Origin of the sequence: Pseudoalteromonas sp. McH1-42 (assembly GCF_022347845.1) — a bacterium.
GTDB classification, from domain to species: Bacteria; Pseudomonadota; Gammaproteobacteria; order Enterobacterales; family Alteromonadaceae; genus Pseudoalteromonas; species Pseudoalteromonas rubra_D.
Genome location: NZ_JAKRFU010000011.1, coordinates 1 through 115,343, shown reverse-complemented (window position 1 = coordinate 115,343; position 115,343 = coordinate 1). Strand labels below are relative to the sequence as shown.

103 protein-coding genes and 1 riboswitch are annotated in these 115,343 nt (G+C 49.0%); of the genes, 35 read left to right on the top strand and 68 right to left on the bottom strand.

Annotated features, from left to right (window positions below; genetic code table 11):
• Positions 1-77: 77 nt before the first annotated feature.
• The 6 genes from MHN31_RS11395 to MHN31_RS11370 all read right to left on the bottom strand — a co-directional run bounded on the left by MHN31_RS11395 (position 78) and on the right by MHN31_RS11370 (position 5,282).
• Positions 78-869, bottom strand: coding sequence for a thiazole synthase (locus MHN31_RS11395; RefSeq protein ID WP_125563186.1), 792 nt, complete (start codon positions 867-869; stop codon positions 78-80).
• 2 nt (positions 870-871) lie between these two features.
• A complete protein-coding gene (gene thiS, locus MHN31_RS11390) occupies positions 872-1,069 on the bottom strand; it encodes a sulfur carrier protein ThiS (RefSeq protein WP_125563125.1) in 198 nt (65 codons plus the stop codon).
• The gene (locus MHN31_RS11385; protein ID WP_239444310.1) at positions 1,066-2,085 is read right to left on the bottom strand and encodes an FAD-dependent oxidoreductase; all 1,020 of its coding nucleotides are present in this window, start codon (positions 2,083-2,085) and stop codon (positions 1,066-1,068) included. Before MHN31_RS11385 ends, thiS begins: the two co-directional genes overlap by 4 nt.
• A 40-nt stretch (positions 2,086-2,125) precedes the next feature.
• Positions 2,126-4,078 carry a phosphomethylpyrimidine synthase ThiC gene (gene thiC, locus MHN31_RS11380; protein WP_049864897.1) on the bottom strand — a complete coding sequence of 651 codons (1,953 nt, stop codon included), beginning with the start codon at positions 4,076-4,078 and terminating at the stop codon, positions 2,126-2,128.
• A gap of 166 nt (positions 4,079-4,244) precedes the next feature.
• A riboswitch (TPP riboswitch) is annotated at positions 4,245-4,346 on the bottom strand.
• Between the two features lie 28 nt (positions 4,347-4,374).
• The gene (locus MHN31_RS11375) at positions 4,375-4,752 is read right to left on the bottom strand and encodes an META domain-containing protein (RefSeq protein WP_239444309.1); all 378 of its coding nucleotides are present in this window, start codon (positions 4,750-4,752) and stop codon (positions 4,375-4,377) included.
• Positions 4,753-4,892: 140 nt separating this feature from the next.
• Positions 4,893-5,282 (bottom strand): acyl-CoA thioesterase, encoded by a 390-nt coding sequence (locus tag MHN31_RS11370; protein WP_125563120.1) that lies wholly within the window; start codon positions 5,280-5,282, stop codon positions 4,893-4,895.
• A 105-nt stretch (positions 5,283-5,387) separates the two neighbouring features.
• On the opposite strand from MHN31_RS11370, the gene MHN31_RS11365 reads away from it, so the two are divergent.
• Complete coding sequence (locus MHN31_RS11365) at positions 5,388-7,469, top strand: TonB-dependent receptor plug domain-containing protein (protein WP_239444308.1); 2,082 nt, start codon at positions 5,388-5,390, stop codon at positions 7,467-7,469.
• A 51-nt stretch (positions 7,470-7,520) separates the two neighbouring features.
• Here the strand turns inward: MHN31_RS11365 and speD are convergent, their stop codons facing one another.
• The 9 genes from speD to fabR form a co-directional block, all read right to left on the bottom strand.
• A complete protein-coding gene (gene speD / locus MHN31_RS11360) occupies positions 7,521-8,324 on the bottom strand; it encodes an adenosylmethionine decarboxylase (RefSeq protein WP_010386245.1) in 804 nt (267 codons plus the stop codon).
• Between the two features lie 86 nt (positions 8,325-8,410).
• Positions 8,411-8,824 carry an OsmC family protein gene (locus MHN31_RS11355; protein WP_125563116.1) on the bottom strand — a complete coding sequence of 138 codons (414 nt, stop codon included), beginning with the start codon at positions 8,822-8,824 and terminating at the stop codon, positions 8,411-8,413.
• An 82-nt stretch (positions 8,825-8,906) separates the two neighbouring features.
• Positions 8,907-9,245 carry a DUF3802 family protein gene (locus tag MHN31_RS11350; protein WP_010386242.1) on the bottom strand — a complete coding sequence of 113 codons (339 nt, stop codon included), beginning with the start codon at positions 9,243-9,245 and terminating at the stop codon, positions 8,907-8,909.
• 197 nt (positions 9,246-9,442) lie between these two features.
• A complete protein-coding gene (gene astD / locus MHN31_RS11345) occupies positions 9,443-10,915 on the bottom strand; it encodes a succinylglutamate-semialdehyde dehydrogenase (RefSeq protein ID WP_125563114.1) in 1,473 nt (490 codons plus the stop codon).
• 13 nt (positions 10,916-10,928) lie between these two features.
• Positions 10,929-11,957 carry an arginine N-succinyltransferase gene (astA, locus tag MHN31_RS11340; RefSeq protein ID WP_239444307.1) on the bottom strand — a complete coding sequence of 343 codons (1,029 nt, stop codon included), beginning with the start codon at positions 11,955-11,957 and terminating at the stop codon, positions 10,929-10,931.
• 76 nt (positions 11,958-12,033) lie between these two features.
• Complete coding sequence (locus tag MHN31_RS11335; RefSeq protein ID WP_138537816.1) at positions 12,034-13,245, bottom strand: aspartate aminotransferase family protein; 1,212 nt, start codon at positions 13,243-13,245, stop codon at positions 12,034-12,036.
• 322 nt (positions 13,246-13,567) lie between these two features.
• Positions 13,568-14,743: an HDOD domain-containing protein gene (locus MHN31_RS11330; RefSeq protein WP_010386238.1), complete on the bottom strand. Its 1,176-nt coding sequence runs from the start codon at positions 14,741-14,743 to the stop codon at positions 13,568-13,570.
• Positions 14,744-14,788: 45 nt separating this feature from the next.
• Positions 14,789-15,370 (bottom strand): aminodeoxychorismate/anthranilate synthase component II, encoded by a 582-nt coding sequence (locus MHN31_RS11325; protein ID WP_125563108.1) that lies wholly within the window; start codon positions 15,368-15,370, stop codon positions 14,789-14,791.
• A 73-nt stretch (positions 15,371-15,443) separates the two neighbouring features.
• A complete protein-coding gene (fabR, locus tag MHN31_RS11320; protein WP_239444306.1) occupies positions 15,444-16,088 on the bottom strand; it encodes an HTH-type transcriptional repressor FabR in 645 nt (214 codons plus the stop codon).
• 114 nt (positions 16,089-16,202) lie between these two features.
• Between fabR and MHN31_RS11315 the strand changes: the two genes are divergently transcribed.
• Positions 16,203-17,336, top strand: a complete 1,134-nt coding sequence (locus tag MHN31_RS11315) for a fatty acid desaturase (RefSeq protein WP_125563104.1) — start codon at positions 16,203-16,205, stop codon at positions 17,334-17,336.
• Positions 17,337-17,376: 40 nt separating this feature from the next.
• Positions 17,377-18,813: a Si-specific NAD(P)(+) transhydrogenase gene (gene sthA, locus MHN31_RS11310; protein WP_125563102.1), complete on the top strand. Its 1,437-nt coding sequence runs from the start codon at positions 17,377-17,379 to the stop codon at positions 18,811-18,813.
• A gap of 25 nt (positions 18,814-18,838) precedes the next feature.
• Here sthA and MHN31_RS11305 read toward each other — a convergent pair whose 3' ends face one another.
• A complete protein-coding gene (locus MHN31_RS11305; protein WP_239444305.1) occupies positions 18,839-20,089 on the bottom strand; it encodes a hypothetical protein in 1,251 nt (416 codons plus the stop codon).
• Positions 20,082-20,747, bottom strand: coding sequence for a methylamine utilization protein (locus MHN31_RS11300; RefSeq protein WP_239444304.1), 666 nt, complete (start codon positions 20,745-20,747; stop codon positions 20,082-20,084). Before MHN31_RS11300 ends, MHN31_RS11305 begins: the two co-directional genes overlap by 8 nt.
• Positions 20,748-20,919: 172 nt before the next feature.
• Between MHN31_RS11300 and MHN31_RS11295 the strand changes: the two genes are divergently transcribed.
• Positions 20,920-22,977: a glycoside hydrolase family 97 protein gene (locus MHN31_RS11295; protein WP_239444303.1), complete on the top strand. Its 2,058-nt coding sequence runs from the start codon at positions 20,920-20,922 to the stop codon at positions 22,975-22,977.
• Positions 22,978-23,017: 40 nt separating this feature from the next.
• Here the strand turns inward: MHN31_RS11295 and MHN31_RS11290 are convergent, their stop codons facing one another.
• Positions 23,018-24,181, bottom strand: coding sequence for an MFS transporter (locus MHN31_RS11290; protein WP_125563096.1), 1,164 nt, complete (start codon positions 24,179-24,181; stop codon positions 23,018-23,020).
• Positions 24,182-24,261: 80 nt separating this feature from the next.
• Here MHN31_RS11290 and MHN31_RS11285 point away from each other — a divergent pair, with 80 nt between their 5' ends.
• On the top strand, positions 24,262-25,068 hold the full coding sequence (locus tag MHN31_RS11285) for a helix-turn-helix transcriptional regulator (protein ID WP_125563094.1): 807 nt from the start codon (positions 24,262-24,264) through the stop codon (positions 25,066-25,068).
• Here the strand turns inward: MHN31_RS11285 and MHN31_RS11280 are convergent.
• Positions 25,065-26,381, bottom strand: coding sequence for a hypothetical protein (locus MHN31_RS11280; protein WP_239444302.1), 1,317 nt, complete (start codon positions 26,379-26,381; stop codon positions 25,065-25,067). The two genes, MHN31_RS11285 and MHN31_RS11280, sit on opposite strands and share 4 nt — an antisense overlap.
• Before the next feature lie 237 nt (positions 26,382-26,618).
• On the opposite strand from MHN31_RS11280, the gene MHN31_RS11275 reads away from it, so the two are divergent.
• Complete coding sequence (locus MHN31_RS11275; RefSeq protein ID WP_125563089.1) at positions 26,619-27,272, top strand: XRE family transcriptional regulator; 654 nt, start codon at positions 26,619-26,621, stop codon at positions 27,270-27,272.
• A 60-nt stretch (positions 27,273-27,332) separates the two neighbouring features.
• Here MHN31_RS11275 and trpS read toward each other — a convergent pair whose 3' ends face one another.
• The 3 genes from trpS to rpe are packed head-to-tail and all read right to left on the bottom strand — an operon-like array spanning position 27,333 to position 29,717.
• Entirely contained in the window at positions 27,333-28,337 is a 1,005-nt protein-coding gene (gene trpS / locus MHN31_RS11270) for a tryptophan--tRNA ligase (RefSeq protein ID WP_239444301.1), read from the bottom strand.
• A 25-nt stretch (positions 28,338-28,362) separates the two neighbouring features.
• Positions 28,363-29,028 carry an HAD family hydrolase gene (locus tag MHN31_RS11265; protein ID WP_010386217.1) on the bottom strand — a complete coding sequence of 222 codons (666 nt, stop codon included), beginning with the start codon at positions 29,026-29,028 and terminating at the stop codon, positions 28,363-28,365.
• Positions 29,028-29,717 carry a ribulose-phosphate 3-epimerase gene (rpe, locus tag MHN31_RS11260; RefSeq protein ID WP_058796921.1) on the bottom strand — a complete coding sequence of 230 codons (690 nt, stop codon included), beginning with the start codon at positions 29,715-29,717 and terminating at the stop codon, positions 29,028-29,030. Before rpe ends, MHN31_RS11265 begins: the two co-directional genes overlap by 1 nt.
• A 176-nt stretch (positions 29,718-29,893) precedes the next feature.
• Between rpe and MHN31_RS11255 the strand changes: the two genes are divergently transcribed.
• A complete protein-coding gene (locus MHN31_RS11255) occupies positions 29,894-30,193 on the top strand; it encodes a hypothetical protein (protein WP_125563085.1) in 300 nt (99 codons plus the stop codon).
• A gap of 111 nt (positions 30,194-30,304) precedes the next feature.
• Positions 30,305-30,490 (top strand): DUF2970 domain-containing protein, encoded by a 186-nt coding sequence (locus tag MHN31_RS11250; RefSeq protein WP_125563083.1) that lies wholly within the window; start codon positions 30,305-30,307, stop codon positions 30,488-30,490.
• Between the two features lie 20 nt (positions 30,491-30,510).
• Here MHN31_RS11250 and MHN31_RS11245 read toward each other — a convergent pair whose 3' ends face one another.
• The 9 genes from MHN31_RS11245 to MHN31_RS11205 form a co-directional block, all read right to left on the bottom strand.
• Positions 30,511-31,341 (bottom strand): Dam family site-specific DNA-(adenine-N6)-methyltransferase, encoded by an 831-nt coding sequence (locus tag MHN31_RS11245; protein WP_125563081.1) that lies wholly within the window; start codon positions 31,339-31,341, stop codon positions 30,511-30,513.
• Positions 31,342-31,378: 37 nt separating this feature from the next.
• Positions 31,379-32,851 carry an SPOR domain-containing protein gene (locus MHN31_RS11240; RefSeq protein ID WP_239444300.1) on the bottom strand — a complete coding sequence of 491 codons (1,473 nt, stop codon included), beginning with the start codon at positions 32,849-32,851 and terminating at the stop codon, positions 31,379-31,381.
• Complete coding sequence (gene aroB / locus MHN31_RS11235; RefSeq protein WP_239444299.1) at positions 32,851-33,921, bottom strand: 3-dehydroquinate synthase; 1,071 nt, start codon at positions 33,919-33,921, stop codon at positions 32,851-32,853. Before aroB ends, MHN31_RS11240 begins: the two co-directional genes overlap by 1 nt.
• A gap of 30 nt (positions 33,922-33,951) precedes the next feature.
• On the bottom strand, positions 33,952-34,470 hold the full coding sequence (gene aroK, locus MHN31_RS11230) for a shikimate kinase AroK (RefSeq protein WP_010386209.1): 519 nt from the start codon (positions 34,468-34,470) through the stop codon (positions 33,952-33,954).
• A 151-nt stretch (positions 34,471-34,621) separates the two neighbouring features.
• Complete coding sequence (locus tag MHN31_RS11225) at positions 34,622-36,667, bottom strand: type IV pilus secretin PilQ family protein (protein ID WP_138537824.1); 2,046 nt, start codon at positions 36,665-36,667, stop codon at positions 34,622-34,624.
• Positions 36,668-36,680: 13 nt separating this feature from the next.
• Positions 36,681-37,220 carry a pilus assembly protein PilP gene (locus MHN31_RS11220; protein WP_239444298.1) on the bottom strand — a complete coding sequence of 180 codons (540 nt, stop codon included), beginning with the start codon at positions 37,218-37,220 and terminating at the stop codon, positions 36,681-36,683.
• Positions 37,217-37,822, bottom strand: coding sequence for a type 4a pilus biogenesis protein PilO (locus MHN31_RS11215; protein WP_049865187.1), 606 nt, complete (start codon positions 37,820-37,822; stop codon positions 37,217-37,219). The genes MHN31_RS11220 and MHN31_RS11215 overlap by 4 nt, the downstream gene beginning before the upstream one ends.
• Positions 37,823-37,825: 3 nt before the next feature.
• On the bottom strand, positions 37,826-38,422 hold the full coding sequence (locus MHN31_RS11210) for a PilN domain-containing protein (protein WP_125563071.1): 597 nt from the start codon (positions 38,420-38,422) through the stop codon (positions 37,826-37,828).
• Positions 38,410-39,489, bottom strand: coding sequence for a pilus assembly protein PilM (locus MHN31_RS11205; protein WP_058796913.1), 1,080 nt, complete (start codon positions 39,487-39,489; stop codon positions 38,410-38,412). Before MHN31_RS11205 ends, MHN31_RS11210 begins: the two co-directional genes overlap by 13 nt.
• A gap of 224 nt (positions 39,490-39,713) precedes the next feature.
• Between MHN31_RS11205 and MHN31_RS11200 the strand changes: the two genes are divergently transcribed.
• On the top strand, positions 39,714-42,161 hold the full coding sequence (locus MHN31_RS11200; protein ID WP_239444297.1) for a penicillin-binding protein 1A: 2,448 nt from the start codon (positions 39,714-39,716) through the stop codon (positions 42,159-42,161).
• Between the two features lie 58 nt (positions 42,162-42,219).
• On the opposite strand, the gene metL is transcribed toward MHN31_RS11200, so the two are convergent.
• Together metL and metB are read right to left on the bottom strand one after the other, a co-directional pair.
• Positions 42,220-44,568 (bottom strand): bifunctional aspartate kinase/homoserine dehydrogenase II, encoded by a 2,349-nt coding sequence (gene metL / locus MHN31_RS11195; protein ID WP_138537826.1) that lies wholly within the window; start codon positions 44,566-44,568, stop codon positions 42,220-42,222.
• A gap of 5 nt (positions 44,569-44,573) precedes the next feature.
• Entirely contained in the window at positions 44,574-45,797 is a 1,224-nt protein-coding gene (gene metB / locus MHN31_RS11190; protein ID WP_239444296.1) for a cystathionine gamma-synthase, read from the bottom strand.
• Between the two features lie 300 nt (positions 45,798-46,097).
• Here metB and metJ point away from each other — a divergent pair, with 300 nt between their 5' ends.
• Positions 46,098-46,418 carry a met regulon transcriptional regulator MetJ gene (gene metJ, locus MHN31_RS11185; RefSeq protein ID WP_010386199.1) on the top strand — a complete coding sequence of 107 codons (321 nt, stop codon included), beginning with the start codon at positions 46,098-46,100 and terminating at the stop codon, positions 46,416-46,418.
• Between the two features lie 73 nt (positions 46,419-46,491).
• Here the strand turns inward: metJ and MHN31_RS11180 are convergent, their stop codons facing one another.
• Both MHN31_RS11180 and rpmE read right to left on the bottom strand, forming a co-directional pair.
• Entirely contained in the window at positions 46,492-47,733 is a 1,242-nt protein-coding gene (locus MHN31_RS11180; protein ID WP_010386198.1) for a malic enzyme-like NAD(P)-binding protein, read from the bottom strand.
• A gap of 628 nt (positions 47,734-48,361) precedes the next feature.
• Complete coding sequence (rpmE, locus tag MHN31_RS11175; RefSeq protein WP_010386197.1) at positions 48,362-48,577, bottom strand: 50S ribosomal protein L31; 216 nt, start codon at positions 48,575-48,577, stop codon at positions 48,362-48,364.
• Positions 48,578-48,886: 309 nt separating this feature from the next.
• On the opposite strand from rpmE, the gene priA reads away from it, so the two are divergent.
• The 5 genes from priA to MHN31_RS11150 all read left to right on the top strand — a co-directional run bounded on the left by priA (position 48,887) and on the right by MHN31_RS11150 (position 53,939).
• Positions 48,887-51,058 (top strand): primosomal protein N', encoded by a 2,172-nt coding sequence (priA, locus tag MHN31_RS11170; protein ID WP_239444295.1) that lies wholly within the window; start codon positions 48,887-48,889, stop codon positions 51,056-51,058.
• A 9-nt stretch (positions 51,059-51,067) separates the two neighbouring features.
• Positions 51,068-51,601: an SPOR domain-containing protein gene (locus MHN31_RS11165; RefSeq protein WP_125563059.1), complete on the top strand. Its 534-nt coding sequence runs from the start codon at positions 51,068-51,070 to the stop codon at positions 51,599-51,601.
• 76 nt (positions 51,602-51,677) lie between these two features.
• Entirely contained in the window at positions 51,678-52,196 is a 519-nt protein-coding gene (gene hslV / locus MHN31_RS11160) for an ATP-dependent protease subunit HslV (protein ID WP_010386191.1), read from the top strand.
• Positions 52,197-52,207: 11 nt separating this feature from the next.
• A complete protein-coding gene (hslU, locus tag MHN31_RS11155; RefSeq protein WP_125563057.1) occupies positions 52,208-53,536 on the top strand; it encodes an HslU--HslV peptidase ATPase subunit in 1,329 nt (442 codons plus the stop codon).
• 40 nt (positions 53,537-53,576) lie between these two features.
• The gene (locus MHN31_RS11150) at positions 53,577-53,939 is read left to right on the top strand and encodes a DUF971 domain-containing protein (RefSeq protein WP_125563182.1); all 363 of its coding nucleotides are present in this window, start codon (positions 53,577-53,579) and stop codon (positions 53,937-53,939) included.
• Positions 53,940-54,013: 74 nt separating this feature from the next.
• Here the strand turns inward: MHN31_RS11150 and MHN31_RS11145 are convergent, their stop codons facing one another.
• The 3 genes from MHN31_RS11145 to MHN31_RS11135 all read right to left on the bottom strand — a co-directional run bounded on the left by MHN31_RS11145 (position 54,014) and on the right by MHN31_RS11135 (position 57,574).
• A complete protein-coding gene (locus tag MHN31_RS11145; protein WP_125563055.1) occupies positions 54,014-55,894 on the bottom strand; it encodes a methyl-accepting chemotaxis protein in 1,881 nt (626 codons plus the stop codon).
• 109 nt (positions 55,895-56,003) lie between these two features.
• Entirely contained in the window at positions 56,004-57,056 is a 1,053-nt protein-coding gene (locus MHN31_RS11140; RefSeq protein ID WP_125563053.1) for an MJ1255/VC2487 family glycosyltransferase, read from the bottom strand.
• Positions 57,053-57,574 (bottom strand): phosphatase PAP2 family protein, encoded by a 522-nt coding sequence (locus MHN31_RS11135; protein WP_239444294.1) that lies wholly within the window; start codon positions 57,572-57,574, stop codon positions 57,053-57,055. Before MHN31_RS11135 ends, MHN31_RS11140 begins: the two co-directional genes overlap by 4 nt.
• Positions 57,575-57,735: 161 nt before the next feature.
• Here MHN31_RS11135 and rraA point away from each other — a divergent pair, with 161 nt between their 5' ends.
• Both rraA and MHN31_RS11125 read left to right on the top strand, forming a co-directional pair.
• A complete protein-coding gene (gene rraA / locus MHN31_RS11130; protein ID WP_125563049.1) occupies positions 57,736-58,242 on the top strand; it encodes a ribonuclease E activity regulator RraA in 507 nt (168 codons plus the stop codon).
• Between the two features lie 75 nt (positions 58,243-58,317).
• A complete protein-coding gene (locus MHN31_RS11125) occupies positions 58,318-59,370 on the top strand; it encodes a formimidoylglutamase (protein WP_239444293.1) in 1,053 nt (350 codons plus the stop codon).
• An 8-nt stretch (positions 59,371-59,378) separates the two neighbouring features.
• Here MHN31_RS11125 and MHN31_RS11120 read toward each other — a convergent pair whose 3' ends face one another.
• Together MHN31_RS11120 and hutI are read right to left on the bottom strand one after the other, a co-directional pair.
• Positions 59,379-61,244, bottom strand: coding sequence for a GGDEF domain-containing phosphodiesterase (locus tag MHN31_RS11120; protein WP_125563046.1), 1,866 nt, complete (start codon positions 61,242-61,244; stop codon positions 59,379-59,381).
• A 24-nt stretch (positions 61,245-61,268) separates the two neighbouring features.
• Positions 61,269-62,489: an imidazolonepropionase gene (gene hutI, locus MHN31_RS11115; protein ID WP_194868026.1), complete on the bottom strand. Its 1,221-nt coding sequence runs from the start codon at positions 62,487-62,489 to the stop codon at positions 61,269-61,271.
• A 151-nt stretch (positions 62,490-62,640) separates the two neighbouring features.
• On the opposite strand from hutI, the gene hutC reads away from it, so the two are divergent.
• Positions 62,641-63,351 (top strand): histidine utilization repressor, encoded by a 711-nt coding sequence (gene hutC, locus MHN31_RS11110; protein ID WP_125563042.1) that lies wholly within the window; start codon positions 62,641-62,643, stop codon positions 63,349-63,351.
• Positions 63,352-63,357: 6 nt separating this feature from the next.
• Here hutC and MHN31_RS11105 read toward each other — a convergent pair whose 3' ends face one another.
• Complete coding sequence (locus tag MHN31_RS11105) at positions 63,358-64,119, bottom strand: NADP-binding protein (protein ID WP_239444292.1); 762 nt, start codon at positions 64,117-64,119, stop codon at positions 63,358-63,360.
• Between the two features lie 261 nt (positions 64,120-64,380).
• Between MHN31_RS11105 and MHN31_RS11100 the strand changes: the two genes are divergently transcribed.
• The 3 genes from MHN31_RS11100 (at position 64,381) to hemN (ending at position 69,981) form a co-directional block, all read left to right on the top strand.
• A complete protein-coding gene (locus MHN31_RS11100; RefSeq protein WP_138537836.1) occupies positions 64,381-66,411 on the top strand; it encodes a methyl-accepting chemotaxis protein in 2,031 nt (676 codons plus the stop codon).
• A gap of 132 nt (positions 66,412-66,543) precedes the next feature.
• Positions 66,544-68,493, top strand: a complete 1,950-nt coding sequence (locus tag MHN31_RS11095) for a methyl-accepting chemotaxis protein (RefSeq protein ID WP_239444291.1) — start codon at positions 66,544-66,546, stop codon at positions 68,491-68,493.
• A 117-nt stretch (positions 68,494-68,610) separates the two neighbouring features.
• On the top strand, positions 68,611-69,981 hold the full coding sequence (gene hemN, locus MHN31_RS11090) for an oxygen-independent coproporphyrinogen III oxidase (RefSeq protein WP_239444290.1): 1,371 nt from the start codon (positions 68,611-68,613) through the stop codon (positions 69,979-69,981).
• Between the two features lie 55 nt (positions 69,982-70,036).
• On the opposite strand, the gene MHN31_RS11085 is transcribed toward hemN, so the two are convergent.
• The 12 genes from MHN31_RS11085 to rpsJ form a co-directional block, all read right to left on the bottom strand.
• Complete coding sequence (locus MHN31_RS11085; protein WP_125563031.1) at positions 70,037-70,231, bottom strand: hypothetical protein; 195 nt, start codon at positions 70,229-70,231, stop codon at positions 70,037-70,039.
• 254 nt (positions 70,232-70,485) lie between these two features.
• Positions 70,486-70,743 (bottom strand): 30S ribosomal protein S17, encoded by a 258-nt coding sequence (rpsQ, locus tag MHN31_RS11080; RefSeq protein ID WP_049863782.1) that lies wholly within the window; start codon positions 70,741-70,743, stop codon positions 70,486-70,488.
• Complete coding sequence (rpmC, locus tag MHN31_RS11075; RefSeq protein ID WP_010376372.1) at positions 70,743-70,934, bottom strand: 50S ribosomal protein L29; 192 nt, start codon at positions 70,932-70,934, stop codon at positions 70,743-70,745. Before rpmC ends, rpsQ begins: the two co-directional genes overlap by 1 nt.
• On the bottom strand, positions 70,935-71,348 hold the full coding sequence (gene rplP, locus MHN31_RS11070; RefSeq protein WP_049863781.1) for a 50S ribosomal protein L16: 414 nt from the start codon (positions 71,346-71,348) through the stop codon (positions 70,935-70,937).
• A gap of 13 nt (positions 71,349-71,361) precedes the next feature.
• Entirely contained in the window at positions 71,362-72,063 is a 702-nt protein-coding gene (rpsC, locus tag MHN31_RS11065) for a 30S ribosomal protein S3 (protein WP_010386168.1), read from the bottom strand.
• Positions 72,064-72,075: 12 nt separating this feature from the next.
• A complete protein-coding gene (gene rplV, locus MHN31_RS11060; protein WP_010386167.1) occupies positions 72,076-72,408 on the bottom strand; it encodes a 50S ribosomal protein L22 in 333 nt (110 codons plus the stop codon).
• Between the two features lie 12 nt (positions 72,409-72,420).
• Positions 72,421-72,699, bottom strand: a complete 279-nt coding sequence (gene rpsS, locus MHN31_RS11055; RefSeq protein ID WP_010367084.1) for a 30S ribosomal protein S19 — start codon at positions 72,697-72,699, stop codon at positions 72,421-72,423.
• 16 nt (positions 72,700-72,715) lie between these two features.
• The gene (gene rplB, locus MHN31_RS11050; RefSeq protein ID WP_046004900.1) at positions 72,716-73,540 is read right to left on the bottom strand and encodes a 50S ribosomal protein L2; all 825 of its coding nucleotides are present in this window, start codon (positions 73,538-73,540) and stop codon (positions 72,716-72,718) included.
• A 17-nt stretch (positions 73,541-73,557) separates the two neighbouring features.
• On the bottom strand, positions 73,558-73,860 hold the full coding sequence (rplW, locus tag MHN31_RS11045) for a 50S ribosomal protein L23 (protein WP_049863779.1): 303 nt from the start codon (positions 73,858-73,860) through the stop codon (positions 73,558-73,560).
• Entirely contained in the window at positions 73,857-74,459 is a 603-nt protein-coding gene (gene rplD, locus MHN31_RS11040; RefSeq protein WP_010386164.1) for a 50S ribosomal protein L4, read from the bottom strand. The genes rplW and rplD overlap by 4 nt, the downstream gene beginning before the upstream one ends.
• Before the next feature lie 17 nt (positions 74,460-74,476).
• Entirely contained in the window at positions 74,477-75,112 is a 636-nt protein-coding gene (rplC, locus tag MHN31_RS11035) for a 50S ribosomal protein L3 (protein WP_049863778.1), read from the bottom strand.
• Between the two features lie 27 nt (positions 75,113-75,139).
• Positions 75,140-75,451 (bottom strand): 30S ribosomal protein S10, encoded by a 312-nt coding sequence (rpsJ, locus tag MHN31_RS11030; protein ID WP_005495349.1) that lies wholly within the window; start codon positions 75,449-75,451, stop codon positions 75,140-75,142.
• A 387-nt stretch (positions 75,452-75,838) separates the two neighbouring features.
• Between rpsJ and plsB the strand changes: the two genes are divergently transcribed.
• Positions 75,839-78,265 (top strand): glycerol-3-phosphate 1-O-acyltransferase PlsB, encoded by a 2,427-nt coding sequence (plsB, locus tag MHN31_RS11025; protein WP_239444289.1) that lies wholly within the window; start codon positions 75,839-75,841, stop codon positions 78,263-78,265.
• Positions 78,266-78,298: 33 nt separating this feature from the next.
• Here plsB and tesB read toward each other — a convergent pair whose 3' ends face one another.
• Positions 78,299-79,165 carry an acyl-CoA thioesterase II gene (tesB, locus tag MHN31_RS11020; RefSeq protein WP_125563027.1) on the bottom strand — a complete coding sequence of 289 codons (867 nt, stop codon included), beginning with the start codon at positions 79,163-79,165 and terminating at the stop codon, positions 78,299-78,301.
• A gap of 161 nt (positions 79,166-79,326) precedes the next feature.
• On the opposite strand from tesB, the gene MHN31_RS11015 reads away from it, so the two are divergent.
• Complete coding sequence (locus MHN31_RS11015) at positions 79,327-79,791, top strand: EVE domain-containing protein (RefSeq protein WP_125563025.1); 465 nt, start codon at positions 79,327-79,329, stop codon at positions 79,789-79,791.
• Positions 79,792-79,817: 26 nt separating this feature from the next.
• Here the strand turns inward: MHN31_RS11015 and MHN31_RS11010 are convergent, their stop codons facing one another.
• Together MHN31_RS11010 and MHN31_RS11005 are read right to left on the bottom strand one after the other, a co-directional pair.
• Positions 79,818-80,012 carry a hypothetical protein gene (locus tag MHN31_RS11010; protein WP_239444288.1) on the bottom strand — a complete coding sequence of 65 codons (195 nt, stop codon included), beginning with the start codon at positions 80,010-80,012 and terminating at the stop codon, positions 79,818-79,820.
• Complete coding sequence (locus tag MHN31_RS11005; RefSeq protein WP_125563023.1) at positions 80,009-81,070, bottom strand: potassium channel family protein; 1,062 nt, start codon at positions 81,068-81,070, stop codon at positions 80,009-80,011. The genes MHN31_RS11010 and MHN31_RS11005 overlap by 4 nt, the downstream gene beginning before the upstream one ends.
• A gap of 200 nt (positions 81,071-81,270) precedes the next feature.
• Here MHN31_RS11005 and MHN31_RS11000 point away from each other — a divergent pair, with 200 nt between their 5' ends.
• The 5 genes from MHN31_RS11000 (at position 81,271) to MHN31_RS10980 (ending at position 88,537) form a co-directional block, all read left to right on the top strand.
• Positions 81,271-82,215 carry a chemotaxis protein CheV gene (locus MHN31_RS11000; protein ID WP_010386153.1) on the top strand — a complete coding sequence of 315 codons (945 nt, stop codon included), beginning with the start codon at positions 81,271-81,273 and terminating at the stop codon, positions 82,213-82,215.
• Between the two features lie 147 nt (positions 82,216-82,362).
• Positions 82,363-84,528 carry a DNA helicase II gene (gene uvrD / locus MHN31_RS10995; protein ID WP_239444287.1) on the top strand — a complete coding sequence of 722 codons (2,166 nt, stop codon included), beginning with the start codon at positions 82,363-82,365 and terminating at the stop codon, positions 84,526-84,528.
• Positions 84,431-86,611, top strand: coding sequence for a GNAT family N-acetyltransferase (locus tag MHN31_RS10990; protein ID WP_239444286.1), 2,181 nt, complete (start codon positions 84,431-84,433; stop codon positions 86,609-86,611). The genes uvrD and MHN31_RS10990 overlap by 98 nt, the downstream gene beginning before the upstream one ends.
• The gene (locus MHN31_RS10985; RefSeq protein ID WP_239444285.1) at positions 86,556-87,647 is read left to right on the top strand and encodes an ABC transporter substrate-binding protein; all 1,092 of its coding nucleotides are present in this window, start codon (positions 86,556-86,558) and stop codon (positions 87,645-87,647) included. Before MHN31_RS10990 ends, MHN31_RS10985 begins: the two co-directional genes overlap by 56 nt.
• Positions 87,648-87,688: 41 nt before the next feature.
• Positions 87,689-88,537, top strand: a complete 849-nt coding sequence (locus tag MHN31_RS10980; protein WP_239444284.1) for a chemotaxis protein CheW — start codon at positions 87,689-87,691, stop codon at positions 88,535-88,537.
• A gap of 218 nt (positions 88,538-88,755) precedes the next feature.
• On the opposite strand, the gene typA is transcribed toward MHN31_RS10980, so the two are convergent.
• The gene (typA, locus tag MHN31_RS10975) at positions 88,756-90,576 is read right to left on the bottom strand and encodes a translational GTPase TypA (protein WP_049863695.1); all 1,821 of its coding nucleotides are present in this window, start codon (positions 90,574-90,576) and stop codon (positions 88,756-88,758) included.
• 775 nt (positions 90,577-91,351) lie between these two features.
• On the opposite strand from typA, the gene glnA reads away from it, so the two are divergent.
• From glnA to MHN31_RS10945, 6 genes are all read left to right on the top strand, one after another.
• Positions 91,352-92,758 carry a glutamate--ammonia ligase gene (gene glnA, locus MHN31_RS10970; protein ID WP_239444283.1) on the top strand — a complete coding sequence of 469 codons (1,407 nt, stop codon included), beginning with the start codon at positions 91,352-91,354 and terminating at the stop codon, positions 92,756-92,758.
• Positions 92,759-92,989: 231 nt separating this feature from the next.
• Positions 92,990-93,526 carry a DUF4124 domain-containing protein gene (locus tag MHN31_RS10965; protein WP_239444282.1) on the top strand — a complete coding sequence of 179 codons (537 nt, stop codon included), beginning with the start codon at positions 92,990-92,992 and terminating at the stop codon, positions 93,524-93,526.
• Positions 93,527-93,583: 57 nt separating this feature from the next.
• Entirely contained in the window at positions 93,584-94,645 is a 1,062-nt protein-coding gene (gene glnL, locus MHN31_RS10960; RefSeq protein ID WP_125563015.1) for a nitrogen regulation protein NR(II), read from the top strand.
• A gap of 52 nt (positions 94,646-94,697) precedes the next feature.
• Positions 94,698-96,098: a nitrogen regulation protein NR(I) gene (gene ntrC / locus MHN31_RS10955; protein ID WP_125563014.1), complete on the top strand. Its 1,401-nt coding sequence runs from the start codon at positions 94,698-94,700 to the stop codon at positions 96,096-96,098.
• A 108-nt stretch (positions 96,099-96,206) separates the two neighbouring features.
• Positions 96,207-96,383 (top strand): hypothetical protein, encoded by a 177-nt coding sequence (locus MHN31_RS10950; RefSeq protein ID WP_164517604.1) that lies wholly within the window; start codon positions 96,207-96,209, stop codon positions 96,381-96,383.
• 115 nt (positions 96,384-96,498) lie between these two features.
• Entirely contained in the window at positions 96,499-96,957 is a 459-nt protein-coding gene (locus tag MHN31_RS10945) for a cyclic nucleotide-binding domain-containing protein (RefSeq protein WP_010386139.1), read from the top strand.
• A gap of 37 nt (positions 96,958-96,994) precedes the next feature.
• Here MHN31_RS10945 and MHN31_RS10940 read toward each other — a convergent pair whose 3' ends face one another.
• The 10 genes from MHN31_RS10940 to MHN31_RS10895 all read right to left on the bottom strand — a co-directional run bounded on the left by MHN31_RS10940 (position 96,995) and on the right by MHN31_RS10895 (position 114,314).
• Positions 96,995-98,233 carry a cysteine desulfurase-like protein gene (locus tag MHN31_RS10940; protein WP_239444281.1) on the bottom strand — a complete coding sequence of 413 codons (1,239 nt, stop codon included), beginning with the start codon at positions 98,231-98,233 and terminating at the stop codon, positions 96,995-96,997.
• Between the two features lie 9 nt (positions 98,234-98,242).
• Positions 98,243-98,875: a 2OG-Fe dioxygenase family protein gene (locus MHN31_RS10935; protein WP_010386136.1), complete on the bottom strand. Its 633-nt coding sequence runs from the start codon at positions 98,873-98,875 to the stop codon at positions 98,243-98,245.
• Between the two features lie 257 nt (positions 98,876-99,132).
• Complete coding sequence (locus tag MHN31_RS10930) at positions 99,133-103,503, bottom strand: hypothetical protein (protein ID WP_239444280.1); 4,371 nt, start codon at positions 103,501-103,503, stop codon at positions 99,133-99,135.
• A gap of 644 nt (positions 103,504-104,147) precedes the next feature.
• Positions 104,148-105,128, bottom strand: coding sequence for a hypothetical protein (locus tag MHN31_RS10925; RefSeq protein WP_194868034.1), 981 nt, complete (start codon positions 105,126-105,128; stop codon positions 104,148-104,150).
• Positions 105,128-106,108 (bottom strand): autotransporter outer membrane beta-barrel domain-containing protein, encoded by a 981-nt coding sequence (locus tag MHN31_RS10920; protein ID WP_125563009.1) that lies wholly within the window; start codon positions 106,106-106,108, stop codon positions 105,128-105,130. The genes MHN31_RS10925 and MHN31_RS10920 overlap by 1 nt, the downstream gene beginning before the upstream one ends.
• 263 nt (positions 106,109-106,371) lie before the next feature.
• Positions 106,372-108,969, bottom strand: coding sequence for a bifunctional aconitate hydratase 2/2-methylisocitrate dehydratase (acnB, locus tag MHN31_RS10915; protein ID WP_138537849.1), 2,598 nt, complete (start codon positions 108,967-108,969; stop codon positions 106,372-106,374).
• A 264-nt stretch (positions 108,970-109,233) separates the two neighbouring features.
• On the bottom strand, positions 109,234-110,286 hold the full coding sequence (locus tag MHN31_RS10910; protein ID WP_138537850.1) for an OmpA family protein: 1,053 nt from the start codon (positions 110,284-110,286) through the stop codon (positions 109,234-109,236).
• A 111-nt stretch (positions 110,287-110,397) separates the two neighbouring features.
• The gene (locus MHN31_RS10905; protein ID WP_239444279.1) at positions 110,398-112,185 is read right to left on the bottom strand and encodes an ABC transporter ATP-binding protein; all 1,788 of its coding nucleotides are present in this window, start codon (positions 112,183-112,185) and stop codon (positions 110,398-110,400) included.
• 3 nt (positions 112,186-112,188) lie between these two features.
• The gene (locus tag MHN31_RS10900; RefSeq protein WP_239444278.1) at positions 112,189-113,625 is read right to left on the bottom strand and encodes a YdiU family protein; all 1,437 of its coding nucleotides are present in this window, start codon (positions 113,623-113,625) and stop codon (positions 112,189-112,191) included.
• Positions 113,622-114,314 carry a DNA-3-methyladenine glycosylase I gene (locus MHN31_RS10895; RefSeq protein ID WP_125563001.1) on the bottom strand — a complete coding sequence of 231 codons (693 nt, stop codon included), beginning with the start codon at positions 114,312-114,314 and terminating at the stop codon, positions 113,622-113,624. The genes MHN31_RS10900 and MHN31_RS10895 overlap by 4 nt, the downstream gene beginning before the upstream one ends.
• Before the next feature lie 111 nt (positions 114,315-114,425).
• Between MHN31_RS10895 and MHN31_RS10890 the strand changes: the two genes are divergently transcribed.
• Entirely contained in the window at positions 114,426-115,163 is a 738-nt protein-coding gene (locus tag MHN31_RS10890) for a transporter substrate-binding domain-containing protein (RefSeq protein WP_239444277.1), read from the top strand.
• Here MHN31_RS10890 and MHN31_RS10885 read toward each other — a convergent pair.
• Positions 115,150-115,343: hypothetical protein (locus MHN31_RS10885; protein ID WP_239444276.1), on the bottom strand; the 194-nt coding region annotated here is incomplete at its 5' end. The genes MHN31_RS10890 and MHN31_RS10885 overlap by 14 nt on opposite strands.

Genomic DNA, 115,343 nt, shown 5'->3' with positions numbered 1-115,343 from the left:
CCTACTTATTCTGTTGAACAGGGGCGCATGATTAAGTGCAATACGCCACACAGTCTTCATGACACGTAAACGTGTGTTTAATTCTGATGCCAAAAAGGCATACCCATTGTCGGGGTAGAAGGCGCCGCCACCTCTTTCTCAGGCATCGCCTGCGCCACATAGGCAGCACGCCCGGCAACCACAGCATGATGAAAGGCGCTGGCCATAGTCACAGGACACCCGGCACCTGCAATGGCCGAATTTAGCAACACGGCGTCATAGCCCAGCTCCAACGCCTGAACGGCATGAGATGGCAAGCCCAGTCCCGCATCGACAATCAGGGTATGGTCAGGCAGACGCTCACGAATGGTTTGCAAATTATAAGGATTAAGTAAGCCTTTACCGGTACCTATGGGAGCACCCCAGGGCATCAGAACTTCACACCCCAGATCCGCCAGACGCTGACACACCACTAAATCATCGGTGCAGTAGGGCAGCACTTTAAACCCTTGCTTTATTAAAATCTCGGTTGCTTCGAGCAACGCAATCGGATCTGGTTGTAAATTGTATTCATCCCCGATGAGTTCCAATTTTATCCAGTCAGTGGCAAACACTTCGCGGCACATTTGCGCCAGTGTCACCACTTCTTTAACACTGTGACACCCGGCAGTGTTCGGCAATACCCGCAAACCAGTATCCTTGATCAATTGCCAGAAATCATCCCCCGCTGACACAGAATTTTGTCGCCGTAAAGAAACCGTCACGATTTGCGCCCGGGAAGCCAGCAAACTTTGCTGCATCACCTCCGGCGAGGGATAAAGTGCAGAGCCTATCAACAATCGACTGTCAAACTGCTCTCCATAAACCGTGAAAGGCTTATCAGTCTGCATCATCAGCCTCCCTGAATAGGCGATAACAACTCAATGCTGTCACCTTCTTGCAATCGCTGCTCTGCCAACCCGCTGCGCGGTACAAACTGGCCATTGAGCGCAACCGCGTAGGGTGCTTGCGCCCCCTGTGCTTCAATTACCTCTAACAGAGAGTGTGGCTGCGACAACGTGAGTGCCTGACCATTGTAACTAATATTCATAATACCCCTTGTTGTAACGCTTGTTGCACCACAGCAGGTGCCAGCAAAAAGCCATGTCGATACAGACCATTAATTCGGATCACATTGTCTGTAACACTGATTTGTGGGCGATTGTCTTTATATGCTGGGCGTAACCCTGCACGTAATGACATCACACGCCCCTCGGCAAAACCACTGTGCACCGTATAAGCCGCCGATAACAACTCCAGCGTCGAACGTACTGTGATATCGCCCCGATCCTGAGACTCAATTTCGGTGGCACCTATCACAAATTCATGGTTTGGCTTAGGCGCAATATAGAGTGGATAACGCGGATGCATAAGACGTACTGGGCGTTGTAAGTTCACCTCAGGCGCATAAATGCGTGCAACTTCCCCCCGCACGCCACGCAACCCTGGGCTCTGCGCTTTTGCGTCTAACCCGCGGCAATCGATGATCCAGTCAAACGCCTCACCATTCACACGGCCCTGTTCAATCTGTGCATCAGCCCCCTCATGAAAGCACATGCCCATGTTCTGTAATGTGCCGAGGCTCGCCGCAAAGAATGCCAGATTATCGAGTTGACCTTCACAGGGTAAATACAAACCCTGATGAAATCGACCAGCTAACTCAGGCTCTAACGCGCCAATGCCACGGCCATCCAGGCTTTGTGCCTGATGACCAGCCAGAGGCTTAAGACGACGCTGAAAACTCAGTAAATCACCCCGGTCTTGCTGATGTGCAACAATCACTGTCCCCTGCTGCTGAAAAAATACCGGCGTATCAAGTTTGGCCAGCAACTCAGGCCATAAGGCCATCGCTTCTAAACCCAGCTCCGCCAGATCTTGCTCACAAATCACAGATTCAGCCATGGGGGCGAGCATGGCCGCAGCTAAAGTTCCGACGCTGGAAGGCGCCGAGACCGGATCACGTTCAAAGATACTCAGGTGAAAGTGCTCTGCCAACATCAAGGCAGCAACCCGACCGATCAGGCCAAAACCGACGATGGCAACACGCGGTTTATTTGTCTGGGACATCTTGCCTCCATGCGGGCCCAAATGGGCCCGCCGTCTTCAATCACAGTGCTTTATGGTAAAGCTCTGAGCCCGTCTCTTTGAACTCACGTGATTTATTTTTCATTTCGGCTTCCACATCGATCATTTTTATCGCGATGGCTTCGCCCGCATTGTTTGGATCTATGCCCTCAGCTTCCAGCTGCTTAGCATAGTCACGTACATCCTGAGTGATCTTCATTGAGCAGAATTTAGGACCACACATAGAGCAGAAATGCGCGACTTTACCCGATTCCTGCGGTAGTGTTTCATCGTGATAAGACAGCGCGCGTTCCGGGTCCAGACTCAAATTGAACTGATCGTGCCAGCGGAACTCAAAACGCGCTTTAGACAAGGCGTTGTCACGAATTTGAGCGCCAGGGTGACCTTTTGCCAGATCCGCTGCATGCGCCGCAATCTTGTAAGTGATCAGACCCTCTTTCACGTCTTCTTTATTTGGCAGACCCAAATGTTCCTTCGGCGTCACATAACACAGCATCGCCGTACCGTACCAGGCAATTTGCGCCGCACCGATACCCGAAGTGAAATGATCATAACCTGGTGCAATATCTGTGGTCAGTGGGCCAAGGGTGTAAAAAGGCGCTTCATGACAATGCTTTAATTGCTCATCCATGTTTTCTTTGATCAAGTGCATAGGGACATGGCCCGGGCCTTCAATGAACACTTGTACGTCGTGTTTCCAGGCGATCGTTGTCAGCTCACCTAAGGTGCGTAACTCAGACAGTTGCGCTTCGTCATTGGCGTCGGCGATTGATCCCGGGCGTAAACCATCTCCCAGAGAGAAACAGACATCGTACTGTTTCATGATTTCACAAATGTCTTCAAAGTGCGTGTACAGGAAGTTTTCTTTATGGTGCGCCAAACACCATTTCGCCATGATAGAACCGCCACGTGACACAATACCTGTGACACGCTTAGCCGTCATGGGCACATACCGTAGCAATACACCCGCGTGGATTGTGAAGTAATCCACGCCCTGCTCTGCCTGCTCAATCAGAGTATCGCGGAAAATCTCCCAGGTCAGATCTTCAGCCACCCCATTCACTTTTTCAAGCGCCTGGTAAATCGGTACTGTGCCGATAGGCACAGGTGAGTTACGCACTACCCACTCACGGGTTTCATGAATATAACGTCCAGTAGACAGGTCCATCACAGTATCTGCACCCCAGCGTGTTGACCACACCAGCTTTTCTACTTCTTCTTCAATAGAAGAAGTCACCGACGAGTTACCTATGTTGGCATTCACCTTCACCAGGAAGTTACGACCCACAATCATCGGCTCTGTTTCAGGGTGATTGATATTGTTTGGCAAGATGGCGCGACCACGAGCGATCTCAGAGCGGACAAACTCCGGGGTAATGAAATCCGGGATCTCCGCACCAAAAGACTGACCTTTGTGCTGCTGCGCCAATAACTCTTCACGGATCTTGGCACGCCCCATATTTTCACGGATCGCAACATATTCCATTTCCGGAGTCACAATGCCACGACGCGCATAGTGCATTTGCGTAACGTTTTGCCCGGGTTTAGCGCGGCGTATTTTAGGCAAATTTTCAAAACGAATATGGTCTAACCCTTCATCTGCCATACGCTGCTGAGAAAATTGCGAAGTGACCGACTCCAGCACCTCTGTATCATCCCGGTCCAAAATCCACTGTTCGCGGAATTTCGGCAACCCCGTGCGCACATCCAGCTTAAATTCAGGATCGGTATAAGGGCCCGATGTATCGTAAACACGAACCGGCTCATTCTGCTCATAGATCGGATCTTCTTCGGTGCCACCAATAAAAGAATCGCTCAGGGTAATTTCGCGCATTCCGACGCGTACACCCGCCTGCTCGCCATCAACATAAACTTTCTCGGAATTGGGAAAGGGTTGTCCGGTAAGGTTGTAAATAAAATCCGACGCGGCCTCGCGTGACTCACGACGTGATAACTTGCTACTGTTGTTTGACATGACATGCCTCATTATTAAGTTAAGGTGTCTTGTCAGAACTCCACAAAGGGAGCGAGAAGGGTCCAAACCAAATTCACAGCAGTGAATACTGTGTGCTGGTTTCATTCAGTGGAGCATGTTGGCACAGGCACAACATGGCTGGCAACCTAGATATCTTGCGATATACCAACTTAGGTAGCTTGTTCCCTACGCAGGCATTAACCTGATCAGGTCCACGGATCCCGCAATACTGCGATCTCAGCCCAGATGGGCACTCCGACAAGTAACGAACTGTGAAAAAGTGTACTGAATCGCGCCTAGTTAGTCAAAGGCTCTGCGTCCAGCACTTTAAATTGCCAGATCTTCTGGCCTTGCAGGTGTAGCTTGCTATTCTGGATGGTGACGGTCACGCCCTGCTGTAACATCTCCAGAAACTGCGTTTCCTGCGCATCCAGCACATCGCCACATGACTTACGGGTCATACCTAACTGAGCCAATTTGAGTACATCCGACTCAATGTTGCCCTCAGCAAAAAACCGATTGCAACCCGCAAAACCAACTACCTGTAAAGCATCGAGAAATTCGATTTCAATGGCAGCAGCATCTGCAACACTGTTTCCATCAACCTGAGTTAACTGCCAGTGAGAGTGCTTAAGCTGTTCCCTGGTTACCTTCCCTGTACTGGAACATGCCATCAATATTACGCACATTAGGCATAAAAAAATGGAAATTTTCATGGTAAACCAACCGCTTAAAATATGATTAATATTATAACGTCAGGCGGTATGGAAAAGGCAGTAAAAATCTGTAATTTTCTGCCTTTTTAGTAAAAAAATCAGCCAAAAAGCTGATCAATTTCCTGAGGTAGGAACGGACGCCCTCGTTCATTCACCGATGTACCAGTAACAATGGCATCCAGCATGAGTTTATCGTCCTCGGCACGGACAATACGCTGAACAAATGCAAACTTCAGTTTGCTCACGCGCAGTGTTTCAACTTCAACGTAAAAAGCATCGCCCGGTTTCAACGAGTCCTTATAATTCATTTCAGATCGGATCACCACCAGATTGATTTTTTGCTCTGCCAGCGCCGCGAAATCAATACCATTGGCAATCAAAAATTCATGTCTGGCGTGCTCCAGATAATTAAAATACACACTGTTATTCACAATGCCCTGCAAATCACATTCGTAATCCCTGACTTTGAAATCAAGCTTAAATGTCATGGCTTTTCCTCTTCACTAAGTTGCCGAATTTATAACACATATTAACTGTTAACTGGTCGGGCTTTTGCTACACTGTGCGCAATTAAAAATGGAACAAGATAAGACATGAAGCTTAAACTTTCTCTGCTTAGCACTAGCCTGTTGGCTGCCCTGTCATACCAAGCCGTGGCTGACGAATCACGCACAACCGCGCCCCTTGAAACCATTGAAGTCACCGGCGACTTTCAAACAGAATCTCTACAAACACTGAGTGCCAGTGCCAGTGTGATGGGTGAAGTTGAAGTGACCCATCGCGGCGCCAGTTATCTCGATGAGCTACTGAACAGCACAGCAAACGTTAACTTTACCGCCGGTGCATCGCGCGGCCGCTTTGTGCAGATCCGGGGGGTTGGCCTGCGCTCTCAGTTTGTCGATCCAATCACCCCCAGTGTTGGCATGCTGGTCGATGGCATTAATTACTCTGGCCTGGGTGGCAGTGCTCTGCTATTCGATATTGATCAGGTCACTCTGTACCGCGGCCCTCAGGGCACACGCTTTGGTGCCGATGCAATGGGCGGGATCATTGATCTTCAATCTCATGCCCCAACAGAAGATACTGCACTTAAACTACGTGTCGGCGCAGGGAATTATAATAGCTACGAAGCGGGTCTGGCCGCAGGTACTGGATTAACAGACAACACGGCCGCCCGTGTCAGCCTGTACCAACGAGGCTCAGACGGGTATGTCGATAACCTCTATTTGAACAAACCGACTCAGGATCAACAGGAACAACTGGCACGTCTTAAACTAAATAGCCAGCTAACAGAGGCTCTGGCTGTGAACCTGGCTGTGCATCACATTGATATTAATAATGGCTACGACGGATTCACGTTAGACAATACACGTAATAGCGTGGCCAACCAACCAGGTAAAGACACACAAAACAGTGACGCCTTTGCACTCAGTGCACTTTATACGGGCCTGAGCGCCTTTGATATAGAAGTTCAGGGGACTGGATTACAAGCAGATACCGAGTATAGCTACGACGAAGATTGGACGTGCCATGACGCAACCCAGGCTCAACTCTGCGCTGCAGGGTTACACCCTGATCACTATGTCAGCTTCGACAGTTATCTGCGCGATCATGAACGCGGCAGCCTGGAAGTTAAACTCAAAGACAAACAAGGCGACTGGGTTCTTGGTGCCTACGCACAGCGTCGTGACGTTGACTTAGATCGCAATAACGCATCGTTTAAGTCTAGCTATGATGTCTCCAGCCAGGCATTATTTGGCCAGAAAGTCACACATCTGAATGAGCAAACCCGCTTAATTACAGGATTACGGGTTGAGCGCTACGACAGTGAATACCTCGATTCCAACGGCTTTAATATCGAACAAGATGAAACCATGGTCGGCGGCAAGCTGGCACTGGAGTATCAGGTTGTCCCACGTACTATGATCTACACAAGCCTGAGTCGCGGTTATAAAGTCGGTGGTGCCAATGGCGAAGCACTGGCAAAAGCCAAAGATGATGGTTTTAGCATTCCTGCCTCAGCATTTTCTTTTGAACCAGAATATCTGTGGAATGCAGAGTTTGGTGTGAAAGGCCAGTCTGAAGATAAAAAACACACGCTGGCAGTCACCGCCTTCTACATGGAACGCGAAGACATGCAGCTTAAGCAATGGCAAATCGATGGTGTACAGTTTGCCGGTTTCATCAGTAATGCAGGTAAAGGTGAGAACTATGGTCTGGAAATCGAAGGCCAACGCCTGATCACTGATCAGCTGACGCTGAACTACAGTTTGGGTTATCTGGATACTAAAATTGAAGACTTTATCACCACAGCAGGTGATAACTTTGACGGCCGTGAGCAAGCACAGGCACCCAAGTATCAATACGCGTTCGCAGCAGACTACAGCATCCTGGAAAACCTAGTGGTCACGCTGGGCCTGGAAGGGAAAGATGATTATTTCTTCTCGGACAGCCACAATGAGCAAGCACCGAGCCAAAACCTGATCAATGCCAGTGTGAGTTATTATGGTGAACAATGGTCATTGACTGCCTGGGGACGTAATCTGGCCGATCGCGACGTGCCCGTCAGAGGATTTTACTTTGGTAATGATCCACGTGATGGCTACACAGCACGAAACTATGTTCAGTATGGTGAGCCTCGGGTATTTGGCCTGACATTCACATACGATCTGTAAGCCTAATAAAAAAGGCGCTCGATGAGCGCCTTTTTTATTAGTATCTATTCATTACTCTGGCAGGTTGCGGCCGTAGAATACTTCCTGTATTTCGCGATTCAGACGCTCACGGATCTGCTCTTCTTCTTCAGTATTCAGGTCATCCGTCGTGATGCCGAATAAATAAGTATTCAGATCGGTTTCCTTTAGCATCATCTTAGTGTGGAACAGGTTTTCCTGATACACATTCACATCCACCATGTGATACGCCTCTTTGGTGTCTTCCGTCATGTAATTCTGGATAGAGTGGATCGCATGGTCTATGTAATGTTTTACGCCATTCACATCGCGGGTAAAACCACGTACACGATAGTCGATAGTCACCACATCTGACTCCAACTTGTGGATCAGGAAGTTTAGCGCCTTAAGCGGAGAAATAATGCCACAGGTCGATACTTCGATATCAGCACGGAACGTACAAATGCCATCGTGCGGGTGTGCTTCAGGATAGGTGTGCACACAGATATGGCTTTTATCCAAGTGCGCAACAACCGAATCCGGTAACGGACCAGGCGCTTCATTGCTGTCGAATGTCTGCTGTTCCACTGGCTCTTCCGATACCAAAATGGTGACACTCGCCCCCTGAGGATCATAATCCTGACGTGCAATATTCAGTACATTGGCACCAATGATATCGACAACATCGCGCAGAATGTCGGTCAGACGATCGGCACTATACTGTTCATCGATGTATTCCAGATATTCTTTTCGCTGCTGCTCGGTCTTTGCATAGCAAATATCATAGATACTAAAGCTTAAACTCTTAGTTAAGTTGTTAAAGCCATGGAGTTTAATTTTATCAAAGGGCTTGTTCACGATAGACCCACCTTAAAACGTGAAAATCTGCGCTGCAGAAATAAAAGTTCGCGGATTTTATACGAAAATAGCGTCTCGAAAAAGCACTATTTTGCGCTGTTTTCAACCACCTCATGGCTATGGGTAATTTCTACTGCTTTTTCAAGCATTAAGGCCACAGAACAGTACTTCTCAGCAGACAATTGCACGGCGCGTGCTAGGTGCTTTTCAGACACATTATTGCCAGTCACTACAAAGTGTAGATTGATCTTTGTAAATACTCTAGGTGCGCTCTCAGCGCGCTCAGCCGTCAGCTCCACAGTGACATCACTGACATCCTGCTTGGCTTTTTTCAGGATACTCACCACGTCCACCGATGAGCAACAACCTGCCGACATCAACACCATTTCCATCGGGCTGGGTGCAGCACTCTCAGCACCGGCATCAAAAACCACGTTATGACCAGAATGAGAACGCCCAATAAAGGTATCGCCATCAACCCACTTCACACTTGCTTGCATGTTTATTATTCCTCTAGTTCCTAAAACTAATAACACCGCCATAAGGCGGTGTTATCTTTACTACCTGACAGCCAAAACGGTGTCAGTTAATTGCATTATCGAACAGATTTTTCACCAACCCGGCGAATTCTTCAATAAATTCTCTTTGTTCTTCGGTTACGCGCTGCTCAGTGACGCTGGAGAGTACTTCCTGCAAATCATATACGATGCCGTCAACTTCTCTGACAATCAGGCTACGTTGTTCGGTCGTCAATCCGGTCTGTTGCTCACAGAGGCGGATCACGTGTTCAGCAATCACATCTTCTATTAACTCCAACACCTTAGGTGCATTGGCTTTCACCACACCCGGCTTCTCAAACAAGGCTAAGTGTTGCGTTAGGTACATGACTAACTCATCGTATCCTTGTTTATCTAAAACCATATATTGCCCACCTGAATGTATCAATGACATCTCCTATTGATTTAAGCAGAAACTAGTTTTGATTGCTACTTTTGATATTTGCTGACCAACAAAAAAGCAGCCAAGTTTTACGCTAGGCTGCTTTTTCCAATACTAAAGAGTGAGAATCTAACGATAATCCACCTTAGCAATTAAGGGGGCTCTCACCATTTAGGATTTTACTCGATTGTCAGGCCCGGACTCAAGGTACCTGGCAAAGTTACTTTGTCTAGTTCTACCGAAGCCACAGGGTATGCACAGTAATCTGCTGCATAATAAGCACTTGCTCTGTGGTTACCAGATGCGCCGATACCACCAAACGGTGCTGCGCTTGAAGCCCCCGTGATAGGACGGTTCCAGTTAACAATACCAGCACGACTGCGACGTAGGAAGTGCTCGTAATCCGCCTGATTATCACCCAGTAGACCAGCAGACAGACCAAAACTGGTGTCGTTGGCCTTTTCAATCGCCGCATCAAAGTCGCTGTAACGGAAAACCTTCAGCAACGGACCAAAGTGCTCATCATCCGGGAAGTCTGTTACTTTGCTACATTCAATGATACCAGGTGTTACAAAACCTGTACCTTCAGTATGTGTCAGCTCAAGCAGAACCTCACCACCAAGCTCAACCAACTGTTGTTGTGCTGCAACCATACCAGCAGCGGCGTTGTTAGAGATCATAGAGCCCATGAACGGCTGATCTTCAGCATCATAGTTACCAATCTTAATCGCTTTGGTCGCTTTAAGCAGTTGCGCCAGGATCACATCACCCTGTTCACCTTCAGGCAGGAACAGTTTGCGCGCACAAGTACAACGCTGACCACTTGAGATAAATGCCGACTGGATGATGTCATGTACAGCTGCTTTGGTATCAGCCACATCTTTAACGATCAGTGGGTTGTTACCACCCATTTCCAGTGCCAGGATTTTGCCTGGCTGACCTGCGTACTGCTCGTGCAGCAGGTGACCGGTGCGAGAAGAGCCGGTGAAGAACAAGCCATCGATGCCTTTGTGCGACGCCAATGCTTTACCCGTTTCAACTTCACCCTGTACCAGGTTAACGACACCCTTTGGCAGACCCGCCTGTTCCCATAGCTTCAATGTCAGCTCTGCAACATAAGGCGTCAGTTCTGATGGCTTGAAGATCACGGTGTTACCTGCAAGCAATGCTGGAACGATATGGCCATTAGGCAGATGGCCCGGGAAGTTATAAGGACCAAAAACAGCAACCACACCATGGGCTTTGTGACGAATCACAGCGCGGCCCACTGGCATTGGGTTTTCAACCACACCAGTACGCTCATGGTAGGCTTTTTCAGAAATGGCAATTTTACCAACCATGGCACCCGCTTCAGTACGCGTTTCCCACAATGGCTTACCTGTTTCCTGAGCAATGGCGACAGCCAGGGCTTCACTGTTTTCTTTCAGTAGTTCAGCAAAACGCTTAACCACGACCAGACGCTCTTCAAACGCCAGTTCGCTCCAGGTATAGAAAGCTTCACGTGCGGCTTTAACGGCGCTATCAACTTGCGCTGCGGTTGCCGCGTTTGCACGCCAGATCTCTTCGTTGTTTGCCGGGTTTACCGAAGCAAACGCTGCGCCTTCACCTAAGCGCCACTCACCATTGATAAACTGTGCTGCGTGTGTTGTCATAATTCTTTCCCAATTAAAGAGTTGCAATACTAACGGTATCACCGTCAGCGATCTGAAGGGCCTTAGCTACCGCACCAGGGATGGCAACTTCCGTTGCTTTTTCTGGTAGCGCTAACGTCAGCGCCGTCGCACGATATCCCGCTAGTTTATCATTAGCTATCATCACGGGGGAACCTTCTGCGTCGATCTTAACCTGATCATCAATGCGTACAATGTACTTACGGACTTCACGCACGGTACGGATATTGTCGACTTTGGCCTCTACGGTTGGACCGGCATCGAAAATATCGACATAACCATTAAAGGTAAAACCTTCGCTCTTGAGCAGTTCAATTGCCGGACGAGTATTGTCGTGTACTTCACCTACAACTGACTGGGCTTCTTTGCTCAGCAGATTGACATAGATTGGGTACTTAGGCATCAACTCGGCAATGAATACTTTCTGTCCAATGCCAGTCAGGTAGTCCGCCGTTGGGAAGTCCATTGAGAAGAAGTGCTCTTCCAGCCACTGCCAGAATGGGCTGTCGCCATTTTCATCAGAGACACCACGCATCTCAGCAATCACCGTTTCTGCAAAGCGATCACGATGCTGATTGATAAACATAAAGCGTGACTTTGACAATAATTTGCCATTTAATCCGCGACGATATTTATCGCGCAGGAATAATGTACACAACTCAGTGGCACCGGTGTAATCATTACACAGGGTTAGAATATCCACTGCTTTGTAAACATTCAAAGTCCGCGATGAGTGGATCACTTTACTTAAGTGGTAGTGATAGAAGGCATCATCAAGACCCACAGCGGCTTCGATGGCACTGGTGCCAACGACTTCGCCTGTTTCACTGTCTTCAAGTACAAATAAGTAGCCTTCATCAAAAGGCACATCTGTTTCTTTAGCAAATGAAGCAACTGAACGTTCGATCTTGTTTTGCAGCAATTCTTCATTGACCGGCAATGAAGTAAAGCCATGCCCCGACTCCTGGGCAATGTTCAAAAGCGCTGAATAATCGCTTTTCTGGATTGGGCGAAGGATCATCATGAGCCCGCTTACTCCTCAAAAAATGTAGATAGCTGAGTCGCACATATAAGTGCGACCCACATGTCACCGACTGAAATTAGGCGTTGTTTGCAACCACACGCGCTACAGCCGCTTCAAAGCGTGCCATACCTTCACGGATATCCGCATCAGGGATCACCAAAGACGGCGTGAAACGCACAACATTGGCACCAGCAACCAAAGACATGACGCCTTGATTAATACCTTCAACCAGGAACTCTTTTGCTTTACCCTGATACTTGTCGTTCAGTACGCCACCCAGTAGCAAACCTTTACCACGGATCTCGCTGAATACCTGATGCTTCTCGTTGATGTCGTTTAATAGCTCACGGAACAAGGCTTCTTTTTCTTTCACGCCATTCAGTACTTCCGGTGTATTTACCGTGTCCAGCGCAGCTTCTGCAACCGCACATGCCAGCGGGTTACCGCCATAGGTAGAACCGTGTGTACCAATTTTAAGATGCTCTGCAATCTCTGCGGTTGTGATCATTGCGCCAATAGGGAAACCACCACCCAGCGCTTTTGCCGTTGTCAGGATGTCAGGCGTTACACCTAGTCCCTGATAAGCATATAAGTCACCAGTACGGCCAACACCCGTTTGTACTTCATCAAAGATCAACAATGCGTTGTGCTTGTCACACAGTGCACGTACACCCTTCACAAAGTCTGCTTCCGGAGAAATGATACCGCCTTCACCCTGTAGAGGCTCCATCATAACGGCACAAGTGTTGTCCGAAATCAGCGCTTCCAGAGCTGCCAGATCATTGTAGTCACTGTGTACAACATCGCCCGGCTTAGGACCGAAACCATCAGAATACGCAGCCTGACCACCGACAGTCACAGTGAAGAAAGTACGGCCATGGAAGCCTTTGTTGAAGGCGATAATTTGTGATTTTTGCTCACCGAATTTGTCCAAAGCCCAACGACGCGCCAGTTTTAAAGCGGCTTCGTTTGCTTCTGCACCAGAGTTTGCAAAATAAACTTTGTCTGCGAAGGTCGCATCAGTCAGTTTTTTCGCCAGACGAAGTGCCGGCTCATTGGTCATTACGTTAGACAGGTGCCAGATTTTCTCGCCCTGCTCTTTCAGCGCTGCAACCAGTGCCGGGTGACAATGACCCAGACAATTTACTGCGATACCGCCCGCGAAATCGATGTATTCTTTGTCATTTTGGTCCCATACGCGCGCACCTTCACCCTTAACCGGGATTACTGCAGAAGGTGAATAGTTAGGCACCATTACCTGATCGAAAAGTTCACGATTGATAGTCATTTTGATTCCTCATTTTGGTGAGTACAGCACTCAACCGGGGCAGGCAGTGATACATGAAATCTCAGCGACAGCGATGTAAAAGACCTGAATTTTTCCCAATTGGTGCAAAATTCATACGCTCATTATTTCAAAAAAAAGCGCATTTGTCTCATATTAAACACCGTGCTAGCCCTTTATATTCAAGGGATTAGTATATAATTTCATTCTCAGTGAATAACTATTAAGGCGCTTAAAATTAACGCCCCTATAACTTCAAGGTGTTTGCTGAGATCCCCCGCTTACCTGAGATGAATGAATAAGCGGGAAAAAAGTGTGGCTTTTTTTACAGGATAGTCAATTGTAGGCTTTGCAGTGCTGTTTTTGACAGCAGATCTTGCTCTTCGCGGGTGAGTTGGTTGAAGGCAAGCCAATCTTTGGCTTCATCCGCTTCTAATAAATGGGTATCTTTTAGGACCTGATACTGCGCATAGCAATAGGCTTTACGCACTACCTGAGTAAGAGGTAATTGATCGGCAGCATGATTATTCGCCTTTGGCAGATAGCTTTGCGCAAACTCTTCAATAGCGGCATTGAACGGCAGGTAACGAAACTCCATGCGCTCAATCAGATACTGAGACACGGTAGCGGAGTGCTCCAGCAGTAAGTTACGCAGGAACAGCGGATCCGGCTCCAAACCAACCAGAGCGGTATGCAAGTCTTTTTGTTTTTTATCACGGGCAATCTTTACTTTACCCTGCCAGACCCGCTCAAAGGTACGCAAATATAGCCGCGTCAGGGCAATTTTGCCGACATCCAACAACATACCCAGCGTAAACGCATGTTGCTCTTTTACGCCATACAACGGGGCCAGGGTTTTAGCCGCAATGGAGGTTGCCATACTCATATCACGCAACTTGCGCTTTAGTAATGGAAAAGGTTCGGTTGAATGAGGCATCCAATGGCGTACTGCAAATGTGGGGATCACCATTTGCAAGTTTTCCAGTCCCAGATATCTTAACGCCAATGCCGGTGTATCAACCTTCACGGCTGTGCCTTTCGCACTCTTTTTACGGTATTGAGGGAGATTCACCAAAGACACCAGATCTCGGCCCATCCAGGATAAGTCATTAACCAATGGCTCCAAGCGTCCGACAGATGCCGACTTCACAGCCAGAATGTCTAATACCGTTGGCACCGCCTCTTGAATACCCACCACTTCATGATAAATCGTATCTAAATCTTCCAGCTGGGTATTAATGGCGGTTTCGATGACCTGATGCAGATGGGTGCTGGCTTTGGCAATATACTTATGATGACTGGTACTGCGCTCCTGGCGTTTGGCGGCCGCAGCAAGCTCGACCTCAAGCATTGTGCGTTGTGGTATCCGCTCGCCAAAATTCATATCAAAGGTATGAATGTAGCCGATCTGCTGCTGCGCAAAATTGTGGCTAATTAGTACATCATGGGCACGCTCTGCCAGCGCTTGTGCGATCCTAAGTTGCCTAATGTCATCTGTCATCAATTATGTTCTTTTCCGGTATTGTCGGGGGTTACTTTTCTAAGGTTAGAAGCGACTTATAAAGTTATCAAGTAGCCGCAGACCATGCTCGGTCAGAATGGCCTCAGGGTGAAATTGGACACCTTCCAACGCCCGCTCAGTATGGCATAAGCCCATGATTTCATCTAGTTCACCCGAACTATTTTGCGTCCAGGCTGTCACCTCAAGAGCGTCTGGCAGACTTGCTTGTTGCACAACCAAAGAGTGGTACCGACAAACCTCAAAGCGTGCAGGTAACCCGTTGAATGAACCCCGCTGATTATGCACCAGCGTTGAGGTTTTACCATGCATAACTTGCCTGGCACGCACGACGCGTGCCCCCAGAGCCTGAGCAATCGTTTGATGCCCCAGGCAGATACCCAGAATGGGGATCTGCCCTTGAAACGCATCAACGACCGACAGAGACACACCCGCTTCGTTAGGCGAACAAGGGCCAGGAGAAATTACAATATGATCCGGGTTTAGTGCGCGAATGTCAGAGATCGACAGCGCATCATTGCGATGCACCACAACCTCCTGGTCAAGGCGTTGAAAATATTGCACCAAATTGAACGTAAAAGAATCATAATTGTCTATCATAAGTAGCATACTGCGCTATCCTTGTGATGTCGTATTAAAGCGGTTTAAATCTGATTATATCATGCCAGTAAGCCGGATCAGGTTACTGACCCGGTGCTTTGGTCGTTGCCTGTACCTGACTCTCTTTTTGATAACCTGACGCCCCTTTAACGATATATCTGAGTTGCCAGATCAACCGCTCGGTCAACTCGGCTCGTTGCTGCGCATCCTGATCTAACGCCTCCGCGCCTGAACTGAAGACCAAGGTCACCATGGCTTCTGCCTGCATATAAGCATGACTGGCATCACACGGTGTTTCGGTCTCCAGATAATGTGACAACTCCATGATGAAATGTTTGATCTCTCTGGCGACAGCAGCCCTGAACGCCGGGGACGTGCCAGAGCGTTCGCGCAACAGCAATCGAAACTGGTTACTGGAAGTTTCTATGAATTCCATAAAGGTAAGTACCGAAGTGTGGATCACGCTCCCGCCACCCTTAGCGATTCTGCGCCGAGCCTGACGCATCAGCTGGCGCAGGGTCAGGCCAGCTTCATCCACCATTGTCAGCCCCAGCTCATTCATGTCTTTAAAGTGACGATAAAAGGAGGTCGGCGCAATCCCCGCCTCTCGGGCAACTTCACGCAAACTAAGATTGGTAAAGCTATGCTCAGCACTGAGCTGATTAAACGCTGCCTCAATCAACGCCTGGCGCGTTTTTTGTTTTTGCTGGGCACGAACACCTGACATGGACGCTATTCCTATAATTTATTAGCTCAGATCGACAATAGTGGGAGTCTAATACTTGACGACGCAAGTTTGAAATACTATTTTAGCGTACAAGTGTACGCTGAGATTTAAAAAATGAAAAAACCCCCGTTATTGTGGACTAATGTCTTATTCTTTAGTCTGTCCTTTCTTGCTGCCATTACTTTAGTTCCCTGGTATGGGTTCGAATATGGATACAGTGCAACACACTGGATTGCGTTTGTCGGGTGTATGTTTTACGCCGGCATGTCGATCACCGCAGGTTATCATCGCCTGTGGGCCCACAAGGCCTATGACGTTCACCCTGTTATGCAGGTATTCTTTGCACTGGGCGGTGCCTTTGCGTTGCAAAATAGCGCACTGCACTGGAGCAGTGACCACCGCATTCACCACGGTCAGGTCGACGATCCAATCAAAGACCCCTATGCCGCAACACGAGGCTTCTGGTACAGCCATATCGGCTGGATGCTCAGAGACTATCAGGGAGACAGCTACGGTGACTACAGCAATGCCCGCGACTTACAACGCAACAAAATCGTGATGTGGCAACACAAGCACTACCTGAAGCTGGTGTTACTTACCAATATCGGCATTCCACTGCTGCTGGGCTTGATGCTGGGCGACATCATCGGGATGCTATTATTAGCCGGTGTGCTACGGCTCGTGCTCAGCCAGCACTTTACTTTCTTTATCAATTCGCTGGCACACATCTGGGGAAAACGCCCTTACACCGAGAAAAATACCGCTCGAGACAATGGTTTTCTGGCCCTGCTTACTTATGGTGAAGGCTATCACAATTTCCACCATATCTTTGCCAGCGATTATCGCAATGGCATTCGCTGGTATCATTATGATCCAACCAAGTGGATGATCCGGGGTCTTTCTTATCTTGGTCTGGCCAGCAAGCTGAAGCGAACGCCTATTGAACGGATAGAAAAAGCCAAGGCAGAAACCTTATTAAATAAGACTAAAGTTACCCTAGCGAAATTGCCTTTGGCGCAGGATAAGCTTACATTGTTACAACAAGAGTATGATTTATTGCTGAAAAAACTTCAGCACTTCTGTGCCGTGCAAAAGCAGGTACTGGAAACGAAAAAGCATGCCATGCGTGAGCAATGCGAGCAATCGGCCCTGTTAAAACAGTATCAAGAACTAGAACAGGCCTGGGAAGCGCAAAAACAGGCATGGCTGGCATTAAACTCGAGGTTGTTAAAGGGCGCCACCAGCTAACCCAATAACGGCCTCACAAGTCATTATGTAAGGTGAGGCCGTGAGTAAAAAAACCGCCACAAAAACCCCCAATCAAAGCGCATCATACCAGTATGATGCGATCATCATTGGCACAGGCCCCGGCGGCGAAGGGGCTGCCATGAATCTCTCCAAAAGCAATCGTAAAGTCGCCGTGATTGAGCGACAAAAAGATGTCGGGGGTGGCTGCGTACATTGGGGAACTATCCCTTCCAAAGCACTGCGTCACTCTGTCAGCCGTTTGATTGAGTACAAATCGAACCCACTGTTTCGGTTCAGCGAACGCCCGCAACGTCTGACGTTTCAGGACATTCTGCATCATGCCAGTAATGTGATCAGCAAACAGTCAAGCCTGCGCTCAAGCTTCTACGACCGCAACCGCATCCACCTCTATCAGGGCGATGCAACTTTTGTCGATGCACACACAATCCGGGTCCAACATCATGACGGTTCGCAGGAACTACTGACTGCGCAGACCATTGTCATTGCCACGGGCTCTCGTCCGTATCGTCCACCTGGCGTCGATTTCGCTCATCCGCGCGTCTATGACAGTGATACGATTTTAGATTTAACACATAACCCACAGCGCGTACTGGTTTACGGTGCCGGGGTCATTGGTTGTGAGTACGCATCTATATTTAAGGGCTTAGGTGCCAAAGTTGACCTTATCAATACCCGTGATCGACTGCTGTCGTTTATGGACGATGAAATCTCCGATGCACTGAGCTACCACTTCTGGAACAGTGGTATCGTGATCCGACACAATGAAGAGTTTGCCAAGGTTGAAACCCAGGACACGGGCGTTGTGCTGCATCTTCAATCGGGTAAAAAGGTTAAAGCCGACTGCATTTTGTGGGCCAACGGAAGAACTGGTAATACCGATTCACTCAATCTGGATGCCATTGGCCTCAAAGCAGACAGCCGCGGCCAGCTCAAAGTCAATGAGCATTACCAGACAGAAATAGACAATGTATACGCCGTGGGTGACGTGATTGGGTATCCCAGCCTGGCCAGTGCCGCCTTTGATCAGGGTCGCATTGCGGCGCATGCGATTGTGCACGGTAAGTGCGATGATCGCCTGATCACTGATATCCCAACTGGTATTTACACCATTCCGGAAATGAGCTCAGTGGGCAAAACCGAACAACAGCTGACGGCAGCCAAAATCCCATACGAAGTGGGCCGAGCACAATTCAAACACCTGGCACGCTCGCAGATCACAGGTACTGAAGTTGGTTCACTGAAGCTGCTTTTTCATGCTGAAAGCAAAGAGATACTCGGAATACACTGTTTTGGCGAGCGGGCCTCCGAGATCATTCACATTGGTCAGGCCATTATGGAACAAAAAGGCAAAGGCAATAATGTTGAGTACTTCGTCAACACCACCTTTAACTACCCCACCATGGCCGAAGCATACCGGGTTGCCGCACTCAACGGATTGAACCGTTTATGTGACTAACCCGACCCAGCATGAGTGCTGCGCCTTAAAAGCGCAGCGCTCCACTCACACGCCACAACTGTTCTATCTGACGCGTCGGTAAATTAAAATCGGCACGGTTTGCGACCTTAGACTCCAAATACTGAAACTCCATACCAACATGCCAGCGCTCAGAGATCTGCCAGCGACCAGTTACGGTTATCGCGCCTCCCTCACTGGTATTTGGATCGAAATCCCAAAAGTCGCGATCTTTCACATCAAATTGTTCCACCCGACCACTCACCCGATAATCCTGCCATTTATGAGTTAACAGAATAAACTGGCTACTAAAGTCGTTATCAACACCGCGCCTGATGCCCATCGCCGTGTTGCCAGCCATCGCCTGCATAACCAGATGCGTGGCCCGGGTGATCTTAAATCGATAAGCCGCACTGTAAAACTTGGTATCCCAGGCATATTGCCCGGTCTGGTAGTTCAATACACTTGGATCACCGTTATTATCGTACCAATACAGCCTCAGCGTATGGCGCTTCTGGTAATCCCAGTGTGCGCCAAGGTAATATCCAAACCGACCATCGACTTCAGTAAAAGGCTCAGTTCGCCAGGATTGCTTAGCCAGGGGCGGTGCCTGTAGTGCGTTGATCGGCGCAAAAGGGATGGCTTCATTAAACACACTTTGCCTGTCATGTATTGCCCAGCCACGCCAGGCCAGTAAAGTACCTGCCGGATCATTCCCTTTATACAAAGCTCCCAGCAACTCCCAATTGTGACCTGTTCGTTGTCGACGTGGCAGCCGGCTGTCACTGTGCTTATAGCTCACTTCCGTACCAAAAGTACGGATCTCTTCACCAAGCCAGGTATTGATCGCGCTATAGCTGTAATTATAAGGAGACGACCAGCCAATATCAGGGTTTTCCAGAGACATGCGTGGGTAAAACCCCCCAAGCCGCGCTTGCCACTGGCGGGGCCCTTTGTTCAGGGTATGATACTGTGCAAATAATTCAGTAAACCCGAATTTACTATCCGGATCGGGAACATATTGGGCACTGGCTAGCAAAGACCATTTGCTGCCCAGCTCAGTGCGCACATCAAGCACAGCACGACTCAAGTTGAGTCGCTCAGAGTCGGCACCAAAGCGATTTACTGCCACGCCCCGGTTATACCAGGCTGCATATTCACTGCTATTTTGCCAACTTGCCTGAATTGCACCTTTATACTGAAAGTCCTGTGCCTGTGCCGTGCTGATGCCCACAACACTCAGCCCAATCAGCCCCAGCTTTTGAAGTTGTTTATTCATAATCATCAAACTCATCACTGAAATCTTCCTGGAGCATACCAAGGGACTGCTGCAACTGAATATTCAGTTGTTCACCCGACTTGACGGCGGATAATACATGACTTTCCGGACTGTCTAAGTCCATAAATCCCTCGTGCCAGACTTTTAACGTCACGTCATTGTGCTGCGCCGCAGGTATTGAAATGCGTGCGATGCCCTGAGTATCTGTTACGGCAAAATGCGTAGAGTCAACAACCAGAATGTAACCCAGCATCCAGTCATGGATGTTACAGCCCAGCTCCACAGCCCCGGTCGCAGAAAACGTCAGGGCCTGTGGTTGATCCCGATACAATTTAAACTCAAAGCGCTTGGCGGGAGAGAAGGAGTACACATGGTGCAAAATAGAGTCATAGTTAGGAAATGACACTTCGGCCTGTTTTGGCACAATCAGTAAATGCGGCGTAAATGCGCGGTTTTTCTGGCCCATTTTATAACTGCGTGTGAGGACAGCCTGATCGGCAGCAAGTCCTTTACCACTGAGCCATACGGCCGCGCCGGGCAATACCTTTCCCTCTTTGTCCCGCACCTGAACAGTGAGCTGCTCAGCGGCAGTGGCACAGGCAGAGATCAGAGTAACGGCAGCTAAAGTGATACTAAAAATATGTTTTAATTGAGTCATTGCCTAAAAGCTCCTTGCGGTCTCGATTTAGTATAGGCCACAGATGTAGACCGGACGACCGTTAGTTTCCATTCATCGCATTTTCAAAGTGAATACGTATGCAGACAGTTCATGCCCGGACGAAGATAACAGTAAGCTAAACATTCACTCACATTTGCAACCGAGATAGTTTATGCGATTAGTCTTCAGTGCAACAAGCGTTGCTGTCACACTCTTAGCCGGTTTATTTACCACTGCAACACAGGCTGCGACATACAGTGTCAGCTCGCCAGACGGTAAACTCACCTTTCAAGTCAGCGATGACAATACCCAGCCCAGCTACCAGATCATGTTTAATAACCAAGCCGTGATTGCCCCCTCAAAGTTAGGGTTCGATTTTGCCCGCGCCCCCTCGCTGCGCGACGGACTGATCATCAGCAAAACCCAGCGCAACAGCGTAGATGAGCGCTGGCAGCAACCCTGGGGTGAGGCACGAGAAGTACACAACCATCACAATGAACTGGTTGTTACCCTGGCTGACAGTCAGTCAAAGCAGGCGCAATATACCCTGAGAATACGGGCATTTGATGACGGTGTCGGCTTCCGCTACGAAGTAGCTCAGGACTCTGCCCGCTATATCACCAGAGAACTGACTGAATTTGCTGTCGCTGACAGTGACAAGGCACAAGCCTGGTGGATCCCAGCTCGCGGCTGGAACCGCTATGAATATACCTATAACACCACAGCACTCCATGATGCAGCCCATGTCCACACCCCATTTACATTGAAAAACAAAGATGGTGTGCATGTCAGCATTCACGAAGCCGCACTGGTTGACTATGCCGCTATGACCCTGAACCAGCGTCGCCCCGGTACCTTTATCAGCGATCTGACCCCCTGGTCTGATGGCATTGCCGTAAAGACCAATGGCCACTTCAAAACCCCCTGGCGCACCATTCAGATTGGCGCCCAGGCAACTGATTTGCTGAACTCGCGCCTTATTCTCAACCTGAATGAGCCCAATAAATTAGGCGATGTATCCTGGGTAGAGCCAGGTAAATACCTCGGCATTTGGTGGGGCATGCACATCGGAAAGAACACCTGGGGCAGTGGTGAAAAACATGGCGCGACTACAGAACGCACTAAAGAATACCTGAGTTTCGCAGCCGAGCATGGCTTCGATGGTGTGCTGGTAGAAGGCTGGAATACCGGCTGGGATGGCGACTGGTTCTACAATGGTGATGTATTCAGCTTTACAGAAACCTACCCGGATTTCGACTTGGATGCCATTGCTAAACATGGCGAACAAGTGGGTGCCCGCCTGATCGGTCACCACGAAACCTCAGGTAATGTCAGCAATTATCGCGACCAGATGGCAGATGCCTTTGCCCTGTACGAAAAAGCCGGTGTCCGTCAGGTTAAAACCGGCTATGTTGCCGATGGTGGCAATATCAAGCGCATTGATGAGCGTGGTCACGCCCGGTTCGAATGGCACGACGGTCAGTTTATGGTTAATGAATACCTGGACAATGTGAAACTGGCGGCCAAACATAAGATCAGCATCAATACCCATGAACCAATTAAGGACACAGGTTTGCGCCGCACTTATCCTAACTGGCTGACCCGAGAAGGCGCACGCGGCCAGGAGTTTAATGCCTGGGGTACACCACCCAACCCACCTGAGCATACCACCATGCTGGCCTATACCCGTATGTTGTCTGGCCCGATGGATTTTACACCAGGTATTTTCGACATGAGTTTTAACGGCCTGGGCGACAAAACCAACCGCCCACAAACGACCCTTGCCAAACAACTGGCGCTATATGTTGTACTGTATAGCCCAGTGCAAATGGCTGCGGACCTGCCAGAAAACTATTTGGCAAAACCACAGGCCTTCCAGTTTATTAAAGACGTCCCGGCGGACTGGGAGCACAGTATCGCATTGGCAGGTGAAGTGGGCGACTATGTGGTCTTTGCCCGTAAAGAGCGCAAACGCGGTAAGTATTCGGGAAATGACTGGTATTTAGGTGCCATCACCGATGAACAGGCAAGAAGCATTAACATAAAGCTCGACTTCCTTGAGCCAGGCCAGCGTTTCGAAGCCCAGCTCTATCAGGATGGCCCTAAGGCAGAATGGAAATACAACCCCTATGATCTGAGCATTCAAAAACAGATTGTCACGACACAAGATACCTTAACGCTGAAGCTCGCCACCAGTGGCGGCACCGCGATCCGCTTTAAGGCCCTTTAAAACACACATTAAAAGCCGCCCACACCGGGCGGCTTTTTTATCAGGCAGCCACTTTTTTCAGATGCGGCGTAATGAACTGGCTGAGAATCAAAGAGCACCCCGCCAGGGCCGCACCAAAATAAAATACCAACGATTGGTCATACAACCACACCATGCCAAAGCTCGCCGGGATCACCACTGCCGCGATGTGATTAATGGTAAAACTCACTCCGGCCGTGGCGGCAATATCTTCTGGCTGGGCAATTTTTTGGAAATAGGTTTTAAGCGCAATGGCCATCGCAAAGAAGATATGATCCACTAAATATAATACCGCCGCTAATTGCGCAGACTCGACCAGCGCATAGCCAATAAAGACCAAAACCAAACCTGAATACTCCAGCGTCAGGGCCTTTTGCTCACCAATCTTGCTAATCATCTGACCAATTTTTGGGGCCACGAAAATATTCACAAGGTGGTTGAGCATATACAAGGCAGTGATCTCGGCCACATCAAAGCCGAACTTTTCCACCATCAAAAAACCGGCAAACACCATAAAGATTTGACGACGGGCGCCGGAGAAAAAGGTCAGGACGTAATACAGACTGTACTGTTTTCTTAGAATGAGTTTTTTATGTTGCGTGGCTTGTTGAACGAAGTGCGGGTGCGTCAGCGCCATAAACAAGGTCAGTACCAGTCCGGCCCCGCCAAATAACAAGTACACCCATACATAATCGGTCGCCATCCAGGTAAATGCCACCCAGATGAGCCCGAAGGTCACTAAAGAGGCCATCGATTTTATCGACAGTAAACGGCCCAATTGCTCGGGTGCCTCTTCCTTAGTGAACCACTGCAAGCTCAGCGATTGATTCAGTGTTTCAAAATAGTGGAATCCAATAGACATCAGCACCGTCGTGGCATACAGGCCATACACACTCGGGAAAAACCCTGTCAGTGCCACACCTATCGACAACAAACATAAACTGATCAAGGCAAAGGTTTGTTCCTTCAGCACCAGCAACACAAACACAGCTGTAAAAGCCAGGAAACCTGGGATTTCTCGCAGTGATTGCAACATGCCAATATGCGCACCTGTAAACGCAGCCTGTTCAATCGCAAAGTTATTAAGCAAGGCATTCCAGGCAGAAAATGTCATAGCCATGACGATGGTTGCCAGCACCATAAAGCTCATCGGGGAAGGCACAAAAAGTCGGGTCGGGTTTTTCATTCACAGTCCTTAAGCACATTGATTGCCGTTATCGGCCCGGTTAGTATATGAGCTGTTCACACTGGCTAATATGGGAAATCATGACACAAAGTTTATCAAATCGGACAGATGCATCCTGGCGCAGTGTGTCCAGCCGATTCAAACGCAAAGTACTGGGCAGACCCATCTTCCCCCGACCCACCACGATGCCTGCCAACGAGCATGTGCGGCCCCATAGCCATCACTGGGGGCAAATCACCTATATCAGCGACTCAGTGATGACCATTTTCACACCTCAGGGCACCTTTGTTATTCCGCCGCAACAGGCCTTGTGGATCCCGCCCAACGTGGAGCATGAGACTTTCTGTCGTTATGGCGGGCATTTTCGTAGTGTCTATATTGATGAAAAGTATGCAGCCATCCTAGGCGATCAGGCGAAAACCCTGGTGGTCGATGCGCTGCTGAAAGAAATGATCCTCACTATCTGCACCTGGCCTGAAGATTATCTGCTCGACGATAAGACCGAACGCTTTATCCAGGTGTTCATTGACAGATTAGAGCTGGCACCTACCAGTGCGTTTTTCATTCCCAAAGCCGATGATCATCGCCTGCTGCCAATTGTCAGTGAACTGTATTCTAACCCGGGCTGCGCACTTACTCTTGAACAGTGGGGTGAGCAGGTGGGCGCATCAGCCAGAACCCTTAATCGCCTGTTTCACAAGAGCTTTGCAATGAGCTTTAGTCAATGGAAGCAGAAGCTCAGAGCGCTGCGTGCCGTTGAAATGCTCACCGCAGGTGAAACCCAGCAAGCCACCGCTTTGCAACTGGGGTTTGAGTCCAGCTCAGCATTCAACAGTGCATTTAAAAAGTTTTTCGGCACCACACCCGGGCAATATCTAAAGCGTTAAGGCGGGTTATTCAGATACAAAGCCTGTAATGGTCCGGTTTCTAACCACGCACGCATCAACTGGCGCTGACTCAACGAAAACATCTTCTGCCTGTTATCATAGACATTGGTATTCATAAAGTTCATCGTCAGATCTGCATTCACGCAATCAGTCTGCGCCAACCCATCACAGGTCAGGTGACGATGAGTGTTTTGGTCATTCCACGGCGGATTAGTATGACCAATTAACCCCAGAAAGTGCCCTAACTCATGCGTCAGCGTTTTGCCCTGATCATAATTTGGCTCTCGAGGTGCGATGGAGCCAAATAGTCCCTGCTCTACCGACACACCAATATATAGCTCAGGCGCCATGCCCGGGACATGTGCCCTGCCACCCAACACCGGTTCATTGAACCGGGTACGTGACATGCCCACCCAGATATTAATGTAACGGTCTGTCGGCCAGGCATCCGATCCACCCGCATCGCTGCGGGCAAAGGGGTATCCCTCCAGCGCAAAGACACTCGTTGTGGCATCGACCCGCACGATCCCCGAATGAGACTGGCCATCCGGATCTTTGTCAGCCAGATAAAACTGGATCCCAGTGTCTGCAACAAAAGGGGAATAGGTATCGGGGATAGTCTCAAGTTCGGCGTTATTTTTGCCGCGAAAATGCAAATTCGTGGCCCGTAACTGAGATAAGATCTGCGCATCACTGAGTTCAAAATGGCCATTATTCAGTACATGTACGACGACCGGTAACCGGATCCGCGTGAGCGCCTCAGGTTCAGGAAGGTAAGGTAAAAATAACGCACTCACAGTACAAGGCCCAGTCACTTCGGGTAGGTGATAAGTGTACTGGGTTAGTGTGCCATTACATCCCCCAACGCGCTCCAGAATATGATCGCTGTTCGGTGTAAAGACAAACTCAGCAGCGCTGCCATGCGCAATTTGCTGGGTGCTGATGTCCACATTTCCACCCTGACTAACGGTCGCATCCAGACGATAATGGATAGGTGAAAAACGTGCCTGTATTTGACAACTTTGCTCGACCCGCTCTACCCGATAAGCAACCCCCGTGCGTTTACCCCCGCAACCGCTCAGCGCCACCAGCTCATAACCCGCCCGAGGTTTCGCGATAAACTCAGCGGCTTTACCCTTGCCAACCTGAAGGCTTGCCGGCTCCAACACTCCACCCCCTTCGCTATGTGCTGAAATGGTCAACAAGTCTGGTGTATCCTTAGGTGCTGAACTATCACCGCTGCCACCCGAGCAAGCGGTTAATTGACTCAGTACCATCCCCAGCACTAAGGCCCTTTTAATCACATAATTCATCGCTCCTTCTCCTCTTTTCCTGAGTTATATGCCGTCGCAATCAAGTCGACTTCAGTAAGTTATTATAGGAACAAGCAGCTCGCAAACTGTTATGTAGCTGGTTAAAAATGTCGCAATTTGTAATTCCCTCCCCCCAAGCTGGGCAGACATTGAGCAATCAGGTGTCAGTAGCTGTACAGCATCGCCATAGGCAAGTACTCTGAGGCCCTTCCTTTGTTGTAACCTGTATGGGGTGTCATGAGCACAGCATTTTCACGCCGATTTATTACTTTGATCGACCAGTTTAGCGCCGGCAACAAACGTCAGTTTGCGCTCCTCACTGGCAAGTCGCCGTCACACATTTATCGTATTTGTCGTGGCCTGAGCCGACCATCCGTTGCCTATTTGGAACATTTATACAGCTTGTTCAGTATTGATCTAAATTGGCTGCTTACCGGTGAGCAGCCCACAGAGCACGCGCCGATGACGGGCAGTCAGGAAATGCTGATGGTGCCTAAACTGGATGTTGAGGCCAGTGCCGGTTTTGGTAGCATCAATGGCAGTGAAGATGTTACAGAGCAATTTGCCCTGAATAAGCGCTGGCTCAGTACGCAACTGGGCGTGCATAGCGATCAGCTGGCGTTTGTCACTATCCGGGGTGACAGTATGCTGCCAACCTTGCAGCATGGCGACATGGTGTTGGTTGATTTAAGCCAGCGTGACGCGAATAAGCGTGGCGTTTATGTACTGCAAACCGAAGATGGTCTGATGGCTAAGCGCCTGCAGCAACAACGAGATCATATTAGCGTCGTGAGTGATAACCCTGACTACCCTGCCTGGCAAATCCATGCCGAAAATGCCCAACAGCATGGTATTGCAGGTAGAATTGTCTGGTGCGGCCGCAGTATGTGATCTTCAAACAGCAAAAAGCCAGCGTATAAGCTGGCTTTTTTGTGGTTGTGACCTGGCTGATTACGGGCGCGAAATAAAGCCCAGCGCGTCGTATGCCGCTTTTAGTGTTTTCTCTGCACGAGCACCTGCTTTTTCTGCACCAGAGCGCATGATCTGATCCAGCAGCGCCTGATCTTCACGGATCTCTTTGAAACGCGCCTGTATAGGCTCCAGCATAGCCACCACGGCATCGGCCGTGTCTTTTTTCAGATGACCATACATTTTATCTTCATACTCTGGCACCAGATCGGCCACATCACGCTTGGTCGCCACTGACAATAGTGTCAGCAGGTTAGATACGCCTGGCTTCTCTTCACGGTCAAAGTAAATACGCGCTTGTTCGTCTGAGTCCGTCACCGCTTTTTTCAGTTTCTTCTCAATCTTTTTCGGCTCATCCAGCAGCATAATATAGGCATTTGGATTATCGTCCGATTTCGACATTTTCTTCAATGGATCTTGCAAGCTCATCACCCGGGCACCCAGCTCCGGGATATACGGCTCAGGTACTTTGAATACATCACCATACAGGTTGTTGAAACGTGTCGCGATATCACGAGTCAGCTCAAGGTGCTGTTTCTGATCTTCACCCACCGGAACCTGATCAGCCTGATAAAGCAGAATATCAGCCGCTTGCAATACCGGATAAGCAAACAAGCCCACGTTAACATTGTTAGTATTTTTCGCTGACTTGTCTTTAAACTGAGTCATCCGATTGAGTTCGCCCATTTGTGCATAGCAGTTCAGTACCCAGCTTAACTGCGCATGCTCTGGTACCTGTGATTGCACAAATAACGCTGACTTTTCTGGGTCAATGCCACACGCGGCATATAAAGCAACACCATCCAAAACGCGATCACGCAGGACATTTGGCTCCTGACGAATGGTGATGGCGTGCAAATCAACCAGCATAAAGAAACAATCATGATCTTCCTGTAGCTTAAGCCACTGGTTAATGGCACCCACATAATTGCCTATTGTCATACCACCGGTTGGCTGAATGCCACTTAACACTACTGGTTTAGTCATTGTGTTCCCTTACTCCTAGTTTGATTTAAGGTTGATTTAAAATGGGGATTATATCCAAGAAGCCCTCACAGAGGTACTGTGGATTAAACTGGGCCAGATCCAGTCCTTGATTGTACCCATATTTGAGTGCAATCACAGGTATTTCAGCAGCCTGAGCGGCCAAAATATCGCTTTTTGAATCGCCGACCATGATGGCCGTGTGTGGTTCGATGTTAAGTTGCTGACAGGCTGACAAGAGTGGCTCCGCAGCCGGCTTTTTCTGACCGTCATCACCACACACCACAACATCGAAATGTTGGCTGAGGTTAAGGTTATCGAGTAGCTGTACTGTAAACTCACGACTCTTGTTGGTTACGACGGCCTTGGGCACATGACTGAATGCAGCCAGTACCGTTTCAACATTGGCATAGAGCAAAGAGTATTGCCCAACCAGGGCCCGATAATGGCCTGCAAAACGAGTTTGTGCCTCAGCGACCACACGCGGCGGTAGCTCAGCGTTAACATCATGACTGCCGCTTAAACCACGCTGCACCAATACATCGATGCCGTTGCCGACCCAGGTCAGCACCTGAGCGCGGCTCACCACAGGAAAAGCCACTTCAGTTAACGTCAAATTAAGCGCCATATACAAGTCATGCGCACTGTCGACCAGCGTGCCGTCGAGATCAAATAAAATACCCTGGTAGCGCATTAGCCCACCTTAGCGAGCTCAGAACGCATCGCATCAATGACCGTCCGGTAGTCTGGTTGATTGAAAATCGCTGAGCCAGCAACAAACATATCAGCCCCCGCGGCCGCTACCTCAGCTATATTGTCAACTTTAATGCCACCGTCCACCTCCAGGCGGATTTTACGACCACTGGCATCTATGCGCTCGCGTACCTGGCGCAACTTATCCAGCGTCTGTGGGATAAAGCTCTGACCGCCAAAGCCGGGATTGACAGACATAAGTAAGATTTGATCCACTTTATCCATTACATAATCCAGATAATGTAATGGCGTTGCCGGATTAAGTACCAATCCAGCCTCACAGCCGTGTTCCTTAATCAAACCCAGACTGCGATCTATATGTTCACTGGCTTCAGGATGGAAAGTAATGATATCTGCACCCGCTTTTGCAAACTCCGGGATCAGGCTATCCACGGGTTTGATCATCAGGTGCACATCAATTGGGGCGGTTATGCCATAATTGCGCAGCGCCTCACAGATCATCGGGCCAAACGTCAGATTCGGGACATAATGATTATCCATCACATCAAAGTGCACGACATCCGCGCCAGCATCTAACACCCTGGCAACGTCTTCACCCAACCTTGCAAAGTCGGCAGACAAAATAGATGGTGCAATTAAGAACTCAGAATTATTATTGTTCTGCGACATACTACCCCCTGAAACAAAATGTCAGCGGCTACTGTAACTCATCTTAACGCTAAAAACACCTGATTGTTAGGCACTGTTAATTTGCGAGCAGCTGCCATTTTTGCAGGACAAAGCGATTGTTTAATAAACATACATAGTGTACTATTTATAGATAACTATTCACTGGGGATATGGTTATGTTAAGTCGGCTTAAAACACGGACGCTTTTACTTACAGCTGCTTTAGTCTTGTCTGCTGGCGTGGTTTCGTTCAGCGGTGACGATGACTTAGTCGCAAAAAATGAGATGTGCCAGTGCTCTACCACTCAGGTCAGTCAGCACGCATCATCAAATTTATGTAAGCTGGAGTCACACACTAGTTGGTATGCCTGGTTAACTGGCGGCAGTAGTAATGCGCAGTTCCACTACCTTGATCTGCTTGAGCTACTACTGGGATCTGGTGACGAGCAAACGTCGAGTCAATTTTCACAATTCTAATTGATACCAACACGCTTAAGTACGCCTTCAATCGGGCAAGTCATTAAGGCGAGTTGGTATGCATACACTATACTGTTAGGTATCTCGTTGCATATTAGGAGCCAGGATGCCGTGACAGAACGATTCTTTATACTTATTCAGAGTGTACTTGCTGCGATGTTTGGTGTGCAAAGCCAGGCTAAATATCGTGTCGATTTCAGCCAAAAACACTTTTGGCCTTTTGCCTTGCTAGCCGTGTGTTTTGTTATCGCACTGGTTATCGCCTTGGCCTGGTTTGTTAATGCAGTTGTATTATGACATGCCAGCCATCAATGCGCTCATTCGTGATATAAGGCCATCAGCTCATCAACCCGGTTACGACCTGAGCCTTTAGGGCTAATGGTTCTTTTTACCTGGATCACATCCAGGTGAGCCTGGCTGTAGATCTTGCGCGTGAGCACCGTGTCATGGTTGGATATCAGTACGGGTGTTTGCTGTTCAAAAGCGGCCTTTTCTGCCAGGTTAGCGAGTTGTGCCTGATCGTCAAAGTTAAACCCCCCTTTGGCATAGGCTGTGAATGAGGCGGTTTTACTCAGTGGCACATAGGGCGGATCACAATACACTACGGCCTTATTCGGAATACGCTTGAAGACTTGCTCATAACTCAAACAGGTGAAGGTTGCCTGTTGTGCTTTTTCTGAGAAAAAGTACAGCTCATTTTCCGGAAAATAGGGGCGCTTGTATTTACCAAAGGGCACGTTAAAAATGCCCTTCAGGTTATAGCGACAAAGCCCATTGTAGCCATGCCGGTTCATGTACAGAAACAGAATAGCCCGCTCATAAACATCAATGCTTTCATTGAACTGCTGACGGTACGCATAATAGGCATCGGGATGATTGTTCAAATCAACAAACAGCTTTCTGGCATCACTAATGAACTCGTCTGGAGTGCGTTGCAACTCTTTGTACAGGTTAATCAGGTCCGCATTAATGTCATTGAGTATATAGTGCTTGAAGTGACTATTTAGAAAGACAGAACCAGCCCCTACAAAGGGCTCCACCAGAGTTTCGGCCTCTTCATTTGCGGCTTGCAAGCGCTTGGTAATTTCTTCCACCAAGGCATATTTTCCACCTGCCCATTTTAAGAAAGCTCTGGTCTTTTTTTGCATGATCTGACTAGTTACCCCAAAGTAGCGCGATTCTACACTATTTTTGCGTTTGTGACTGTTGGATTTGTTGCTTAATTTGCACGATACGTTTAAAAAACGGCTGCCCTGCTAACACAGCTTCAGGTAATTCAGTCCGAGCCTGTTTCGCGTCATCTAAGGTTGCAAATGGCGCCAGGGTAACAAACCACCACGCCTTGCCTGCGCGCATAACCTGAGCGGTTCGGATCTGCGACAACTTATGTTGCTCGATATATCGCCGTGCCACGGACTCGTCAGTCACAGCCAGCAGTTGAATTGTCCAGGCATTGCTGTCTTGCGCCATAAACCAGGCATTGTCCGATAAGCTTGAAACCGGATCCGGCTGCACCTGAGGTTCTGCGATAATGTCGGGTTGTGGCGTTTCAATCTGCTCATTGATGTCTGTGTGCTCAGCATCGCCGCTCAGAATATCTGGTTGCGTCAGCACTTGTGCGACTGCTGCCGACGCATTGGGTGTACTGTGTGCATCTCTGTCAGACTCGGTAGTGTGTTCAGCGCCTTCTTCACTGGCTTCGATTTGACGCGCGTCCACAGCAGTGTGATCCAAGGTTAACGCGCCGAGTATAGATTGCACATCATGCTGCAAAGGAGCCTGAGTGTCACTACTCTCTGATTGTTCTGCCAATGTCTCGGAAACGGGCTGCGCGGTTTCATCCGAGAGCGCCTCTTGCGCCGTCAACACAGTCGGCTCAGGCAATGCCTCAACCGAGGTTGCGCCAACATCCTGTTGCAGACGCAATAAATCGGCCAAATCTTTTTGGTAAATCAGCGCGACCAGAAACAAGGCCGTAATCACAACAAAAGCACCCAAAAACCCTTTCCATTGCCGACTACTCATTGTTTGTTTAGATTTCAATGTCAATTGATGCTGATTTTGCTGCCATTCGAGCAAAATACTGGGGTTGCCACCTGCTTCGCTCAAAAAGGTGCTAAATATTGGGTCTTCTGAAGGCGGAAGCTCTGGAAAAAACATCGCCATCAGGCGGCGACTTTCTATTAATGATAAGGGCTCCAGATGAATATCCAGCGCCTCAGGCAGTAACTTAGGGGCTTGTCCAGTTACCAGAATATACAGAGTATCCGGGGCCTTTTTAGCCAGCAGTTGAAGCTCCTGGATGAGCTCATCACTCAGATGACGTGCACCATCAATGACCCAGAGACAAGGGCCACAAGGCTGCTCATTATACAAAACAAAGAAATTTTCACTTAATGACAGCTTGTGATCAACCAGCGGTGCGCGAAAGCTATTTTCTAGCAGTTGCTGAACCAGCTCTGTGTCTTTGGTATGCGCACCCAATTTAACAAAGGCTTTGCTAAAATCAGGGTACTTATCTGTGATGAAAGACTCAGCCAGATAACTTTTACCTAGCCCTGAGTTACCAACCAGGCAGATCAGGTTTTGTCCATATTCAAACTGCATTGCAATCCGGTCGACCAGAGCGGCACGACTCGGTAAGATTTGCGACTGCATCAGTGCCCTATTAGCTGGCCTAAGGTGTCATCAGATACGTCATCAACCAGCTGGCACTTGCCCAGACTGGTGGGTACGATAAAGCGGATCTTACCTTGTTTGTTTTTCTTATCTTTACGCATATGGGAAATAAACTGCGATGTTGTCATCGATGCGGGTGGGGCAACTGGCAGTTGATACATTTCTAGCAATGCTGCGATACGCGCAACTTCATGCTCTGTCAATGCACTTCTAAGTTGTGCCAGACGAGCCGCTAGCATCATTCCTGCAGCGACCGCTTCACCGTGAAGCCATACACCGTAGCCCATCTGCGCTTCAATGGCATGGCCAAACGTGTGCCCCAAATTCAGCAACGCACGCAACCCAGCTTCTTTCTCATCTTGTGCGACAATTTCAGCCTTGATAGCACAGCAGCGATGGATCACTTGCATTAGCAGGTCAGTGTCCAACTCGCGCAGTGCATTACCATTGTGCTCAAGTAGCGTCAGAAAGTCTTTATCGTAGATCAGACCGTACTTGATCACTTCAGCCATGCCTGCCGCAAACTCACGTTGTGGCAAACTCTTCAGTGTATTGGTATCAATAAACACCGCTTTAGGCTGATAGAAAGCACCTATCATATTTTTACCTAAAGGATGATTGACGGCTGTTTTGCCACCCACTGACGAATCAACCTGAGACAATAAGGTTGTCGGGATCTGGATAAATGGCACTCCACGCTGATAGCAAGCTGCGACAAACCCGGTCAGATCCCCAACAACGCCGCCACCTAAGGCGATCAGGCAGGTATCTCGCCCGCAATTGTGCTCAAGCAAAAAAGCGTTAATGCGCTCAAACCACTCCAGAGATTTATATTGCTCCCCGTCAGGGATGCAAAAATGAAGCGGTGCTTTGCCTTCTAACTGCGTGAGTAATGTATCCAGATACAGAGGCGCAACGGTCTCGTTGCTGATGATAACGGGGCGAGCATTGCCAATATGCTGCAATAACCGCCCCTGATCGATAAGAAGATCTTGGCCAATATAGATAGGATAGCTACGCTCGTTTAAATCTACTGTTAATTCAAGCATGTGCCGTCACCTCCTATCTAGCCTACATGTTTAGAAATCTAACTTCTCAATGATTTGATTAGCAACCACTTTGGCGCTTTGTTCATCTGTGCGTACAACATGATCCGCCACTTCTTTATAAAGTGGTTCACGTTCATCTGCCAGACGCACTAATACGTCGCGTGAATCTTCTTCTGTTTGTAGCAAAGGACGACGCTTATCGCGCTGGGTACGAGCTACTTGCTTCTCAATTGGGGTCTCAAGATAAACCACAATACCACGAGCAGATAGTTTGTTACGTACCTCTTTACTGATGACCGAGCCGCCGCCAGTAGCCAATACGATGCCTTGCTTTTCGGTAAGATCGGAAATCACGGTCTCTTCGCGACGACGAAACCCTTCTTCCCCTTCAATGTCGAACACCCAGGAGATATCAGCACCAGTGCGGCGCTCGATTTCTTGATCTGAATCGAAGAACTCCAGATGTAATTGGTCCGCAATGTGACGACCAATCGTGCTCTTACCAGCCCCCATTGGGCCTACCAGAAATATATTACGTTTCTCAGCCATATCTTTTTAGTACAAACGAACTCTAAAATTTGAAATAAAACCCCGCCTAACGACCTGGCCCCAAAATTAAGGAGGGGATTATCTCAGCAATCAATGCGTGATTTCAAGTCAAAAGGTAACTTTCACGCCCATTATTGTTATTTTAGTCTGACTAGAGTGAATCATGCATGATCTTAGGTGTCACAAAAATCAATAACTCTCTCTTTTCGTTGATTTCTCGTGTGTTCCTAAATAGGACACCTAAGTAGGGTACATCTCCCAGCACAGGCACCTTGCTCACCGCATTGGTCATTTCCTGCTGATATATGCCCCCTAACACAACCGTCTGACCATTCTCTACCAAGACCTGAGTCTGGATCCTTTGTGTATTTATCGCCACAGCCGGGCCATTGGCTGTCTGTACTGTATCACCCCTTGTGTCCTGGGTTATGACCAGATCTAAAATAATTTTATTATCCGGCGTAATTTGCGGTGTCACCTCTAAACTCAGTACCGCTTTTTTAAACTGAACGGTCGATGCGCCACTGGAAGCCGACTCCACATACGGGATCTCCGTACCCTGCTCGATGCGCGCCGTTTTCTGGTTTGCAGTCGTAATACTGGGTGTGGCGATGATCTCACCTTTGTTCTCTTGCTCTAACGCAGACAATTCCAGATCTATCAAAGTACCGTCTGACAACTTGGCAATGTGCATGCCCAAACTACCCGCCGGGTTTTGTACTGGCAAATTCACATTTAACCGTTCAGTCAAATCAGGGATCGTGCCACCAGACAACTTATTGGTTGCTTCCAGCGAACCAGAAATGGCGTCTGTCCCTTGCTGGTCACTGAATCCCCAACGGATCCCCAAGTCTTCCTGAATGTTATCTGACACCGTAACCATACGCGATTCGATGCGTACCTGCTTAACCGGTACATCCAGTGTCTCGACCATGCGTCTGACGTTTTCAATGCTGCGCGAAGTATCCTTGATCAACAAGGTATTGGTTCGTTTGTCCACTGAAACACTGCCACGCAGGCTAATGATGGAATTTTCATCTGTTTTTAGTAAATCAGCGAACTCTTCTGCTTTGGCGTAGTTAAGCTGAATGTACTCACTATATAAAGGTTCCAGCTCTTCAACCTGACGCTTCGCCTGCAACTCTTTCGCTTCTCTGGCTGCAAGCTCTTCAGACGGCGCCACCATCAAAATCGCCCCTTCCATGCGTTTATCAAGCCCTTTCACCCGCAACACTACGTCCAAGGCCTGATCCCAAGGTACACCATCCAGGCGCAAGGTAATGTTGCCTGTAACCGAATCACTGGTGACCAAATTAAAGTTATTAGTATCAGCGATTATCTGCAACACAGAACGGATCGGGATATCCTGAAAGTTCAGTGTGATCGGCTGTCCCTGATAATTTTTCGTATCCGCATACGAAAATTCCTGCTCGTCTTTTTCTACTGTCAGAGTAAAGATGTTGTCTAATTGCTGATAATTGAACTTAAAAGCCCCATTAGGTTTGATCACCAAACGGCTTTTTCCCTCTTCACGGAAAGTTTCAACCGTACTCACAATGGTGCCAAAGTCAACAACGTCCAGCTCGTATAATAGCTCATCCGGGATGGCAATATGATGAAAGTCTGCGTAAATCTGCCCGCCTCGCTCCTGCACATCTATCGCCGCCTGACTGGAGTCCAGAAAGGCCAGGATCTGAGCGGCACCCTTATCTGTGCGCCGGAAGTCAATATTCTGGATCCGATTCATTGCACTGTGCAACGTATCTGGTTGTGCATCCTCGCTAGAAACCGGAATAGGCTGGTCTGAAACTTTAATATACACCAGATTATTCTTAACCTCAGTGCGGTAGAGTTTGAGCGCAGCCATTTCAACACTCAGGACAAACCCACCTTGCTCCATCCTGCTCTTGATCTGCTCGATACCGGCTTGGTTTACTTTGAGCAGTTCCAGGCTTTCCTCATATTCAGCATCCGGGAAAAACAACTCAATACGTGCAGGTTCATTCAACACCTGGACTTTGGGTTCAATCGCCAGCTTTTCGTCAAACACAAGCTGTAACTCAGTCTCTCCGGTCGGCACCGGGTTATAACGCACATCGTACAGCATTGGCATTGCCTGGGCGAATAACGCTGTGCCCATTAAAACGCCACCCATCAGAGTTTTCACAACGTGTTTGATCCCGTCGCGCGCAATCATATTTTCACCTTTTTTATTCTTCACTGGCACCGACGTCCTCGGCTTCCACCATTTCGACTTTGCTCAGGCGCTCTTTCCAACATCCCGTTCCGTCCGGGATCAGTTCCATCAGCTCCAGATGGTCGGCTTGTACGCTCACCACTTTACCGTGGTACAAACCCATGTATTCATTTTTCTTTATTCTGAACAAACCTTGCTCGCCAGCTCTAATCAACGCCCATACCGTCTCACCACGTGTGATCGTCCCTTTCATCATCAAGTTGTCCAGCGCGTATTTTTCTAGCGGGTCTCTGGGACGATTCGGATCTGGGTGAAGACAATTTTTAACCTGTACCAGGCGGCTTTCAATAACTTCCGGTTGCGGGGCAACAAAAGGGCTGCGTAGTTGAGCCGCACTGTAAGGGAAGTGCTCAAACCGGGCCATCTCGGGCATAGGATCTATGCTCGGGGTTGCATTCGCCTGCACCCGATCAATAAACTCTTTCTGTTCTGCGGTGTTATCGTTACACCCTGTCAGTACAATCACCGCAAACAAAACCAACAGACGCCTCATTCTTCAGTCTCCTGCTCGTAGCGGTAGGTTTTTGCTACCACGCTAAACACCAACTGATTATTGCCTGCCCCCTCAATCCGAAAATCGTGCAAACTCACAATACGCGGCAACTGCGCCACTTTACTGACAAACTCACCAAACTCGTGATACGTCCCCACCACTTCGAGATTAATTGGCAGTTCCGTATAAAATTCTTTTTTGATCTCAGGTAGCCAGCCAATTTTTAGAAACGTCAGGCCACTGGACGTACCAACATACGTTAAGTCATCGAGCAAACCCGGGGTTTCATTCGAGGTTGGTAGTTTTCTTAATAGTTGAGAAAACTGCGCTTCCATGTCCTGCATCTGCTGTCGATATAATTCCAGATTATTTGCCCGACCATATTTGACGCGATAGCTGGTACGCAACTCTTCTTCTTTTTTAACCGCACGCTCAAAGCTTGCCACCGACGCAGACACTAACATGCTGTATCCTACGACCAGCATGATCACCACCACCACAGCGCAACAAATAGCCTTCACTGGCATTGGCCATTCGCCAATGTTATCCAGTTCAATTTCGTTCCAGTCGATCTCCTGCAGCGACTTCAAGTCTAGTTTCATGGCCTAGTTCTCCGCCTGCGTTGTCTGAGCTAACTCGGCGCGTTCTTTCTCCATTTGAGCGAACGTTTTAACGTAAAAATTCATTGTGAAATTACTCAGTAATCGCTCTTCGCGTTCACCGGCGACAATCCCCTGGAGTAACGGATCACGTAATAAATAGGACGACTCGACAGCCCGCAACATTTGCGACAAGCGGTTGTTCGATTCGCTTCGACCTATCACTTTGATCATATTCTTTTGCCGTTCCAGGCTCGTCAAATAAACGCCCGCAGGCACAACGCGTGTCACTTCATCAATGATCTGGGTGCCCAAATTACGATTGCTCTGCAACTCTTCAATCAATCGGATCCGACGCTGCAGGTTTTCTTTTTGTTGGTTCAACCCACGAATTTCCCCGATCCGCTTATCCAGCTTTTTAATCTCACTGGACAGATAAAGATTTTTGATTTCCTGCCCTTCTTTAAGGGTGTCATAAAATGCACCAATACCGTACATCAGCGCTAAACTGGCTGCGACGATGATCCCCAGAATGGTCAGGAATTTTTGCTGAGAAGCCTGCCGTTGCTGCTCACGCCAGGGCAGTAAATTTATATGTGGCATGATGAAAAGCTCCTCAATGCCAACCCGGTTGCGATGGCAAACTGCGCTCTGTGATTATTCAGTACACCTCGATCCACTTTAGGCGCTATTTCCATATTCGCAAACGGATCCGCCACAATCGCATGCACACCCAGTTCATCCACAAGCAAACGGTCGAGCCCTTCCACTTGTGCAGTACCACCGGTTAAAACAATGTAGTCGACCTGCTCCTGACCACTGGTCGTCATAAACATTTGTAACGCGCGACGCACCTGCTGTAACAGCGAGGTCTGGAATGGCGCGAGCACTTCAAAGGTATAATTCGGCGGCAAATCACCGGTGGTTTTTGCCAACTCGGCCTGATCAAAGCTCTTGTTGTAATACGCAACAATGCTATTGGTGTACTGCTCTCCACCAAAAACCTGGTCCCGGGTATATAACGTTTTACCGGACTGTACGACACTCACTAAAGTCACCACGGCGCCAATATCGATGATCCCTACGACCTTATCGTAAGCATCAGAGGGAAGCTGACCATATAAAACTTCAGCGGAGCGCGCGAGGGCATAGCTTTCAACATCTACGACTTTCGCTTTCAAGCCTGCTTCTTCCAGTGCACTAACGCGGGCCTGCACGCTTTCTGTTCTGGCCGCGGACAACAACACATTGACTTTGGAGGGATCCGCTTCATTCACTGTTAGTTTTTCGAAATCCAGACTGACTTCATCAAGTGGGTAAGGGATCAGGCTGTCGGCCTCAATCGCGATTTGTGATTCTAATTCGGCATCGCTTAACGACACATCCATAAAAATCATTTTAGTGATAACCGTTTGCCCGGAGACAGCAACAGCGGCAAAGTGACTGGTTTTTGGCAAACGCTTACGTATTTTACTGATGACTTTACCAACCGCTTCAATATCCTGGATGGCGCGCTCTTTCATTGCCCCCTTGGGTAAAGGTTCAATGGCGACGGCCTCAACCCGGTACCCTGCGCTTGATTCAGCCAATAAAACAGCCTTTACACAGTGTGAGCCTATGTCTACCCCGACCATCATTGGAGCTTGTTTTTTTAAGAATTGACGCAACATGCCGTTAGCCCAAGTATCCAGAATTCTGTACAGTGTTAATTAAGAGTTTAGTCATTTAGGTACAGTTTGGCGAAAAGCGTTATACTACTTGCCAACTTTCGGCCACACTCCCATGCGCCTTCTTTAGGCACAAAGTAATTTACGCAAAAATTATTAATCGTTTTTTAATCAGGATATACTAACAGCGTCCGATTGTAATTGGGAGTCTCGCTAGGGATAAATTCGTGAATTTATTAAAAAGATTACTACAACTTATACTGCTTTGCACGACACTGGGCCTGCTTACCTTGTTCGGCCTTTATTACTATGTCAAATCTGACATTCCCAGTGTAAAGGTTTTAAAAGATGTACAGCTGCAAACCCCAATGCAGGTCTTTACCCGCGACGGCAAACTGATCAACCAGTTTGGCGAGAAACGCCGTATTCCGGTTAAAATTAACGAAATTCCAGAGCCTTTACTCCAGGCTTTTCTGGCCACCGAAGACAACCGTTTTTATGATCATTTTGGTATTGATCCGATCGGTATTGTGCGTTCATTTATTGTCCTGGTCAGTACCGGAGAGAAAAAGCAAGGCGCCAGTACCATCACCATGCAGCTGGCACGAAACTTCTTCCTGACCCGGGAAAAGGCCTATATTCGTAAAGTGAAAGAGATCTTTATCGCGTTACATATCGAACGCTTACTCAATAAAGACGAAATTCTTGAACTTTACCTCAATAAAATAGAACTGGGTCATCGTGCCTTTGGGATTGGGGCCGCCGCCCAAGTGTACTATGGCAAGGAGCTAAACGAGCTGAGCCTGGCGCAAATGGCAATGCTGGCCGGCCTGCCCAAAGCCCCTTCAGCGCTCAACCCAATCCGTAACCCACAACGAGCTAAATTGCGCCGAAATGTCGTGTTGGGCAGGATGCTGACTGAAAGCTATATTTCTCAAGCTCAGTACAACGAAGCCACTCAGGCACCTATCACAGCTAAACGCCACGGCGCTGAAATAGAACTCTATGCCCCCTACATATCGGAAATGGTCCGTGCTTACATGGTGAAAACCTATGGTGAGGACCAGGCCTACAACTCAGGGTTTAAAGTCTATACCACAGTCGAATCCAATGTTCAGGCCGCCGCACAGCAAGCCCTGATCGACAACCTGCACGCTTATGATATGAGACACGGCTTCCGTGGCCCGCAGGCGCAATACTGGCAGCCGGAGGAGGCCCCCTGGACGACTACTCAGATCCTAGAAAGGCTGCGCAATGTCAAAGAGATAGACCCGCTTCAAGCTGGTGTTGTAACAGCACTGGAGGAGCAAAGTGCAACTGTGTTGCTCAAAGACGGCTCCTCAGTCACTGTGCCCTGGTCCGGATTAAAATGGGCGCGTGCTTACATCACAGAACGCCGCCAGGGATTACCGCCGAAACAAGCGAGTGATATTCTCGCGCCAGGTATGCAAATCTGGGTACGTTACAAAGACCAGAATTGGCAACTCAGCCAGCAGCCCCAGCCTGCAAGTGCCCTGGTGTCATTGGATCCTCAAAGTGGCCGCATTAAAGCCCTGGTTGGCGGCTATAGCTTCCGTCAAAGCCAGTACAATCGGGCTGTTCAGGCCAAACGCCAGGTTGGTTCAAACATCAAGCCATTTATCTACTCGGGTGCACTGGAGGCTGGCTATACGTTGTCGACCATCATCAATGATGCTCCGATCAATCATTGGGATAAAAGCATGGGCGTCGCCTGGCGTCCGAAAAACAGCCCGGATGTGTACAGTGGCCCTATCCGTATTCGCCGTGCCCTGGCTCAATCGAAAAACGTTGTATCAGTACGCTTGCTGCGGGGTATGGGGCTCAACGAAGCCGCCGATCATATTCTCAAGTTTGGTTTCAATAACGAGGACATTGTGCGCAGTGAATCGCTGGCTCTGGGAAGTGCGTCATTGACGCCGCTGGAAATGGCCCGCGGTATGAGTGCCTTTGCCAATGGCGGCCACTTGGTCGAGACCTATTTTATTGAAAAACTCACTGACAGCTACGGCAACGTTCTGGGAGCCGCCCAGCCACTGACCATCTGTAGTGAAGAAGAGTGGGAAATCGATCAATACACTTGTGCACCGCGGATCATCTCGGAACAAAATGCTTTTTTAATCGCTGATGCGATGAAAAGCGCGATCTGGGGCGGCGGCAGCTGGAAACACAAAACCGGCTGGACCGGCACGGGTTGGCGCGCGCAGGCGCTTAAACGCAAAGATCTGGCTGGCAAAACGGGCACCACCAACAGCTCGGTCGATACCTGGTTCACGGGGTTTAATCGCAACGTATTAACCACCGTCTGGGTCGGGTTTGACGATCCGGGTAAATCACTGGGCCGCGCCGCGTACAACGCTAACCTGGGTAAACAACAAGTGGTCGGTGCCGAAGCAGGTGCCACGTCTGCATTACCTGGCTGGGTACAGTTTATGCGTACAGCATTACAAGACGAACCACTTGCACCGATTGATCCACCTCCGGGCCTGGTGTCTGTGCGCATCGATTTAAAAACCGGGTTATTGAGTGAGCGTAACGACCACACCAGTCGTTTCGAGTACTTTGAACGCGGCACAACCCCAACAAAATACGTGCTAGAAACAGGCTCAAGTACGCCATTTGAAGAGCAACTCCCGGATACAGAAGAGCTGTTCTAAAAACCACAACGCAAAAAGGCCAGTGTCAATCACTGGCCTTTTTTGTCTTTCTTTTTTGTTATCTCAGCTGCTGTGTTAACCAGTATAGGTCGGAATGGATCCCCGCAGCGGTGACTTCTTTACCCGCACCAGGTCCTTGAATCACTAAAGGATTTTGTTCATACCATTGGGTGGTTATCACAAAAATGTTGTCCCCCGGGGTCAAATTGGCAATCGCGCTCCCCTGAGCAACTTGCGCAATCCCCACTTTGGCATGGACTGTTCCTGATGCGTCAATCTCTAGGGCACCGGTATACCTCAGCACTTTATCAGCGGCCTGGGCTGCTTCCTGACGCTGCTGATAAAACGCATCTAACTCATCTTTGCGTGCCAAAAAGGTGTCCCAGCTGCCTTCAGCCAGTGTCTCAGGCATCAACGCCTCTAATGCAATGTCGTCCAGCTCCAGCTGTAACCCCAGTTCACGCGCCAGGATCAGCAGCTTGCGCTGCATATCGCGACCGGATAAATCTTCTCTGGGATCCGGCTCGGTATACCCCATTTCCTGTGCTGCCAAAACCAGCTCAGAGAAAGGACGAGTGCCATCAAAACTGCTACACAACCAGGATAAAGTGCCCGAAAACACCCCTTCAATGCGCACAACTCTGTCACCGCTATTTTGCAGATCCGCCAGCGCAAAATTAACTGGCAGTCCAGCACCAACACTGGTGTTATAACGCCACAGCAAATTACGTTCCTGTAACTGAGTACGCAATGCCTGGTACCAGTCATGCTGCGCAGTTCCGGCATACTTATTTGCACTGATCAAATGGCAATCATGGGCCGCAAAATCCGGGTACAGCTGGCTAAATGTCTCACTGGCAGTGATATCAATCACCACCTTATGTTCGTAATCAAGCTCACTGATACGATCCAGCAACTCTTCATGCGAGTAATCCAGCGCTTCACTTTGCCACTGCTGCTGCCATTGCGACACAGTTAAACCACTCGGGCAAAACACCATTTTCTGTGAGCGTAACAGTGCTACCACTTTAAGATCAAACTGGCTTTGCAGGCGCGTAATTTGTTGCTGACACTGGCTCAGGAAGACCTCACCAACGTTGCCCAGACCGGCGATGATCACCGCCAGTTCACGTCCCTTATTCACCAGTTTATCATGCAAAATAGCCAATACATCACTGTCAATGGCCTGATCGGTCAGAAATAAAGCATAGTCTGTGGCACTGTGAGTGAAGCGCACCACCACTGCCTGTTCATCCAGCACCGTCTGTGCCTGACGCACCAACGGAGCAATGTCCGGACAAGGTGCAACCACAGCAAAGCCACGTAGGTGTGACTCGACGATGGTGACCCGGCCACTCAGGCGTAAAACAACCTGATGTGTAAACTCGCTAGGCACCAATAGGTAATCTTCACCGTTTTGGTTGAAGTGATGAATGCCATGCTGAATAAGCTGACTAAGCGCCCCGACTTCTCCCGAAACCAGGGTATCAACCCGCAATAAATCCAGGTCACCAAAAGTGGTCACAAAGCGCTTTTCTTTACTGTAACCTTGCTTAACCACTTCAGTGCCCTGCACGTCTGGCTCAAAGCTGCTGCGTACCTGTAGCTTAATGGCGGTTTCTTTAAGTGGTGACAGTGTTTTTGCGTGCAATACCGGGTTGCCAAGCCGTGCCAGCAAATTAGCCTGAGCACGGCACACTTTGCTGTACTTGATTGCATTACCCACTTTGCGCGGATCGGTGCTAAAAACGCCCGGCGTGTCAGTCCAGATTGACACTGACGCGGCATCTAAATAATTGGCCAATAATGTAGCGCTATAATCACTGCCATTACGCCCTAATGTCACCGTATTACCAGCACTATCAGCAGCAATAAACCCAGTCACCACATAAATTTTGTCTTGATCGAGTGCCTGATGACAGGCACTGCGATTTTGACTGTGCATCAGCTGTCCCTGATGCTGAGTAAACAAAGTGCGTGCATCAATATCCTGAGCGGCAATATTCAAAGTGTTCAACAAGGCAGCCAATAAACGTGCTGACCAGATCTCGCCAAACGCCAATAACGGGGCTTCAAGTAGCTGACGCGACTGCGCTTGGCGACCGATACTGCTCAGCTCATCACGTAATTCAGAGACCAGCGAGGATTGCTGCGCTGCGGAAAATAGCTCATCAATCAGCTGCAACTGATGGTTTTCCACTTGCAGCAAGATATCGCTAAAGGCTCGTTCGTCCTGCTGCTGATAACTGTGCCACAAGGCAACCAAGGTATTGGTGGTTTTGCCTGCTGCCGATACCACGATACAGTCACCACTCTGGCACTGTCCAATGATGATATTGGCAACCGCCTGATAGCGAGCAGCCGAGCTTAAGCTCGACCCGCCGAATTTATGTACTGCTTTTGTCATTTCTTCTACCACAATGCCGTATGTGCTGGCGAGAGCTTAAATGCTTTCGCATTGTCACTGGAGTTGCCTTGCGCGGCCTTCACCGCGGCAAATGCCTGCTCAAAGTCTGTTAGTAAATCGTCGATTTCCTCAATCCCCACCGAAATGCGGATCAGTGTGTCACCAACACCCGCCTCAAGCCGTGCGGCCGGGTCCATACCCGCATGTGTCATGGTCGCCGGGTGACAAATCAAGCTTTCAACACCACCCAGAGATTCTGCCAGAGAGAATTGCTTCACACTGGTCAGGAATTTAGCGGCATCCGCGAGCTCCCCTTTAATATCAAAGCTCACCATGCCACCGAAGCCTTGTTGCTGCTGTTTCGCCAGTGCGTGCTGAGGATGGCTTTCCAGCCCTGGGTAATAAACCTGACTAACAAATTCTGATTGCTCAAGGTAACGTGCAATCGCCAGCGCATTTTCCTGATGCTGTTTAAGGCGAACATTGAGCGTACGTAAACCCCGTAAAGTCAGGTAACTGTCAAACGGCGCGCCCGTGATACCGATATTATTGGCCCACCAGGCCAGTTCATCACCCAGCTCCTCGGTTTTAGCGATAACAGCCCCACCCACAACATCCGAGTGGCCATTGATATACTTAGTGGTGGAATGGACCACAATGTCGACGCCAAATGCGATGGGGTTTTGCAGTGCCGGCGACAAGAAAGTATTGTCAGCAGCGACCAGCGCACCACACTGTGCCGCGACATCCACAACAGCCTGAATATCCGTCAAGCGCAAAATGGGGTTGCTCGGTGTTTCAATCCAGACCAGCTTAGGTTTAATGGCCAGAATTTCCTGCAAGCTGTCGCTGCGCGTCAGATCCAGTACTTTGACCTTGAGCAAACCGCGCTTTTCCAGAGAGGTAAACAAGCGATAGCTGCCCCCATAACAGTCGTGTGGGATCACTAAGGTATCATCAGCATTCAGTAACTGAGTCACCAGGTGAACCGCGGCCATACCCGTTGCGGTAATGATCCCCTTAGCGCCACCTTCCAGTTCCGCCAGTGTTTGCGCAAGAATATCGCGATTAGGGTTACCACTGCGACCGTAATCGTAATCACGCTTCTTATCAAAATCCGCGAAAGAATAGGTGGTCGACAGATAAAGCGGCGGCACCACCGCACCATGATGCTTATCGGCATCTATGCCTGTACGTACCGCTATGGTTGACTTGTTGCTTTGGCTCATAGGTCACCTGGATGAATTAGATGTTTAGACGTCTAAAAGGTTAGATGAACAAAAGTTAGAAGTCAAAACATTTATACCGCTAAATGGCTAAATAACTAGTATTTGACTATCTTTTTTAAACCGATAAAATTTCGCCACTCAACGCGAACTCTATGCTAATAAGACTGAGTATTTGAGCTTAAACTATGGCAAATGACGTGCAACATTGCCAACAGAGAGCCTACGTGTCACGGTTGGATCCATACACAGTACACAGTCTTATTCGCATTGCATCTACAACACTGAGGCAAGTACATCACTATGGCTAAATGGAACGGTGAATATATTCACCCTTATGCAGAACACGGTAAGAAATCAGAACAGGTAAAAAAGATTACTGTTTCTATCCCGCTCAACGTACTGAAAGTGCTAACCGATGAGCGCACCCGTCGCCAGGTCAACAACCTGCGCCACGCGACGAACAGTGAGTTACTGTGTGAGGCATTTCTGCATGCCTTTACCGGCCAGCCACTCCCTGGTGACGAAGACCTGCGCAAAGACAATCCGGAAAAAATCCCGGCGGAAGTCCGTCAGATCATGACGGAAATGGGTCTGGAGATCCCAGAGATTAACGAAGAATAATCTGTGCAGCGACAGTGAAAAACAGCAATAAAAAAAGCCTCACATTGTGAGGCTTTTTTTTGCTCAAACTGACTTAGGCCATGTAGTTTTCTGGCATCTCAATTTGTGCGACACCCGATTCTACCGCGGCCTCGGCAACAGCTCTGGCGATACGTGGTAGCAAGCGCGGGTCCATCGGCTTAGGAATGATGTAATGTTCACCAAACTCCAGGCTGTCCACATCCGCCGCTTTGAGTACTTCAGCAGGCACCGGCTCTTTGGCAATGCTGCGAATTGCTTCAACCGCGGCTATCTTCATTTCATCATTAATGGCCGTTGCACGCACGTCCAGCGCACCTCGGAAGATAAACGGGAAACACAGTACATTGTTCACCTGATTGGGGTAATCAGAGCGACCCGTTGCCATGATCAGATCATCACGCGCGCCATGTGCCACTTCCGGGCTGATCTCAGGATCCGGGTTGGAACAGGCAAACACCACAGGCTTATCAGCCATTAATTTCAGATCTTCCGGTGACAACAGGTCCGGACCAGATACACCCACAAACACGTCTGCATCTTCGATCACGTCCTGTAACGTGCGCTTATCCGTGTTATTGGCAAACAACTTTTTGTATTCGTTGAGATCATCACGGCGAGTGTGAATAACCCCCTTACGGTCAAGCATATAAATGTGTTCACGTTGTGCACCACACTTAATCAAAAGCTCCATACACGCGATGGCAGCTGCACCAGCCCCCAAACAAACGATAATCGCGTCATGAATATTTTTGCCCTGAATCTCCAGCGCGTTCAACATACCCGCAGCGGTGACAATCGCGGTGCCATGCTGGTCATCATGGAATACCGGCACATCACATCGCTCGATCAGCGCACGCTCAATCTCAAAACACTCAGGAGCTTTGATGTCTTCCAGATTAATACCGCCAAAAGTATCGGCAATATTTGCAACTGTATTGATAAAGTCTTCAGTGGTACGGTGCTTAACTTCAATATCAATTGAATCCAGGCCAGCAAAGCGCTTAAACAGCAGAGCTTTACCTTCCATCACTGGTTTGGACGCCAGAGGACCCAGGTTACCTAGACCCAGGATAGCAGTACCATTACTGATCACAGCCACCATGTTGCCTTTACCTGTGTAACGGTAAGCGTTGCTGGGGTCGGCTGCAATTTCACGAACCGGCTCTGCAACACCCGGGCTGTATGCCAGGGCTAAGTCTTTGACGGTTTCTGCAGGCTTGGTCAACTCTACGCTGATTTTTCCTGGAACGGGGTGGGCATGATAATGTAAAGCTTGTTCACGAAAGTCTGACATGACGCGATTTTTTCCTACGAAGAAGTTGAAAGTGAGAGTGAGATAAAAATTCGCTAACTGTGTTAAACCATACCTTTTTTAAAAATTAATTCAAGCCATATCAGGTCTATCCTGTTAAAGCAAAGATAGTTGGCAGTTAGCAATATTTAGCGACTTTTTTGCTACTTTTCGGCAAACTTAACTCACAACAAATGATCCGATAAGTGTCATTTTCAGGTCAAAATAGCGTCATTTTTATGCGGAGTATAAATCAAATGAATAAAACAAGCGTAAAAAACAAGTTCCCGAAATTTAGCAACATAATGAGAGAAAATACCGACTTTTAACTAATATTAAATAAAAAAATCGAGACATTGGCCGGGGTAGCTATGCAGATTAATCAGGTGAATATGATCATTCAGGGGAAATTTGCGCTGTGATATGGTTGTCACATGAGCACAACTTAACGAACGCTATAGCATGCAGGTTTGTCGGCAACAATCTCGCATTACTGGAAACTTTACTGACCGAACGGCACTGATCCGTCCACTTAGCATAGTAAAGTGCAGCATTTGGCAAAATCGCACATTACCAGGGACAGAAACGAAAAAAGCACCCGAAGGTGCTTTTTCTACAACAGAAGTAAGGCTTACTTCTTGCTGCTAAGCGCGCCAAAGCGCTTGTTGAAGCGATCAACACGACCACCTGTGTCTAGGATCTTCTGCTTACCAGTGTAGAACGGGTGACATGCAGAACATACGTCCAGGTGAATGTCTTTACACAGTGTTGAACGAGTCTCGAATTTGTTACCGCACGAACAAGTTGCTGTAATTGTTTCGTACGTAGGATGAATACCTTCTTTCATAGGACACCTCTAGTTAAGGCCGTATCGCTCTCCAAACCCGAAGTCTGGCACCATACGTAGTTATACAAAAATTGTGGACGCGTATTTTAGGGTCAATCGGGATGATCCACAAGCAATAAATGCAATTTAGCTGTTATTTTTTGCGCAATCTCGGAATGTAACCGCAAAATATGTCATACACACTAAACTCCCTCACCACTGGCATGCATTTTTACATTGTTACGGTATACTGAGCCCGTGTTCTGTTAGCACCCGATAGGGCTATCAGGCGCCAGTCCTTAACTTTGATATTCAGATGCCGGAGTCTCCATGCGCTTCGCCGAAGTCGCTTTAAAAGTGCCTTTACATAGAACCTTTGATTACCGCCTCGAGCCACAACAGCAGCCCTGTGTGGGCGGCCGAGTCAGAGTAAAATTTGCCAACCGGGCCTGCGTTGCCATTGTTGTGGCCTTAAAGTCTCACAGCGATGTGCCCGCCGAGAAAATAAAAGCCATTGAGTCTGTACTGGATACTGCCCCCGTGCTGTCGCCAGAGCACCTCGGATTCTTGCGCTTCGGTGCCCAGTATTATTGTCACCCTCTGGGCGAAACCTTGTTTACTGCCCTACCCGGCGCACTGCGCGAAGGCGAGCAAGTTGATAAAACCCAGGTGCCGGTACTGACGCTGACAGTAGCGGGGCGTGAAACCACTCAGCTCAGAGCAAAGAAACAATTAGCATTGCTTGAGCAACTGCGCAGTGCCGGAGATGCCACCGCCAGTGAGCTCAAAACACTGGGCTTCTCACAGGCACAGATCAAAGCCTTGTTAGAAAAAGCACTGATCCAGGAAGAACTGCGCACAGATACACACTGGCAATCCAGGCCGTTGCAGCTCGGTAGTAAACCCAGACTCAACCCAGAGCAGGCTACCGCCTGCAGTGCCATCAACAGTGAGACCGGGTTTCGTACCTTCTTACTCGAAGGTGTGACAGGCAGTGGTAAAACCGAAGTGTATCTGCAAAGCCTCGAAGCCATTTTAGCCAGTGGCAAACAGGCACTCGTACTGGTGCCAGAAATAGGGCTGACGCCACAAACGGTTAACCGTTTCAAACGCCGTTTTGAGGGGTTACCCATCGATCTTTGGCACTCGAACCTCACCGATAATGAGCGCTTACACACCTGGCGTCGCGCCGAGCTGGGAGAGTCAGCTCTGGTGATTGGCACCCGCTCAGCCATCTTTTTGCCCTTTCAGACCTTGGGCATGATAGTCGTCGATGAAGAACACGACGGCTCATTCAAACAACAAGACGGGTTGCGCTACCATGCCCGTGACCTCGCGGCCTACCGTGCTGCACAAGGCCAGTTTCCATTAATCCTCGGCACCGCCACCCCGGCACTGGAAACCCTGCAAAAAGCCCTGCAAAACCGCTATCAACTGCTGCCTCTCACCAAACGCGCACAAACACAGCAAGATAACCGCTTTATGTTAGTCGATATGAAAGGTCAGGCTGAGCAATCGGGGTTTGCCAAGGCCAGCCTGGATACCATAGCTGCCACACTGGCACGCGGACAGCAGGTCATGGTATTTCTCAACCGGCGTGGCTTTGCCCCGACACTTATCTGTCATGAGTGCGGCTGGCTCAGCAACTGTAATCGTTGCAGTACCAGCGCCACCTATCATAAATCCCTTAGCCGATTGATCTGCCACCACTGTTCTGAACAAGCGTTTGTGCCCGTGCAATGCCCTGACTGTGGCAGCACCCAGATCATGCCAACGGGATATGGCACCGAGCAACTGGAAGAGTTTTTAACCCAGCAATTTGCTGATTTTCCGGTGCACCGGATAGACCGGGATTCAACCCGGCGCAAAGGTAGCCTGGAAACCGTACTGGATGAAATTAACCAAGGGGGCGCGCGACTGCTCATTGGCACTCAGATGCTCGCCAAAGGACATCATTTCGCAGACGTCAACCTGGTGGTGATCCTCGACGTAGACAGTGGCTTGTATTCGTGCGACTTTCGCGCCACTGAGCACATGGCGCAGCTCATAACCCAGGTCGCAGGGCGAGCCGGGCGTAGTGGCGAAGCCGGTACTGTGCTGTTGCAAACCCACTTCCCGGAACATCCTTTGTTACAGGATCTGGTGAACAACGGCTATCAGGATTTTGCCCGCTATGCATTGCGCGAACGCGAGGAAACCCAGATGCCCCCATACAGCCATCTGGCTTTGATCCGTGCAGAAGCCACCAATGCACAACTGGTCATGGCGTTTTTATCGGATCTGGTTCCAGCCACCCCCTACCCTGGTATACAATTACTCGGACCGATCCCCGCGCCGATGGAACGCCTGGCCGGAAAATACCGATATCAATTGCATATTCAGGCAGCGCAACGCAAAGTACTGCATCAATACCTGGCACAACTGGCTGATTATATCGGCCAGCATAAACTCGCCAACCGGGTGCGCTGGAGTATTGACGTTGACCCTATGGATACCTATTAAAAAAACGTTATGGCACAACACGACTACATAAATAAGAAGCCGGGCGGTAAAAAAGCCGCCAAAGGAAAGGTTGCCAAACCTTTCCCGAAATTTTTTGCTGCTCTGACACTGGTGTTGATTGGTGCCTTTGGTTATGGCCTGTGGTACATCAAGCAGCATGGCGAACCCGAGGCACAGCCCATCAGCCCAATGCCAGCAAAGAAAACGGAGCAACCGAAAGCAGAAAAAGACCTGCCACGCCCACCAGACTTCATCAAAGACATTAAAGATCATGAGGTTAAAGTTGAGGTCAAGAAAATAGAGAGCCAGGGCCCCTATCAGATGCAGTGTGGCTCATTCAGAACCTATGAGCAGGCCGAACAAATGAAAGCCAAAATGGCGTTCGCTGGCCTGATCGCCGAGATCCGTCGCACAGAAGGCTCCAACGGTGTCTGGTATCGGGTGCGTTTGGGTCCCTATGACACCAAACGGGGCGCTGAGAGCGATAAGAATAAGCTGGAACGAATAAACATCGTCAGCTGTGGGATCTGGAAGTGGACTTGATCTTCGTAAAATCGTCCCTATCTCTACCCTAATTGATTTTATACTTGAGGCATGTGCCTCCTGATTAAGGAATACTATGACAACTATCGTGAGTGTTCGCCGAGGCGACAAAGTCGTAATAGGTGGAGATGGCCAGGTTTCGCTTGGCAATACGGTAATGAAAGGCAATGCTAAAAAAGTGCGTCGCCTATACAACGGTAAGGTGCTTGCAGGCTTTGCAGGTGGCACTGCCGACGCCTTCACCCTGTTTGAGCGCTTTGAAACCAAACTGGAAATGCACCAGGGCCACCTAACTCGTGCAGCCGTGGAAATGGCAAAAGATTGGCGAACCGACAGAGCACTGCGCAAGCTCGAAGCCTTGCTGGCCGTTGCCGATGAAACCGCGTCATTGATCATCACAGGTAATGGTGACGTTGTTCAGCCAGAGCACGATCTAATCGCCATCGGTAGTGGTGGTAACTTTGCTCAGGCAGCTGCCACCGCGCTGATTGAGAACACCGACCTGAGTGCCCGAGAAATTGTGGAAAAGAGCCTTAAAATCGCAGGCGATATCTGCGTCTTTACCAACAATTTCCAAACCATCGAAGAATTGTAATAGGAATTGCCATGACAGCAATGACCCCAAGAGAAATCGTCCATGAGCTGGACCAGCATATTATTGGTCAGGACAAAGCAAAGAAAGCCGTTGCCATTGCGCTCAGAAACCGCTGGCGTCGCATGCAGCTCCCTGAAGAGCTACGTACTGAAGTCACTCCCAAAAATATTTTGATGATTGGCCCAACCGGTGTGGGTAAAACCGAAATCGCCCGTCGCCTGGCGAAGCTGGCGAACGCGCCATTTATCAAAGTTGAAGCGACTAAGTTCACCGAAGTCGGTTATGTGGGTAAAGAAGTCGAGACCATTATCCGCGATTTGGTTGAAGTATCTTTTAAAATGACGCGCGAGCTGCAAACCAAGAAGCACAAACACCGTGCCGAAGAAGCCGCTGAAGAACGCATTTTAGATGCGCTGCTGCCACCAGCCAAAGATGCCTGGGGTGAAACACAACAGAGTGACAACAGCTCTACGCGTCAGGTATTCCGCAAGAAGCTGCGTGAAGGCCAGCTGGATGATAAAGAGATCGACATTGAAGTGGCAGAAACCTCCCCTCAGGTTGAGATCATGGCACCGCCAGGCATGGAAGAAATGACCAATCAATTGCAGGGCATGTTCCAAAATCTGTCAGGCGACAAAAAGAAAAGCCGCAAGCTAAAAATCAAAGAAGCCTTCAAACTGTTGATTGAAGAAGAAGCCGCGAAGCTGGTAAACCCAGAAGAGCTCAAAGAGCAGGCGATTTTTGCCGTTGAACAAAATGGCATCGTGTTCGTTGATGAGATCGACAAAATCTGTAAGCGTGGCGAAGCCTCAGGACCCGATGTCAGCCGTGAAGGGGTTCAGCGCGACCTGCTGCCACTCATTGAAGGCTCAACGGTCAGCACTAAACATGGCATGGTAAAAACAGACCACATTCTGTTTATCGCCTCAGGGGCATTCCAGATGGCCAAGCCTTCTGATCTGATCCCTGAGCTGCAAGGCCGTTTACCAATTCGTGTCGAGCTCGAAGCACTTACAGCAAAAGACTTCAAACGCATTCTGACAGAGCCACATGCGTCACTTACAGAGCAACAACAAGCCCTGATGGACACAGAAAGTGTCAGCATCGCATTCAGTGATGATGCCATTGAGCGCATTGCCCAGGCTGCCTGGCAGGTGAATGAGAAAACGGAAAACATTGGTGCCCGTCGTCTGCACACTGTGATGGAAAAGCTGATGGAAGAAATCTCTTTCGATGCTTCCGACAAAGCCGGTGAGTCACTAACGATAGATGCCGCCTATGTCGACAAGCATTTAGATATGCTGGTACAGGACGAAGACCTGAGCCGCTTTATTCTTTAACGGAATCCCGCCCGGTCACTGATCGGGCTTTTTTATGCCTATGTATCAAGTTACCAAACTGCATTACCACACCCAACAAAGCCTGCTTGATGTGTACTTTGATGATGGTCTGACGCACACACTCAGCGCTGAGTTTTTACGGGTCCATTCTCCCTCCGCTGAAGTACAGGGACATGGCCCCGGTCAGCAGCAACTGGTCCTCAATAAACAAGATGTGGCCATCAGCAAAATTGAGCCGGTGGGACACTATGCAGTCAGATTGGTGTTCGATGACGGTCATAATTCAGGACTGTTCAGCTGGCAGTACCTGCGAAAGCTCAGTGAGCAAGAGGATGAACTGTGGCAACTTTATCAGCAGCGTGTGTCTGCACGCCACGATGTGCCCATTAAGTTTACGCCCTGATCCGCTGTGATAAACACAAAAAAGGCGACCTGTGGTCGCCTTTTCTTTTACAAACCCGGTGAACCGGGCTGGCACTACACCTGGTATTTTTCCACTGACTCGTATAAATTCCGCGCTTGCTCCGACAGCTCCTCACTGCTTTGCGCATTACTGCTGGCATGATCTGACGCCACCTGGGCAATGTCTCGGATCTTCACAACATTTTTGTTTACTTCAGAAGCCACCTGTTTTTGCTCATCTATCGCGGTGGCGATATGGGTGCTCATTTCCATTATTGTTTGCACATCTTCGGTGATCATTCCGAGCAGATCGCCTGCGCGCTCGGCCTGTGCCACACTTTCATTGCCCTGCTCGCGACATTGCTCCATGATATTAACCACTTCACGGGTACGCTGTTGCAAGGTTGAAATAATGCTTTCGATTTCCTGCGTCGAATCCTGAGTACGCTGCGCCAGCGAGCGCACTTCATCCGCGACCACAGCAAAACCACGACCTTGCTCACCGGCACGGGCCGCCTCAATCGCCGCATTCAGTGCCAGCAGGTTGGTTTGCTCGGCGATACCGCGGATCACATCCAGCACTGAACCTATCGTTTCGCCATCGCGTTCTAGCTGGCCCACTACGTCGGATGCACCACCGAGCGATTCAGACAGCTGCATAATATGCTCAATCGTTGCAGTCACCTCAGAGCGACCTAGCTGTGCATTCTTGTTGGTTGACTCGGCTTTGTCTGCCGCTGCTTCGGTATTATGTGAAATATCCTGGATCGTGGCCTGCATCTCAGTGGCCGCCGTTGCCACCATATCGGCCTCGTGCAGCTGCTCAGTCATGCCTGCACTGGTCTGTGCTGTGGTATCCGATAAGTGGTGGGTTGCATCATTGATGATCGCAAGCGCACTGTTTACGTCGCCAATCAACTCTTTAAAGTCGCCAATCAGACTATTGAAGTCTTTGGTCATCAGGGTAATTTCATCGTTACCCGTCTGTTCGATAGGGATACGTAAATTATTCTCACGACGGATCCGCTCTATGGTCTGGTAAACCCGTTCAACCGGACGAATAATTGACTGGCTGGTCGACAGCACCAGCAACATCACCACCACAGAGGCCACAACAAAAATGATCAGGGCAGCCATCTGCGCCATTTGCGTATTTTCTGTCACGGCTTCTTTTGCCTGCTCGACGATCCGCGCGACAACAGCGTCACTCTGCTCAACACTTTTCTTCATGCTGCCCAGAGCACCACTTTGAAGGTCCAGGCCAAGCTTGGTCTGTGCATCGACTAAATTTCTAAAGCGGGTTTGATATTGCTTTATCAGGGTCTGGATCTGACGCTCATACTGCGCATCAAAGCCAGCCGCTTTGACCTGCCCCTCAAATTTGCTGATTTGATCGTCAAACTTCTTGAGGTATTTCAAGTCCAGTCGCAACATAAAATCTTTTTCTGCGCGTCTGAGCATTAACATGGTGACCAGCAGGTCATCACGTGATTGCTGTTTGAGCATTGTCTCTACTTCATGAACCGCGCTACGAAGCGCGCCATAGAGACCATCCTTAGGATGCAGCCCTATGGTTTGTTGTAACTCAACAACGTGATTAAAATCATCAACATAGGTTTGCGCAAGACGTTCGAACTCACGTAAATTACTGTCATCGATACCGAACTCAGCAAATATCTCGTCCAGTAGCCCAGCTTTACGTTGCAGTTCGCTGTAGTCCTTGGCATATAAATCTAGTGCCTCAGTATCTTTATAGAACAAAAAGTTCTTTTCATGTTTGCGCATTGAAAGCTCATGAATATCAAGCTCTTCAGCATACTGAATGGTTTCATTCAGTTTACGCATCGTACTGGCTTCGATCATAATCACTGCCAGCATAACGACTAAAGCCACACCCACCACCAGCGCATTTAACTGCAAGCGCCGCTTGATGGTCAGATTTTCCAGAAATGCCATACGGTTACCCAATTATTACAAGACCTGCAATAGAGTATAGATTATTCCGTCAGCAACGCCGCGCACTATTTGCTATTTTTGCACGACTTTATTACTAAATGCACATTAATTAAGCGGCCTTTGGTGCTTTATTGAGCACCGTTTGCCAGAGCGTATCATGTAACTCATTGACATTATGCCATTGTCCCTTTGTCAGCCACAGGGCTAATGGTGTCGCATCACTGGGGAAATTAATTTGCTGTCCGCCAGGTGATTCCAGCCATTCGTCCAGCGCTTCTGAATTCAGGTAGTTCATTACCTGAGCCAGTCCCAGAGACTGTAAGGTCATGGCATTACTTTGCTGTTCAAATTGCCCCTGCAAGGGCTTTAACAACAACTTTTTACCAAACTTCAGGGCTTCACTGGACAATTCAAACCCGGCATTGGCCACCACACCGGACGCATTGGCTAAATCAGCGATAAACCCATCTCGTGATGGTTCACGCAAATGAATATGATTCAGTGAGGTGTTATGTGCATCCGGGTGATAACAGTAAAACTCCCGGTCAGGGAAGTCTTTGAGTAACTCAACAATATGCGATAAGTCTTCAAAAGGCAGGTAAACCAAAACTTTGTTCGCGATAGACTGATTGCCAAAATCTCCCAACTGGTAGGGAATAAAAGGCGGTACGATATTTTCAGCAAAAGGTTGCCAGTGTACACCCAGGTGAATGTCTGCCGGTGCAAACCAACGAATTAATGAACGCAGCATAAAGTTGCCACCAAAGATGGGCACTTTAGGTGATAAAAAAGCACTTTGATGGCTCATTGCAACCACTGGCACCTTAGCACGACGTGCAGCCCAGGCCGTCACCGGTTCAAAATCGTTAAAGACCATGTCGTAGCCACGCATATCAAAGCGCTGCACATCCTTAACAAAGCGCCCGACACGCAATTGCTGAAGCGTCCCCTGGTAATGCAATCGACCATGACGAGTCGCAAAGCTGATCCCGCGACGAGTTTGGTAATCTCCAAACACCGACATATCAAAATAGCGCTCGTCCGGACGACCAGAAAACACATAGTCAACATCAACGCCTAAACGCGTAAAACACTCTGCCATCACCCGGGCGCGGGTAATATGACCATTACCAGTCCCTTGTACGCCATATAAAATCTTCATAATTCCCCTACAGCTCCTATCGCCAACACAGCACATCCGCTACCTATCACCGCCCCCAGAATGACATCAATCGGATAATGCACCCCGACAACAATCCTCGACAATGAGACACCCGATGCCCACATCATCAGCGGCAGCGCCAGTGCCGGAAAATGCTCCATCAGACACGTGGCATACAGCCAGGCACCGGCACTGTGACCAGAAGGCATGCTAAATTTATCACTTGGCGTAAGCATGGCTTTCACGGCCAGGCAATCACAGGGACGGATCCGCGCAATGCGGTTTTTCAGATAGAGATAAAGCGGCCGCTCAATGGCAAAAGCGACCACGGCACACAAGGCAAATTGCTGCCCAACCGAGCCCATAAACAGTGCACTCAGGACTCCCAAAATCACGTAAAGTCCACCGTTTCCGCTTTTTGACAGGGCCAACATCACCATTTTGAACCAGGGCTTACACTCGGGTTTATAAAGGGCGAAATAAAGCGCCGTATCGAGTTTGATGATCTGTGCTTTCATAGCTCATGCTTACATTTGTTCACAAATTCAGCATAGAAGAGCTAAATAACACTGCCACGACATTTTTGTGACACAATTATGTATGTTGATTCAAAGCATTGCGCCCCTACATAATGGGAGTATACTGGATTGTGAATTCAGTTATTTTCGAGGACGCCCGTATGGATTACAGCACTTCCGACTTATGTGACCATTTTGCCGATGCGGTTGATGTATTAGAGCCGATGTTTATTAACTTTGGCGGTCAAAGCGCCTTCAGTGGCCGTATCAAAACACTCAAGTGCTTTGAGAATAATGAACTGATCAACCAGGTTTTACAGCAAGATGGTACAGGCCAAATCTTATTGGTCGATGGCGGAGGTTCCACACGCCGGGCACTCATCGATATTGAGCTTGCAGAACTGGCAATGGAAAATAACTGGCAGGGTATTGTGGTCTATGGTGCTGTGCGCCATGTTGAGGAACTGGAAGAGTGTGATCTCGGTATCCAGGCAATCGCTTCAATACCCGTTGCTGCCGACAGCCAAGGCAGCGGTGAGCAAGGTATCCCGGTCAATTTTGCCGGCGTATCTTTCTATGACGATGACTACCTGTATGCGGATGCCACCGGCATCATTATTTCTGCTGAAGAACTGCAGTTAGAAGTCGACGACGAACAGAGCGAATAACACCGCTAGCGCATTCTAATCTCCCCGGGTAAAGCCCGACTTTGCCCGGCACAACCCCATAGATCGACCTGAATTATGAGTAACCACTGGCTTCATATTTACACCGAAGCGGACATTACCGCATATTGCCACAGCCGTGAGAATGAACAACGCTTCTGGCAAACCCTGGCTTTCCTGCAACCCAAAAATGACTTAACCCAGGCGCTGCGCGATGCTGCGCAGTTTGGCATTAAGTATGTGTTGGTTGCCATTAACGAGGACCTGGGACCTCGGGCTAATTGTGGCCGGGGTGGCGCCCACCTGGGCTGGCAAGCTTTTTTACAGCGCTTCTTAAACCTGCCTTGTAATCGCTTTTTAACCCCGGATGATGTCTTGCTGTTAGGCGAAGTCCGATGTGATGATTTGCAACAGCAAGGTGCCGATCTGGATAACCGTGACCCGCAGCAACTGGCTCAGTTGCGCGAGCTCAACGGCCAACTTGATGAACGCGTCAGCAATGTTATGAAAGCCATCTTTGATGCCGGTCTGGCGCCCATTGTAATTGGTGGTGGCCACAATAACTGCTACGGCCTGCTGCAAGCGTTGTCGCAAAGCACTCAGCAGGCTTGTCATGCCATTAACTTCGACCCACATGCCGATTTTCGCGCGCTGGAAGGCCGTCATTCTGGTAACGGCTTCAGCTATGCTCATGATCAGGGCCATCTGTCCGATTATCACGTGGTTGGTATGCATGAACAGAAAAACAACCACACCATTATCTCAGCACTGGATAATGCGGGATTCAGCTACGCCAGTTACCAAGATATTCTGGTACGCCGTACACTGACTCTGACTGAGGCCTGCCAGATCGGGCTGAATCGCTTTGACGGACAAGCACCTCTGGGTGTTGAAGTCGATGTCGATGCAATATCTCAAATGCCAGTGAGCGCCTATACAAACTGTGGTTTTACCGTAAATGATGCCGAGCACTTCGTTCATTTAGCGGCAAGTCAGGAACGCGCGCGTTATCTGCATCTGTGCGAAGCGGCCCCCGAGCATCACCCACAGGGTGTGAAACAGGGGATCAGCGATGCCGGCCAGGTTCTCGCTTCACTCGTCTGTAGCTACCTGCAGGCCACGCCTAAATAAACCGGCACTTAATTTGAGTCTGGCTGAAAAGTTTCTGGGGTGTCTTCCGGGTGCTCCCAGCGCCATTGTTTCAGCCAGCTGATCATGCCCACACTGCTCAGGGGTCTGGCAAAATAATATCCCTGCGCCGCGAACGTGTTGAGGCTTTTCACGAACTGGAGCTGCTCCGGTGACTCCACCCCCTCACAAATCACTTTGCATTCCTGGATCTGCTGCATTTCCACAATCCCACGAACCACGCTCTTGAAGGTGCCCTGATGACCATGATCTGAGGTCAGCGAGCGGCCCAGCTTGACATAATCTACGGTTAGCTGAGGCAATTTAGACAAAGTGACCGGGGTTTCACCGAAGCTGTCGATACACAAACGCAGCCCCATCGAGCGCAACCGCGATACCATGGCAATGCCCTGAGGCTCGAGGCTGGTAAACAAGCTGGCTGGGCACTCTATGATCAAATCACCCGGCTTCAGCTGGTGCTCCAGCAACACGTGGTCGATAAACTCGATAAATTCCTCGTGCAGCATTTCCGGCCCAAACAGGTTCAGGCTCAGTGGCATAGCAATGCCTTCCATACGCAATGCCAGCGCGATCTCTGCGGCACGCTCAATCACGTATTGCGCGACGGGCAATGCCAGGCCCGCAATACGGATATCTTCGATAAACTTACCAGCAGCCAGGATCCCCTGCTTGGGGTGCTGCCAGCGCAACAGCAACTCCAGAAATTCAATATCACCATCTTCATTGCGTACCACAGGCTGAAAATACAACTCCAGTTCCTGGCGAAAATCAATATGTGCAAGCTCTGCCAGACGGGCCTGTTGCTCCAGCCGATTGATCTGCATCTGCTGCTGATACGGGGCTATCGGACTGTCAGGCTGGCTATCCAGCGCCAAAAAAGCACAGGTTAATAAATTCTCGAACAACCCCTGCTCTTCATCACAGTTCACATAACTGGCACGCGCTTTCACTTCAATGGTGCAGTTGCCCACATTAAAGGGTTTCAGGGTACTTTCGATAATTTCACCGATCATCTGCTCATGCAAGTGATGCTGATTAACCAGGCTACACACAAACACAAAATGCAAACCGCCTAGATGAGCCAGCCGGGATACATCATTGCCAAGCGGAATTGGCATCACATCCGGATGCTGCAAATGCTGTTTAATTCGATTGGCAGACTGGGCCAGCAAGAGATCGCCAAACTCCCGGCCAAGATGAAAGTTCACCTGCTGGAAGCCTTCAAGACGGATCATGACGAGCATGGCTTCACTGGGGTCACGCTGACGAAAATCGTAAAACGCACTGCGAAACCCAGCCCTGTCCGGTAACTCCAGAATGTCCGCCGCTTTGCTTTCATCACTGCTCGCCGGGGGCGCAGGTGCCAGGGAAGCTCTGGATAACGTTAACTCGGCCAAAAACATCGGTAGCAGCGCCAGCACCAGTAAGCCGGGGGACAGTTGCCAGAACAATATGCCGGCCAGTGCCAACACAGCAGCACAGGCACTGAAGCAAGTAATGACCTGGTACTTTAACTGCTCAGAGCGAATGGCAAGCCAGATATGCAATACCAACAGCGGCGCCAGTAAGTAAGAAAAAAGATGTGCGGTGTCAGCAAGGAACGCCAATGCCACCGCTGTTGTGGATGCATATACAATTCGATGCAATGGCTGTTGACTCACCATAATCGCACCAAGGCTGGCACTGAGCAGCGCACCGGCTACAAAAGCCATCAGCATTGGGGAGTGTTGACCTGCACCTTGCCAGAAAGAGACCGCCGAAACGCCCCCCGCAGCGGCTATCACAGCAAAGGGAAACACAGCCAGAAGTAAGATAATACTTTTGTTACAATGTTTTAGCAGCGCTTTTTTCGTCATCGGCGGACCATTGTGAAATTCTTACTATTGCACAAGTTTACCCGAAATCCAGGTATTTAACAGGTCATTTACGCCAAACTGATAACTGAGTTCAGCCGGATGACCGACCTGCCACAGCACCATATCGGCGCGCATGCCGACTTTTAGCATCCCCCGATCCGACAGACCCAGCGCTTTGGCACCATGGCGTGTTACGCCCAGCAATGCTTCTTCCGGTGTCATACGAAACAAGGTGCATGCCATATTCAACATCAGACGTAATGAGCATAATGGCGCAGTTCCTGGATTAAAGTCACTGGCCAGTGCAATCGGCACATTATGCTGACGCAGGAGCTCAATCGGGGGTAATTGAGTTTCACGAAGAAAATAAAACGCACCCGGCAGCACCACCCCAACAGTGCCCGCTTCGGCCATCGCTTTAACACCGGTTTCATCCAGGTACTCAATGTGATCGGCGGACAAACCATTAAACTCAGCCACCAGCTCACTGCCGTGCTGATTAGACAACTGCTCAGCATGACATTTTACTTTTAAACCTAGCTCTGTGGCTTTGGCGAACACACGGCGCGTTTGCGCATTGCTAAAACCGACATTTTCACAAAATGCGTCGACCGCATCGGCCAGGGAGTGTTCGGCTACCTGAGGTAACATTTGCTCGCACACCAGATCGATATAACCATCGGCGTCATCCCGATATTCCGGTGGAAGCGCATGGGCACCCAGGAACGTACTTTGTACACTGATAGGGTGATGTTCATCCAGCATGCGGTTGACTTCTAGCAGCTTAATTTCGCTTTCACAATCCAGACCATAGCCCGATTTGCTTTCTACTGTGGTGACACCCTCACTGAGCAAGGCATTCAGTCGCGTTTTACCAGCCACAAACAAGTGTTCATGATCCGCCGCACGGGTTGCCTTCATCGTCGTCGCAATGCCGCCGCCCTGTTGCGCGATTTGCTGATAAGACACACCATTAAGGCGTTGTTCAAATTCCTGAGCGCGTGAACCGGCGAACAGAATGTGAGTATGACAATCAATCAGACCCGGCGTCATCCAGGCCCCTTTTGCTGAGATAGTCGGTGTCGTCACCGGATCAAACTCCGGCAGATCAGCCTGTGCACCAAGCCAACAGATTACCCCATCTTTGACCATCATCGCCCCATGCTCAATGGCCCCATAAGGGCGCTCAATATCAGGGTCCATTGTCGCCAGATTAACGTCCAGAACCACTAAATCTACTTCCATCACCACTCAATTCCTCATCTCTAACTTGCTGGTTTGAGTGTAGCAAGATTACTTGTATATACAATAGAGGTGTGCCATGTTTATCAGCGAGCTATGTTCGCTCAGCCTGACGCTACAGTTGGGTTTACTTTACTAACCATGGCATGAGATTGTGACAACGCAACCCAAATTTGCACAAATAAAACAACATATCATCACGCAGATCCGCAGTGGTGTCTGGCAGGAAGATCAACAAGTTCCGTCTGAAAACGCCTTGTCCGCGCAATTCAGGGTAAGCCGCATGACCGCCAGACGCGCGCTCAGTGAACTCACCGACGCAGGGATCCTAACTCGTAGTCAGGGTCTGGGTACCTTTGTTGCCAGATTCAAATCCCAATCTTCTCTGCTGGAAATACGTAATATCGCCGATGAGGTCAAAGAGCGCGGTGGTGACTACACCTGTGTGGTCCTGTCCCTGGAATCCATGGCGGCTATTGCCCCAATCGCCATTGCACTGGGTGTTGAAATGGATACTCAGGTGTATCGCAGTGTGCTGGTACATCATGACAACGAACAACCTCTGCAAGTCGAAGAGCGCTTCGTTAACCCCCAATTGGCACCTGACTACCTGCAACAGGACTTCACACAAATCACCCCCCATGAGTACCTGGTCCAGATTGCGCCCCTGACAGAGGCACGCCATACCGTTGAGGCCATCATGCCCGGCCCAGATATTTGCCAGTGGCTAAATATGTTTCATGAAGAGCCCTGCTTACAACTGATCCGCAGAACCTGGTCTGAAGGAGGCATTGTCAGCTTTGCCCGGTTAATCTCACCGGGCAGTAAATATCGCCTGGGCGGTCACCTGACCTTTAAAAAGTGAACCCACTCAGATGGCGTGCTGATAACTAAACCCCAGTTCACAGATAGCCGCGCCGTCAATGATACGTGCTTTGCTGTCATCACTGGCAAAGCTCGGGGCCTGTGTGCCTGCTTGCGTACAATGCGCCTGATAATAATCCTGCTTAAGCGGATGTGCAGGAGAACACACGTTGTAAACGGACCTCGCCTGCGGCCAGTGAGTCAGGACTGACATAATGGCCGCAACCACATCATCCCGGTGTACCATATTAACCCGCTCCTGGCTGCTACTGCGTAAGGTCTTGCCAGCGATAAATTGTCCTGGTTCCCGTTCAGGCCCTACTAAGCCTGCCAGTCTGAGCACCTTGCCGCCATGGGACAGCACTAGCTGCTCTGCCTGTTGTAAAACGCGTTGACGCTGCGAATCGATTGCAGTCAATGTTCCCTGCTCGCTATAAACCCCATCAGCTTGCGCATAAACCCCAGTGCTTGAGCACAATAAAAAGCCCTGCATTTGCAGCTCTGTTGCTAACGCCAGCGTCGCTTCTAGCGTCACCAGATAGTTACTGTCTTCACGACGCGCACCCGGCGGCATCGCACAGAGCCAAAAAGCGTGCTGTAACGATACGTCATGCACCAGTCTTGTCCCATCATGAGCGAGTTGACGCGTCAGCGCATTGCTGTGTGGCTGCCGTCGGGTTGCCTGTACCTGCCACCCCTTCTCCGCCGCAGCCTCAGCTGTAGGCATTCCCAACCAGCCCGCGCCGGCAACAACGAGTTTATCGTGCATATCATTGTCCTGTAATGTGATGTGATCAGCTCTACACATCATGCAACAGAGCACGGTGCGCTGGCAAAAATCTGCGATGACATAGAAAGTAATAAAAACGACTGATTTATTGCTAAAAGTTAAAGTATCTGTCCCTATTGCCGATTAGGGATGTAAAGATTATTCGCCAAGTGTTATCAATCAACCGCCTTAATTTGTAGCCTTCTTGCATGAGATATGGTTTGATTGAGGCTTGCCTGGTCCCAAGAAAAAGAAAAACGCATGCTTGAAAATTTATCCCTTAGAAAAAAAATCCTCTTTTTGATTGGCGGTACCATTTCTATTTTATTGGTTGCTGCATCAGGGTATTTCGTTAACCACATTGCCCAACTTTCCCGAGAAGGCATAGAGAGAGAAGCAGAAAGTCATTTATATGCCGAAAAGCTCTCCATGGAATCCTTCTTTACGCGTTATGGTGCCATTGTAGAAACCTTCGTCACCAATCCGCATAACGTGAATTGGTTTGACGACTACACCCAGCGAGAAAAGCCGCTCAGCGCCGACCTTGGCTATCAGGAAGTCAATCAGGACTTTATCCGCATCTCAGCCAGCGATGAGAATATTCTTTCCGCTTTTATGGCATCGGCACGCACAGGTGAATACTTCAAAGAAAATGAGCGTACCTCAAACTACTCTGATGGTCGCCCTTACTACTCGTACAAGCGCCCATGGTGGCAGGATGCGCTGAGTCATGGAGGTCTGTATGTCGGTGCGGTATCTGTAGATATCAACACGGGTGCCGTCTCTGCCGTTGTTCAGCAACCTGTCTACAATGCCCAGCGCGAACTGGTTGCGGTAGGCGGCGTTGACCTGCAAATTAACAAGATCAGTGAACTGGTTGAGCAGATCCAGTTTGATGGTCAGGGTTATGGCTTCTTACTCGACCACGATTATAAAGTGGTCCATCTGTCCAAACGAACCGGGCATAAACTCTCTATTACTGATGAGGGCGCGAACGGCAAAGAAGGCCTGGAAGCGCTGGAAAGACAATTTGCAGATACCGAAGGGTTTGCTGAGCTCAATCGCGCAATGCGTTCAGAAGGCGCGGGTGCCGCGATGGTTACCCTCAAAGGCGTTGACTACTATGTGGTATTCAACAACGTCAAACTCGACAAACCAATCCTGGATTGGCATCTGGGTTTGCTAATCCCCGTCAGCCTGATTGAAGAACCTGTCAATGATGCCGTTATGAGCACAGTGACCGCTGTGATCATTATTCTAGCCATTATTGTTGCCATGATTCTATGGGCCACACAAATGATTGCAGCTCCCATCACTACGCTAACCAATACCATGCGAGATATTGCCTCAGGTGAAGGCGACCTGACTCGTCGTATCGATATCAACAGTCAGGATGAAGTCGGTCAGCTGGCTCATCACATGAACACCTTTATCGACAAGCTGCGCAGTATGATGCTCGATACCGCTGCACAAGCGCAGCAACTCAGTGGTGCTGCAGCCCAATTGCAGGATGTCTCAACTAACACCAACAATGAGATCCAGCAGGAGAAAGAGCAAGTTGACAGTGTGAGCGCAGCAGTCACAGAGATGGCGGCCACAGTCACTGAGATTTCCCGCAATGCCCATGAAACAAATCGGGCAGCTGATCTGGTTCAGAGCATGACCAATGACGGTGCAGCGCGCTCGGGTCAGGCACAGGAAGTCATGACTCAGCTTGCTGGTCACATTGGAGAGGCGGCCAAAGTGGTTGCCGGTCTGGAACAGGAAACCAGCAACATTGGGGCCGTGATTGACGTGATCAATGGCATCGCAGAGCAAACCAACCTGCTGGCACTCAACGCCGCCATTGAAGCTGCCCGCGCGGGTGAGCAAGGCCGTGGCTTTGCCGTGGTAGCCGATGAAGTACGCAGCCTGGCCAGTCGTACCCAGGAGTCGACAGATGATATCCGTAATATGATCTCTCGCCTGCAACAGATCGCTCAGCAAGCTTCTGTGATGATGCAGCAGGGTCAGGAGCGTGCAGAAGGGTCAGTGGGACAAACGCAGGAAGTGCTGGATGCACTGCGTAATATCACGGAGTCGGTCAGTACGGTACAAGATCAAAGTCACCAGATTGCGACCTCAACGGAAGAACAAACGGTCGTCGCTGAGGATATCAATAATAGCCTCAATGCCATTAACGACCTGGTCAATAGCACAGCGAACCATGCGCACTTGCTGGCCGATGAAGCCCGTGATCTGAATAGTCTGGCAAAAGCACTTAATAACACCGTAAATCAATTTAAACTGTAACGTCTAAGTGGCCCGGGCTCCCGGGCCGCCTGAAAACACATTCCCCACTTTTTCTGTCTTGCCAAAACTTGACTAATGCACAGTTGCAGACGATCACTTATAAGGTGACTCTTTGCGGATCAGTGCTTAATTATGTTTAAAAACCTCAAACTGGCGCAGATGCTTGCGTACTCATTTGGCGCCCTCATCGCTCTGATGACGGTGATTTCTATCTCTGCCTACCTTGGGCTGAATACCGGTTATAACAACTTCGTCGAATATCGTACATTGGCACGCAATGCCAATTTAAGCGGCCGTCTGCAGGCGAATTTACTGATGGTGCGCCTCAACGCACTCAAATACCTGAAAGAGCAGAGCACAACCAACATTAATGAATTTAACGAGCGTTTTGATTTGCTCAAGGAACTCATGGATCAGGCCCAGGCAAGTATCTCGGATACCAGTTACCAGAGCCAACTCAATAATAGTGCGAGCGACATTGAAGAATATCGGCGGGCATTCGAGCAAATTGTGCAGTTATACGCTCAACGCAATGACATAGTAACCAACCAGCTGGATGTCAAAGGCGTACAAATGCGCACCATACTCAGCGATGTGATCAACAATGCACATCAACAAAACAATAATGAAGCTTTGTTCGCAGCGGCCCGGTTGCAGGAAACGTTGTTGCTCGGCCGTTTATACGTGGTCAAATTCCTGGTGACAAACACGGACAAGGATTACCAACGCGCCATTGAAGAGTTTAGCCAACTGGCAGCCCTGCTGGACGAACAGGCCGGGGCATTTGCATGGCAACCGGTTCAGGGCATGCTTGTTGAATTCTTACAGCACAAACTCGATTACATTACCGCCGTCAAAGCTGTGAACCAGACCATATTGCAGCGTAACCAGCTCATCTCGCAAAAACTCAATGTTATTGGCCCTCAGGTGGCTAACACACTGGAAGATATTAAGCTGGATATTAAAAACCGCCAGGACGAGCTTGGCCCTCAAGCGCAAAGCACCAGTGAGCAGGCGGTGATGCTGGTAACCACAGTATCGGTGTTGGTGGTGTTCGCGGGCGCGTTCCTGAGCTGGTATGTCAGCAATTTACTGCGCGAGCCCATTGGCGGTGAGCCAAGAGAAATCGAAGCACTGGCCAAAGCCATCGCCAAAGGCGATCTCAGTTACCAATTTGCGACCACGAATACCACAGGCATATATCGGGCGATGTCCGAAATGACAACCACACTGAGGGACATAGTGAGTAAAATCAAATCTGCTACCACCACATTAAATGACACGACCGGTGCAATGATTTCAATCACTGAGAAAACCAAAAGTGAGACCGATCAACAGCAAGATCAACTGACCCAAAGTGCCACAGCGATGCAACAAATGAGTGCGACCGTACATGAGATCACGCAGAGCGCGCAACTGGCTGCCGACGCGGCTACCGAAGCTGATCAGCAATCCCAGACCGGGATCCAGGTGGTGCAAACGTCTCGTGAAGCCATGAGTGAACTGGTGGGCAGTATTCAACAAGTCAGTGAGGCCATTACCCAGTTAGAAAATGAGACGGAGTCGGTCGGCTCCATTTTGGATGTGATCCGCAGTATTGCAGACCAAACCAATCTGCTGGCACTCAACGCGGCGATCGAAGCCGCGCGGGCTGGCGAGCAAGGCCGGGGCTTTGCCGTGGTGGCTGATGAAGTACGCAGCCTGGCCAGCCGTACGCAGCAAAGTACCGAAGAGATCCAGGCGATGATCTCGCGCTTACAAAACGAGGCCAAACGCTCAGTGGAGCATATGCAGCGCAATGTTGACCATGCGGAAAACTCCGCGGAGCAAACCGAACACGCCGGTGCAACGTTACAAGCAATTTGCGGCTCAGTCAGCACCATTCGCGAAATGAATTTACAAATTGCCAGCGCATCAGAAGAGCAGAATACGGTCTCAATGCAAATATCTGAAAGTGTCACCCATGTCAGTGAGAGTGCCGCGGAAACAGCGCAAGGGGCACAGCAAGTGTCCCAGGACGCCAAAGCATTGAGCCACATTGCCCGTGAACTGAACACCCTGGTGGACCAATTTAGGCTGTAGGACCCGACAAGATGGGGCTGTGAGCGTCATCACCTGCCCTTCCTTTTGCTTTAGATCAACGCCTCAAAGCACAACTTTGCTTACACTAGCCTTCTCAATAGCAAAGAGAGTGCGATCGTGATTAAATTACCTCAGTGGGATGACTCCCTCATCAACAAATACAATATCTCAGGCCCCAGATATACCTCTTATCCAACAGCCCTGTCACTTGAATCAGGTTATACTCAGGCCGATCTGGTTGATGCCATCGCACACTCCGACACCCGTTCACTGTCGTTGTATATTCATATCCCATTCTGTCACCAGCTTTGCTATTACTGTGGCTGTAATAAGATTATTACCCGACATCAGTCCAAGGCCGACGTATACCTCGACCACCTGGAATTGGAGATAGCCGCTCAGGCACCGCTGTTTAAAGATTATCAGGTTGAGCAATTGCACCTCGGAGGCGGCACCCCCACCTTTCTGACCACAGCGCAAATGACACGCCTGGTCACCATGCTGGAGCAGCACTTCACCTTCACACCAACTGCCCAGCGCGGCATTGAAATCGACCCCAGATCACTGGCCGAAGACATGCTGCCAGCACTGAAAACGCTCGGCTTTAATCGGGTGTCATTCGGGGTGCAGGATTTTAATGATCAGGTACAGGCAGCAGTAAATCGCCCGCAACAGATTGCAGAAGTGCTGTCGCTCTTAAAACAAGCCCGCGAGCTGGGCTTTAAATCCATTAATATGGACATGATTTACGGCCTGCCTCATCAGAGCGTTGAGTCCTATCGCGATACCATAGCGCAGCTCATTGAGTTGGGCCCTGATCGGGTTTCGGTGTTTAACTATGCCCATCTGCCGGACAGATTCGCCGCCCAGCGCAAGCTGAAAGAGGCCGATATGCCCAACGCCAAAGAAAAGCTCGCGATCTTTAAGCAAACACTGACACAGATGAGCGATGCCGGTTACCAGTTTATCGGTATGGACCATTTTGCCAAAACCGATGACGAGCTGGCTGTGGCACAGCGACATAATCATCTGCACCGAAACTTCCAGGGCTATACCACCCATGGTAACTGCGACTTGCTCGGCCTCGGCGTGTCGTCTATTTCACAGATCGGTAATGCCATTTTACAAAATGAAAAAGACCTGAAGCCCTACTACCAGGCCGTCACTGAGCGCCGTAGCGCTATTAATAAAGGCGTTAAGCTCACCCGTGATGATGAAATTCGCGCTGCCGCGATCAAGCAGCTTATTTGCCACTTCGAGCTCGACAAAACTACCTTTGCCGCAGAGCATGGCCTCGACTTTGACGACTACTTTGCCGATGCGCTAACGGCACTCAAGCCCCTGGCTGAAGATGGTCTGGTGGACCTCACCAAGCAACGTATTGAAGTAACGGCTAAAGGTAATCTGTTTATCCGCATCATCTGCATGTGCTTTGATGCCTATCTGCAACAACAGATCAAAAACACCCGCTTTTCACGGGTGATTTAAGGACTTACAAAAAGGGAAGCACCTTATACGTACAGCCCGTTTAGTGGTGCTTCAATTAACAACCATGAACCTCAGGATCGGAAATAAAACAGAAGTGATCACAGGAGTTATTGGTTCGACAACCGCGCGTGCCAACTGGTAAACAAGCGAGCAGTGAGCCACCCGCAACTTTTGGGGTCATATCAACAGGCATTGTGGTTGTGCTTGGCGATAACGCCTTCATCGGCTTTTTGTTGAGTTTCAATTTCATTGGATTTTCCTTAATAACAAAGTGAATTGCACCACCGAGCATAGTTCAAAAAACGACCAACCTCAATACCTTGATTTAGCAACGTAACACGCATCGCTGCAGTACCTCTGTAAGAATACCCCCAGGAATGGCGCAAATTCACGGATAGTCATTCTATTCAGACGACCCCCAAAATAACCTGACCGCCCCAAACGCAAAAGCCCCGACCAAAAGGCCGGGGCTTTTCAAAAGTTTAATTTAGTTAAAAACTAAAATTAAGCTTTCTTAGGACGAACCAGAACGTCTACCAAAGTCCAAGATTTTTTCTTAGAGATCGGCGCACATTCACGGATAGTCACAGTATCACCTGCTTGCGCAGTGTTGCTCTCATCGTGTGCGTGCAACTTAGTTGTACGCTTGATGAATTTACCGTAGATCGGGTGCTTAACCTGACGCTCGATAGCAACAACGATTGACTTGTCCATTTTGTCGCTAACTACACGACCTTGAAGAGTACGGATCTTATCGCTCATTATGCACCTGCCTTCTGGTTGATAACCGTTTTAACACGCGCAATATTGCGACGTACTTTTTTCAGCTCGTGAGTTTGAGCCAGCTGACCAGTGCTCGCTTGCATGCGCAGGTTGAACTGCTCACGCAGAAGCTCTAGAAGTTCAGCATTTAGCTCTTCTACGCTTTTGTCTTTAAGTTCGCTAGCTTTCATTTACATTACCGTCCGAGTTACAAAAGTGGTTTTGAAAGGTAATTTACGAGCAGCTAGGTTGAATGCTTCGCGAGCAAGCTCTTCTGAAACACCTTCCATCTCGTAAAGTACTTTACCAGGCTGAATTTCAGCAACCCAGTATTCAACAGAACCTTTACCTTTACCCATACGAACTTCAAGCGGCTTTTCTGTAATTGGCTTGTCTGGGAACACACGGATCCAGATTTTACCTTGACGCTTGATGTGACGTGTCATAGCACGACGAGCTGCTTCGATTTGACGAGCAGTCATACGGCCACGGCCAGTCGCTTTCAAGCCGAAAGAACCGAAGCTAACTTTATTACCGCTAGTTGCAAGACCACGGTTGCGGCCTTTGTGCACTTTACGGAATTTTGTACGTTTTGGCTGTAACATTAGTCGCTACCTCTTACTTAGCACTTTTTTTAGCTTTCTTCGGAGCGCGCTTGGCTGGCTTCTCAGCTTCTTGTTTCAGTGGAAGACCACCGATAACTTCGCCTTTGAAGATCCAAACTTTAACACCGATGATACCGTAAGTGGTCAAAGCTTCAGAAGTTGCGTAGTCGATGTCAGCACGTAGAGTGTGTAGAGGTACACGACCTTCACGATACCACTCAGAACGTGCGATTTCAGCACCGCCTAGACGGCCGCTAACTTCAACTTTGATACCCTTTGCACCCAGACGCATTGCGTTCTGTACCGCGCGCTTCATAGCACGACGGAACATTACACGACGCTCTAGCTGTGAAGAGATACCGTCAGCAACTAGTTGTGCATCAAGCTCTGGCTTACGTACTTCTGCGATGTTGATTTGCGCAGGTACACCAGCAAGCTTAGTTACAGCGTGGCGAAGCTTTTCAACATCTTCACCTTTTTTACCGATAACAACACCAGGACGAGCTGTGTGAATTGTTACACGGATAGATTTAGCTGGACGCTCAATAACGATTTTAGACACAGAAGCGTTTTTCAATTCCTTAGTAAGGTATTGACGCACTTTGTGATCACCAAAAAGCTGCTCAGAGAAATCTTTTGAATTCGCGTACCAGGTAGAAACCCAAGGTTTAGAGATACCTAGGCGAATACCAGTAGGATGAACTTTTTGTCCCATTACTTATATCTCCTAGCTATCTGAAACCACAACAGTGATGTGGCTTGAACGCTTAAGGATGCGGTCTGCGCGTCCTTTAGCACGTGGCATAATACGTTTCATTGTAGGACCTTCGTCTACAAATACTTTAGCCACTTTAAGCTCATCAATGTCAGCACCTTCGTTGTGCTCCGCGTTAGCGATAGCAGACTCAAGTACTTTCTTAACTAATACAGCCGCTTTCTTTGGGCTGTACGCTAGGATTTCTAGCGCGCGATCAACCGGAAGTCCGCGGATCTGATCTGCAACTAGACGTGCTTTTTGCGCCGAACCAGAGGCGAATTTGTGTTTAGCTAATGCTTCCATCATACCCTCCGATTAACGCTTTTTAGCTTTCTTATCCGCAGCGTGACCGCGGTAAGTACGTGTAGGTGCAAATTCACCTAGTTTGTGACCGATCATTTCGTCTGTAACGAATACAGGTACGTGCTGACGACCATTATGGACAGCGATGGTCAATCCGATCATGTTAGGGATGATCATTGAACGACGGCTCCAAGTCTTGATAGGCTTCTTGTCACCGCTTTCCAACGCCTTCTCTACCTTCTTCAGCAAGTGTAGGTCAATGAATGGACCCTTCTTGAGAGAACGTGGCATGGCAATTCCTCAACTATTACTTAGTACGACGACGTACGATAAATTTATCAGTACGCTTGTTCTTACGTGTCTTAGCACCTTTAGTCGGCTTACCCCATGGAGACACAGGGTGACGACCACCAGATGTACGACCTTCACCACCACCGTGTGGGTGGTCTACCGGGTTCATGGCAACACCACGAACTGTAGGACGAACACCACGCCAGCGAGTTGCACCAGCTTTACCTAGTGAACGTAGCATGTGTTCAGCGTTACCTACTTCACCGATAGTTGCGCGACAATCCGCTTCAACTTTACGCATTTCGCCTGAACGTAGACGTAGAGTCACGTACTGGCCTTCACGCGCTAGGATCTGTACATATGCACCAGCAGAACGGGCAATCTGAGCACCTTTACCAGGCTTAAGCTCAACATTGTGTACCGTTGTACCTACTGGGATGTTACGCATAGGCATTGCGTTACCAGCTTTGATTGGTGCATCAACACCAGACTGGATTGCATCACCTGCTTTAACACCCTTAGGTGCGATGATGTAACGACGCTCACCGTCTGCATATAATACAAGAGCGATGTTTGCGCTACGGTTAGGATCGTACTCTAGACGCTCAACTTTAGCTGGGATGCCATCTTTGGTGCGTTTAAAGTCGATTAAACGGTAGTGTTGCTTGTGACCACCACCGATGTGACGAACCGTGATACGACCGTTGTTGTTACGACCACCTGATTTAGAGTTCTTCTCTAATAGCGGAGCGTAAGGCTTACCCTTGTGCAGATCAGGGTTAACCACTTTAACGACGTGACGACGACCCGCAGAAGTTGGTTTACACTTTTGAAGTGCCATAATTCTAACTCCCCTTATTACTCGGCGCCGCCGACAAAGTCTAGCTCGCTGCCTTCTTTAAGAGTAACGTAGGCTTTCTTCCAGTCTGAACGACGGCCGAAACGCATGCCTGTACGCTTAGTTTTACCCTTAACATTTAGCGTGCGAACACCAGTTACTTCTACTTCGAAAAGCTTCTCAACAGCAGCTTTGATTTCTGCTTTGTTTGCATCTTTAACTACTTTGAAAACAATCGTGTTGTTCTCTTCAGCAGAGATGGTGCTTTTCTCAGAGATGTGTGGAGCAAGGATTACTTTTAAAAGACGTTCTTCACGGATCATGCTAGCGCCTCCTCAAGTTGCTTAACAGCAGCAGCAGTAATCAGTACCTTATCGAAAGCGATTAGGCTTACTGGGTCGATGCCAGCTACATCACGCGTGTCAACCTTGTACAGGTTACGTGCAGAAAGGAATAGATTCTCATCTACTTCTTCAGTCACGATTAATACGTCTTTAAGCTCAAGCTCTTTCAGCTTAGCTACTAGTTCTTTAGTCTTTGGTGCTTCTAGACCAAATTCTTCAACAACTACTAGACGATCTTGACGAACAAGCTCAGAAAGAATGCTCTTGATCGCACCGCGATACATCTTACGGTTAACTTTTTGGCTGTGATCTTGCGGCTTAGCTGCAAAGCTCACACCACCGCTGCGCCAGATTGGGCTGCGGATTGTACCAGCACGTGCACGGCCAGTACCTTTTTGGCGGAATGGTTTTTTACCACCACCAGCAACTTCAGAACGTGTCTTCTGAGCTTTAGTACCCTGACGAGCACCTGCTGCGAAAGCAACAACTACTTGGTGTACTAATGCTTCGTTAAACTCACGTCCAAAAGTAGCTTCGGAAACTTCAAGCGCACCAGCGCCTTTAATTGCTAATTCCATCACTAAATCTCCAGGACTTAAGCTTTAACAGCTGGTTTAACGATAACGTCGCCGCCGATAGCGCCAGGTACTGCACCTTTAACTAAAAGCAGATTACGCTCAGCGTCAACACGTACTAGCTCTAGGTTCTGAGTAGTTGTTTGCACATTACCCATTTGACCAGCCATTTTCTTACCTTTAAACACCTTACCAGGTGATTGGTTTTGACCGATTGAACCAGGAGCACGGTGAGATAGAGAGTTACCGTGAGTAGCGTCTTGTGTGCTGAAATTCCAGCGCTTAACACCACCTTGGAAACCTTTACCTTTTGAAGTACCAGTAACGTCTACTTTGTTTACTTCGTTGAATAGCTCAACAGTAAGCTCAGCACCTACTTCAAACTCACCTTCACCGCCGTTAAGACGGAATTCCCACAGGCCGCGACCCGCTTCAACACCAGCTTTAGCGAAGTGACCCGCTTCTGGTTTGTTTACACGGCTTGCTTTTTTCTCGCCTGCAGTAACTTGAAGCGCGTTGTAACCGTCTGTTGCATCAGATTTGATCTGAGTAACACGGTTAGGAGTCGCTTCGATAACTGTCACAGGGATAGATACACCATCTTCAGTGAAGATGCGTGTCATACCCACTTTACGACCGACTAGACCTAATGCCATTTTCCTAAAACCTCTCTAATCTTTCGATTAACCCAGGCTGATTTGAACATCAACACCAGCAGCAAGGTCTAGGCGCATTAGAGCGTCTACAGTCTTGTCAGTTGGTTCTACGATGTCGATCAGACGTTTGTGGGTGCGGATTTCATACTGATCACGCGCGTCTTTGTTTACGTGCGGAGAGATCAATACAGTGAAACGTTCAAAGCGAGTAGGAAGTGGGATTGGACCACGTACCTGAGCGCCAGTGCGTTTCGCAGTTTCCACGATTTCCGCCGTTGATTGGTCAATCAAACGGTGGTCAAAAGCTTTTAGGCGAATACGAATGCGTTGATTTGACATTCTTAAACCTCAATTAAAAGAGCATTTAAAAAGAGCATAAAAAAACCCCCGAGGCCATCTCAAAATATAAGAGGTCGGTTGTTCTTCTATTTCTACCATTGAACTCCAAATCGGAGTTCCTGTTTACGTGCCTGAAATCCAGGCCTATGTATGACTTTCGTGTGACGAATCACAGAAAGTTTGAGCATTATAATGAGACTGGCGATAAATGCAACAATTATTGCAAAATTATTTGTCGTATGGCTCGTCCTCACTGTAAGTGGCACAAGGCGTCTATACTTTATACAAAGGATTGCATACACCGTCCTTGTCATTGTACTGACACAAATGGTCAGTCCAGTTAAAGCCTGATATTCTATACAGCAAAAATACGAATCTGGTACTGCTATGCGCTTACTTTCTCAGGGGCTCAACCGAGTGGCCCAATGGACCAACTGTTTACTGGTCAGAAGCAAACTGTTGCCGGCCGACCCCGTGTCGCAGTTCAACCTGGACCCGAGCCTGCCCACCTTTTATGTAGCCCGACTCAATTCACGGGCTGATCTGGCTGCACTCAACGCGGTGTGTAAGAAACTGGGATTGCCAAGCCCGATGCAGGATCAGGTTTTAGGGAATAAAACACTGCCGCGCTTTATCGGCATCAAAAACCCGACTCCTCTGCTGAGCAAAACAGCAGGACCGAGCCCCGCAATTGATCAAGGTAAAGCGATTTTCTCTGCCTTGCGTGCTCACCCGGACATCAAAGCACAAGTGGTCCCGGTGACTGTACTGTGGGGCCGTAATCCTGGTAAAGAAAAGCCGGGTATAGGCACCTTATTCAGCCACTCACTGACCCCCAGCTGGTTACGCAAGGCTATGGTTGTGCTGTTTTCTGGTCGCGATAACCTGGTGCGTTTCTCTGCCCCCATCGCCCTGGATCAGCTTATGACAGACAAAGCCGATGTAGACGAGTTACCTCATAAACTGCTGCGCGTGGCTCGGGTGCACTTTCATCGCCAGAAGCTGGCTGCAACCGGACCCAGATTACCGTCGCGTGAAGCTCTGTTCAATTCCCTGCTGGCTGCCCCCACAGTCAAACGCGCCATCGCTGATGAAGCCAAGTCGAAAGGGCTGAGCCATGACGAAGCACGCCTGAAAGCGCTGGAGTTACTGGAAGAAGTTGCTGCCAACTACTCTGAAGCTATGGTTCGCGTGGGCGATCGCGTACTGACCTGGCTGTGGAATAAACTCTATAACGGCATCGAAGTAAAAAATGCCGAGCGCGTACATGACCTGGCTGATAAAGGCCACGAAATCATCTATGTGCCCTGCCATCGCAGCCACATGGATTACCTGTTACTGACCTACGTGATTTATCATCAGGGTCTGGTACCCCCGCATATTGCAGCCGGGGTGAACCTGAACTTCTTCCCGGCCGGTGGCATTTTCCGGCGCTGTGGCGCATTCTTTATTCGCCGCTCTTTTGCCGGTAACAAACTCTACTCGACAATTTTTAAAGAGTATCTGACTCAGCTGTTCATCAAAGGCTATTCAGTCAAGTTTTACACTGAAGGTGGCCGCAGTCGCACAGGACGCTTGTTGCCGCCCAAAACGGGTATGCTAGCCATGACCATGCAATCTATGTTGCGCGGGATCGATAGACCTATCTCCATCGTCCCGGTCTACATTGGCTATGAGCATGTCATGGAGATCAACACCTACCTCAAAGAGCTGGCCGGTAACAGTAAAAAGAATGAATCCGTTGCTGGGGTCTTTAAGGCCATTAAAAACCTCAAAAACTATGGACGTGGCTATCTGAACTTCGGTGACCCCATTCACCTCAATCAATACCTCAATGAACACCAGGCTGACTGGCGCGACGCCATCGGCCAGGGTGAGGGCGCCAAACCTCAGTGGCTTAATGGTCAGGTGGCTCAGGTGGCTGATCGGATCATGACCAACATCAATGCCAGTGCGGCACTGAACTCCATCAACCTGCTGGCCATGGTGCTGCTGTCTAATGAGCAGTTTGCGCTGAGCCGACAAAAACTGCTGACACAAATGCGCTTTTATCTCACCTTGCAAAATCAGGCGCGCTATGATGCCAATGTCACAGCGCCAGATGAAGATGCCGAGGCACTGTTAAATCACGCGCTTAAGCTGGATAAGTTCGATGTGCTGGCAGATGAACTGGGTGAGATCATCACGATTAAGGAAAAAGAGCGCACCCTGTTTAACTATTACCGCAACAATATTTTGCATTTGTTCGCTGTCCCGAGCGTTATTGCGCAAATACTATTTAACCGCTACAGCGTCACGGTCACGGAGTGTCAGGCCCGCCTGGGTACTTTATATCCGTTGTTTGCCAAAGAATGGTTTATGCATGAACTGCGTGAAGACTATATTGAGGACGTATTAAACTGCTTCGCTCAGGAGGGTCTAATTGACTTTGATGGTCACCTGGCAACCGTCGTAAAAGACAACAAGGCGCTGGCACAGTTAGAGATGCTGGGTAAAGTGATCCACCTAACGCTGGAACGCTATGCCATCAGTGTCAGCTTGTTATTACGTGATCAGGGCATTGCCCGCACCACACTGGAGAATGAAAGTGACGTATTGGCTAAGCGGCTTGGTACCTTACACGGCATTAAGAGCCCAGAGTTCTTTGATAAGAAGGTACAAACTAACCTGATCAGCGTATTACAGACGCAAGGCTTTATCAGTATTTCTGAACAACAGACCATCACTGCGATGCCAACACTCAGTACTCTGTCTGATCACCTCAATGATTTACTGCCAGCGAGGATCTGGCAGTCTATCCGCGATACCTTATAGAAGACGTTACACTATAAAGGTACCATCATAGCGTCAGCGCGCTTCGCGCTGACGCATCACTCCTTCCTGAATAGTAGATGCCACTAATTCGCCCTGACGGTTAAAGAACTGGCCCCTGACCAGTCCACGACCATTGCTGGCACTGGGGCTGTCAACGCTATAAAGCAACCACTCATCCATTCTAAATGGACGATGGAACCACATCGCATGATCTATGGTCGCGACCTGCATGTTTTTTTGCATAAAGGACACCCCATGCGGCTGCAACGCCGTGGGCAGGAACTCAAAATCCGACGCATAGGCCAGCAAGTAGTTGTGAATGCGGCGATCGTCAGGCATGGCCCCATTGGCCTTAAACCAGACATGGCGTGTGGGTTCCATCACCTCGGGCTGAAACGGGTTATGAAACTCCACCGGACGCATTTCGATGGGCATAGGCTGCGTAAATTTGGCGCGTAGCGGCTCAGGAATTAAGTCTGCTTTATCCTGATAAAACTCCAGCGATGATCGCAATGCTTCCGGACCCGGAACTTCCGGCATCTCTGACTGGTGGGATAAACCAGGTTCATCCCCCTGAAAAGACGCGGTCATGTAAAAAATGGGTTTACCGTACTGAATAGCACTGACCCTGCGGGTACTAAAACTGCGGCCATCACGGATATTCTCAACATCGTACACAATCGGTTTAGCCGCGTCGCCGGGCCGTAAAAAGTACGAGTGCAGCGAATGCACGTAGCGCCCTTCTGGCAAAGTGTATTTGGCAGCGGAGAGTGCCTGGCCCATTACCTGGCCGCCAAACACCTGCGGAAAGCCCAAATCCTGGCTCTGGCCCCGATAAATCCCTTGTTCGATTTCTTCGAGCTGAAGTAGCTCCAGCAACCCCTGTAATGCCTGACTCATTGCACACCTCTTACACTGCATAGCTAATCCTGTAATTATACACTATTGTGCAAGTAAAGAGAGGCATAGCTCTTTAAATCAGGTGCTTAACCCAGGCACGTAGCAGGCCGGACAAGAGTGCGATACACTGTGTATCGGCTTTTTCTGACAAGGTAACTGACATGGCATACTGGTTATTTAAAACCGAACCCGACGCATTTTCCATCGACGATTTACAGCAGGCACCACAGCAAAGTACGTTTTGGGAAGGAATCCGTAATTATCAGGCCCGTAACTTTCTGCGCGATGATGTACAAGTGGGCGATCAAGTCTTTATTTACCACTCAAGCTGCAAAACCCCCGCTGTAGTCGGCATCGCCACTATCACCAAAGGGGCAGAGACAGATCCCCATCAGTTTGATCTGAGCAGTGATTATTATGATGCTAAGTCCAGTACAGACAACCCACGCTGGGTAGGCGTCACCTTATGCTACCAACAGCATTTGCCGCGACCTGTGACACTCAAAGCCATTAAAGCGGATGATGCCATCACAGAGCTGGCGCTAAAAAAGGCCGGTCGTCTGTCCATTATGCCTGTAACCGACGCTGAGTGGGCACACATCTGCCAGCTCGGTGGCACTGAGTAACAGTGCCGGACGAGGAAACTGATATATTAACGCTTTTTCTGCTTTCCTCCTTTGGGGATCATAGAAAGGTACAAGATCAGCGCCAGCCAGGAAAACAGCAAAGTGCCGATCAGCCAGCCATTTTTCTCATGACCCCGAGTGCGTTTGCTGCCAGCAACCAGTCCTATCGGCAGCAAATACAAGCACAAGGCCCCCATCAATAGCAACAATTGATCTGTCATACTCGCTCCCAGTTCACTTCACTGTGAAGTACGCGTTGTGGTGCAATATAATGCAACACATCGCCCCCCTGCAGTGCGTAATCCAACGGTGGGTTTAGATCCATATCACGACCACTGAGGTCACGTGCCACCCCCAGTAAAATCGCATTATGATGCGTTTTGAAATACATAAAGAGCTGACCAAACGTCAACGCTGTTAATGACTTCGGCAGCTGCAAACTAAATTGCGTGTCGCCATGCAGGGTGGAGAGCAGCTCTTCCTGAATACGACTTGATCCCGGGTCCTGCATCGAACGCACCAGAATCTCTGCTGACATCGCCGTCGAACACTCCACATTGCGACAATGCTGGCGTAATAACTGGGCCTTGGTTTCATCATTAAAATGAGCACTGATGTGCGCAGCCGTTTTCACCATCGGACTGAGTTTTAGCGCAGTCGTAAAGGTTTGATCATCGTCCTGACCATCAACAATGATTTTATCCGCATAGGCTAACCCAGTGCGCACCAACTGCTGATCATCGGTAAAGCTCAACAAACGCACAAAATCCACCTCGGAAAAACGCAGCAACGGGTGTTCCATTTCGTCACACACAGCCAACACAATACGCCGCTCAATGCGTTTATTATCGGCCAGAATATACTCAATCATGCGCTCAGTGCGTGTCGCATGCCAGCCAAAAATGATGATATGATCGCTCAGATGTGAATAGTCTTTGTCGCCCTTCATTGCTCTTTTTACCCAAATTGTAATTAGTTGCCCAACTTTGCCCAGCAAAATGCCAAACAACGCCAGACCCAACGGGATTTGAAATAAGGCCACAACCCAGCGTCCCAGGTCGGTCGTGGCACTAAAATCACCATAACCCACTGTCGATGTGGTCACGACGTAATAATAGATATAGGTGCTGACAGGCAATAATGCGTGCTCCTGTGCCAGCCAGAGCAATGCCCAGGTCACGCACATATGCAACACAGTCGCCAGTCCAATCAGTGGCCAACTGGCCTGATCAATGTGCGTCTGTAATACCAACAACAAACGCTTAAATAGCAAAGGCATTGTCATTCCTATATTGCAAGTCTCTGATTTACCATACTGAATAATCAGGATTATGCAACTGAGATAACCCTCTGTGTGGCACTTGCCGAACGCCATTGTTTGACTCAGCTTGATTGGGCTCAATTTGTGCGTACAGAAAGTATTAATTTATTTACTAATAAGTATATACTGAGGGAAGGTACATATATTAGGGTAGCTTTATGGCCGGAGTATTAGCATCCGTTGATCAACGCACACAACTGGTGGGAGAAAACCGCCTCGAGCTACTGTTGTTTCATTTGCACAGCCGACATCTGTTTGCACTCAATGTATTTAAAGTCAAAGAAGTCGTTAAGTTGCCGCATCTTAACAAAATGCCCAATGCCCATCCGAAAATAGCCGGTGTCACCACTATTCGGGGTGAGTCTATCCCAGTGATCGATTTACGCCAGGCGATCTGCATGCCGCATTGTGAATACGACAGTGACAGCAATCTGGTGATCACCGAATATAACCGAACCATTCAGGCATTTCTGGTAGGTAAAGTCGACCAGATAGTTAACACCACTTGGTCTGATATCATGCCGCCCCCGCGCTCAGTGGGTCGTAACCATTACCTCACCGCACTGACCAAGCTCAAGCGCGGCGACCAGGAGTTACTGGTAGAGATCATTGACGTCGAGAAAGTGCTGGCCGAGATCATTGCGTACGACGTAGTGATCCCCGAAAATATCCTCGACAAAACTATCATCAACGAGTTTCAGGGCCGCAAGATTTTGCATGTGGATGACTCTCCCACGGCGCGTCGTCAGGTCTCCGATACGCTGGCTCAGCTGGGCATCGAAGTGCTACCTGCAACCGATGGCCACGAAGCCCTTAAGCTGCTCCAACACTGGGCAGATGAGGGCATAGACGTGAACAAAGAACTCATGGCAGTGATCACCGATGCTGAAATGCCAGTTATGGATGGCTACCGACTAACCTATGAAATACGTAACGATAGCCGCCTAAAAGACCTCTATATCGTGCTCAATACCTCGCTCAGTGGCAGCTTTAACAAAGCCATGGTAGAGAAGGTGGGGTGTGATGTTTTCTTATCTAAATTTCAGCCGGACCGACTGGTTGATGAAATGCAGCGTCGACTGAAAGACGTACTGAATCAATAACTGTATATAAAAACAGGTTAAGTAAAAATTAAACCTTATATTTTTCATATGGTTAATTTTAACCATGTGCAAAATACCCGCACCAAACTGGGCTTTGTGCCCTGCCCTAGGTATACTTTGCGCTGAATAAAGACGATGGGCGCAAAGATGGACGTATCAGAATTACTTGATGGCTTAAACGACAAACAACGTGAGGCGGTTGCCGCACCGCTACAAAATATGCTGGTATTAGCGGGCGCAGGCTCGGGCAAAACCCGGGTGCTGGTACATCGCATCGCCTGGCTCATGCAGGTTGAGCAGGCCTCCGCGTACAGCATTTTTGCCGTGACCTTTACCAACAAAGCCGCCAAAGAGATGCGTACCCGGGTCGAAGAGACCTTGCAAAACCCGGTCGGTGGCATGTGGATCGGCACGTTCCATGGCCTAGCGCATCGTATTTTGCGCGCCCATCACCGCGAAGCCAGGCTGCCAGAATCGTTTCAGATCCTGGATTCCGACGACCAACTGAGAATGATCAAACGTCTGCTGAAGTCGATGAACATCGACGACAAAAAGTGGCCACCTAAGCAACTTAGTTGGTATATCAGCGCGCGCAAAGACGAAGGCCAGCGTCCGAAAGACATCACCGCTCATGACGTCAACGAGCAATTGATGTTGCAGGTGTATACTGCCTATCAGGATGCCTGTGATCGTGCCGGTCTGGTCGACTTTGCCGAAATTTTGCTGCGTTGCTACGAAGTACTGCAACAAAACCTGACGCTGCTGCACCATTACCAGCAACGCTTCCGCCATATGCTGGTCGACGAATTTCAGGATACCAACAGCATTCAGTATTTATGGCTAAAACTACTCGCCGGCAGCGACAGCAACATCATGATAGTGGGCGATGACGACCAAAGCATTTACGGCTGGCGAGGCGCACGGATTGAGAACATCAAACGCTTCTTAACCGACTTCGACGCGCAAACCATCCGCCTTGAGCAAAACTACCGCTCCACCGGCACCATATTGAAAGCGTCTAACGCGCTGATCCAGAATAATGCTGAGCGTATGGGCAAAAGCCTCTGGACCGACGGCAATCAGGGCGAACCTATCTCTGTGTATGCCGCATTTAACGAGCTGGACGAAGCCCGTTTTATGGTTGGTAAAGTCAAGTCCTGGCTTCAGGGCGGTAACGCGCTGAGCGACTGTGCCGTGCTTTACCGTAGTAACGCCCAATCTCGGGTGCTGGAAGAAGCCTTGCTACAGGAAGGCCTGAAGTATCGCATTTACGGCGGTATGCGCTTCTTCGAACGTCAGGAGATCAAAGACGCCCTGTCTTATTTGCGTTTGATCAGCAATCGCAATGACGACGCTGCGTTTGAACGGGTGATCAATACCCCGGCACGCGGTATCGGCGATAAAACCCTGAGCCATATTCGAGACTGTGCCCGGGCCGAGTCGCTCCCCCTGTGGTACGCAGCCAAAGCTGTGCTGGAGCAAGGCCACCTGGCTGGCCGCGCCGCCACCGCCATTCGTCGCTTCATTGAACTGGTTGAACAGCTGGACGACAAACTGATGGAGCTCGAACTGGCCGATCAAGCCAAAACCACCATAGAGCAATCAGGTCTACTGGCCATGTATCAGGCCGAGAAAGGTGAAAAAGGCCGTGCCCGGGTAGAAAACCTCGAGGAATTGATCAACGCCTGTGGTCAGTTTGATTTACCCGTGGAAGAAGAGTTCACCTCGCCACTACAAGGTTTCTTAGCCTATACCTCACTGGAATCTGGCGAAGGTCAGGCCGATGAACACGAAGATGCCGTGCAAATGATGACACTGCACTCGGCCAAGGGCCTCGAGTTCCCGCTGGTTTTTATGGTGGGCGTAGAAGAAGGCATGTTCCCTTCGCAGCAAAGCCACGAAGAATCTGGCCGTCTCGAAGAGGAGCGCCGCTTGTGTTATGTAGGCATGACCCGGGCCATGGAAAAACTTTACATCAGTCATGCGGAAAGCCGCCGCCTGTATGGTCAGGAAAAATACCACAGCCCGTCACGTTTTTTGCGTGAAATCCCCGAAGACTGCCTGGAAGAAATTCGCATCAAGACGCAAGTTTCACGCCCAGCGCCTAGTGGTCGTTTCAGCGGCTCGGTGAGCCATGCAGCATTTGAAGACAGCGGTTTCAGCCTCGGTCAGCGCGTATTACATGCTAAATTTGGTGCCGGCACGGTACTCAACTATGAAGGCAACGGCGCACAGTCACGAATTCAGGTCAATTTTGACGATGTTGGCAGCAAGTGGCTGGTCACTGCCTATGCCAGATTGCAAGCACTCTAAACTAACGAGCCTGCTCTCACAGCTTGGGCAGGCCCGACATCGCCAACTACTGCTGATCAGCGGCGAGCAAGACTGGAGCTACACTGAAGTACAGCGCCTGTTCCCTGCTATGCAAAATACGGCATTAGTGCTGAGCCAGCACGCAAGGCTGCCCGGAGCTTGCTGGCCTGAGCATTTGCATCAGGTACTGGGCCAGGAATACCCTTTTGTCATCTATGACCTGTTCAGCGGGCTAGTACCGAATACTCTCGCCGCCGCCGCAGGCACAGTACAAGCCGGTGGCTTGCTGATTGTGCTCTCCCCAGAGTTATCACAGTGGCAAAGCTGGTGCGATCCGGCACTTGAGCGCTGGCTGTCCTATAACGAAACCGCACAGTCCAGCCCCTACCTGCAACGTTGGCAAACACTGCTAAACAGAACTTCTGTATGGCAGATCAGTCAATCACAGGGTGACTTACTGCCACCACACTATGATGCACCGCATGCCACTTTGGATTTCAGTGAGCAACACCGTGCCCTCTCGCAGCTGACGACTCACTTACAGCAACCGACTCCCGGGCCCGTATTACTGAGTGCCGATCGTGGCCGTGGAAAGTCCTCGCTGCTTGGCAGACTGGCAGCAGGCCTGCCCGAGCTGAATTTTGTGTTATGCGCGCAGCAACGCCGCGCCGTTCACAACAGCTTTGTCCATCTCGGTGCCGCGCTGGATAAATCGGTTACCGACAAACTAAATCAGCTTGCCAACCTGCGTTTTATGCCTCCTGATCAACTGCTTGCACAACGCCCTAGCTGTGATGTGCTGCTGGTTGACGAGGCCGCCGCAATCCCGGTACCAGTACTCATGGCATTACTTAAAGCCTACCCCAAAGTGGTGTTTTCCAGTACTCTGATTGGCTATGAAGGCAATGGCCGGGGCTATACGCTGCGCTTTGCCAGGCAGCTTACACACACCCACCCACAGCACCTGAGCTTATCCCTCAGTCAGCCGATCCGCTATGCCGAACGGGATCCGCTCGAAGCCCTGTTACGTCAGCTATTTGCACTGGATTGTGACTATCAACGTTCGTACACAGCAACAGCTCCCTTAGCATTCAGCGCTTGTTCGGGCGCACAGTTAGCAGAGGATGAGGATACTCTGTCTCAGGTGTTTGCCTTATTGGTCCTGGCACATTATCAAACATCTGTGAACGATCTGCGCCAGCTGCTCGACAGCCCGCATAACCGTTTATACCTTGCCCGGCAGCAAGGGACAGTGGTGGCGGTGTGTCTGCTCAAACTGGAAGGCGGTTTTGATGCCGCACTCAGTATGGATATTGCGACAGCAACGCGGCGCCCTGCCGGGCATTTAATGGCACAGCAACTTGCGCAACTAACCGGTAATGCACAACTGGCACAAAAACGCGGGGCGCGGGTGGTACGGATCGCCGTGTCACCACACCAACAGGGACAACAGATTGGCAGCCAGTTATTGCGCTTTGCCGAGCAGCAACTGAGTGGCCAGGTTGACTATTTCGGCAGCAGTTTTGGCTGTAACACGCAATTACTCCGATTCTGGCAGCACCACCAGTATCGGCCCGTCAAACTGGGCTTTAAACAAGATAAAGCCAGCGGTGAGTTTGCTGTCCTGGTGATCAAACCCTGTACTGAGAACGTTGCGCTTGAGCCACTACAACAGTGGTTTAAGCATCTGCTGTTCAATCAACTCAGTGAGTTATATCGTGACTTTTCCTGTGCTTTGGTTATCGAGCTATGTAAAACCCTGCCACAAAACGAGCCCGACCCTGTGCTGGTGCAACAGCTAAACTACTTTGCACACACCACAGCAGGAGAGCAACAAATCGCGGCCCTGATCAGCACACTGTGTCGCAATCATCCTGTACTTTTGGACCGATTATCAGCCAGTTCCCAAGTCACAACGATTCGGCTATTATTACAACGTCACCCACCAAAAGTATTAGATGATGCTTTGGACCTGGCTACAAAAAAACAACGACAAGCCGCTTTGCGGTCAATAGTGACGGAAGTACATGCTGAAATTAATCTCAATCCTGAGTTGTTGCATCGCTCTGCTGAGCAGCCCTAAGCTTATCGCTGACGAGGTGCTCAAGCTTGGCATGTCGGTTGCCCTGAGCGGACCGGCCAAAGACATTGGCCAGCAACTCAAACAAGGCGCCCAGCTGTATTTTGAGTATGCCAATGGCCTGCCAGACAGGTCCCACCCCAAAGTGTCACTGATGGTACTGGATGATGGCTATGAGCCCGCCCGCACCGTCGTAAATACCCGTTACCTGATTGATCAGCATAAAGTCATGGCGCTCTTTGGCAACATGGGCACACCTACGACACACGCTATTCAGGCAATCCTGACGCATCATCAGCTCCCTTTCCTGGTGCCCTTTACCGGAGCAGACTTTCTGCGCTTCAACACCCCCTACCCGGTGTTTAACTGGCGAGCCAGCTATCTGGATGAAGCCAATGAGCAGGTTCGCTACCTGGTGGATGAACAAGGACATAAAGCCATTGCCCTGTTGATCCAGGCCGACGAGTTTGGCCTGACGCTGGAAAAAAGCTTTCGTCAGGCACTGACCGCCAGGGGCCTCAAACCCAAAGTAACGGCCCGCTTTCGGCGCAACAGTGCCGATATCAACAAAGCCCTCAAGGTGATCATGCGCAGTGAAGTCACAGCCGTGGCGATGATAGGCACTTATCAGCCCCTCTCGCTTTTTATTGATAAAGCGATGCACCGGGGGTTTAAAGGCACCTTTACCGGTGTCTCTTTCACTTCTTCCAGCGCGCTGTTTGCCCAGCTGACCAGCAAACCAGCGCTGATGATCAGCGAAGTGGTACCCGACCCAAGCAAGTGCCAGGCGCAATTATGTGCGTTATTTCGCTCTTTGATTCACAAACAACACTTAGCAACCAGTCCGCAGATTTTTGAAGGGTTTCTCAACGCCGCCATTTTTATTTCAGCGCTCGACTACTGCCCCAGGCCGGTCACGCGCGCGTGCCTGGCCAACGCAATGCAGCAGGTATTGGAAAAAGACCCGGCGATACGCACGATTTTTGGCCTCTCTGACACTGAGAATAAACCCCGCGTGTATCGATCTTACTTTCAATAATGTCTATGCTTAGGACATCAAGTTAACGTACAGAGGCAGACATGGACTTAATCAATTTTCGGGTAGGGAAAAAAACCATTTCATTAAAAATATTGGATATCCTGCTGACCGAGCGCTACGAAGGTAACCTCACCTCTCTGCCCAATGATAATCCCAGCTTTATGGGCGTCAAAGACTACATGGGCACACCTACCCCCATCTTTGACTTAGGTTTAATCTTAAATAACCAGTCTTCCTACGACATTAACAAGTCTCTGGTCACTATGTTGCAGGAGCGAGAGCAAGATCAAAAAGCCTGGCTGGCAGAGCTGGAGCGCTGCATATACAACGATCAGCCTTTTACCCAGGCCAAAGATCCAAAGCAATCCGCTTTTGGTAAGTGGTACTACAGTTTTAAAACCGACAACGATGACCTGCGTACGCTATTGGCGCGCTTTGAAGAGCCACATAATAAGCTCCATGCACTGGCCGACAAACTGCTTACCATCAATGCCAAGGGCGATAAAAACGAGGCTCTGAGATTACTGGAAAAAGAAAAATCCACCACCTTTATGAAGCTGATCCGGCTGTTTGAATCGGCTCGCGACCAAATCATTCTCGACCATAAGCCCATCATTGTCTTCACCACGCAAGATGGTCAGCGCCCACATATTGGTTTGTTGGTTGATCAGGTAGAAGACAATATTCACTGCGATGAATCAGACATCAAATCCCTGCACGAAATGACCAGTATGGGATTTGAAATTGACCCTCAAACGCGCAAGATGATGAAAGGGCTGATTAAACAAGGAGAGCATCACAGCCTGGTACTGGACCCCAGCGCCATCTTCCGTCCGGATCACTTACAAGACTATGAACCGGAAGAAACAGAAGCCTATGGGTTATTCTGATCTTGCCAACTGCAGCAACAGAGATTAATCCGCACGGTGAATAAAGGGCAGATAAAACAAGAAATACACCTGAGCCTGGTGCTGGATCCCAGCGCTATGTTCTACTCAGGTCATTTGCAATGACGATGAACCGGAAGAAATAAAAGCCCCTCTTGCCGAGAGCAGCAACTAGAAAACGCCGCGAATGCGGCGTTTTCTAGTATTCGACAAGTAATTGCTTACTTGGCCTGACGGCTCGCGCGCTTACGCTCGCTCTCTGTCAGTAGCTTCTTACGAATACGGATGCTTTCTGGTGTTACTTCTACCAGCTCATCGTCATCGATGAATTCAAGTGCCTGCTCAAGCGTCATGATAATTGGCGGAACCAGGTTCTGCGCTTCATCAGTACCAGATGCACGTACGTTGGTTAGCTGCTTACCTTTCAAGGCATTAACAGTCAGGTCGTTATCACGTGCGTGAATACCGATGATCATCCCTTCGTACACTTCTACACCGTGACCAATGAACAACTTACCACGGTCTTGCAGGTTGAACAGGGCGTTAGTCAGCGCTTTACCAGCCGCGTTTGCAATCAGTACACCGTTCTTACGTTGACCGATGTTGCCACCTTTGTGTGGACCATAGTGATCAAACGTGTGGTACATCAGACCAGAACCTGAAGTCAGCGTCATGAAGTCAGTCTGAAAACCGATCAGGCCACGAGAAGGCATCACGAAGTCCATACGGATACGGCCTTTACCATCTGGTGCCATGTCCGTCATTTCTGCTTTACGCAGACCCAGTTGCTCCATAATTGAACCCTGGTGCTCTTCCTGAACGTCAACAGTTACAGTTTCATACGGTTCTTCCAGTTGGCCGTCTACTTCACGCAGGATTACCTCTGGACGAGATACTGCCAGCTCGTAACCTTCACGACGCATGTTTTCAATCAGGATACCTAAGTGCAATTCACCACGGCCAGATACGCGGAAGCTATCCGGGTTGTCTGTTTCTTCAACGCGCAATGCAACGTTGTGTACCAGTTCCGCCTGAAGACGCTCAAGAATGTTACGTGAAGTAACGAATTTACCTTCCTGACCAGAGAACGGTGACGTGTTTACAGAGAAGGTCATGGTTACTGTCGGCTCGTCAACAGATAGCGCAGGTAGCGCTTCTACTGCGTTTACATCACACACAGTGTCAGAGATTTTCAGCTCACCCAGACCTGTGATAGCGATGATGTCACCCGCCTGTGCTTCTTGCGCTTCGTGGCGATCAAGACCAAGATAAGTCAGAACCTGACCGACTTTACCGTTACGTGTCGTGCCATCAGCACCAACGATGGTCACCTGCTGGTTGACTTTAACGGTACCACGCTTGATACGACCTACACCGATTACACCAATGTATGAGTTATAGTCCAGCTGAGAGATCTGCATCTGGAAGTCACCCTCTGGATCTGCATCCGGCTGGCCAACTTGCTCTACGATAGCTTCAAACATAGGCTGCATGTTGTCAGACGGTTCGTCCAGGTCTAATGTCGCCCAACCGTTAATCGCTGATGCGTAGATAACCTGGAAGTCCAGCTGCTCGTCAGTCGCGCCTAAGTTATCGAACAGGTCAAATACCTGATCCATAACCCAATCAGGACGTGCGCCTGGCTTGTCGATCTTGTTGATAACAACGATAGGTTTCAGACCCAGCGCGAATGCTTTTTGCGTTACGAAACGCGTTTGTGGCATTGGACCTTCTTGGGCATCAACCAGTAGCAATACTGAGTCAACCATTGAAAGTACACGTTCTACCTCACCACCAAAGTCGGCGTGTCCCGGGGTGTCTACGATATTGATGTGGTAGTCATTCCACTCGATGGCGGTGTTTTTCGCCAGGATGGTGATGCCACGCTCTTTTTCAATATCATTCGAGTCCATGACACGCTCTTCGTTGCCACCGCGTGTCTCTAATGTGCCAGATTGTTCCAGCAGCTTATCGACTAGGGTAGTTTTACCATGGTCAACGTGCGCGATGATCGCGATATTTCTTAACTTTTCAATGCTCATATTTTTACTCAGAGAAGTTGGCCCTCAGTGATCCTAGTCGAATCGCGCAAAAATGCGCACCTAAGATGCCGATCCACAATTAAAGGTCGCGTATTATCCCCTAATAATGTGACAGATGAAAGTTTATCCAGCGTTTTTTTCTGCCCAGTATGCCTAAACACGCAATTGTCTGCGCCCAATGAACCGACTCAGAAGAGAACAAACAGTAAGGACTATCATTAAGGCAACAAGTTTGCACCAGAGCACCAGCCCCCTGATCCGGCCACAACTTTTAATCCTGACAGACAAGCGTGAAGTCAGTATGACGGCTCGCGTCATCCTGAAAAAAGGTGACTATTGAGACGACAACGCCGCTCAGGCCAAGCTACTCTGAAACCTTGCTCACCGCCTTTGCTCATACTGGTCGCACTCTGACATATCACAGCAAGCTCCGGCACTATGCACTTACAAGATACGACTCATCGGGCCTGTGCACTTGCATGCAGGCACCTTTATCCTGTCCATCTAGCTTGCCACCGCAACGAGAAATAAAATACGCTCTGACCCGCCGGATACGGTTTCAACTGTGCTAGATTAAAACCGTGCATAACGCACCCATATGGTGCATCAACAGTATTCTTAACGCACCAAATTAGTGCAAAACTGTTTTTTATTTGTTTAGATATAAACTAAACCCTTTATAAACATGTAGTTAAAAAATTGGCACGAATAACGCTTAGTAGTGCGCAAATGCAGAGCACTGCAACAAAATATAACCCTACGAGTCGGAGGACACATGTCACAATCGGTTTTAGATCTTATTAAAGAACATGACGTTAAATTCGTTGATTTACGTTTCACGGATACTAAAGGTAAAGAGCAACACGTTTCTATTCCTCATCACCAGGCCGATGAAGACTTCTTTGAAGATGGCAAAATGTTCGACGGCTCATCTATCGCAGGTTGGAAAGGCATCAACGAATCAGACATGGTACTGATGCCAGATGCAACGACTGCTAAGCTAGACCCTTTCTCAGAAGAGACCACTCTGATTGTACGTTGTGACGTGCTTGAGCCTTCAACTATGCAAGGGTACGAGCGTGACCCGCGTTCTGTTGCAAAACGTGCTGAAGACTACATGCGTTCTACCGGCATTGCTGACACAGTATTGTTCGGTCCTGAGCCTGAATTCTTCCTGTTTGACGACGTCAAGTTCAAAACAGATATGTCTGGCTCTATGTACAAGATTGATGCGCAAGAAGCGAGCTGGAACTCAGATAAAAGCTACGAAGAAGGCAACATGGGCCACCGTCCTGGCGTAAAAGGCGGTTACTTCCCGGTTGCACCCGTTGATTCATCAGGTGACTGGCGTAGTGCGACTTGTCTTGTTCTGGAAGAAATGGGCCAGGTTGTAGAAGCACACCACCATGAAGTAGCAACAGCAGGTCAGAACGAGATCGCAACGCGCTTCAATACAATGGTTATCAAGGCTGACGAAATTCAGGAAATGAAATACGTTATCCACAACATGGCACACCTGTACGGCAAAACGGCAACCTTTATGCCTAAGCCAGTAGTTGGCGACAACGGTTCAGGTATGCACTGTCACCAGTCATTAGGTAAAGATGGCAAGAACATCTTCGCTGGCGACAAGTACGGCGGTCTGTCAGAAGAGGCGCTTTACTACATCGGTGGTATCATCAAGCACGCGAAAGCCATCAACGCGTTTGCCAATGCTTCAACTAACTCTTACAAGCGTTTGGTACCTGGCTTCGAAGCACCTGTTATGCTGGCTTACTCTGCACGTAACCGCTCTGCGTCAATCCGTATTCCGGTTGTACCGTCTGAAAAAGCACGTCGTATTGAAGTCCGCTTCCCGGATCCAACTGCTAACCCTTACCTGGCATTCTCTGCCATGCTGATGGCAGGCCTTGATGGAATCAAAAACAAGATCCACCCTGGCGATGCAATGGACAAAGACCTATACGACCTGCCAGCTGAAGAAGCTGCAGAGATCCCTACCGTTGCCTCTTCACTGCAAGAAGCACTGGACTCTCTGGACGCAGACCGTGAATTCCTGATCCAGGGTGGCGTATTCACTAACGACCTGATCGACGCGTACATCGCATTGAAATCTCAGGAAGTTGAAAAGCTGAACATGACAACTCACCCGGTTGAGTTCGAAATGTACTACAGCGTATAAGCTGGTTTTCGGTGTTCTGGTGTGTGTGAGCTGCTATAGCTGACACACTGCGCGATCCGGAATGCTTATTTCAGCCGCATTCACTCACTGATCAGTCCGCTGGTCGTGAAAGAACAGGCTGACTCTGCGCTCTTAAATCATATGTGTTCTCAAGCCCGCAATGCGGGCTTTTTTCATGCCAGTGCAATGGTAAACTTGCACTAAAAGCACTAAAGTTATAGCTGGTAATGTGTGTCTTTTAAGCAAGGTGAAATCGTGTTGCGGCTTTATTGGGTGATTCTCTGTTTGGTGTTCAGCGCAAGTGCTGTGTCAGATCAAAAAGTCTACCGCTGGAAAGACGAAAATGGTAACTGGGTCTACTCCGATGTGCCAAAAAAAGGCTCTGAGAAAGTAAAACTGAGTACCAATATGCTCACCATGCCTGCCACCGATACCAGCATTTTAACGCCCACACAATCCACGCCCACCGTTTCTTATCAGGCAAAAATTACAGCCCCCAGCGATCAGCAAACTCTGCGCGAAAACAGTGGCAGCGTGTATGTGAACGGCTTAGTCACCCCGCGCTTTGCAAATGGTTTTCAGGTTCAGCTGTTTCTTGATGGTAAAGCCACCGGGCCCAAACAGAGCACCGCATCTTTTGCGTTACGCGATGTGCCCAGGGGGGAACATAAATTGCAAATGAAAGTATTTAATGACAAAGGCATGCTGGTTGCCCAAAGTGCAGTAACCACCTTTTTTCTGCACCGCGCCAGCTTGCTCAACCGTTGATTATAATAATAGGTGTGCTAATCTGCTGTGCACCAACTTGGTGCAAGGCGATCCAATATGGCACAACCCTCCTCAGAATTAATACATGAATTATGGCAAAATCTATCCACTGCAGTGATCTTACTAACCGAAGACCTGACCATCTATTTTGCCAACAACAGCGCCAGCGAACTCCTTGGCCTGGGCAGTAAACGCTTATTAAACCAGCCATTCGAAGCGATTTTTCATCACCATATGATCGACATGAAGCGGCTTCAGCGTTACGTACTGGAAGACGGTGTCGATTGCCAGCAACACAAGGTTGACGTGGTCTTCATCGATAATCGCGCCAGCACACTGAACCTGTTTGCACGTCGTTTTATGTTCCAAAACCGGGCATTTATCCAACTAGAATGTCGCCGTATCGATGAAGAACTGCGATTCGATCAGGCCTTTAATCAGGCCCACCAATATCAGGCTGCCCGCAACCTGATCCGCGGCCTGGCACACGAAATCAAAAATCCGTTGGGTGGGATCCGAGGAGCGGCGCAATTATTGCAGTATGAAGTGCAGCAGGAAGAGCGGGACGAATGCGCAGAGTTAATTATTGAGCAAGCGGATCGCCTGACCGAGTTGGTAGACCGGCTACTGGGCCCTAACGAATTGCCTCGCAAAGAGCCTTGTAATGTCCATCGTATGTTGGAGTCGGTGATCCGGCTCAGTGAACTCGATGGGGCCGCTGGGATCCGCCTGGTCAAAGACTATGACCCTAGCATCCCGGATGTGGTTATGGATGAAGCCAAAATCCAGCAGGTGGTGTTAAACATTATCCGCAACGCACAACAGGCGCTGGGTGAGCAAGGCGAGATAAAAGTGTCAACCCGGATCCGTCATCGTATCAGACGCGGTAAGCAACTGATGAAAAAAGCGTTGCAGATCAGGGTCACAGATAACGGCCCCGGCATTGCCCAGGAAATGCAGGCCACCTTGTTTTACCCTATGGTAACCAACAAGGAAGGTGGTTCTGGATTAGGCTTGTCTATTGCCCAAACACTGGTCGAGCAACACCATGGTTTCATCGATTGCGACAGCTGGCCTGGCCATACTGAGTTTGCCATCTACCTGCCCTTTGAAGCATAAACGCGTCTTGTGACGTGCGTTCATAACCTATTTTGAGAAGTGGGATCACACCATGAAAAATGTTTGGCTTGTCGATGATGATGCATCTATTCGCTTTGTTCTGGAAAAAGCGCTGGCGCGTGCAGACTTTCAAACTGAGAGTTTCTCTAATGGCCAGGATGTACTCACCGCGCTGACCTATGATCAACCCGCAGTATTGATCTCAGATGTCAGAATGCCCGGCATAGATGGTATGGCCTTGCTGGAAGAAATCGCAGAGCAACACCCCAACCTGCCAGTCATCATCATGACTGCCCATTCCGATCTGGATTCGGCGGTCAATGCCTTTCAAAAGGGGGCGTTTGAATATCTCGCCAAGCCGTTTGATCTGGACGAAGCCGTCTCTCTGGTGGAGCGCGCTTATCAGGCCAGCTCACAAAATAACAAAGCGAAGCGCCCCAGCAACAATGCCAAACAGCCCGATATCATTGGTGAAGCGCCGGCCATGCAGGAGGTTTTCCGGGCCATCGGTAAACTCTCGGTCTCCAGCATGAGCGTATTGATCAACGGAGAGTCGGGCACAGGTAAAGAACTGGTGGCTGGCGCTTTGCACAACCACAGTCCGCGCCGGGAGCAGCCGTTTATCGCACTGAATATGGCAGCCATTCCCAAAGACCTCGTTGAATCTGAACTCTTTGGCCACGAAAAAGGCGCCTTTACCGGTGCGGACAGCATACGTCGGGGACGATTTGAGCAGGCTAATGGTGGTACGCTGTTTCTGGATGAAATCGGCGACATGCCACTGGATGTGCAAACCCGCCTGCTCAGAGTGCTGGCAGATGGCGAGTTTTACCGGGTAGGCGGCCATCACAGCGTTAAGGTCGACGTGCGGATCATTGCGGCCACCCATCAGGACCTGGAGCGCCTGGTAGAACAGGGGGAGTTTCGCGAAGACTTATTCCACCGCCTGAATGTCGTTCGGCTTAAGCTGCCGCCGCTGCGTGAGCGCCGAGAAGACATTGCCAAACTAAGTGAGAACTTTCTCGTACGCAGTGCCAAAGAGTTAAAAGTCCCTTGCAAGATACTAACAACCGAAGCGCTCAAGGTTATGCAGGCATTTCACTGGCCAGGTAACGTGCGTCAGCTTGAAAACAGCTGTCGCTGGTTAACGGTGATGGCACCTGGTGATGTCATCAATGTCGCTGACCTGCCAGAAGAGCTGAACCAGCCAATCAAAGCTACCGCTGTGGATGCCATTGAAGGTGACTGGCTGGATGCCTTTCAAAACTGGCTGGAACAAGAGCTCCATCAGGGCAAAGAAGACATCTGGCCTCAGGTACAGGCCCAGCTGGAGACCCGCCTGATCAAAACTGCGCTGGCCGTATGCCATGGTCACAAGCAGGAAGCGGCGCTGAAAATTGGCTGGGGCCGTAATACCCTGACCCGCAAATTGAAGGAACGAAACTTTACCTGAGAAAAGCGTTGCCTGTATGAAAAAACATCACTTGTTCCTAAAAGCTTGAACTCGTACTTTTAATAAGTGCACTTTGCACACTAAAACTACAACATTTAAGGAACGACTATGAAAATCAGCTTACAGAAAAAATCGCTCAAACGCTTGAACAACAAAACGCCATTAGCTCAGGAGCTAACACCACAAGCTGCAGGTGGTATGTATGCCAGCTCACCCTATAACAAGGGATGTATGACCTATCAAGGACTAACTTGCCCAACCTCTCCGTATGATCCAGGCTGCTAAATATACACCTGACTGCCGAGTGAAAGCCCGGCAGTTTTCGAACTGGCTTCTGCCTTGACCCCATTGTAAAAAGCAAGCACTATGCTGTCATATTGATCCGAACTTGCTTTATATCATGAAACTACTGGAGCATATCCCACTGATCAAACAGTTGGAAATTCTCAACAGACTCACCTTTTTCAAAGAGTTTACGCTGTCCGAACGTCAGGTGCTGCTTGAGTCCTTTAGCCATCTGTACCTGGTCAGCAAAGACAGGCACGCATTTCGGCGTTTTGATAAAGACAATCGACTGTACATTGTGCTCAGTGGTGAGCTGTCTATCTACAACCAGGATCAACATCATGCCATTGGCCGGGTCGGCCCAGGTGAATTTCTCGGCGAAGGCGCTTTTATTTCTCACCGGGAACGCAGCACCAGCGCACTGGCATGCAAAGACACCATCCTGCTGGCTATTACGCCCGATGCATTGACACGTTTACCTAATGTGATCAGAGAGAAAATCAAAGATAAGATCATTGAAGGGATGAGTGCACGGATCAGTCAACTCAACCATTATATTGAAGACCATTTATGAACACTCAAAAAAGGCGCCCTCAGGCGCCTTTTTAGTATTACTGTGCCAGTAATGCTTCGAAGTGTCCGAACAAGGTGTCCAGCTCTTCAATTGTGTTGTAATGCATACAACCGATACGCACAACTCCACCGCTTTGCATTACACCCAGCTGTTCACATAGGCCCTGTGCATAGAAGTTACCATCCCACACACAAATATGCTGTTTACCCAGGTATTCAGACACGGTGCGTGGAGCAATGCCATCAAAGGTTAATGCAAACGTGGGGGTGCGCTCGCCAAGGCGCGCCGTGTCTTTGATTCCATACAAACGGATTTGCGGAAATGCCTGCAGGCGTGACAAGAAGTATTCACTTAACGCCATTTCATGAGCTTTGGTATTGGCAAAAGCCACACCCAGACGTTCCCGTCGCGGGGTATCTTCAGGTAATCCACTCAGCGAGGCAATATAGTCAATGGCTGCCACAACCCCAGCCAGCCCTTCAAAACTTTGGGTGCCCGTTTCCCAACGGCCCGGCACCACATCTTTTGCAGGTTCGACTTTATACGGCGTAAAGCCAGCCAGATGGGCCATTTTACCGTATACCACACCAACGTGTGGACCAAAGAACTTATAGACAGAGCAGGCCAGGAAATCACAGTCCAGCGCCTGAACATCGATCAGCTCATGGGGTGCATAGTGCACGGCATCAACGTATACCAGTGCACCAACCTGGTGCGCCAGTTCGACTATCTGTTTGATGTCATTGATAGAGCCGGTGGTATTAGACGCATAAGTCACGGCCACCAGCTTAGTCTTACTATTGAGCAGGCTACGGAAATGGTCCATATCCAGCGTGCAATCGGCTTCATTCACCTTCACTACATGTACACTCGCCCCTTTATCCTCAGCAGCCTGACGCCATGACGAGACATTGGAGTAATGATCTGCATTGGTTACAATGATCTCATCACCAGCCTGCCAGTCGCGTGAAATCGCGCGACTAAAGCTGAACGTCAGGCTGGTCATGTTGGCACCAAAAACAATCTGCTCTTTGGCTGGCGCATTGAGCAAGTCCGCCACCGCCTGACGCGCATTGTCCATTAGCTCGACGGTTTTATCACTGGAGAAAAAGGCTCCACCCAGGTTGGAGTTAAAGTAACCCAGATACGCAGACATAGCACTGAGCACAGACTGCGGCACTTGCGAGCCACCCGGGCCATCCAGGAAAATAGGGGAACGGCCTGCCACTTGTTGCATCAGGGCAGGAAACTGACGACGCACTTGATTCAGATTCATAATGGCCTCTTACGCGGTAAATACAAAACAGTCCAGATACCCGGTCTGCGTGGCATCTAGCTTGTTCATTGGCGTCGCGTTGTGCCAAACCTCACGGTCATTGACCAGAGCAAACAGACCATCTTTAATCTCCATCTTAAAGCATGGCTCAGCGTCTTTGTGCTCGTATACCAGCAGCTCACCACCCGCGATGTTCTCATGCGAAACACCACATACGCACACATGATCAAAACCATCCTGATGCACGCCTTCTGGTGCTGGCGGTGTATCACTCTCAATGGCCAGCATGCGGAACTGATGGACTTCGATGTCACGCTCATCGCTAATACCTGTCATTGCTCTGAACTCATTCAGCAGGTGCTTGAATCCTTCGCTGTGGATCAGGTCTGCTTCCAGATTTTCATAAACGCGCTCAATGTTGCCCTGAAAGGTGTTGATTGAGTCGTCCTGCACAAAGGCTTTAGTCGGCTGCAGAGCCACTTCGCCATTGGCAAATTTCAATACGGAATAACGACGTTTACGGAATGCACCATCCGCATAAGGGTTATCTGGCAGACGGTTAAACGAAGGTTTAACCGCATCGATGTGCGTTTGTTGAATAAAACGAAGTTGTAGCAAATTCTGGTTGTTTACTGCGGTCATTTTGCTCTCGCCTAGGGATGACAATTTGGCGGAGATCTTAATCCATTTAAAGGGGAATTGTGATTTTGAATCTGTTTATTTAGTCGGTTTAAAAGAATAATTAGCCTGTTTTTTGCAATTTTTTAAATCAAAAATACACAAGCTGCAAGTTCAGTGTTTACTGCATACAAAAACAGGACTTTGCATGCAAAGTCCTGTTTTAGCGTCAGCGTTGTGGCAATCTTGGTTACATTGCAAAACGCTGGGTGCATACAGAGTTATGGTAGCGGCACAAATTCCACCTGCAACACACAGAAACCTTGCAGTGGGCCAAGTCGATAAATCGTGCCCAGTAACTCGCCCGGACAACCTGTGACACGACCAACCTGATAACCGGCATCTGGCTGTAAGATAAGTTCCAGAGACTGATTGTTTTCAAGCTCTACAGCAGACTCACTGACACTGCCCTGCCCTGTGATAGTAATCTCAGCCAGAGAAGATTGACTGTAAGTCAGGTTATAGTACCCATCGTTTTCCAACTGTAACAGGTAAGAAACGGTATCATTACTGAGCGGGTTTAAGCCAAGATCCAGCTGTACATCTTTATTCTCTATCGCCTCAATCCCGGTTACTGAATGCAGTGCGTTGGCCTGTGTATAGACATATTGCAGGCGCGGGTTATGCTGCAAATCTAATTCGGTAATGGACGTGTAGGAAAAAGACAGGCTATCCAATTCAATGTTATGGCTCAAATCAATTTGCGTTAGCGGATTATGACCGACAGCCAGATTTTGGAGCCTGGTCAGGCTGGACAAATCAATCTGCTCCAGTGCGGCCCGCTGCCAGACTAATGATATCAGATTCGGATACTGCGCCAGGTCCACCCAACGAGCATCAACTCCACTGATATCCAAAGTAGATAGCTGGCTGCCATTGAACTGCCCCAACTGACTCACCAGCAGAGGGCTATAACCCACATTCAGGTATTCAAGCTGCAATCCATCAGCCAGTGTAAGAGACTGTAAGTGACCATTGTTGCTAATGTCCAGGTTTGTCAGCTGCGAATTCTGACTCAAATCCAACTCGGCCAGAAACGGCATGCTGTCAACGTAAAGTAATAGCAACTTACGGTTAGCGGACAGGTCCAACTGGTCGAGTTGTGTGGCGCTAATGTAGAGCATCTCCAAATTAGGATTATGAGCAACATCCAGCTGTTTCAGATTATTATAATTTAGCTCTAGCTCATTTAATCCTGGCATTCCATCCAGCTGCACTGCTGTAAGTCTATTCTGTCCGGCAATGAACCTGGTCAGCATAGGGTGCTCACCTGTCAACACTTGTGTTAAGTGATTTCCAGAAAGCTCCACACCGTACAGTGCGGTATTCTCAGTCATGTCCAACTGCGCTAATGCGTTCCAACTGGCGTCCAAATAACGCAGCTGCAGATTGTTCTCAATACTCAGCGCACTCAGCGAATTTATGCTGACATTCAGGTAATCTAACTGAAGGTTGTGCTCAAGGTTAAGTCCTTCGAGCCGGTTGTCTGACAATATCAGGGTTGTCAAATCGGGCCAGCTTTGTGCGTCGAACGTGCTTAGCGCATTGCCGGATAAATCCAGTTGATGCAGTGCGGTAAAACGTGCTAAACCTAACGATGCCAGCGTCTCATCATTGAGTCCGACACCATACAATTTCAGCTCCAGTAGCTGTTCAGGATCGGGCACAGTCAAGGCAGAAATACCGTGTTCGCTCCCCTCAATGCTGAGAGATGTCAGTTGACTCAAACCAGACAAATCGAACTCGCTGACGGCCACAGGACCAAGTGTCAGCTCTTGTAACCCAGTCAAATTATTCAATCCGTTCAGTGACTGGATTGCTTCACTCGATGTGCAAGACAGTGAGGTAATTGCCTGCGGAGACTGCACCGACATCTGGTTTACGCACTCAGCAAGGCGGGGGTCCGTGATACCGGCCAGCTCTGCCAGATTGGCCTTTTCAACAAAAGTGGCGGTAATTTCACAATCCGTATCACGTGCTGGAATGTAATAATTCGGCTCGGATAGCTCACCACCACAGCCAGTGATGCTCTGCAGCATATAACCTGCCTCGGACTCAACATAGACATGCGCAGAGTGTCCTTCAGGGATTTCCTGATAGGCGGGATAAAAATTGCCCTGACCTATTGTCTGAGTCGTGATCTCGTAACCATCAAAATCGTAATACCACTGTTGCTTATCAGACTCCTGACACCCCTGGCTGGCAGCATAAAGACAGATCTGCATACCCCTAACGTCATAATTCAGGAGCTCCACATAATGCGGTTGTTCGTCGAGCATGAACGCTAACTTGCCATCTTCTAATTCATACTGATGCACGACATCATTGATAATCAACTGGTTTTTAACACTGTCTGGATGTTCTATGCTCCAAAACATAGGTCCAAACATGACTTTGTACCAACCCAAATCCTCGTCTTTTACCCACATATCGTGAATATCTTCCAGGTTACTTGGCAAAAACTCTGTTTGTACTATTTCAGGGGTATAGTGATAGATCAGCAGACTATGATACAAAGAGGTTGTGTTACCCTCACTATCAAACCGCTCAAACTGACGACTTACATAATAGTAATCATCAGATTGTGCTACTAACTGGTGTGTAACTTTAGCCTGCAAAGTGCAGTCTGGCATATTTGGCTTACACTCTGAGGTGCTTATGCCGTAATTTTCGTCATATCTGTAGCGTTCTCGTATTAACTCACCCTTGTCGACATGCCAGGCATATTGCCAATCAAAAGTATCAATATACAGCTCACCACTGCTAAATAGATCCATATCGAAAGCAGCCTGGTTCATGCCAATGAACCCCTGCCAACGGCCAACCACGTTGCTGTCGGTGAATACCGCCTCCGGCTGCTGTTTAACCAGGATCCCATAGCGCGTATCGGCCATACCAGCCTCACCTTTGGCCAGGCTCACATATTGATAAGCAGCGCCGAGTTTTTTGGTTATCCAGAACACCTCAGTCACAGTGTGCTCGCCCGCTCGATAGTCAACTTCAAGCGTATTGCCATTTACCCGCCAGGCCAGTACCTCTCGCTTGGGATCCACAATGGGGGTAGAGATTTCTCCGTTCTGCTCCAGCTGATACTGATCCGGGAAACCACGACCAGTTTGACCATCGCTTTCGCGCACCTCAATATGCCACAACCCCTGCATCTCTTCGTCACCCGGCAGGGCCAGGGTCATCCCTTTATCCAGCAAATTACTGGTATAAGCTTTTTCATATGGTTCTGTCTCTGGGTCATTCCCGCCGAACACAGCGATGCCCTGTTCAACAATGTCGACTGTTCTGAACACGGCATTTTCCGCCAGGATCGTCATTTCCAATGAATCAATGTAGACAGAGCGCTCTGGATCACTCTCCCGGGTTGAGATGTGTAACGGCTCCGCCAGGGTAATCTGGACTGTGTTGTTGTCTTGTTTCCAGCTTTTGATCTCCACAGTATTGATTGCGGAAATAGTACCTTTTCCAGAACCACTCAAGCTGACATGATATGCAGCAGCATTGAAGTGTTTCACCGCTTGCAGAATGAACTCGCCCTCAACAGGGGCTGTAGTATCGTCAATCAAGTCAACATCTTGCTTTATTGCAGCCTTCGTCGACTCAATCAACGCGGGATCTGCAGCATTGACGTCATTCTCAAATTGTTGAGCAGTGTGCGCATCGTCGACTAAATCCAATGTCGTCTTCACGCCTTCAGGGAGGCTATAATCACTATTATCAACAACAATCTTAATCAACGAAGCCAGCGACATTTTTTCGTCGGCATCAACATTTAATAACGCCTGGTTTAATTCAGCATCACTGGTTAGCATAGCGCCTGCGCGTGTCATCAACGCATATTCCGCAGTCGAAACGTTCGTAACATTAACGCCAAAGTTTTCAGTCTTATCGAGCTGACCATCTTCACCGGCTTGTTGTACCAACTGTGCCATGGAATTCAGCACAGAAACAAATTCAACCTGACTCTGTGCATCCACACCGGTTGCTGAAATCATGACCGGGTAGTCTGCCTCACTTTCATCTACAACCAATGTCGCAGAATACAAGCCTTCTCCGTTTGCCTTGACCTGCACCTCAGATCCGCCCGCAGACAATACAACATCCGCATTGGCAATAGGCTCATCTGTCACGCGTCCATTCAGGGTAACTGAAACTGTATTGCGTTTGATCAGCACACTTTGGCTGGATTGCTGAGTCGCTCCCTGATCGTCGGTTACCATCACCGTAAAGGTAATAGTCGTATCTTCTTGGATATCCGGTACCGTATAGGTCGGCATTGCCGTATCCGTATCTGCTTCCGTCAAAGAAAGCGACGAACTGTGAGACCAGGCGTAACTGGCCACTTTGCCATCAGAATCGCTAGCACTGGCTGTCAGTGTAAATGCGAGGCGCTCCTGTTGCTCAGGCAAGGCTGCTATGCTCACCACCGGCGCCTGGTTCTGTTTAGGTGTAACAGCGCCCTGACCTGAGTCAGCTCCCGTGCTGTCACTTCCCCCTCCACATCCGCTCAATGCGAACGCCAAGGCAGCGGTAAGTGGCCACTTACTCTGACCTGAAACAATTAACCCCTTAATTTTAGTCATTATTGTACTTCCTGCATCAAGGTTATCCATCCTCGTAGTATTGTGTTGTGTCTAATCGCTTTTGTAGCGCAGTTTTAAACGCCTATTCTAACATTGTTTCTATTTCTTCAACAGGTGCATAAAATACAATTATTTTTTATTGCGGGTCATTAACAATGTAACTTATTGATAATACTAGCTTGCTTAATTCAATATTCTATTTGGAGGCGAGAAAATGGGGTCGCTCACACCGCACCCGCGTCCTGCTATCGCTGAGACACCTACATTCATATAGGCGAGGAACAAGTTTTACTCTTTGGTTGTTCTAACTGAGAAATTTTTAACGCTGTTAGCGCCCTATTTGCTCCTTCAAATAGGCTAGGTATTAAGTGACATTGGTATAATACTGTGGCGATGGAAAGGAGTTGATGCAAAAAGCAAGGCTTTACATACAAAGCCCAGCCTTTTAATGGGTGCTTTGAGTGGAAATTCAGAAATGGGATTAATTTGTCGTAACCACCTCTGCAACTGGCCAACTAGCAAGTGTTGATTACATTAAGCGACCACCAGACATTCACAGCCCCCCATAAACTTTTCTATCCAAGAACTTGTTTATAGTAAGCATTTACATGACTGCCCATGTGTCACAGTCGCTGAGTGCACCACTACAGCTTGTTGTTAATCGCCTCCAACTGTTCGCTGAAACTCAGGTGACGCAGATCCCCCAAACCAGCCTTGTTTGTCATTTCTAAGAGCTGTGCTTCCAGCGCCAGTAACGGGGCTTCTGCGCGCTTATCGTCAATGGCAGCCTGCCTGCGCATATGCTCAGAAAAAAGCTGCTCCATTCTTTTTATCTGTAACTCAGCCAGTTTCACCTTGTGCTTGATGTCTTCATAAGCGCGCACATTTTGGCGAATATAGCTTTGCGCAGACTCTGCCGTGACTTTGACATCCTGATATACGGTCGGCAAAATGTCAGCCTTATCTGAGGTTGCCAGCGTTCGTACCTCACTTAGCACTTTACCCAGAAAAAAGTGCTCCGCTGCGTCCTGCTCCAGCACATGTAGCTGAGACTGTAGTTCAGGCAACGCTCCCTCAACCTCAATGCGTTTACCAGCAACCAGCATCTCTTTGAAGTCATCGTGGCGCGCCGCAAGCCGAGCATAACGACGCGCAAACTGCTGCCCAGCTTCCAGTTTATCGAGTACCACAAAATGAGCGCGAACCGGTTCCAGTACACTAACAATAGCTTGCTTTGCGCTTTGTGCTGCCGCAATCAAGCTGACAATTTCCTGACTAACTGCCATCACCTCATCGGCTTTGGTGTCCGAGGAAAACAAAGAGGCGCTTTCGAGTGATTCCGCCGGGTTTGCACTGAGCTCAGCGAAGTCATCTTGCAATGATTGCCAAAGTTTACTGGCCTTTGAGGTCCGTTCGCTGTCGTACTCACTCAGTTCTGCCTCTGCGGACAAACCAATCGCTTGTTGTGCCTCCTGATAGGCTGCCTCAGCTTTATGATAGGCAGCCTGGATCTGCTCTGGGGTTGCCTTATCACTGCTAACAATATTGCTCACTGAATCCAGCGTTTTACACCCGCCTAATAATGTTACTGCCAGTAATAAGGCGATACTGCTTTGTTTGTACATTAATAACTCCATTGGATCCCGGCTGACAGGGATATATTGGTATACTCTATGTCTGGGACAGTACGACGATTGCCATCTGACTCAGAGATTGCATCACGTTCTTTGTAAGATACATCCAGCCCCGCCATCACAGCGATGCTCTCAAAAACCTGATAACGGACACCCGCACGCCCCTGTATGCCCCAACCATTAAAGGTTTCACTGAGTGTTCTCTCAATGGTCCGGGTATTCTGTACTCGGGTATAAACAGGGAGTGTCACTTCGGCATCTGCATACCAGCTAAATTTATTAGACGTATCTTGTAGTTTGCTGTCATATCTTAACCCGGCCGCAGCAATAATGCTCAATTGATCTTCTGTGGTAGAAACGACGGGCTGTAGATTACCAGGTAAGCCCTCCAGATCCCCTGTACCTGTGTTATTTTGCCCGGGTAAATTAAAACGTGCTACAGGATCGCCATCACCACGCGGTGCGGACTGTAAGACCTGATCAAACTGGCCAGCCCCAGGCTGAGCGAATCGAAAGTCCGACCGGGTAAAGCTGGTTGTAAAAATCCGCCCACCCATAGTGACTTGCAATGCACGTGTTAGGTTATAGGCGGCACTCATTGCTATTTCGTTAGACTTTGCTTTGAAATCGTTATATTGCACTGCGCCAAACTGGTGGGTCACAGAGCTGTCGTTAGGGTCCTGAAAATCATTGACATACCAGGTTTCTGTATCCAGGCCCGGATAAATGGTTGCCGCAGTGCCAATATACACACCCCAGTCGTCGTTAATGCCTGAATAAGACAGCTGTCTGATTGTGGGATTACGCACTTTTGCGTCCTGAGTCAAACGGCCCAATCCGCTTAAATCATTAAGCGCTTCACTGTATTCAATGGATTCAAAACCGAGGCGAATTTCACTATAAGAAGGGTTAGGTGCAGCCGCAGCGGTGCCTGTGACCAGACAACACGCCATAATAAGCGATTTATTCATAACGTTAGACCTTGCGCAGAGTAGACTGGAAAGTAACACAAGGACCAACGCACCACTCCCTGGTTACAGATTCTTACATTATTGAATAATAATAAGTCAAGCCGTCAGATAGTCAAGAAACTCACCTCGCCTTAGGGACCACGAAAGCCAATGAGGCAGCATTTGAAATAAAATATAAACAAACACTTAGCTGACTTTTGATATACATTAAGTATGACTGAGCCAGCTTGAAGCTGGCTCTGGCTGAATACGAACTTAGTGACTTAAACAGCTTGCTGAATAATCACATCATCCGCTTTTTTAGTGTACTGAGGCATTTTGTGGAAATTCAGATAACGATAGGTATCTGCAGCGGTGGCATTGATCCGCTCTGCATATTGTTGATACTCCGCCGGCGTTGGCAGCTTACCCAGGATAGCTGCAACAGCAGCAAGCTCTGCCGAGGCCAGGTAGACATTGGCACCAGTTCCCAGACGGTTGGGGAAATTACGTGTAGAAGTTGACACCACAGTTGCCTTGTCCGCGACCCGGGCCTGGTTACCCATACACAACGAACAGCCAGGCGTTTCAATGCGCGCACCAACACGGCCGTAAATACCGTAATACCCTTCATCTGTTAATTGATCTCTGTCCATCTTAGTCGGCGGCGCAACCCATAACTGTGTTGGTAGCCGAGCACCAAAGTTATCGAGCAGTTTGCCCGCAGCCCTGAAATGACCTATGTTAGTCATACAAGAGCCAATAAACACCTCATCAATTGTTTCACCAGTTACCTCGGACAACAGACGCGCATCATCCGGATCGTTTGGCGCACATAGAATAGGCTCCTTAATTTCAGCGAGATCAATTTCAATCGTGTGAGCATATTCTGCGTCGGGATCCGCAGTCATCAGTTCAGGGGTCGCCAACCACTCTTCCATCTTGGTGATACGACGCTCGATAGTGCGAACATCGCCATAACCCTCAGCAATCATCCACTTCAGCATGACGATATTTGAATTTAAGTACTCTTCAATCGATTCCTGGGACAATTTAACGGTACAGCCCGCAGCTGAGCGCTCAGCCGATGCGTCGGACAATTCAAATGCCTGCTCAACAGTCAGATGCTCAACCCCTTCAATTTCAAGAATACGGCCAGAGAACTCATTGATCTTGCCTTTCTTTTCAACCGTGAGTAAGCCTTGCTTAATCGCATAGTAGGGGATCGCATGAACCAGATCGCGTAGCGTGATCCCGGGTTGCATCTCACCTTTAAACCGCACCAGTACGGATTCTGGCATATCCAGTGGCATCACACCGGTTGCTGCTGCAAATGCCACAGCACCCGACCCGGCCGGGAATGAAATCCCCAATGGGAAGCGGGTATGAGAGTCACCACCTGTCCCCACGGTATCTGGCAGCAACATGCGGTTCAGCCAGGAGTGGATCACGCCATCGCCAGGACGCAATGATACGCCACCGCGATTCATGATGAAATCCGGCAAAGTGTGGTGGGTATTTACATCAATCGGCTTAGGGTAAGCCGATGTATGGCAGAATGACTGCATCGTTAGATCAGCTGAAAAGCCCAAACATGCCAGATCTTTTAATTCATCCCGAGTCATTGGGCCTGTGGTATCCTGCGAGCCCACTGTGGTCATCGTTGGCTCACAGTACTGACCCGGGCGAACCCCTGGCATATTACAGGCACGACCAACCATTTTCTGTGCCAATGTGAACCCTTTACCTGAGTCCTCTATCAGTTTAGGTTTGCAGAAAATATCTTCCTGCTCCAACCCCAGCGCATGCCGTGCTTTATCAGTCAGCCCCCGGCCAATGATCAAAGGAATACGACCGCCGGCTCGTACTTCATCCAGGATAACATCTGACTTCAAACTAAATGTGGTGACCACTTCATCGCTACCATGGCGCTTAACGACCCCTTCGTATGGGTAGATATCAATCTGGTCACCCATATTCAGGTCATCAACCGGTAGCTCAATGGGTAAAGCACCCGAATCTTCCATTGTATTGAAGAAAATAGGCGCAATCTTGCCACCGAGGCACACACCACCCACTCGCTTATTTGGCACAAACGGAATATCGTCACCCATAAACCATAGAACAGAGTTAGTTGCTGACTTACGTGAAGAGCCGGTACCTACAACATCACCGACATACGCTAAGGGCAACCCTTTTTGCTTCAGCGCTTCTAATTGGGTAACCGGACCAATTTCGCCCGCTCTGTCCGGCGTAATGCCATCCCGCTCATTTTTTAACATAGCCAGCGCATGCAGCGGAATATCGGGTCGTGACCAGGCATCCGGTGCCGGAGACAGATCATCCGTATTGGTTTCGCCCGTCACCTTAAAGACCGTTACTGAGATTTTATCTGCGACTGCGGGCTTATCCAGGAACCACTCAGCATTTGCCCAGGATTCAATCACTTGTTTAGCAAATACATTACCTGCTTTGGCTTTTTCCTCAACATCATAGAAGGCATCAAACATGAGCAGGGTGTGTGATAAGCCTTTCACCGCTATCGGCGCTAATGCTGCGTCATCCAACAATTCGATCATCGGCGCAATGTTGTACCCACCCAACATAGTGCCCAGTAACTCTGCCGCATAAGCTTTAGAGATGAGGGGAGAAGTCGCTTCGCCTTTTGTTACAGCCGCTAAAAAGCCCGCTTTGACGTAGGCTGCGTCATCCACACCGGGTGGTACACGATTGATAAACAGATCAACGATAAACTCTTCTTCACCTGCTGGTGGCGTTTTCAATAACTCGATCAGTTCTGCGGTTTGCTGCGCATCCAGCGGTTTGGGAACAATCCCTTGCGCTGCGCGCTCCTCAACATGGTTACGATATTCTTGAAGCACAGTTATGCCCTCTTGGTGACGTGAACAGGTAATTAATTTTTAGGGTTAAAAACCCTAATAAATTTGCTTATATGTAAAATATGATGATTTATTATAAGGTCTTAGAGTATAGATGAAAATCAAACGGCCACTTTGCCGTCTTATATTGACTATAAACCCTGTGAATACACTGAGTTAAAAAAAACGTTTACGTGAATGGCTCAAAGGAAGAAAAAGAGACAAAAAGGCCCGGATAATTCCGGGCCAGAGTAGAATAAACAAGGATTAGCGTTTTACTTTAACACGCTCGACAGATTTCACTTTTGCTTCAACGCGACGATTTTCAGCGTGTGCCTGCGCAGAGTCATCGGTATTTTTCAGACGTTCTTCACCGTAACCCACTGTTGTGATACGCATTTCATCAATGCCTTTCTCTATTAGCTGCTTCGCAACAGCATCAGCACGCTTCTTAGACAACCATTTGTTGTAATCCGCTTTACCCACAGCGGAAGTGTGCCCTTCAAGTACCACTGTGGTTTCTGGGTGCTCATTCAGGAAGCTTACAACAGCTTGAATATCATTAAGATACTGTTGTGACACGCTTGAGTTATTGTTCGGGAAACGCACCAGCAAGCTGACAGTTACCTCTTTGTCTTCATACAAAGTACACCCTTGCGCATCAACTGCATCACTCATTGGTGTATTGGCACACTGGTCATCCATGTCATAAATGCCATCTTTGTCCGTATCGACAGGCGCTGCGACAACAGGCTCTGGCTCTGGCTGCGGAGCTGGTGCAGGTTCAACAGGTTTACTGCTGCTCGCGCCGCCAAAGAAGTAGTTAATACCGAGCTTTGCGCCCACATCGGTGTAACCCCGATCAATGCCCTGATAAATAGCCGTTTCAAAGTTAGCAGCAAAGTTGTCGCTGAAGTGATGACGATAACCCGCGCCCACATTGGCAAAGGTGTTATTGTCAAACACATCGATTGATTTCAGACCAAATAGTGCATAGAAAGGGCCACCATTAAAGTGATAAAGGCCGTCAATACCAATTCTATCACCGTCTACAGAGTCACTGCGTAATCCTGACAAATCAAAATCCATATCAGCATACTCAAGACGAGCACTCCAGTATTTGCTAAAGCGATAGCCCAGCTCGGCACCCCACCCCATTGAATCATCAACGGTGACGCCAGCTGCATCCCGACTATTTTCCCACTCAGCATTATAGTAGTCACCAAAGACGCCCAAATAAACGCCTTCTTGGTGGTCATCCGCATACGCACTGGTTGCCATCAAAGCTGTTACAACAACGCTTAGCATTCGTAGTTTCATCATCCTTCCCTCTCTAAAATAATAATGCAATCTGATATTTGCAGTAATAATAGTAGATGATGTCTTAATATTTACTTAACACAAATTAGGAATTTTTTGTTAATTTTACATTCAGCTCTGATGACCAAATAACACTCGGTACAAGCCCTGTTCCGCAACCAAGCTATGATGATCTCCAGCCTGGCTCACGACGCCATCATCCAGAACATATATTTGGTCTGCCTGACGGATTGCACTCAGTCGATGGGCAATGATCAGGGTCGTCCTGCCTGACAGAAAAGTATTCAAATTGCGATGTATTTTGGCCTCAGTTTCCACATCCAGCGCAGACGTTGCTTCATCCAGAACCACCACTTTAGGATCCGCGGCAACCATACGGGCAATGGCCAGGCGTTGCTTTTGTCCGCCCGACAGTCGCACCCCATTGCGACCCACCACAGTATCGAGCTGTTGGGGCATGTCTGTGACAGTGTCAGCCAGTTCAGCCACCTTCAACGCATGCCATAGCAGCTCATCATCACAGGTTTTACCCATGGCCAGATTCTCCCGAATACTGGCATTAAATAGAATGGGTTGCTGTAGCACAGTCACGACATGCTCCCGAATGGCATGGAAACCAACCTCTTCGGCAGGCATGTCATTAATTAAAATATCTCCTGACTGCTTCTGATATAACCCCAGCAGTAATTGCACAAGGGTCGACTTACCACCGCCCGATACCGCAACTAACGCTGTTTTCTTACCGCTGGGCAAGCTCAAAGACACATCATTGAGTACCGGCATGCCATCTTGATAGGCAAAACTAACGTGACGAAAATCGATGCGGATCATGGGTTGTTTGAATACCTCGCTGTTAGCAGGCTGATGAGGCTCAGTACTGAATGCCAGCACTTGATTCAGACGCTGAAGTGCAGCGGTCGCGCCATAATAAGCATACTGAATACTCAGTATCTCCTGCACAGGTCCCATCATAAACCACAAGTAGCCAAATACGGCGAATATCTGACCTACGGTTAAGTCAGAGAAAACCACCATCAGCATAGCGATGGCACGAAAGACTTCAAATCCCAACAAGAAAACGGTGAAGCTAAGTCGATTGACTGCATCTGTTTTCCACTGTGACTGTACAGAGTGGTGACGAAGCGATTTAGCCGCCCCTACAACCGTATCGAAATAACTTTGCTCGCGTCGCATTGCCTTGAGCTGAGCGATGGCATCTAACGTATCGACCAGCGCACTCTGAAATGCTTCGAACGCGTTATTCTGACGCTTCTTTAAGTCCTTCACGCGCTTACCGAATTGCCGGGAAAAATAAATCACAGCAGGATTAAGTGTCAAAATAATCAAACCCAACAGCCAGTCGATCCAGAGCAGTACTACGGCCGTCCCTACAATCGTCAAAATGCCTATCAAGAAACGAGACAAGGTTTGGCTGATAAAACCATCCAGCGTCTCAATATCTGTGATACACCGTGAACTGATCGCCGCAGCGCCCTGGGTTTCGTACTCCTTGAGCTGCACCTTTGCCAGATGGTCAAGCAGTCTTTCCCGGATCCGATAAGAAATATCCTTGCCTATGATAGTGAACTGACGTGACTGCGCAACACCCAACACCAATGCCCCCAAGCGCATACACACCACAGCTATCAGGATAGAGATAATGTAGCCCGTCGCTCCGTGCCACTGAGCAGGTAATACATGATTAAGGGTTTCCACTGCAGTACCTGGGCGTGCCAATAACACTTCATCCACTAATAAAGGCATCATGAGTGGAATGGGCACGCTCACCAGAGCGGCACAAAAAGCAATCAGATGAGCGTAAATCAAGGGAGTTTTATGCGTCAGGATCTGTCGCTTGATTTCCTGCCAGGTCAATGCCTGGTTACTCTGCTCACTCATAGCTTACGTTCCACAAAACGTCTGGTAGGCCTGTTCATGTGCCATAGTCGCCGTCCATTGAGCAGGATAGGCTTGATAGGTATAGGGGCTCTTCAAAGCAGTTAGCCAGTCAGTAAACTCATCACTCTGAGTGCCTTCATTAAACTGAGCAATAATTCGCTCCACCAGATCATTACGCGGAATAATAGCCGGATTTACAGATTGCATCAGCGCCAGAGCCTCAGCTGCACTGTGTCCGCTAATCCGCTTTCGCCACTTACTGACCCAGTCAGCTAACACTTCAGGTAAAGGGTAGGTTGGTAGCGGACTGGCGTGGAGTGCGTTTGTCAGAGCAGCAAACGTATTGGTGTAATCCAGTTTATTTTGCTGCATCAGCGATAACAGTTCACTCAATAATGCCTGATCTGATTCCTCCCAGGTACCTATCCCAAGCTTTTTAGACCACATTACTTGGTAGCCCTCATTAAAGCTCTCTGCAAACTGACTTAAAATCTCTGAAAAACGCTCAAGCGCCGCGTCTTTATCCTCAATCAACACCATCAAAGACTCTGCCAGACGGCCACAATTCCAGCTGGCAATGTTAGGTTGCTGACCAAAAGCATAGCGTCCTTGACGATCAATGGAGCTAAACACAGTATCGAACGAGAAAGACTCCATCATCGCACAAGGGCCATAGTCAATCGTCTCACCATTTATCAGGGTATTATCTGTATTCATAACCCCATGAATGAAGCCTACCTGCATCCACTTTAAGATAAGTGCACACTGGCGCTGACATACCCGCGTAAAGAAATCAAAGATACGTGCCTCACCACTGGACGTAATGTCGCTGAAGTATTCACGGATACATAACTCGACAAGCTTGCTCATCGCCGCCACATCTTTGTTCATTGCCATCAACTGAAAGGTGCCAACCCGAATATGGCTTCGGGCAATGCGACATACAACAGCGCCGGGCTCTGGCGTCTGGCGCATCACCTGTTGACCAGTGGTCAAGACTGCCAGACAGTGTGTCGTTGGTACACCCAGTGCTTGCATTGCATGGCTCATGATGTATTCCCGGATAGCCGGACCCAGTGCACACAAGCCATCCCCCCCACGCGAGAAGACTGTCGCACCAGAGCCTTTGAGGTGCATGTCATAGCTGAGACCATCCGCTGCGGTGATTGACGCAATGAGGTGTGCTCGTCCATCACCAAGTTGCGGATTAAAATGACCAAACTGATGGCCGCAATACGCCATTGCAACCGGCTGAATATGCTCGACCTGAGACACCCCCGCAAGGTAGTTACGCAGCGTTTGCTGATCGATCTCAATACCTAATTCAGATAACAATGCCTGATTAGTAAGTAGTAATTGAGCCTGCTCAAACTGATAAGGCTGTTGTGGGACCAGGTAAGTCTCTCCCAACTCGGTGTAGCGGGTAAAAAACTGGCTCATGATGTTACTCCTACCTCATTGTCACCCACACTATAAGCGACAAGCTGACTTAATTTTTGCAATGAATAACCACTTTGTCTACGTAATTCATTGAAGAAGGCTTGCGCAGAGCGAAGTGATTTCTGGCTATGCAAACCGCCTGATATCACCTCATGCGCGCGCAAATAGGCTTCTACATCCCGGCTTAGAATAAACGTATCTTTGCCGACAGCCCTCAGTGCATAAGGACCTGTATTGCCCCCTAATCGACTCCCTTGCTTTTTAAGTAACAACCATAGTTCAATAATGTTATCCTCAGGCCAATTTGCAACAAGCTTACTAAAAGTGCCGTGCTCTAATGCCAACTCATGGAGCATAAGGCAGTTATGTGCAATGCTCTGTACTTTTTTATAGTTACGTACAATACGTTCATCCTGAGCGCGCTGTTCAAACATTTCAGGCGACATGTAAAGCAACTTCTCAATCGAAAAGTCCCAGAACACGTCACGAAAACCTGACCACTTGGCGTTAATCACCGACCAATAAAAACCACTTTGGAATATTTTTCGAGTGAACTCTTCCAGCCAAACATCATCAGGAAGCATTGCAAGTTGCGTATTTGATACGGGTTCGCTGAGTAATGATTCCAGTATGTCTTTCGAACCTTTACGCTCGCATGCTCGTTCATAAATATCTAAAAAACTCTCCACAGCTTAGCCTTTTATTTTTGATCAATGGGATAGACGCTTTTGTTAGCCGATTCGTTTTATTCAACAATAAGCGCTATAGTTTTGTTTAGCCCGATTTTCAGAGCCTTGTCAGTGAAATACTTTATTTTTGCTTTATTTTATAGTTTTACGTTAAGTGCTGAAACAGTGCATATTACGACTGGTCAATGGCCTCCATACGTAGACAGGCATCGTGAGGATCAAGGGTGTACCGCTCAGCTTATCCGAGATGCCTTTGCTTTGCACGGGATCCGTGTTCGGTTTGTATTTATGCCCTGGCAACGCGCATACGAAGAAGGAAAAAAAGCGGAATTTGTTGGCAGCGCTTATTGGTATTACAATGAAAAAAGAGCAACCGAGTACCTGTATACATCGTACCCGCTCACTTCAGAAGTTTCCCACTTTTACCACCTGGATAGCATCCCCTTTAAGTTTAACTCCTACGCTGATTTAAAACCCTTCAGACTTTTGATTAATAAAGGTTTAACGTATCCGAAAACACTATGGCAAGCGATAAAAGAATATGAAATAGAGGTGATGGAGGCGACCTACACGACCAAGAACTTGCAATTTCTGCTGCGTCAACGCGCGGATATTGTCGTTCTGGATGAGCAAACAGAAAGGGAATACGCAAAAGCCCTGTCTAACTCTGAGGTAAAACGCCTGGTACGACAGCCTAAACCAGCATTCGTTAATCAGGGTTTTTTACTGATTAACCAACATAACGAAAAATATGTGGCGCTTTTTAATAACGCACTCCAAACGCTTATTTCAAACAAACCTTATCTGGCGCAATATCAAGAAAATTGCTCTGCGATTAGTACCCAGTGATTGTTCGCTCTTTGCAAAGAGACATATTTATACCAGGTTCACTTATACCAATTTGCTTAATTAAGTGATCTATTTTGAGGTGAGAAAATAGGGTCGATAACAAGGCAAAAATTTTGCTATTTAGTTGTTCTAAATGAGAAATTTTTAACGCTGTTAGCGTCCTATTTGCTCCTTCAAATA

Bases quoted from the DNA above. Each gene is read 5' to 3' on its own strand.
- rpe (WP_058796921.1), bottom strand. From the start codon at position 29,717: ATGTCGCAGAACAATAATAATTCTGAGTTCTTAATTGCACCATCTATT.
- MHN31_RS11100 (WP_138537836.1), top strand. From the start codon at position 64,381: ATGCTTGAAAATTTATCCCTTAGAAAAAAAATCCTCTTTTTGATTGGC.
- MHN31_RS10985 (WP_239444285.1), top strand. From the start codon at position 86,556: ATGCTGAAATTAATCTCAATCCTGAGTTGTTGCATCGCTCTGCTGAGC.
- rraA (WP_125563049.1), top strand. From the start codon at position 57,736: ATGGATTACAGCACTTCCGACTTATGTGACCATTTTGCCGATGCGGTT.
- MHN31_RS11125 (WP_239444293.1), top strand. From the start codon at position 58,318: ATGAGTAACCACTGGCTTCATATTTACACCGAAGCGGACATTACCGCA.
- MHN31_RS11165 (WP_125563059.1), top strand. From the start codon at position 51,068: ATGGCACAACACGACTACATAAATAAGAAGCCGGGCGGTAAAAAAGCC.
- MHN31_RS10925 (WP_194868034.1), bottom strand. From the start codon at position 105,128: ATGTACAAACAAAGCAGTATCGCCTTATTACTGGCAGTAACATTATTA.
- hslV (WP_010386191.1), top strand. From the start codon at position 51,678: ATGACAACTATCGTGAGTGTTCGCCGAGGCGACAAAGTCGTAATAGGT.
- MHN31_RS11085 (WP_125563031.1), bottom strand. From the start codon at position 70,231: ATGAAATTGAAACTCAACAAAAAGCCGATGAAGGCGTTATCGCCAAGC.
- rpsC (WP_010386168.1), bottom strand. From the start codon at position 72,063: ATGGGACAAAAAGTTCATCCTACTGGTATTCGCCTAGGTATCTCTAAA.
- rpsJ (WP_005495349.1), bottom strand. From the start codon at position 75,451: ATGTCAAATCAACGCATTCGTATTCGCCTAAAAGCTTTTGACCACCGT.
- MHN31_RS11095 (WP_239444291.1), top strand. From the start codon at position 66,544: ATGTTTAAAAACCTCAAACTGGCGCAGATGCTTGCGTACTCATTTGGC.
- plsB (WP_239444289.1), top strand. From the start codon at position 75,839: ATGCGCTTACTTTCTCAGGGGCTCAACCGAGTGGCCCAATGGACCAAC.
- rplV (WP_010386167.1), bottom strand. From the start codon at position 72,408: ATGGAAGCATTAGCTAAACACAAATTCGCCTCTGGTTCGGCGCAAAAA.
- MHN31_RS11140 (WP_125563053.1), bottom strand. From the start codon at position 57,056: ATGAAGATTTTATATGGCGTACAAGGGACTGGTAATGGTCATATTACC.
- glnL (WP_125563015.1), top strand. From the start codon at position 93,584: ATGGCACAACCCTCCTCAGAATTAATACATGAATTATGGCAAAATCTA.
- MHN31_RS11330 (WP_010386238.1), bottom strand. From the start codon at position 14,743: ATGACAGATGACATTAGGCAACTTAGGATCGCACAAGCGCTGGCAGAG.
- MHN31_RS11225 (WP_138537824.1), bottom strand. From the start codon at position 36,667: ATGATTGCGCGCGACGGGATCAAACACGTTGTGAAAACTCTGATGGGT.
- uvrD (WP_239444287.1), top strand. From the start codon at position 82,363: ATGGACGTATCAGAATTACTTGATGGCTTAAACGACAAACAACGTGAG.
- MHN31_RS11280 (WP_239444302.1), bottom strand. From the start codon at position 26,381: ATGAATTATGTGATTAAAAGGGCCTTAGTGCTGGGGATGGTACTGAGT.
- astD (WP_125563114.1), bottom strand. From the start codon at position 10,915: ATGACAACACACGCAGCACAGTTTATCAATGGTGAGTGGCGCTTAGGT.
- MHN31_RS11245 (WP_125563081.1), bottom strand. From the start codon at position 31,341: ATGCAAAAAAAGACCAGAGCTTTCTTAAAATGGGCAGGTGGAAAATAT.
- typA (WP_049863695.1), bottom strand. From the start codon at position 90,576: ATGAGCATTGAAAAGTTAAGAAATATCGCGATCATCGCGCACGTTGAC.
- astA (WP_239444307.1), bottom strand. From the start codon at position 11,957: ATGATGATCCTTCGCCCAATCCAGAAAAGCGATTATTCAGCGCTTTTG.
- MHN31_RS11145 (WP_125563055.1), bottom strand. From the start codon at position 55,894: ATGGCATTTCTGGAAAATCTGACCATCAAGCGGCGCTTGCAGTTAAAT.
- fabR (WP_239444306.1), bottom strand. From the start codon at position 16,088: ATGTCAGGTGTTCGTGCCCAGCAAAAACAAAAAACGCGCCAGGCGTTG.
- MHN31_RS11005 (WP_125563023.1), bottom strand. From the start codon at position 81,070: ATGCCTTTGCTATTTAAGCGTTTGTTGTTGGTATTACAGACGCACATT.
- rplC (WP_049863778.1), bottom strand. From the start codon at position 75,112: ATGGCATTAGGTCTAGTCGGTCGTAAAGTGGGTATGACACGCATCTTC.
- metJ (WP_010386199.1), top strand. From the start codon at position 46,098: ATGGCTAAATGGAACGGTGAATATATTCACCCTTATGCAGAACACGGT.
- MHN31_RS11275 (WP_125563089.1), top strand. From the start codon at position 26,619: ATGAGCACAGCATTTTCACGCCGATTTATTACTTTGATCGACCAGTTT.
- ntrC (WP_125563014.1), top strand. From the start codon at position 94,698: ATGAAAAATGTTTGGCTTGTCGATGATGATGCATCTATTCGCTTTGTT.
- MHN31_RS11210 (WP_125563071.1), bottom strand. From the start codon at position 38,422: ATGCCACATATAAATTTACTGCCCTGGCGTGAGCAGCAACGGCAGGCT.
- MHN31_RS11315 (WP_125563104.1), top strand. From the start codon at position 16,203: ATGAAAAAACCCCCGTTATTGTGGACTAATGTCTTATTCTTTAGTCTG.
- MHN31_RS11150 (WP_125563182.1), top strand. From the start codon at position 53,577: ATGTATCAAGTTACCAAACTGCATTACCACACCCAACAAAGCCTGCTT.
- MHN31_RS10980 (WP_239444284.1), top strand. From the start codon at position 87,689: ATGGACTTAATCAATTTTCGGGTAGGGAAAAAAACCATTTCATTAAAA.
- glnA (WP_239444283.1), top strand. From the start codon at position 91,352: ATGTCACAATCGGTTTTAGATCTTATTAAAGAACATGACGTTAAATTC.
- metL (WP_138537826.1), bottom strand. From the start codon at position 44,568: ATGACAAAAGCAGTACATAAATTCGGCGGGTCGAGCTTAAGCTCGGCT.
- MHN31_RS10930 (WP_239444280.1), bottom strand. From the start codon at position 103,503: ATGACTAAAATTAAGGGGTTAATTGTTTCAGGTCAGAGTAAGTGGCCA.
- MHN31_RS11375 (WP_239444309.1), bottom strand. From the start codon at position 4,752: ATGGCATGTTCCAGTACAGGGAAGGTAACCAGGGAACAGCTTAAGCAC.
- MHN31_RS11365 (WP_239444308.1), top strand. From the start codon at position 5,388: ATGAAGCTTAAACTTTCTCTGCTTAGCACTAGCCTGTTGGCTGCCCTG.
- MHN31_RS11120 (WP_125563046.1), bottom strand. From the start codon at position 61,244: ATGACGAAAAAAGCGCTGCTAAAACATTGTAACAAAAGTATTATCTTA.
- rpsS (WP_010367084.1), bottom strand. From the start codon at position 72,699: ATGCCACGTTCTCTCAAGAAGGGTCCATTCATTGACCTACACTTGCTG.
- MHN31_RS11325 (WP_125563108.1), bottom strand. From the start codon at position 15,370: ATGCTACTTATGATAGACAATTATGATTCTTTTACGTTCAATTTGGTG.
- MHN31_RS11240 (WP_239444300.1), bottom strand. From the start codon at position 32,851: ATGCAGTCGCAAATCTTACCGAGTCGTGCCGCTCTGGTCGACCGGATT.
- MHN31_RS11215 (WP_049865187.1), bottom strand. From the start codon at position 37,822: ATGAAACTAGACTTGAAGTCGCTGCAGGAGATCGACTGGAACGAAATT.
- MHN31_RS10945 (WP_010386139.1), top strand. From the start codon at position 96,499: ATGAAACTACTGGAGCATATCCCACTGATCAAACAGTTGGAAATTCTC.
- metB (WP_239444296.1), bottom strand. From the start codon at position 45,797: ATGAGCCAAAGCAACAAGTCAACCATAGCGGTACGTACAGGCATAGAT.
- MHN31_RS11335 (WP_138537816.1), bottom strand. From the start codon at position 13,245: ATGACTATCAATCGTGAACTTTTCGATCAGGTAATGGTGCCTAACTAT.
- rplB (WP_046004900.1), bottom strand. From the start codon at position 73,540: ATGGCACTTCAAAAGTGTAAACCAACTTCTGCGGGTCGTCGTCACGTC.
- hutI (WP_194868026.1), bottom strand. From the start codon at position 62,489: ATGGAAGTAGATTTAGTGGTTCTGGACGTTAATCTGGCGACAATGGAC.
- MHN31_RS10940 (WP_239444281.1), bottom strand. From the start codon at position 98,233: ATGAATCTGAATCAAGTGCGTCGTCAGTTTCCTGCCCTGATGCAACAA.
- MHN31_RS11015 (WP_125563025.1), top strand. From the start codon at position 79,327: ATGGCATACTGGTTATTTAAAACCGAACCCGACGCATTTTCCATCGAC.
- MHN31_RS10905 (WP_239444279.1), bottom strand. From the start codon at position 112,185: ATGAGTGAGCAGAGTAACCAGGCATTGACCTGGCAGGAAATCAAGCGA.
- MHN31_RS11355 (WP_125563116.1), bottom strand. From the start codon at position 8,824: ATGCAAGCAAGTGTGAAGTGGGTTGATGGCGATACCTTTATTGGGCGT.
- MHN31_RS11350 (WP_010386242.1), bottom strand. From the start codon at position 9,245: ATGGTTTTAGATAAACAAGGATACGATGAGTTAGTCATGTACCTAACG.
- thiC (WP_049864897.1), bottom strand. From the start codon at position 4,078: ATGTCAAACAACAGTAGCAAGTTATCACGTCGTGAGTCACGCGAGGCC.
- MHN31_RS11255 (WP_125563085.1), top strand. From the start codon at position 29,894: ATGTTAAGTCGGCTTAAAACACGGACGCTTTTACTTACAGCTGCTTTA.
- MHN31_RS11220 (WP_239444298.1), bottom strand. From the start codon at position 37,220: ATGAGGCGTCTGTTGGTTTTGTTTGCGGTGATTGTACTGACAGGGTGT.
- tesB (WP_125563027.1), bottom strand. From the start codon at position 79,165: ATGAGTCAGGCATTACAGGGGTTGCTGGAGCTACTTCAGCTCGAAGAA.
- MHN31_RS10935 (WP_010386136.1), bottom strand. From the start codon at position 98,875: ATGACCGCAGTAAACAACCAGAATTTGCTACAACTTCGTTTTATTCAA.
- hslU (WP_125563057.1), top strand. From the start codon at position 52,208: ATGACAGCAATGACCCCAAGAGAAATCGTCCATGAGCTGGACCAGCAT.
- MHN31_RS11000 (WP_010386153.1), top strand. From the start codon at position 81,271: ATGGCCGGAGTATTAGCATCCGTTGATCAACGCACACAACTGGTGGGA.
- MHN31_RS11205 (WP_058796913.1), bottom strand. From the start codon at position 39,489: ATGTTGCGTCAATTCTTAAAAAAACAAGCTCCAATGATGGTCGGGGTA.
- MHN31_RS11290 (WP_125563096.1), bottom strand. From the start codon at position 24,181: ATGAAAAACCCGACCCGACTTTTTGTGCCTTCCCCGATGAGCTTTATG.
- rplD (WP_010386164.1), bottom strand. From the start codon at position 74,459: ATGGAATTAGCAATTAAAGGCGCTGGTGCGCTTGAAGTTTCCGAAGCT.
- MHN31_RS10900 (WP_239444278.1), bottom strand. From the start codon at position 113,625: ATGAGCCAGTTTTTTACCCGCTACACCGAGTTGGGAGAGACTTACCTG.
- rplW (WP_049863779.1), bottom strand. From the start codon at position 73,860: ATGATCCGTGAAGAACGTCTTTTAAAAGTAATCCTTGCTCCACACATC.
- MHN31_RS11180 (WP_010386198.1), bottom strand. From the start codon at position 47,733: ATGTCAGACTTTCGTGAACAAGCTTTACATTATCATGCCCACCCCGTT.
- MHN31_RS10950 (WP_164517604.1), top strand. From the start codon at position 96,207: ATGAAAATCAGCTTACAGAAAAAATCGCTCAAACGCTTGAACAACAAA.
- MHN31_RS11105 (WP_239444292.1), bottom strand. From the start codon at position 64,119: ATGCACGATAAACTCGTTGTTGCCGGCGCGGGCTGGTTGGGAATGCCT.
- MHN31_RS11295 (WP_239444303.1), top strand. From the start codon at position 20,920: ATGCGATTAGTCTTCAGTGCAACAAGCGTTGCTGTCACACTCTTAGCC.
- trpS (WP_239444301.1), bottom strand. From the start codon at position 28,337: ATGACTAAACCAGTAGTGTTAAGTGGCATTCAGCCAACCGGTGGTATG.
- aroB (WP_239444299.1), bottom strand. From the start codon at position 33,921: ATGCTTGAATTAACAGTAGATTTAAACGAGCGTAGCTATCCTATCTAT.
- thiS (WP_125563125.1), bottom strand. From the start codon at position 1,069: ATGAATATTAGTTACAATGGTCAGGCACTCACGTTGTCGCAGCCACAC.
- MHN31_RS11010 (WP_239444288.1), bottom strand. From the start codon at position 80,012: ATGACAGATCAATTGTTGCTATTGATGGGGGCCTTGTGCTTGTATTTG.
- MHN31_RS11385 (WP_239444310.1), bottom strand. From the start codon at position 2,085: ATGTCCCAGACAAATAAACCGCGTGTTGCCATCGTCGGTTTTGGCCTG.
- MHN31_RS11135 (WP_239444294.1), bottom strand. From the start codon at position 57,574: ATGAAAGCACAGATCATCAAACTCGATACGGCGCTTTATTTCGCCCTT.
- MHN31_RS11370 (WP_125563120.1), bottom strand. From the start codon at position 5,282: ATGACATTTAAGCTTGATTTCAAAGTCAGGGATTACGAATGTGATTTG.
- priA (WP_239444295.1), top strand. From the start codon at position 48,887: ATGCGCTTCGCCGAAGTCGCTTTAAAAGTGCCTTTACATAGAACCTTT.
- MHN31_RS10920 (WP_125563009.1), bottom strand. From the start codon at position 106,108: ATGAATAAATCGCTTATTATGGCGTGTTGTCTGGTCACAGGCACCGCT.
- rpsQ (WP_049863782.1), bottom strand. From the start codon at position 70,743: ATGAGCGATAAGATCCGTACTCTTCAAGGTCGTGTAGTTAGCGACAAA.
- MHN31_RS11305 (WP_239444305.1), bottom strand. From the start codon at position 20,089: ATGAATAAACAACTTCAAAAGCTGGGGCTGATTGGGCTGAGTGTTGTG.
- rpmC (WP_010376372.1), bottom strand. From the start codon at position 70,934: ATGAAAGCTAGCGAACTTAAAGACAAAAGCGTAGAAGAGCTAAATGCT.
- MHN31_RS11395 (WP_125563186.1), bottom strand. From the start codon at position 869: ATGCAGACTGATAAGCCTTTCACGGTTTATGGAGAGCAGTTTGACAGT.
- MHN31_RS11265 (WP_010386217.1), bottom strand. From the start codon at position 29,028: ATGCGCTACCAGGGTATTTTATTTGATCTCGACGGCACGCTGGTCGAC.
- rplP (WP_049863781.1), bottom strand. From the start codon at position 71,348: ATGTTACAGCCAAAACGTACAAAATTCCGTAAAGTGCACAAAGGCCGC.
- MHN31_RS10990 (WP_239444286.1), top strand. From the start codon at position 84,431: ATGAAGGCAACGGCGCACAGTCACGAATTCAGGTCAATTTTGACGATG.
- MHN31_RS10910 (WP_138537850.1), bottom strand. From the start codon at position 110,286: ATGAAACTACGAATGCTAAGCGTTGTTGTAACAGCTTTGATGGCAACC.
- aroK (WP_010386209.1), bottom strand. From the start codon at position 34,470: ATGGCTGAGAAACGTAATATATTTCTGGTAGGCCCAATGGGGGCTGGT.
- MHN31_RS11300 (WP_239444304.1), bottom strand. From the start codon at position 20,747: ATGACTCAATTAAAACATATTTTTAGTATCACTTTAGCTGCCGTTACT.
- rpmE (WP_010386197.1), bottom strand. From the start codon at position 48,577: ATGAAAGAAGGTATTCATCCTACGTACGAAACAATTACAGCAACTTGT.
- MHN31_RS11285 (WP_125563094.1), top strand. From the start codon at position 24,262: ATGACACAAAGTTTATCAAATCGGACAGATGCATCCTGGCGCAGTGTG.